The 113,429-nt window shown below is 73.1% G+C and carries 114 protein-coding genes and 3 pseudogenes (1 of these 117 running past the window's edge); 81 read left to right on the plus strand and 36 right to left on the minus strand.

The window, feature by feature from the left end:
* Positions 1-221, minus strand: a pseudogene (locus ACFP3R_RS15840) (endo-1,4-beta-xylanase); the annotation flags it as partial.
* 692 nt (positions 222-913) lie between these two features.
* Between ACFP3R_RS15840 and ACFP3R_RS15845 the strand changes: the two are divergent.
* Positions 914-1,591 carry an L-2-amino-thiazoline-4-carboxylic acid hydrolase gene (locus tag ACFP3R_RS15845; RefSeq protein WP_380636950.1) on the plus strand — a complete coding sequence of 226 codons (678 nt, stop codon included), beginning with the start codon at positions 914-916 and terminating at the stop codon, positions 1,589-1,591.
* 77 nt (positions 1,592-1,668) lie between these two features.
* Here ACFP3R_RS15845 and ACFP3R_RS15850 read toward each other — a convergent pair whose 3' ends face one another.
* On the minus strand, positions 1,669-1,857 hold the full coding sequence (locus tag ACFP3R_RS15850) for a hypothetical protein (protein ID WP_380636952.1): 189 nt from the start codon (positions 1,855-1,857) through the stop codon (positions 1,669-1,671).
* A 341-nt stretch (positions 1,858-2,198) separates the two neighbouring features.
* Between ACFP3R_RS15850 and ACFP3R_RS15855 the strand changes: the two genes are divergently transcribed.
* On the plus strand, positions 2,199-4,289 hold the full coding sequence (locus ACFP3R_RS15855) for a cellulase family glycosylhydrolase (protein ID WP_380636954.1): 2,091 nt from the start codon (positions 2,199-2,201) through the stop codon (positions 4,287-4,289).
* Positions 4,290-4,331: 42 nt separating this feature from the next.
* Here ACFP3R_RS15855 and ACFP3R_RS15860 read toward each other — a convergent pair whose 3' ends face one another.
* From ACFP3R_RS15860 to ACFP3R_RS15875, 4 genes are all read right to left on the minus strand, one after another.
* Positions 4,332-4,697, minus strand: a complete 366-nt coding sequence (locus ACFP3R_RS15860; RefSeq protein ID WP_380636955.1) for an RNA-binding S4 domain-containing protein — start codon at positions 4,695-4,697, stop codon at positions 4,332-4,334.
* Positions 4,698-5,137: 440 nt separating this feature from the next.
* Complete coding sequence (locus ACFP3R_RS15865; protein ID WP_380636957.1) at positions 5,138-6,328, minus strand: MFS transporter; 1,191 nt, start codon at positions 6,326-6,328, stop codon at positions 5,138-5,140.
* Between the two features lie 193 nt (positions 6,329-6,521).
* Positions 6,522-7,823 carry a glycoside hydrolase family 6 protein gene (locus ACFP3R_RS15870; RefSeq protein ID WP_380636958.1) on the minus strand — a complete coding sequence of 434 codons (1,302 nt, stop codon included), beginning with the start codon at positions 7,821-7,823 and terminating at the stop codon, positions 6,522-6,524.
* Positions 7,824-7,921: 98 nt separating this feature from the next.
* Positions 7,922-8,509, minus strand: coding sequence for a TetR family transcriptional regulator (locus ACFP3R_RS15875; RefSeq protein ID WP_380636960.1), 588 nt, complete (start codon positions 8,507-8,509; stop codon positions 7,922-7,924).
* Between the two features lie 95 nt (positions 8,510-8,604).
* Here ACFP3R_RS15875 and ACFP3R_RS15880 point away from each other — a divergent pair, with 95 nt between their 5' ends.
* Complete coding sequence (locus tag ACFP3R_RS15880; protein ID WP_380636961.1) at positions 8,605-9,405, plus strand: SDR family NAD(P)-dependent oxidoreductase; 801 nt, start codon at positions 8,605-8,607, stop codon at positions 9,403-9,405.
* A 35-nt stretch (positions 9,406-9,440) separates the two neighbouring features.
* Here ACFP3R_RS15880 and ACFP3R_RS15885 read toward each other — a convergent pair whose 3' ends face one another.
* The 4 genes from ACFP3R_RS15885 to ACFP3R_RS15900 all read right to left on the minus strand — a co-directional run bounded on the left by ACFP3R_RS15885 (position 9,441) and on the right by ACFP3R_RS15900 (position 13,020).
* A complete protein-coding gene (locus ACFP3R_RS15885; RefSeq protein ID WP_380636963.1) occupies positions 9,441-10,094 on the minus strand; it encodes a hypothetical protein in 654 nt (217 codons plus the stop codon).
* 99 nt (positions 10,095-10,193) lie between these two features.
* Entirely contained in the window at positions 10,194-10,844 is a 651-nt protein-coding gene (locus tag ACFP3R_RS15890; RefSeq protein WP_380636964.1) for a response regulator, read from the minus strand.
* Positions 10,829-11,962, minus strand: coding sequence for a hypothetical protein (locus tag ACFP3R_RS15895; protein ID WP_380636966.1), 1,134 nt, complete (start codon positions 11,960-11,962; stop codon positions 10,829-10,831). The genes ACFP3R_RS15890 and ACFP3R_RS15895 overlap by 16 nt, the downstream gene beginning before the upstream one ends.
* A complete protein-coding gene (locus ACFP3R_RS15900) occupies positions 11,959-13,020 on the minus strand; it encodes a sensor histidine kinase (protein WP_380636968.1) in 1,062 nt (353 codons plus the stop codon). The genes ACFP3R_RS15895 and ACFP3R_RS15900 overlap by 4 nt, the downstream gene beginning before the upstream one ends.
* A gap of 162 nt (positions 13,021-13,182) precedes the next feature.
* Between ACFP3R_RS15900 and ACFP3R_RS15905 the strand changes: the two genes are divergently transcribed.
* From ACFP3R_RS15905 to ACFP3R_RS15920, 4 genes are all read left to right on the plus strand, one after another.
* Entirely contained in the window at positions 13,183-16,191 is a 3,009-nt protein-coding gene (locus ACFP3R_RS15905; RefSeq protein WP_380636970.1) for a GH92 family glycosyl hydrolase, read from the plus strand.
* A gap of 166 nt (positions 16,192-16,357) precedes the next feature.
* A complete protein-coding gene (locus ACFP3R_RS15910) occupies positions 16,358-17,791 on the plus strand; it encodes a serine hydrolase domain-containing protein (RefSeq protein WP_380636971.1) in 1,434 nt (477 codons plus the stop codon).
* 23 nt (positions 17,792-17,814) lie between these two features.
* On the plus strand, positions 17,815-18,897 hold the full coding sequence (locus ACFP3R_RS15915; protein ID WP_380636972.1) for a sensor histidine kinase: 1,083 nt from the start codon (positions 17,815-17,817) through the stop codon (positions 18,895-18,897).
* Positions 18,894-19,544, plus strand: coding sequence for a response regulator (locus ACFP3R_RS15920; RefSeq protein ID WP_380636973.1), 651 nt, complete (start codon positions 18,894-18,896; stop codon positions 19,542-19,544). The genes ACFP3R_RS15915 and ACFP3R_RS15920 overlap by 4 nt, the downstream gene beginning before the upstream one ends.
* A 217-nt stretch (positions 19,545-19,761) precedes the next feature.
* On the opposite strand, the gene ACFP3R_RS15925 is transcribed toward ACFP3R_RS15920, so the two are convergent.
* Positions 19,762-20,457 (minus strand): MerR family transcriptional regulator, encoded by a 696-nt coding sequence (locus ACFP3R_RS15925; protein WP_380636974.1) that lies wholly within the window; start codon positions 20,455-20,457, stop codon positions 19,762-19,764.
* Positions 20,458-20,609: 152 nt separating this feature from the next.
* Here ACFP3R_RS15925 and ACFP3R_RS15930 point away from each other — a divergent pair, with 152 nt between their 5' ends.
* A complete protein-coding gene (locus tag ACFP3R_RS15930) occupies positions 20,610-21,437 on the plus strand; it encodes an ABC transporter ATP-binding protein (protein WP_380637139.1) in 828 nt (275 codons plus the stop codon).
* The gene (locus ACFP3R_RS15935; protein WP_380636975.1) at positions 21,434-22,285 is read left to right on the plus strand and encodes an ABC transporter permease; all 852 of its coding nucleotides are present in this window, start codon (positions 21,434-21,436) and stop codon (positions 22,283-22,285) included. Before ACFP3R_RS15930 ends, ACFP3R_RS15935 begins: the two co-directional genes overlap by 4 nt.
* Before the next feature lie 97 nt (positions 22,286-22,382).
* Here the strand turns inward: ACFP3R_RS15935 and ACFP3R_RS15940 are convergent, their stop codons facing one another.
* Positions 22,383-23,333: a hypothetical protein gene (locus tag ACFP3R_RS15940; RefSeq protein ID WP_380636976.1), complete on the minus strand. Its 951-nt coding sequence runs from the start codon at positions 23,331-23,333 to the stop codon at positions 22,383-22,385.
* A 102-nt stretch (positions 23,334-23,435) separates the two neighbouring features.
* Positions 23,436-24,068: a hypothetical protein gene (locus tag ACFP3R_RS15945; RefSeq protein WP_380636977.1), complete on the minus strand. Its 633-nt coding sequence runs from the start codon at positions 24,066-24,068 to the stop codon at positions 23,436-23,438.
* A gap of 17 nt (positions 24,069-24,085) precedes the next feature.
* Here ACFP3R_RS15945 and ACFP3R_RS15950 point away from each other — a divergent pair, with 17 nt between their 5' ends.
* From ACFP3R_RS15950 to ACFP3R_RS15965, 4 genes are all read left to right on the plus strand, one after another.
* Positions 24,086-24,268: a hypothetical protein gene (locus tag ACFP3R_RS15950; protein ID WP_380636978.1), complete on the plus strand. Its 183-nt coding sequence runs from the start codon at positions 24,086-24,088 to the stop codon at positions 24,266-24,268.
* 32 nt (positions 24,269-24,300) lie between these two features.
* The gene (locus ACFP3R_RS15955; protein WP_380636979.1) at positions 24,301-25,794 is read left to right on the plus strand and encodes an amidase; all 1,494 of its coding nucleotides are present in this window, start codon (positions 24,301-24,303) and stop codon (positions 25,792-25,794) included.
* A 330-nt stretch (positions 25,795-26,124) separates the two neighbouring features.
* Positions 26,125-26,973 (plus strand): NAD(P)-dependent oxidoreductase, encoded by an 849-nt coding sequence (locus ACFP3R_RS15960; RefSeq protein ID WP_380636980.1) that lies wholly within the window; start codon positions 26,125-26,127, stop codon positions 26,971-26,973.
* 71 nt (positions 26,974-27,044) lie between these two features.
* Complete coding sequence (locus ACFP3R_RS15965) at positions 27,045-27,575, plus strand: hypothetical protein (RefSeq protein WP_380636981.1); 531 nt, start codon at positions 27,045-27,047, stop codon at positions 27,573-27,575.
* A 103-nt stretch (positions 27,576-27,678) separates the two neighbouring features.
* Here ACFP3R_RS15965 and ACFP3R_RS15970 read toward each other — a convergent pair whose 3' ends face one another.
* Both ACFP3R_RS15970 and ACFP3R_RS15975 read right to left on the minus strand, forming a co-directional pair.
* Positions 27,679-28,431, minus strand: coding sequence for a class I SAM-dependent methyltransferase (locus ACFP3R_RS15970; protein ID WP_380636982.1), 753 nt, complete (start codon positions 28,429-28,431; stop codon positions 27,679-27,681).
* Positions 28,432-28,441: 10 nt separating this feature from the next.
* On the minus strand, positions 28,442-29,131 hold the full coding sequence (locus tag ACFP3R_RS15975; RefSeq protein ID WP_380636983.1) for an HNH endonuclease family protein: 690 nt from the start codon (positions 29,129-29,131) through the stop codon (positions 28,442-28,444).
* 293 nt (positions 29,132-29,424) lie between these two features.
* Between ACFP3R_RS15975 and ACFP3R_RS15980 the strand changes: the two genes are divergently transcribed.
* Positions 29,425-29,763 carry a DUF6292 family protein gene (locus ACFP3R_RS15980; protein ID WP_344035831.1) on the plus strand — a complete coding sequence of 113 codons (339 nt, stop codon included), beginning with the start codon at positions 29,425-29,427 and terminating at the stop codon, positions 29,761-29,763.
* A gap of 462 nt (positions 29,764-30,225) precedes the next feature.
* Here the strand turns inward: ACFP3R_RS15980 and ACFP3R_RS15985 are convergent, their stop codons facing one another.
* On the minus strand, positions 30,226-30,405 hold the full coding sequence (locus ACFP3R_RS15985; protein WP_380636984.1) for a hypothetical protein: 180 nt from the start codon (positions 30,403-30,405) through the stop codon (positions 30,226-30,228).
* A gap of 213 nt (positions 30,406-30,618) precedes the next feature.
* Between ACFP3R_RS15985 and ACFP3R_RS15990 the strand changes: the two genes are divergently transcribed.
* A complete protein-coding gene (locus ACFP3R_RS15990) occupies positions 30,619-31,038 on the plus strand; it encodes a PPOX class F420-dependent oxidoreductase (protein WP_380636985.1) in 420 nt (139 codons plus the stop codon).
* 4 nt (positions 31,039-31,042) lie between these two features.
* Here the strand turns inward: ACFP3R_RS15990 and ACFP3R_RS15995 are convergent, their stop codons facing one another.
* Positions 31,043-33,241, minus strand: coding sequence for a PQQ-dependent sugar dehydrogenase (locus tag ACFP3R_RS15995; protein WP_380636986.1), 2,199 nt, complete (start codon positions 33,239-33,241; stop codon positions 31,043-31,045).
* A 179-nt stretch (positions 33,242-33,420) separates the two neighbouring features.
* On the opposite strand from ACFP3R_RS15995, the gene ACFP3R_RS16000 reads away from it, so the two are divergent.
* The 5 genes from ACFP3R_RS16000 (at position 33,421) to ACFP3R_RS16020 (ending at position 38,736) form a co-directional block, all read left to right on the plus strand.
* Positions 33,421-34,452: a GDSL-type esterase/lipase family protein gene (locus tag ACFP3R_RS16000; RefSeq protein ID WP_380636987.1), complete on the plus strand. Its 1,032-nt coding sequence runs from the start codon at positions 33,421-33,423 to the stop codon at positions 34,450-34,452.
* A gap of 84 nt (positions 34,453-34,536) precedes the next feature.
* Complete coding sequence (locus ACFP3R_RS16005; protein WP_380636988.1) at positions 34,537-35,505, plus strand: efflux RND transporter periplasmic adaptor subunit; 969 nt, start codon at positions 34,537-34,539, stop codon at positions 35,503-35,505.
* Entirely contained in the window at positions 35,502-36,176 is a 675-nt protein-coding gene (locus ACFP3R_RS16010) for an ABC transporter ATP-binding protein (RefSeq protein WP_380636989.1), read from the plus strand. Before ACFP3R_RS16005 ends, ACFP3R_RS16010 begins: the two co-directional genes overlap by 4 nt.
* A complete protein-coding gene (locus ACFP3R_RS16015) occupies positions 36,173-37,477 on the plus strand; it encodes an ABC transporter permease (protein WP_380636990.1) in 1,305 nt (434 codons plus the stop codon). The genes ACFP3R_RS16010 and ACFP3R_RS16015 overlap by 4 nt, the downstream gene beginning before the upstream one ends.
* A 446-nt stretch (positions 37,478-37,923) precedes the next feature.
* Entirely contained in the window at positions 37,924-38,736 is an 813-nt protein-coding gene (locus ACFP3R_RS16020; protein ID WP_380636991.1) for a nitroreductase/quinone reductase family protein, read from the plus strand.
* A gap of 95 nt (positions 38,737-38,831) precedes the next feature.
* On the opposite strand, the gene ACFP3R_RS16025 is transcribed toward ACFP3R_RS16020, so the two are convergent.
* Together ACFP3R_RS16025 and ACFP3R_RS16030 are read right to left on the minus strand one after the other, a co-directional pair.
* A complete protein-coding gene (locus tag ACFP3R_RS16025; RefSeq protein WP_380636992.1) occupies positions 38,832-39,638 on the minus strand; it encodes a glycoside hydrolase family 16 protein in 807 nt (268 codons plus the stop codon).
* 87 nt (positions 39,639-39,725) lie between these two features.
* Positions 39,726-40,241: a TetR/AcrR family transcriptional regulator gene (locus ACFP3R_RS16030; RefSeq protein ID WP_380636993.1), complete on the minus strand. Its 516-nt coding sequence runs from the start codon at positions 40,239-40,241 to the stop codon at positions 39,726-39,728.
* Positions 40,242-40,450: 209 nt separating this feature from the next.
* Between ACFP3R_RS16030 and ACFP3R_RS16035 the strand changes: the two genes are divergently transcribed.
* The 7 genes from ACFP3R_RS16035 to ACFP3R_RS16065 all read left to right on the plus strand — a co-directional run bounded on the left by ACFP3R_RS16035 (position 40,451) and on the right by ACFP3R_RS16065 (position 47,943).
* Positions 40,451-41,644, plus strand: a complete 1,194-nt coding sequence (locus ACFP3R_RS16035; RefSeq protein WP_380636994.1) for a hypothetical protein — start codon at positions 40,451-40,453, stop codon at positions 41,642-41,644.
* A gap of 216 nt (positions 41,645-41,860) precedes the next feature.
* Positions 41,861-43,156 carry an NAD(P)/FAD-dependent oxidoreductase gene (locus ACFP3R_RS16040; RefSeq protein WP_380636995.1) on the plus strand — a complete coding sequence of 432 codons (1,296 nt, stop codon included), beginning with the start codon at positions 41,861-41,863 and terminating at the stop codon, positions 43,154-43,156.
* Positions 43,157-43,267: 111 nt separating this feature from the next.
* On the plus strand, positions 43,268-43,441 hold the full coding sequence (locus tag ACFP3R_RS16045) for a hypothetical protein (RefSeq protein ID WP_380636996.1): 174 nt from the start codon (positions 43,268-43,270) through the stop codon (positions 43,439-43,441).
* Positions 43,442-43,711: 270 nt separating this feature from the next.
* Positions 43,712-44,473, plus strand: a complete 762-nt coding sequence (locus ACFP3R_RS16050; RefSeq protein ID WP_380636997.1) for a bestrophin-like domain — start codon at positions 43,712-43,714, stop codon at positions 44,471-44,473.
* Positions 44,470-45,594, plus strand: a complete 1,125-nt coding sequence (locus tag ACFP3R_RS16055; protein ID WP_380636998.1) for a DUF6923 family protein — start codon at positions 44,470-44,472, stop codon at positions 45,592-45,594. Before ACFP3R_RS16050 ends, ACFP3R_RS16055 begins: the two co-directional genes overlap by 4 nt.
* A gap of 93 nt (positions 45,595-45,687) precedes the next feature.
* Positions 45,688-46,818 carry a DUF418 domain-containing protein gene (locus ACFP3R_RS16060; RefSeq protein ID WP_380636999.1) on the plus strand — a complete coding sequence of 377 codons (1,131 nt, stop codon included), beginning with the start codon at positions 45,688-45,690 and terminating at the stop codon, positions 46,816-46,818.
* Between the two features lie 96 nt (positions 46,819-46,914).
* Entirely contained in the window at positions 46,915-47,943 is a 1,029-nt protein-coding gene (locus ACFP3R_RS16065; RefSeq protein ID WP_380637140.1) for a serine hydrolase domain-containing protein, read from the plus strand.
* Positions 47,944-48,013: 70 nt separating this feature from the next.
* Here the strand turns inward: ACFP3R_RS16065 and ACFP3R_RS16070 are convergent, their stop codons facing one another.
* Positions 48,014-48,442 carry a nuclear transport factor 2 family protein gene (locus tag ACFP3R_RS16070; protein WP_380637000.1) on the minus strand — a complete coding sequence of 143 codons (429 nt, stop codon included), beginning with the start codon at positions 48,440-48,442 and terminating at the stop codon, positions 48,014-48,016.
* A 91-nt stretch (positions 48,443-48,533) separates the two neighbouring features.
* Between ACFP3R_RS16070 and ACFP3R_RS16075 the strand changes: the two genes are divergently transcribed.
* Complete coding sequence (locus ACFP3R_RS16075; protein ID WP_380637001.1) at positions 48,534-49,436, plus strand: LysR family transcriptional regulator; 903 nt, start codon at positions 48,534-48,536, stop codon at positions 49,434-49,436.
* On the opposite strand, the gene ACFP3R_RS16080 is transcribed toward ACFP3R_RS16075, so the two are convergent.
* From ACFP3R_RS16080 to ACFP3R_RS16100, 5 genes are all read right to left on the minus strand, one after another.
* Positions 49,416-52,823, minus strand: a complete 3,408-nt coding sequence (locus ACFP3R_RS16080) for an NACHT domain-containing protein (RefSeq protein WP_380637002.1) — start codon at positions 52,821-52,823, stop codon at positions 49,416-49,418. The genes ACFP3R_RS16075 and ACFP3R_RS16080 overlap by 21 nt on opposite strands.
* Before the next feature lie 142 nt (positions 52,824-52,965).
* On the minus strand, positions 52,966-55,167 hold the full coding sequence (locus tag ACFP3R_RS16085; RefSeq protein WP_380637003.1) for a discoidin domain-containing protein: 2,202 nt from the start codon (positions 55,165-55,167) through the stop codon (positions 52,966-52,968).
* A gap of 125 nt (positions 55,168-55,292) precedes the next feature.
* Positions 55,293-56,339 (minus strand): LacI family DNA-binding transcriptional regulator, encoded by a 1,047-nt coding sequence (locus ACFP3R_RS16090; RefSeq protein WP_380637004.1) that lies wholly within the window; start codon positions 56,337-56,339, stop codon positions 55,293-55,295.
* A 4-nt stretch (positions 56,340-56,343) separates the two neighbouring features.
* Positions 56,344-58,695, minus strand: a complete 2,352-nt coding sequence (locus ACFP3R_RS16095; RefSeq protein WP_380637005.1) for a glycoside hydrolase family 3 C-terminal domain-containing protein — start codon at positions 58,693-58,695, stop codon at positions 56,344-56,346.
* A 313-nt stretch (positions 58,696-59,008) separates the two neighbouring features.
* Positions 59,009-60,232 (minus strand): ROK family transcriptional regulator, encoded by a 1,224-nt coding sequence (locus ACFP3R_RS16100; protein WP_380637006.1) that lies wholly within the window; start codon positions 60,230-60,232, stop codon positions 59,009-59,011.
* A 185-nt stretch (positions 60,233-60,417) separates the two neighbouring features.
* On the opposite strand from ACFP3R_RS16100, the gene ACFP3R_RS16105 reads away from it, so the two are divergent.
* From ACFP3R_RS16105 to ACFP3R_RS16130, 6 genes are read left to right on the plus strand one after another with little or no spacing between them, the layout of a single operon-like run.
* Complete coding sequence (locus ACFP3R_RS16105) at positions 60,418-62,076, plus strand: ABC transporter substrate-binding protein (RefSeq protein ID WP_380637007.1); 1,659 nt, start codon at positions 60,418-60,420, stop codon at positions 62,074-62,076.
* The gene (locus ACFP3R_RS16110) at positions 62,073-63,185 is read left to right on the plus strand and encodes an ABC transporter ATP-binding protein (protein ID WP_380637008.1); all 1,113 of its coding nucleotides are present in this window, start codon (positions 62,073-62,075) and stop codon (positions 63,183-63,185) included. The genes ACFP3R_RS16105 and ACFP3R_RS16110 overlap by 4 nt, the downstream gene beginning before the upstream one ends.
* Positions 63,182-64,162 carry an ABC transporter permease gene (locus ACFP3R_RS16115; protein ID WP_380637009.1) on the plus strand — a complete coding sequence of 327 codons (981 nt, stop codon included), beginning with the start codon at positions 63,182-63,184 and terminating at the stop codon, positions 64,160-64,162. Before ACFP3R_RS16110 ends, ACFP3R_RS16115 begins: the two co-directional genes overlap by 4 nt.
* A gap of 3 nt (positions 64,163-64,165) precedes the next feature.
* Positions 64,166-65,137, plus strand: coding sequence for an ABC transporter permease (locus ACFP3R_RS16120; protein WP_380637010.1), 972 nt, complete (start codon positions 64,166-64,168; stop codon positions 65,135-65,137).
* A complete protein-coding gene (locus ACFP3R_RS16125; RefSeq protein WP_380637011.1) occupies positions 65,134-66,138 on the plus strand; it encodes an ABC transporter ATP-binding protein in 1,005 nt (334 codons plus the stop codon). Before ACFP3R_RS16120 ends, ACFP3R_RS16125 begins: the two co-directional genes overlap by 4 nt.
* Before the next feature lie 45 nt (positions 66,139-66,183).
* Complete coding sequence (locus ACFP3R_RS16130; protein ID WP_380637012.1) at positions 66,184-67,584, plus strand: GH1 family beta-glucosidase; 1,401 nt, start codon at positions 66,184-66,186, stop codon at positions 67,582-67,584.
* 134 nt (positions 67,585-67,718) lie between these two features.
* Here ACFP3R_RS16130 and ACFP3R_RS16135 read toward each other — a convergent pair whose 3' ends face one another.
* Positions 67,719-69,836, minus strand: coding sequence for a discoidin domain-containing protein (locus ACFP3R_RS16135; RefSeq protein WP_380637013.1), 2,118 nt, complete (start codon positions 69,834-69,836; stop codon positions 67,719-67,721).
* A 187-nt stretch (positions 69,837-70,023) separates the two neighbouring features.
* Here ACFP3R_RS16135 and ACFP3R_RS16140 point away from each other — a divergent pair, with 187 nt between their 5' ends.
* The 5 genes from ACFP3R_RS16140 (at position 70,024) to ACFP3R_RS16160 (ending at position 73,547) form a co-directional block, all read left to right on the plus strand.
* The gene (locus ACFP3R_RS16140; RefSeq protein WP_380637014.1) at positions 70,024-70,935 is read left to right on the plus strand and encodes a DUF1996 domain-containing protein; all 912 of its coding nucleotides are present in this window, start codon (positions 70,024-70,026) and stop codon (positions 70,933-70,935) included.
* A gap of 340 nt (positions 70,936-71,275) precedes the next feature.
* A complete protein-coding gene (locus tag ACFP3R_RS16145) occupies positions 71,276-71,878 on the plus strand; it encodes a uracil-DNA glycosylase (protein ID WP_380637015.1) in 603 nt (200 codons plus the stop codon).
* 231 nt (positions 71,879-72,109) lie between these two features.
* Positions 72,110-72,346 carry a hypothetical protein gene (locus ACFP3R_RS16150; protein ID WP_380637016.1) on the plus strand — a complete coding sequence of 79 codons (237 nt, stop codon included), beginning with the start codon at positions 72,110-72,112 and terminating at the stop codon, positions 72,344-72,346.
* A gap of 103 nt (positions 72,347-72,449) precedes the next feature.
* Positions 72,450-72,923 (plus strand): TspO/MBR family protein, encoded by a 474-nt coding sequence (locus ACFP3R_RS16155; RefSeq protein WP_380637017.1) that lies wholly within the window; start codon positions 72,450-72,452, stop codon positions 72,921-72,923.
* A 96-nt stretch (positions 72,924-73,019) separates the two neighbouring features.
* On the plus strand, positions 73,020-73,547 hold the full coding sequence (locus ACFP3R_RS16160; protein ID WP_380637018.1) for a DinB family protein: 528 nt from the start codon (positions 73,020-73,022) through the stop codon (positions 73,545-73,547).
* An 8-nt stretch (positions 73,548-73,555) separates the two neighbouring features.
* Here ACFP3R_RS16160 and ACFP3R_RS16165 read toward each other — a convergent pair whose 3' ends face one another.
* Together ACFP3R_RS16165 and ACFP3R_RS16170 are read right to left on the minus strand one after the other, a co-directional pair.
* Positions 73,556-74,002 (minus strand): cupin domain-containing protein, encoded by a 447-nt coding sequence (locus ACFP3R_RS16165; protein WP_380637141.1) that lies wholly within the window; start codon positions 74,000-74,002, stop codon positions 73,556-73,558.
* 71 nt (positions 74,003-74,073) lie between these two features.
* Positions 74,074-75,645: a diguanylate cyclase domain-containing protein gene (locus ACFP3R_RS16170; protein ID WP_380637019.1), complete on the minus strand. Its 1,572-nt coding sequence runs from the start codon at positions 75,643-75,645 to the stop codon at positions 74,074-74,076.
* A 182-nt stretch (positions 75,646-75,827) separates the two neighbouring features.
* Between ACFP3R_RS16170 and ruvC the strand changes: the two genes are divergently transcribed.
* From ruvC to ACFP3R_RS16220, 10 genes are all read left to right on the plus strand, one after another.
* Positions 75,828-76,406, plus strand: coding sequence for a crossover junction endodeoxyribonuclease RuvC (gene ruvC, locus ACFP3R_RS16175; protein WP_380637020.1), 579 nt, complete (start codon positions 75,828-75,830; stop codon positions 76,404-76,406).
* Entirely contained in the window at positions 76,403-76,993 is a 591-nt protein-coding gene (gene ruvA / locus ACFP3R_RS16180) for a Holliday junction branch migration protein RuvA (RefSeq protein ID WP_380637021.1), read from the plus strand. The genes ruvC and ruvA overlap by 4 nt, the downstream gene beginning before the upstream one ends.
* Entirely contained in the window at positions 76,990-78,111 is a 1,122-nt protein-coding gene (gene ruvB / locus ACFP3R_RS16185; RefSeq protein ID WP_380637022.1) for a Holliday junction branch migration DNA helicase RuvB, read from the plus strand. Before ruvA ends, ruvB begins: the two co-directional genes overlap by 4 nt.
* 314 nt (positions 78,112-78,425) lie before the next feature.
* The gene (gene yajC, locus ACFP3R_RS16190; RefSeq protein ID WP_380637023.1) at positions 78,426-78,800 is read left to right on the plus strand and encodes a preprotein translocase subunit YajC; all 375 of its coding nucleotides are present in this window, start codon (positions 78,426-78,428) and stop codon (positions 78,798-78,800) included.
* Positions 78,801-78,958: 158 nt separating this feature from the next.
* Entirely contained in the window at positions 78,959-80,803 is a 1,845-nt protein-coding gene (secD, locus tag ACFP3R_RS16195) for a protein translocase subunit SecD (protein WP_380637024.1), read from the plus strand.
* Position 80,804: 1 nt separating this feature from the next.
* Entirely contained in the window at positions 80,805-82,010 is a 1,206-nt protein-coding gene (secF, locus tag ACFP3R_RS16200) for a protein translocase subunit SecF (protein ID WP_380637025.1), read from the plus strand.
* On the plus strand, positions 82,007-82,525 hold the full coding sequence (locus tag ACFP3R_RS16205; protein ID WP_380637026.1) for an adenine phosphoribosyltransferase: 519 nt from the start codon (positions 82,007-82,009) through the stop codon (positions 82,523-82,525). Before secF ends, ACFP3R_RS16205 begins: the two co-directional genes overlap by 4 nt.
* Positions 82,526-82,795: 270 nt before the next feature.
* A complete protein-coding gene (locus ACFP3R_RS16210) occupies positions 82,796-85,099 on the plus strand; it encodes a RelA/SpoT family protein (protein WP_380637027.1) in 2,304 nt (767 codons plus the stop codon).
* Positions 85,100-85,324: 225 nt separating this feature from the next.
* Positions 85,325-86,128 (plus strand): DddA-like double-stranded DNA deaminase toxin, encoded by an 804-nt coding sequence (locus tag ACFP3R_RS16215; RefSeq protein WP_380637028.1) that lies wholly within the window; start codon positions 85,325-85,327, stop codon positions 86,126-86,128.
* On the plus strand, positions 86,116-86,562 hold the full coding sequence (locus ACFP3R_RS16220) for an Imm1 family immunity protein (RefSeq protein ID WP_380637029.1): 447 nt from the start codon (positions 86,116-86,118) through the stop codon (positions 86,560-86,562). The genes ACFP3R_RS16215 and ACFP3R_RS16220 overlap by 13 nt, the downstream gene beginning before the upstream one ends.
* A 296-nt stretch (positions 86,563-86,858) precedes the next feature.
* On the opposite strand, the gene ACFP3R_RS16225 is transcribed toward ACFP3R_RS16220, so the two are convergent.
* Positions 86,859-87,725 carry a peptidylprolyl isomerase gene (locus ACFP3R_RS16225; RefSeq protein ID WP_380637030.1) on the minus strand — a complete coding sequence of 289 codons (867 nt, stop codon included), beginning with the start codon at positions 87,723-87,725 and terminating at the stop codon, positions 86,859-86,861.
* A gap of 144 nt (positions 87,726-87,869) precedes the next feature.
* Between ACFP3R_RS16225 and ACFP3R_RS16230 the strand changes: the two genes are divergently transcribed.
* Together ACFP3R_RS16230 and ACFP3R_RS16235 are read left to right on the plus strand one after the other, a co-directional pair.
* The gene (locus ACFP3R_RS16230; protein WP_380637031.1) at positions 87,870-88,571 is read left to right on the plus strand and encodes an MBL fold metallo-hydrolase; all 702 of its coding nucleotides are present in this window, start codon (positions 87,870-87,872) and stop codon (positions 88,569-88,571) included.
* Between the two features lie 103 nt (positions 88,572-88,674).
* Positions 88,675-89,298, plus strand: coding sequence for a hypothetical protein (locus ACFP3R_RS16235; protein WP_380637032.1), 624 nt, complete (start codon positions 88,675-88,677; stop codon positions 89,296-89,298).
* A gap of 12 nt (positions 89,299-89,310) precedes the next feature.
* Here ACFP3R_RS16235 and ACFP3R_RS16240 read toward each other — a convergent pair whose 3' ends face one another.
* The 7 genes and pseudogenes from ACFP3R_RS16240 to ACFP3R_RS16270 form a co-directional block, all read right to left on the minus strand.
* Complete coding sequence (locus ACFP3R_RS16240; RefSeq protein ID WP_380637033.1) at positions 89,311-90,174, minus strand: spermidine synthase; 864 nt, start codon at positions 90,172-90,174, stop codon at positions 89,311-89,313.
* Between the two features lie 10 nt (positions 90,175-90,184).
* On the minus strand, positions 90,185-91,657 hold the full coding sequence (locus ACFP3R_RS16245; RefSeq protein ID WP_380637034.1) for a YibE/F family protein: 1,473 nt from the start codon (positions 91,655-91,657) through the stop codon (positions 90,185-90,187).
* A 135-nt stretch (positions 91,658-91,792) separates the two neighbouring features.
* Positions 91,793-92,938: an AAA family ATPase gene (locus ACFP3R_RS16250; RefSeq protein WP_380637035.1), complete on the minus strand. Its 1,146-nt coding sequence runs from the start codon at positions 92,936-92,938 to the stop codon at positions 91,793-91,795.
* Positions 92,935-93,435 (minus strand): annotated as a pseudogene (gene pnuC, locus ACFP3R_RS16255) (nicotinamide riboside transporter PnuC); the annotation flags it as partial. The gene ACFP3R_RS16250 and the pseudogene pnuC, both read right to left, overlap by 4 nt.
* Before the next feature lie 83 nt (positions 93,436-93,518).
* Positions 93,519-94,748: a tyrosine-type recombinase/integrase gene (locus ACFP3R_RS16260; protein ID WP_380637036.1), complete on the minus strand. Its 1,230-nt coding sequence runs from the start codon at positions 94,746-94,748 to the stop codon at positions 93,519-93,521.
* An 18-nt stretch (positions 94,749-94,766) separates the two neighbouring features.
* A complete protein-coding gene (locus ACFP3R_RS16265; RefSeq protein WP_380637037.1) occupies positions 94,767-95,006 on the minus strand; it encodes a hypothetical protein in 240 nt (79 codons plus the stop codon).
* Positions 95,007-95,222: 216 nt separating this feature from the next.
* Positions 95,223-95,669, minus strand: a complete 447-nt coding sequence (locus tag ACFP3R_RS16270; protein ID WP_380637038.1) for a helix-turn-helix domain-containing protein — start codon at positions 95,667-95,669, stop codon at positions 95,223-95,225.
* A 197-nt stretch (positions 95,670-95,866) separates the two neighbouring features.
* Here ACFP3R_RS16270 and ACFP3R_RS16275 point away from each other — a divergent pair, with 197 nt between their 5' ends.
* The 30 genes and pseudogenes from ACFP3R_RS16275 to ACFP3R_RS16420 all read left to right on the plus strand — a co-directional run.
* A complete protein-coding gene (locus tag ACFP3R_RS16275) occupies positions 95,867-96,124 on the plus strand; it encodes a helix-turn-helix domain-containing protein (RefSeq protein ID WP_380637039.1) in 258 nt (85 codons plus the stop codon).
* Positions 96,121-96,330 carry a helix-turn-helix domain-containing protein gene (locus tag ACFP3R_RS16280; RefSeq protein WP_380637040.1) on the plus strand — a complete coding sequence of 70 codons (210 nt, stop codon included), beginning with the start codon at positions 96,121-96,123 and terminating at the stop codon, positions 96,328-96,330. The genes ACFP3R_RS16275 and ACFP3R_RS16280 overlap by 4 nt, the downstream gene beginning before the upstream one ends.
* An 80-nt stretch (positions 96,331-96,410) precedes the next feature.
* Positions 96,411-96,644 (plus strand): hypothetical protein, encoded by a 234-nt coding sequence (locus ACFP3R_RS16285; RefSeq protein WP_380637041.1) that lies wholly within the window; start codon positions 96,411-96,413, stop codon positions 96,642-96,644.
* Positions 96,644-96,997 (plus strand): hypothetical protein, encoded by a 354-nt coding sequence (locus tag ACFP3R_RS16290; protein ID WP_380637042.1) that lies wholly within the window; start codon positions 96,644-96,646, stop codon positions 96,995-96,997. The genes ACFP3R_RS16285 and ACFP3R_RS16290 overlap by 1 nt, the downstream gene beginning before the upstream one ends.
* Positions 96,994-97,446, plus strand: coding sequence for a hypothetical protein (locus tag ACFP3R_RS16295; protein WP_380637043.1), 453 nt, complete (start codon positions 96,994-96,996; stop codon positions 97,444-97,446). Before ACFP3R_RS16290 ends, ACFP3R_RS16295 begins: the two co-directional genes overlap by 4 nt.
* Entirely contained in the window at positions 97,443-98,135 is a 693-nt protein-coding gene (locus tag ACFP3R_RS16300; protein WP_380637044.1) for an HNH endonuclease, read from the plus strand. The genes ACFP3R_RS16295 and ACFP3R_RS16300 overlap by 4 nt, the downstream gene beginning before the upstream one ends.
* Positions 98,132-98,377, plus strand: coding sequence for a hypothetical protein (locus ACFP3R_RS16305; protein WP_380637045.1), 246 nt, complete (start codon positions 98,132-98,134; stop codon positions 98,375-98,377). Before ACFP3R_RS16300 ends, ACFP3R_RS16305 begins: the two co-directional genes overlap by 4 nt.
* Positions 98,374-99,198 carry a hypothetical protein gene (locus ACFP3R_RS16310; RefSeq protein ID WP_380637046.1) on the plus strand — a complete coding sequence of 275 codons (825 nt, stop codon included), beginning with the start codon at positions 98,374-98,376 and terminating at the stop codon, positions 99,196-99,198. The genes ACFP3R_RS16305 and ACFP3R_RS16310 overlap by 4 nt, the downstream gene beginning before the upstream one ends.
* The gene (locus tag ACFP3R_RS16315) at positions 99,191-99,415 is read left to right on the plus strand and encodes a hypothetical protein (RefSeq protein WP_380637047.1); all 225 of its coding nucleotides are present in this window, start codon (positions 99,191-99,193) and stop codon (positions 99,413-99,415) included. Before ACFP3R_RS16310 ends, ACFP3R_RS16315 begins: the two co-directional genes overlap by 8 nt.
* Positions 99,412-99,771, plus strand: coding sequence for a hypothetical protein (locus ACFP3R_RS16320; protein ID WP_380637048.1), 360 nt, complete (start codon positions 99,412-99,414; stop codon positions 99,769-99,771). Before ACFP3R_RS16315 ends, ACFP3R_RS16320 begins: the two co-directional genes overlap by 4 nt.
* On the plus strand, positions 99,768-100,592 hold the full coding sequence (locus ACFP3R_RS16325; protein ID WP_380637049.1) for a phosphoadenosine phosphosulfate reductase: 825 nt from the start codon (positions 99,768-99,770) through the stop codon (positions 100,590-100,592). The genes ACFP3R_RS16320 and ACFP3R_RS16325 overlap by 4 nt, the downstream gene beginning before the upstream one ends.
* Positions 100,593-100,597: 5 nt before the next feature.
* Positions 100,598-101,011 (plus strand): annotated as a pseudogene (locus tag ACFP3R_RS16330) (DNA cytosine methyltransferase); the annotation flags it as partial.
* A 295-nt stretch (positions 101,012-101,306) separates the two neighbouring features.
* Positions 101,307-101,441, plus strand: a complete 135-nt coding sequence (locus ACFP3R_RS16335; RefSeq protein WP_380637050.1) for a DNA cytosine methyltransferase — start codon at positions 101,307-101,309, stop codon at positions 101,439-101,441.
* Positions 101,431-101,841, plus strand: coding sequence for an RRQRL motif-containing zinc-binding protein (locus tag ACFP3R_RS16340; RefSeq protein ID WP_380637051.1), 411 nt, complete (start codon positions 101,431-101,433; stop codon positions 101,839-101,841). The genes ACFP3R_RS16335 and ACFP3R_RS16340 overlap by 11 nt, the downstream gene beginning before the upstream one ends.
* Entirely contained in the window at positions 101,838-102,356 is a 519-nt protein-coding gene (locus tag ACFP3R_RS16345; RefSeq protein WP_380637052.1) for a hypothetical protein, read from the plus strand. Before ACFP3R_RS16340 ends, ACFP3R_RS16345 begins: the two co-directional genes overlap by 4 nt.
* Positions 102,353-102,736, plus strand: a complete 384-nt coding sequence (locus ACFP3R_RS16350) for a hypothetical protein (protein ID WP_380637053.1) — start codon at positions 102,353-102,355, stop codon at positions 102,734-102,736. Before ACFP3R_RS16345 ends, ACFP3R_RS16350 begins: the two co-directional genes overlap by 4 nt.
* The gene (locus ACFP3R_RS16355) at positions 102,736-103,917 is read left to right on the plus strand and encodes a hypothetical protein (RefSeq protein ID WP_380637054.1); all 1,182 of its coding nucleotides are present in this window, start codon (positions 102,736-102,738) and stop codon (positions 103,915-103,917) included. The genes ACFP3R_RS16350 and ACFP3R_RS16355 overlap by 1 nt, the downstream gene beginning before the upstream one ends.
* On the plus strand, positions 103,914-105,272 hold the full coding sequence (locus tag ACFP3R_RS16360) for a DnaB-like helicase C-terminal domain-containing protein (RefSeq protein ID WP_380637055.1): 1,359 nt from the start codon (positions 103,914-103,916) through the stop codon (positions 105,270-105,272). The genes ACFP3R_RS16355 and ACFP3R_RS16360 overlap by 4 nt, the downstream gene beginning before the upstream one ends.
* A gap of 1 nt (position 105,273) precedes the next feature.
* Positions 105,274-105,402: a hypothetical protein gene (locus tag ACFP3R_RS16365; protein WP_380637056.1), complete on the plus strand. Its 129-nt coding sequence runs from the start codon at positions 105,274-105,276 to the stop codon at positions 105,400-105,402.
* A complete protein-coding gene (locus tag ACFP3R_RS16370; RefSeq protein WP_380637057.1) occupies positions 105,399-106,592 on the plus strand; it encodes a hypothetical protein in 1,194 nt (397 codons plus the stop codon). The genes ACFP3R_RS16365 and ACFP3R_RS16370 overlap by 4 nt, the downstream gene beginning before the upstream one ends.
* Positions 106,589-107,011, plus strand: coding sequence for a hypothetical protein (locus ACFP3R_RS16375; RefSeq protein ID WP_380637058.1), 423 nt, complete (start codon positions 106,589-106,591; stop codon positions 107,009-107,011). Before ACFP3R_RS16370 ends, ACFP3R_RS16375 begins: the two co-directional genes overlap by 4 nt.
* A complete protein-coding gene (locus ACFP3R_RS16380; RefSeq protein ID WP_380637059.1) occupies positions 107,008-107,733 on the plus strand; it encodes a hypothetical protein in 726 nt (241 codons plus the stop codon). The genes ACFP3R_RS16375 and ACFP3R_RS16380 overlap by 4 nt, the downstream gene beginning before the upstream one ends.
* Positions 107,730-107,984, plus strand: coding sequence for a hypothetical protein (locus tag ACFP3R_RS16385; RefSeq protein ID WP_380637060.1), 255 nt, complete (start codon positions 107,730-107,732; stop codon positions 107,982-107,984). The genes ACFP3R_RS16380 and ACFP3R_RS16385 overlap by 4 nt, the downstream gene beginning before the upstream one ends.
* Positions 107,981-108,250, plus strand: a complete 270-nt coding sequence (locus ACFP3R_RS16390; RefSeq protein WP_380637061.1) for a hypothetical protein — start codon at positions 107,981-107,983, stop codon at positions 108,248-108,250. The genes ACFP3R_RS16385 and ACFP3R_RS16390 overlap by 4 nt, the downstream gene beginning before the upstream one ends.
* A 198-nt stretch (positions 108,251-108,448) precedes the next feature.
* The gene (locus tag ACFP3R_RS16395) at positions 108,449-108,937 is read left to right on the plus strand and encodes a hypothetical protein (RefSeq protein WP_380637062.1); all 489 of its coding nucleotides are present in this window, start codon (positions 108,449-108,451) and stop codon (positions 108,935-108,937) included.
* Positions 108,934-109,260 (plus strand): HNH endonuclease, encoded by a 327-nt coding sequence (locus ACFP3R_RS16400; protein WP_380637063.1) that lies wholly within the window; start codon positions 108,934-108,936, stop codon positions 109,258-109,260. Before ACFP3R_RS16395 ends, ACFP3R_RS16400 begins: the two co-directional genes overlap by 4 nt.
* Positions 109,261-109,262: 2 nt before the next feature.
* Positions 109,263-109,625 (plus strand): SAP domain-containing protein, encoded by a 363-nt coding sequence (locus ACFP3R_RS16405; protein WP_380637064.1) that lies wholly within the window; start codon positions 109,263-109,265, stop codon positions 109,623-109,625.
* Positions 109,626-110,071: 446 nt separating this feature from the next.
* On the plus strand, positions 110,072-110,497 hold the full coding sequence (locus tag ACFP3R_RS16410) for a phage terminase small subunit (RefSeq protein WP_380637065.1): 426 nt from the start codon (positions 110,072-110,074) through the stop codon (positions 110,495-110,497).
* Entirely contained in the window at positions 110,475-112,205 is a 1,731-nt protein-coding gene (locus ACFP3R_RS16415) for a hypothetical protein (RefSeq protein ID WP_380637066.1), read from the plus strand. The genes ACFP3R_RS16410 and ACFP3R_RS16415 overlap by 23 nt, the downstream gene beginning before the upstream one ends.
* A 25-nt stretch (positions 112,206-112,230) precedes the next feature.
* Positions 112,231-113,429 carry the 5' portion of a phage portal protein gene (locus tag ACFP3R_RS16420; protein ID WP_380637142.1) on the plus strand. Its footprint extends 166 nt past the window's final position, so only the first 1,199 of its 1,365 coding nucleotides appear in the window; the start codon lies at positions 112,231-112,233; its stop codon lies off the right edge, out of view.

Raw genomic sequence — 113,429 nt, forward strand, 5'->3', positions numbered from 1 at the left:
GAGTCGAACTCGCGGTTCACGATCCCGACGTAGGTCGAGTCGCTGAGCTTGTTCGCCGCCACCGCCACACCGAAGTAGCGGCCGCTCTGCTGCGCCGCTGCGGCGAGCGTGGTGGCGGCGCCGCTGGCGGGCGTCGCGGCCAGCACCACGGCACCGGCCGAGGCGGCCACGAGCGTCGACACGAGCGCGACTCGTGACACTGACTTCGCTGTCAGCTTCATGTTTGGCACCTTCTGGGGAGCGCTGTTGGTCGGGCAGGCGGAGACCATCGGGGGCGGCACCCGACCGCATCCGGCCTGAAACTTTCAGCAGTATCAACCGAAACAGATCTGCCTGGCAAGCGTGGAAGAGGCCGAAGTTCGCGGCTTGCCCTAGGCGGGGTGGTCCTGCTCCGTGATCAGGAGCCACGCGGTTCTGCGGAACGCGATCGGCTCAGAAATGCTGGAATCCCAGATCAGGACCTGTTCAAGGCCCGCCCCCGTGGATCTTCGAGGTGGTGTCCTGTCCTGGCCCCGAGAAGGTCGACTTCGTCGAAACGTTTCGAAACAAATGACGAAGATTTCGGGGAAACGGGCCCGGTGGTCGGGTTCCCCGGCGCACTCGTCGTACCGGGTTGCTCCGCCCGGTCGAGCCGGTACGTCCTAAGAGGACCGAAAGGGTGCCGTCGTGCTCGGCCTACCGGCCCCGGTCTCGACCGTCCGGCGCAACGGTCCCGCGCCCGTCCGGACGCGGCGCGCGGGCCCGCCGCGCGGGTAGCATGGCGGCGCCAACAACAACACGAAGCTCGTCGGCGCCGGTAGGTCGGTGGAGTGCGCCGGTGTGCTCGCCTGGTCGCGAGCACGGCCGGTCGACCCTCCCGGGTGGCACCGCGTCCGTTCCTCGGGACCGGGTCATCCCGGAAGGACGGCGAGACGTGACCACCGACCACCCCACCCAGGACCACTACGTCCCCGATCCCGACGCCGACACCGCCGCGGTCGTCGACGGCGTGCTGGCCCACCTCGCCGCCGTGACCCGCGAGCGCGGCCTGCCCGACGACCTCCCCGCCGCGGTCCGCGAGCGCCACGGGCGCCTGGTGGTCGCCAACCGGCACCTGGTCGTGGACGAACCCGCCCGCCACAACCTGCGCATGACGCTGGTCCTGGTGGCGGCCTGGGAACTCCTGCGACCCCACCTCGGCGACGACGAGGCCCTGGGGGTCGTGCGCGCGGCCTTCGTCGAACCGCTCGCCCCCGTCGTGCGGGAGGCCGTCCGGGCGGCGCTCGACGCCGAGCCGGACCCGTACCGGGCCATGGTCGCGCTGGCCAGGGACCGCGAGACGACCTCGTTCGGCGCCGGGTTCACCTTCCGCCACCCGGTCGACGACGACCACCGGTTCCACGCCGACGTGCACCGCTGCTTCTACTACGACGTGCTCGTGGCCAACGCGGCGCCGGAGTTGGCGCCGGTGCTGTGCGAGTTCGACCGGAACTGGATCGACGCGATCGACCCGGACCGGCACGGCTTCCGGTTCGACCGGGCGACCACGATCGGCACGGGCGGCGCGCACTGCCCGTTCCACTTCAGCCGGGTGACGCCCGACCGGGCCTGACGGTCCACAGTGGAGGGATGATCACCCCGGGTGCGGGGCCGTGGCGGGGTCGGGTGAGCACCCGACCCCGCCACGGGTCAACTCCCGGGTCGTTCGGGGCGCGAGGGCTGGTCAAGGCCGAGCTCCCGCGCCTCCTCCGCGTCCGGGAACTCGGGGTCGCGCCACTCCTGGGCGCGCGTCGCCCGGCTGCCCCGCAGCTCGTTCTCCAACTCCTGCTTGAGCTGGTCGTCCATCATCGGACCGTGCTGTGCGCTGCCGCGTTCCACGGTGGCTCCTCCGGTGTCGTCGGTGCCTGAACGCACTGTGTACCCGCTGGGGGCCGAATTCCACCTGACCGGACTGGTCTTCACCTGACCGTGGCCCACACGCGTTCGACAGCGCGTTCGTCGAACGGGATCGACACCCCGTCGAACGCCGTCGGCGGCATTCGAAACACCGCGTTGACGCGACGCCCGTACCTCGTCGATTTGAGTCGAAACCCTTGTGCCCGTTGTGCGCCGCGGTCAACATCTTGCGAGGCAGCACCGGAACACGCCGCAGTGCCCGGTGGCAGACGCGCGCTCGGTTCCCTCCTCCCCGCTGCCCCCTGCGATGAACGAGGAGCGCCATGGCCGACTTGCGCGGCAGGACACGAACGATCCGCTGGTGGCTCGGCCTGCTGGTGACCGGCGTCGTCGCGGTCGTCACGGGCACGGGCCTGGTGGCGGCCACGAGCGCCCAGGCGGCGGCGGGCTGCCGGGTGGCGTACACGACGCCCTCGCAGTGGCAGGGCGGGTTCAGCGGGAACGTCGCCGTGACGAACCTGGGCGACCCGGTCGACGGGTGGCGGCTGACCTGGTCGTTCCCGTCGGGCCAGCGGGTCACGCAGGCGTGGGGCGCCACCGTCTCCTCGTCGGGCGCCGACGTCACCGCGACGAACGTCGGCTACAACGCCCGGATCGCCACCGGCGCCACCGTCTCCTTCGGCTTCAACGGGACGTGGACCGGCACGAACACGGCCCCCTCGTCGTTCGCGCTCAACGGCGTGACCTGCACCGGCCAGACCACGACGACCACCACCACCACCACCACGACCACGACGACCACGACCACGAACCCGCCCGCGGGTGACGCGATGGCCGCGGTCGCCGCGATGGAGCCCGGCTGGAACCTCGGCAACTCCTTCGACGCCACGGGCGCCGACGAGACCTCGTGGGGCAACCCGCGCGTCACCGAGGCGCTGCTCGACAACATCAGGGCGCAGGGCTACAAGAGCATCCGCATCCCGGTCACCTGGGGCCAGCACCAGGGCGGCGCGCCGGGCTACACCATCGACGCGGCCTACCTGACCCGGGTCAAGGAGGTCGTCGGCTGGGCGCTGGCGGACGGCTTCTACGTGATGATCAACATCCACCACGACTCGTGGCAGTGGATCTCCGGTATGCCCGCCGACCGCACCGGCGTGCTCGCCCGCTACAACGCGACCTGGACGCAGATCGCCTCCGCGTTCCGCGGCTCCTCGTCGAAGCTGGTGTTCGAGAGCGTCAACGAGCCGCAGTTCAGCAACAGCTCAGGCGACGCGCAGAACGCCGAGCTGCTCCACCAGCTCAACACCTCGTTCCACTCGATCGTGCGCGGCTCGGGCGGCGGCAACGCCACCCGCCTGCTGGTCCTGCCGACCCTGCACACCTCGGCCGACCAGGCCCGGGTGGACGAGCTGAACACCACGCTGGCCGCGTTGAACGACCGCAACATCATCGCGACCGTGCACTACTACGGCTACTGGCCGTTCAGCGTGAACGTGGCCGGTGGGACGCGCTTCGACGCCACCGCCCAGCAGGACCTGGTCGGCGCGTTCGACCGGGTGTACAACAGCTTCGTCGCCCGCGGCGTCCCGGTGATCCTGGGCGAGTTCGGCCTGCTGGGCTTCGACCGGCACACCGGCACCATCCAGCAGGGCGAGAAGCTGAAGTTCTTCGAGTACCTGGGCCACTACGCCAGGGCCAAGAAGATCACCACCATGCTGTGGGACAACGGCCAGCACTTCGGCCGCACCTCGTTCCAGTGGAGCGACCCCGAGCTGTTCGCCCAGATCAAGTCGAGCTGGACGACCCGGTCGGGCACCGCGTCCACGGACCAGGTGTTCAACGCGAAGTCGAGCGCCATCACGGCCAAGACGATCACCCTGAACACCAACGGGACCTCGTTCGCCGGGCTGCGGCACGGCACCACCGAGCTGGTGCGCGGCACCGACTACACGGTGTCGGGCGACCAGCTGACCCTCAGCGCGTCCCTGCTCACCCGGTTGACCGGGTCGCGGGCCTACGGGGTCAACGCGGTGCTGCACGCGCGGTTCTCGCAGGGCGTGCCGTGGCGGATCAACGTCCTCACGCACGACACCCCGGTGCTCCAGAACGCGACCGGCACGACCGCGTCGTTCGCGATCCCGACGGCGTTCCGCGGCGACCTGCTGGCCACCATGGAGGCCAGGTACGCCGACGGCACGAACGCGGGTCCGCACAACTGGACGTCGTTCAAGGAGTTCGACCGGGCGTTCGCGCCGAACTACACCACCGGCGCCACCACGCTGACCGCGGACTTCTTCGCCGAGGTCAACGACAACGCGAGGGTGACGCTGACCTTCCACTACTGGAGCGGCGCGAAGGTGACCTACTACGTCACCAGGTCCGGCTCCTCGGTCACCGGCACCACCGCCTGAGCCGCCGCGGGCCGGACCTCGGCGGAGGTCCGGCCCGCCGCGTCAGGACCCCTGCTCGCGGAACCGGTCGAGCACCCGGCGCTCCCGCTTGGTGGGCCGCCCGGCGCCCCGCTCCCGGCGGGCCACCGGCACCAGCGCCTCGGGCGGCGGCTTGGGCGTCCGGTCGATGAGGCAGGCGGCGGCCTCGGCCGCCCCCACCCGCTTCTGGATGACCCGCACGACCTCCACGACCCGCGTCACGTTCCCCACCCGGGCCCGCACCTCGTCACCGGGCACCACGGTGGTCGCGGCCTTCGCCGGCCGGTCGTTCACCCGCACGTGCCCGCCCCGGCAGGCGTCCGCGGCGTCGCTCCGGGTCTTGGTCAGCCGGACCGCCCACAGCCAGCGGTCCACACGGGTGGATTCCACGCCCCCATCATGGCCCGTGATCGCCCCCGCGTCCCAACGGCGCAGGTCACCGCACGTCGCACAGCGCGTGCTCGACCAGCTCGAAGGCCGGGTCGCCGCCGTGGGCCCGGCGGCCGCCGCAGGAGTTCGGGACGAAGCCGAGCACCGCGATCGTCAGTGCCACGGTGAATCGCCTCGTGCCTCGAAACCAGGGACGCGGGCGGCCGCGGTCGTCGCCCCTGGACGGCATCTTCGGCCACCCCCGAGGGGGTAGCGCGGGATCGGCCCGCGGGGTGGCGACGGCGGACCCGGGCCGCGGCCGTGCCGGGCCTGGACGTGCCGACCGCGCTGACCCACCCCCACCGACACGCCCACCACCGGGTGACCAACCCCCGCGAGTCGTACGTCCAGGACCCCCGTGTCCCACGTTCAGGACGGGTGAGTTCACCATTCGCGCACCCTCAGGCGCGCACCGCCGCCCGCCGCTCGACGGCCACCGACAGCCCCGCCACCGCGAGACCGGCCAGGCTCAGGGCCACGCCGACCCACGCGGTCGAGGTGTAGCCCCAGCCCGCGGCGATGGCGACGCCGCCCAGCCACGCCCCCGCGCCGTTGGCCATGTTCAGCGCCGAGTGGTTCGACGACGAGGCCAGCGACGGCGCGTCGGGGGAGGCGTCCATCAGCCGCAGCTGCAACGCCGAGGCCAGCACCTGCGAGGTGAAGCCGAGCAGGAACACCCAGGTGATCGCGAACGCCGGGGACGCGGCGGTGAGCCCGAACCCGACCAGCACCAGCGTCACCGCGACCAGCCCGCCGAACACCGTCCCCATCACCGACCGGTCCACGAACCGCCCGCCGAACGTCGCGCCGAGCGTCATGCCCAGCCCGAACACCGCGAGCACCCACGGCACCGCGCCGGCGGGCAGCCCGCCCACCTCGGTGGTCAGCGGCGAGATGTAGGAGTAGACCGCGAACATACCGCCGAACCCGACCGTGCCGGTGACCAGCGCGAACCACACCTGCGGCCGGCGGAACGCGCGCAGCTCGGCGGCCACGCCCGCGTCCCGGGCGGCGGGCACCCGCGGCAGCCACCGGGCCAGCGCCACCGCGGTCGCCAGCGCGACCACCGCCACCGCCAGGTAGGCCACGCGCCACCCGATCCGCTGACCGGCCGCGGTCACCACCGGCACGCCGACCAGGTTGGCCACGGTCAGCCCGACCATGATCCGGGCCACCGCCGTGCCCCGGCGCTCCGCCGGCACCAGCGCGGCCGCCACGACCGCGGCGATGCCGAAGTACGCGCCGTGCGGCAGTCCCGCCAGGAACCGGGACACCATCAGCAGCGTCCCGTTCGGCGCCACCGCGGACAGGCCGTTGCCGACGGCCAGGGCGATCGTCAGCGCGATCAGCAGCCCCTTGCGCGGCAGCTTCGCGCCCAGCCCGGCGATCAGCGGCGCGCCGACGACCACGCCCAGCGCGTAGAGGCTGATGGCGTGGCCCGCGGCGGGGATGGAGAGGCCGAACGTCTCCGCCATCTGCGGCAGCAGCCCCATGGTGGCGAACTCGGTGGTGCCGATGGCGAACCCGCCCAGCGCGAGCGCGCCCACCGCCCTGCCCCGGCGGACCGCTGTGGGCTCGACGGTCATGACCATGCGGAGAACTCCTGTCACCTGTCCCGAGTCGACGGTGACCGGACAATTGATTAGCAATCAGAACAATTCTATCGGCCACGCACCGGCCACACCCCGCCGCGGCCGGGTGCCCCTGCTCACACGGCCGCGCCGACCGGCTCCGCGTCCCGGGGCGTGCCCGGGCGCGGCGGACGTGAAATCGCCCGGACGGGTCCTACAGCGGCGGGTGCGCGTTCGCCAGCAGCTCCCGGAAACCGGCCGGGTGCCACTGCCCGGCGGGCGGCGTGTTCGGGGCCGCGCCGGACGGGCTGTTCGAGCCCCTGGGCGGGCCGTCGTAGTTCGGGTCGCACATCCGGTCGTGGTTCTCGCCGGGGTAGGGCAGCGGGCTGCTCGCCCCGTCGGACTCGCCCGGCGGCTTCACCCACGCGTACGCGTCCACCCCGGGCACGGGCGAGGCCGCGGGCCGCTCGCCCAGCCCCGCGCCGACCTGGTTGCACCAGTTGTGGATCCGCAGCCGGCGGTCCAGGCGGCTGGTGTCCACGTAGGTGTTGACGTCGGAGGTCCAGTCGTTCGGCCCGGTCGGGCGGTTCGGCCCGCCCCACCCGTTGCGCGAGGTGTCGACCACCACGCCGACACCGGGGTCGAACCCGGCCGCCACCAGCTCGCGGCGCAGCGCCTCCGCGTAGGACAGCTCGTCGACGAACGGGTTCCAGTCCACCCACCGGCTCTGGAGGATCGGCTGGCCCCCGACGGTGGTCCTGGTCAGGTGGATCTCGTCCAGCGCCGAGTAGTTCGACGTGTTGGCCACGAACCCGTGCACGTCCGCGAGCGTGCTGCCCGCCGTGCCCGCGGCCCGCGCCAGCACCTGGACGAACTCCGCGCGGTAGTCGTCCCAGCCCAGGTGGCCGTGGTGGCCGACGTCCAGGTAGTTGTGGACGTTGGGGATCGCGCCGAGCCGCGCCAGCGCGTACCCGATCGCCTGGTGGTACGCGTCGGACGCCCTGACCTGCTCGCAGCGCAGGGTCGCCTCGGGACGCGGCTGCACGTGCGTGACCAGGAACGGCAGCGAGTTCGGCTCGACCACCGCGACCACCCGCAGGCGGGCGTACGCCGGGTCGCCCAGCACCCGGGCGATCGGGTCGACGAACTCGGCGCGGTAGGCCGGCAGCTGGTCGAAGGTCAGCTCGCCGTTGGTGTTGAGCCGCCCGCAGTCCCGGCCGGGGATGTCGTGGAGCACGACCTGGACCAGGTCCGCGCCCTGGCGCAGCGCCTCGTCCAGGTGGTCGCGCAGGCTCATCCGGCCGTGCGAACCGCTCACGGCGGCGATGCTGTCCAGCCACACGGCCGTGGGCTGCCCCGCCACGGCGGCCCCGCCCGGCTCGGCGGCGGCCCGCGCGGACCACTCGGGGTTCACGTAGGCGCGGGCACCGGCGTACGGGTTGTCCACGCGGCCGGTGGCGCTCGCGGTGCCGGTCAGCCCGAACGCGAGCAGGGCGGCCACCAGTGCCAACGGCAACCGTCCGCGAGTGGGAGAACGCATGGTGCTGACCCCCGATCACTGCGTCGTGCACGGGTGGCGGCACTGTCACGGTACAGCGGCCGTGACCGGCGGGATCAGCTCCGAACGGCGGCCACCGCTTGGTCGTAGAGGTCCTCCAGGCGCTGCTCGCCGTCGCTCGCGGCCCACACCTCGACGGCCGTGTCCAGGCACGCCAGGGCGGAGGTGACGATCGCGGTCGGGCGCGGGTCGGGCGGCCCGCCCGGTGCCACGCCCAGCCGGCGCGCGACCTGCGGCACGAGCAGGTCGACCATCCGCAGGTGCTTCTCCAGGTAGCGGGCGCGCAGGGACGGCGTCTCGCGCAGCATCCGCCAGGTCCGGGTGGTCCGGTCGGCGGAGAAGGCCGGGTTCTCGACCAGCACCTGGAACGCCGCGCGCAGGGCGGTCCACGCGTCCTCCCCGGCCGGGCGCGCCTCCAGGGCGGCGAGGACCGCCTCGGCGCTGTCGGCCAGGTTGCCCAGGACCAGGTCCTCCTTGGTGTCGAAGTACCGGAACAGCGAGCGGCGCGACACCCCCGCCTCGGCGGCCACCTGGTCGATCGTCACCCGGTCGAAGCCGCGGTCGAGGAACAGTCGCATGGCCACCGCGGCGATCTCGGTCCGCACGGCCCGTCGGGTGCGTTCGCGCAGGCCGGGGTCGTTCATGCGGGTCAGTGTACGACTGGGCACCGGAGTGCGCTTATGGCACTGAGTGCCATTCATGGCGTAGGGTGCGGTCAACCGACCCCAGGGAGCACGTCGTGAGCGCTGTCGACTACCGCGGCCAGACCACCCTCGTGACCGGCGCCAGCGCCGGCATCGGCGTCGAGTTCGCCAGGGCCCTCGCCGAACGCGGCTCGGACCTCGTCCTCGTCGCCCGGCGGCGCGACCGGCTGGAGACCCTGGCCGCCGAACTGGCCGGGCACGGCGTCCGCGCCACCGCGATCCCGCTCGACCTCGGCGTGCCCGGCGCGGGCCGCGCGCTGGCCGAGGAGGTCGGGCGGCGGGGCCTGGGGGTGACGGGCCTGGTCAACAACGCCGGGTTCGGCACCTTCGGCCCGTTCCACGAGGCCGACCCCGACCGGCTCGCGGCCCAGGTCACCCTCAACGCGGTGAACCTGGTGGAGATCAGCCGGGCGTTCGTCGGGCGGCTGCGCGAGGAGGGGCGCGGGGTGCTGGTCAACGTCGCCAGCGTCGCCGCCTACCAGCCCGCGCCGAACCTGGCCGTCTACGCGGCCACCAAGGCGTTCGTGCTCAGCTTCACCGAGGCCCTGTGGCACGAGTCGCGCGGCACGGGGCTGCGCGTGCTGGCGCTCTCGCCCGGCGCGACGGAGACCGAGTTCTTCGACGTCCTGGGCAACCAGGGGGCCGACGGCGGCTTCGGGCGCCAGTCGCCGCGCGCGGTCGTGGACACGGCGCTGCGCGTGCTGGACCGCCGCACGCCCCCGCCCAGCGTGGTGTCGGGCCGGCGGAACCGGGTGCTCTCCGGCGGGTCCCGGCTGCTGACCCGGCGGCGCGCGGTGCTGGTCATGGGCTCGGTGAGCGGGCGCGGGTCGAGGTGAGCGGCCCCCCGTCGCCCACCTCCGGCCCCCTGGGGTCAGCCCTGCCACACCACCGGGTCGTCCTTGTAGTCGTCGCTGTCGGTGAAGCTCGCCGCGACGACCTTCGAGCCCTCGCGCGCGGCCTGGAGCACGCACGTCTCGTACTTCGCCCCGGCCGCGGTGAAGTCGCGGGCCGCGGTCTCCGACTCGCACCGGTCGGTGTCGCCGCTGATGATCACGCCGGTGCCGCGGCCGTCCGAGCCGAGGCCGCGCAGGCTGACCGAGCTGTAGGACAGGTCGGTGCCGCCGACGTTCTCCACCGTCACCCGGATGTAGAACGGGGTGATGCCCTGGGCCTTGTCGCCGAACTTGGCCAGGTCGGCGTTGTCGCCCTGCTCGATCGCGGTGACGGTGAGGGCGATCGTGCCGGTCTTGGTCGTGCCGTACTTGAAGGGCACCACCGCGCGGTCGCCGACCTCCAACTCCGTGCCGGGCGCCGTCACGTCGCCACCGGCCTCCGCCGCGGGCGCGGCCGACGACGAGGTGGTCTCCGAGGTCTCGGTGGTGGTCTCGGCCGTGGTGGTCTCGGCCGTGGTGGTGTCGGCGGCGGGCGCGGGCGCCGCGGTGCCGCCGGTCTCGCTGCCGCAGGCGGACAGGAGCAGGGCGGCCGCGCAAGCGGCGACGAGCGGGGCGGTGCGGGCGTGCGTCAAGACGGGTCTCCTGGCTGAGCTGGGGATGGCCGCGACGCTAACCCCGGCCGGCCGGCCGCGCTGTCGGTCGTTCGCACCACAACCACGCGCCACGACCGGTCACAGGTCGTCCACGCCGATCAGGCCGTCCTGGATGGCCCGCGCCACCAGCGCGGCCTTGGTCGGCGCCTCCCGCCCGATCAGCGCGTACTTGATCCGGATGCGCTCCAGGTGCGAGTTGACCGTGCTCAGGGAGATGCCCAGGCGCTGGGCCACGAAGTCCTTGGACTCCGACTGGAACCACTCGACCAGCACCTCGACCTCGCGGGCCGACAGCGCGGGCCGGTGGTCGGACCGGTCGCCCGCCAGCGCGCCGGCCAGCGATGGCGGCGTGTACGCCCGGCCCTCCGCGGCCGCCCGCGCCGCCCGCACCAGGTGCTCGGCGCCCTCCGCCTTGGTCAGGTAGCACAGCGCGCCCAGCTCCAGGCACTGGAGCACGATGTCGTCGTCCGCGCGCATCGAGTAGACGACGACCCGCCGCCCGGCCTCCACCAGCCGGCGCAGGTCGCCCAGCACGGGCGTGGGGCCGCCCAGGTGCAGGTCGAGGATCACCACGTCGGCGTCCGCGCCCTCGCCCAGCCACGCCGCCCGCACGTCGTCGCCGCTCGCCGCGACGCGGATCGGGGGTGTGCCCGTGGACAGCCAGTAGGCGACGCCCGCGCGCACCGCCGGGTGGTCGTCCACCACCACCGCGCTCAGCTCGCCCGCCATCGGACCTCCATCCGGGTGTGTTCACCGTACGTGCCGGTTTCGACCTCCACCGGGCTCGGCGCGGTTCCCCCGGGACCCGGGACCGGCGTGTCGGGGCCCGGGGTGTCGGGTATCGGGGTGTCGGGTATCGGCGTGTCGGAAACCTGCGTGTCGGGCACCGCGGCGTCGGAGACCACGGCGACCCGCACCTCGGTCCCCGTCCGCAGCAGGCTGACCCGGGCCCGCGCCCGCGCGGCGGCCAGCGCCAGCTCGACCGGGGCGGTCAGCGCGCGCCGCACCTCGGCGGGCACCGGCACCGACGCGCCGCTGACCGCCAGCGACACCGCCACCCCGCGCTGCTCCGCGACGTGCGCGCACGCCGCCACCTCGTGCACCAGCGGGTCCGGCACGTCGTCGTGCTCGGCGAACAGCCTGCGCAGCTGCGTGGCCGCGAGCGCGCACCGCAGCCGGGTGCCCTCGTCGCGGGGGTCCAGCACGCCGTCGGCCAGGTCCGCGAGCAGCGGCAACGTCGTGCCCAGCCGCCCGGCGAACCGGGCGCGCAGGTCCTGCTCCCACTGCTCGGCCACGACGGCGCGGGTGGTGGCGCGCTCCTGCTCGGCGGCCATCAGGTCGGCCTGCCGCTCGGCGCGCAGCAGCATCCGCAGGATGACCAGGGTGCCCACCTGGAAGCTGGTCACGCCGAGCAGCACCACCCCGGCGCCGCCGACCTCCACCCGATCGGGCGTCCCGGCCAGCACCCACTGGACCACGCTCAGCGCGACGTGCGCGGACAGCGCGGCGAGCAGCACGCCGAGCCGGTCGCCCAGCAGCACCAGCAGCTGCCACCCCACCAGCCCGATCGACCAGTGCGCCGGCCCGAAGTGGTCGTCCGGCGGCAGCGCCCAGGTGGCGATCGCCGAGGCCGCGAACACCGCGACCACCCCGCCGGCGACCACCGGGGCCGGCAGCGGCCGGCGGCGCGCCACCCACCCCGCGCACCCCAGCGTGACCAGGGCGAACAGCGCGTACGCGAGCCAGGCCGCCGGGTGGTGGTCGTGGTCGAGCATCGGTGCGAGCCCGAGTCCCGGTTGGATCACGGCCGCGACGGCCAGCAGCACCAGCCGCGAGTTGGCGGTCACGGCCGGGGCCACCCCGCCCGCACCGTCGTGCCGCCCGGCCCGGAGGTCACCTCGGCGTACCCGCCGACGGCCGCCAGCCGTTCGACGATCGAGCCGCGCACCCCGCGCCGGTGGTCCGACACCGCCGCCACGTCGAACCCCCGCCCCTCGTCGGCCACCACCACCTCCACGCCGCTCCCGCGCGCCGCCACGTCGACCCTGGCCCGCCGGACACCCGCGTGCCGCTCGACGTTGAGCAGCGCCTCCCTCGTCGCCCGGACCAGCGCCAACGCCACCGGGACGGGCACCAGCACCTCGTCCCAGCGGGCGTCGACCGCCAGCCGGCTGCCCTCCACCACGGCCCGCAGGGACGTGCCGACGTCCACGTCACCACCGCCCGCCGGGCCCGGCGCGGTCAGCAGCTCCAGGTCGCGGCGCGCGTAGCCCGCGACCTCGGCGGGGTCGGCGTCCCGCCCGCCGACCGCGACCACCAGGAACGTGGCCGACGCCGTGTCGTGCAGCAGGGCCAGGTACTCGCGGTCGCGCCGGTGCCGCTCCAGCGCCACCGCCTCGGCCCGCTCCAGCGCGGCCCGGCGGGCCCGCAGCGCGTCCACCCGCCGGGTGGTGCCGAGCAGAAGCCGGAACGCCAACCGCGCGAGCGAGCACTCGACCACCACGCGCAGCACCGCCGAGCCGTCCCACCCGACCACCGCGGTGTACACGGCCAGCAGCGCGACCGTGGCCGGCGCGGTGACCCTCGGCGACCACTCCCACTGGAGGGTGATGGCGGTGGTGGTGAGCACGTTGAGCGCCCACTGCCCGGTGCCGCCGAGCTGCGCCTGGGCCGCGCACACGGCCGCCACCCGGACGCCCGCGAGCACCAGCGCGGGTCCCCGCGGCCCGAAGTCGGCCACCGCGCCGATCAGCACCAGGGCGAACACCCCCAGCGCGGCCGGCAGGGCGTCCCCTGGCAGCGACAGCGCGCCGAAGGCGCTGAGCAGGACGAGGCCGACGCCGCGAACGGGTCCGGCCGACCGCGCGATGGCGGCCAGGAATTCCGCCTCACCCCGCCCCGACACCCCGCGACCCTAACCCGGCCCCTCCGGTGACCGGTGGGTGACGTACCCCCGAACGGCCGGGAGCGCTCCCCTGACAACCGGACAGGATTCCCCCCGACGCCTTCCGCCCGCTCGCCCGATCGGGGTAGACCTCGGGGTGTGCGGGCTCTGATCACAGCGGGCGTGGCGGTCGTCCTCCTGGCGGGCGCGGTGACGCCCGCGACGGCCGAGCGGGTACCGGGCGCGGGAGGTGGTGCGGGGGATGGCGCGGGGCGCGACGTCGTGCGGGACGCCGTCGGGTACGTCGACCCCCTCATCGGGTCGACGGGCGGCGGCAACACCTACCCCGGCGCGGTCCGCCCGTTCGGGATGATCTCGTGGAGCCCGACCACCACGCGCGGGGACCAGACCGACACCGGCGCCGCCAACGGCTACGCGTACGACGCCACCCGCGTGCGCGGGTTCGGCCTCACCCACGTCAACGGCGCGGGGTGCCACCCCGGCGCGGCCGGCGACGTGCCGATCATGCCGTTCGTCGGCGAGGTCACCGGCTCGCCCACCGCGGACGTGCGCGACGAGGTCTACGCCGCCGACTTCCGGCACGAGGACGAGACCGCCACGCCCGGCCGGTACCGCGTCGGCCTGGCCTCGGGCGCCTCGGCCGACCTGAGCGTGACCACCCGGGCCGGCGTCGGCGACTTCGCCTTCCCCCGGGACCGGCCCGCCGCCCTGCTGTTCCGCGTCTCGAACTCGCTCAACGGCAGCGAGGACGCGGAGGTCGTCATCGACCCCGACCGGCGGACCGTGTCCGGCTCCGTGCTCACCGGCGCGTTCTGCGGGCGGCGCGCCAACGGCGGCGCGAACAACAAGAAGACCTACTACCGCCTGCACTTCACGGCCTCCTTCGACCGCGCCTTCTCCGGCACCGGCACCTGGGTGGACGGCGACCTGCGGCCCGGCACGACGACGGCCTCCGGCGGTGAGGGCTACGAGACCGGCGCGGCCCGGCAGGGTCGGGGTTCCGGCGGCTACGTCACGTTCGACACGTCCTCGGACACCGACGTCCGGGTGCGCGTCGGCATCTCCTACACCAGCGCGGACGCCGCCCGGCGCAACCTCGACCACGAGATCGGCGCCCGCGAGACCGTCGACTCGGTCGCCGCCGACGCCCGCCGCGAGTGGGCGCGCCAACTGCGCGCCGTGGAGGTCGGTGGCGGCACGGACGAACTGCGCACCACCTTCTACACCGCGCTCTACCACGCCTTCCTGCAACCCAACGTGACCAGTGACGTCGACGGCGCCTACCTCGGCGGCGACCGGCGGGTGCACCGCCTGGAACGCGGCCAACGCGCGCAGTACGGCAACTTCTCCGGCTGGGACCAGTACCGCGCCCAGACCCAGCTGCTGGCCCTGCTCGAACCGCGCGTCGCCTCGGACTACGCCCAGTCCCTGCTCAACCTGGCCCGCCACAACGGCGGCGTGTGGGACCGGTGGGTGCACGTCAACGGACCCACGCACGTGATGACCGGCGACCCGTCCGCGCCCGCGCTGGCGGGCGTGCACGCCATGGGGGCGCGGGACTTCGACGTCCGGGGCGCGTTCGAGTCGCTGGTCCGCCAGGCCACCGTGCCGCACCCGGACGGCCTGTCCGACAGGGGCTGCCCCGGCCAGTGCGAGGGGCAGCGCCCGAACCTGGCCGAGTACCTGCGCCTGGGCTACGCGCCGCAGGACACCTGCCACTGCTGGGGCGGGGCGGCCGAGACGCTGGAGGACGCGGCGGCGGACTTCGCGCTGGCCGACTGGGCCGCGCGGCTCGGGCGGACCGACGTGCGCGACGCCCTGCTGCCGCGGGCGAGCTGGTGGCGCAACACGTTCAACCCCGCCGCGGGCGACACCGGGTACCAGCAGGCGCGGAACTCGGACGGCACGTGGACGTGGCCGTTCAGCCCGTCGTCGGACCTCGGTTTCGCGCAGGGCACCAGCGCCACCTACACGTGGATGGTGCCGCACGACGTGTCCGGCCTGGCCGCGGCGATGGGCGGGCGGGAGCAGGCGGTCCGGCGGCTGGACGCGTTCTTCCGCGACCCGGACGGCTCGTGGGCCACGGGCGGGGACCCGCTGCGCTACGACCCGACCAACGAGCCGGGCATCCACACCCCGTGGCTCTACAACGGTTTGGGGCAGCCGTGGAAGACGCAGGAGACCGTGCGCGCCATGGCCTCGCTGGTGTACCGCACCGGTCCCGCCGGGCTGCCCGGCAACGACGACCTGGGCACCATGTCGGCGTGGTACGTGTTCGCGGCGCTGGGCCTGTACCCGCAGACGCCGAGCCGGGCGGAACTCCTCATCTCCAGCCCCGTTTTCCCCTTCGCCCGCCTCGGCCGGCCCGGCGGTGCGGGCATAACCATCAAGTCCCCCAACGCATCCCCCACGAACGTGTACATCCGCTCCGTCGAGGTTGACCGACGATCACATCCCGCGTCATGGTTGTCCGAGAGGTTCGTGACACGTGGCGGAGAACTGGTCGTGGATGTGGGCGACACCCCGAACACCTCCTGGGGCAAGGACGATCTGCCCGTCGACCACGTGCGGCCGGCCAGTGGGCCGGTGCCGAACCTGCCGGCAGCGTGCACGGCCTCCGGGTCGTGGTGCGCACAGGACCTGGGAGGTCAGTACGATGTGGACGGTGCGGCGACCGCGGACGCCGAGCAGCAGGGCGATCTCGACGGCAAGGGCTGGAGCTTCCCCGCCGAGCAGCTGCCGGCACCCGGCACGCGGTCGGTGGACGACGTGGCCGCCACCGTGCCGGACACGACCGGCACGGCCCGGAACTTCCTCACCGCCCGGGGTCAGCGACTGCACCTCACCCCGGGCCGCTACCGCAGCCTGGAACTGCTGGCCACCGCCGTCAACGGCGACCAGCGCCTCACCCTCACCACCTCCTACGCGGACGGCGGGGTCACCGAGACCGCCCTGTCGATCACGGACTGGGCCGCACCGGCCGCGCGCCACGGCGAACGCCCCGCCGTGACCGCGACGACCCGCTACCGCACGGACGGCACGGCGGACGGGCGCACCGCGCGGATCTGGCGGCTGACCGTGCCGCTGGACGCGTCGCGCGAGGCCACCTCGCTGGTGCTGTCCGCGAACGCCAACGCGAAGGTGTTCGCGCTCAGCACGGGCATGCCCTGACCTGCCCAGCGGTTCCTGCCGCTTCCCGAGGCTCCCGCAGCCCTCAGGTTTTCGCGGCCCCCAACTCCCGCCGAGCTGTCCGTCCCATCCCACTACGACTTTCGTCAGGGGTGATCCTGGTCGATCGCCCCATGCCCCGAAAGGAGCTGGTTCCTACGTTCTCCCCGTGAGATCAACCCTTCTCGGCCTGGTGGTAGGGCTCGTGGCAGTCCTCGCCCCACCGCCGGCCGCACACGCCGAACCGACCACGTTCGACGCGGACCGGGCCGACGCCTACCTGGCCGAAGCCCTGCGCGACACCGGCCTGCCGGGTCTGTCCGCCGTGGTGACCCGGGGCGACCGGGTCGTGCACGCCGCGGGCTACGGGCACGACTCGGAGGGCAACCCGGTCACCGCGGACACCCCGATGCGGGTGGCCTCGCTCAGCAAGTCGTTCACCGCCCTCGCGGTGATGACCCTGGTCGAGGACGGTCGGATCGCGTTGGACGAGCCGGTGGCGGAGCAGTTGCCCGGGTTCACCATGGCCGATCCGCGGTACGGGCGGGTGACCGTGCGGCACCTGCTCAACCAGACGTCCGGGTTCTCGGACACCACCGTCGACGTCGACGCGCTGGCGGGCTCGTCGTCGCTCGCGGCGTACGTGGCCGGGCTGGCGGGCGAGTCCCTCGCGGCCGACCCCGGCACCCGCTACCGGTACTGCAACGCGAACTACGAGGTCGCGGCGCGGCTGGTGGAGGTGGCGAGCGGTCGGGGGTTCGCCGAGTACCTGCGGTCGGAGGTGTTCGGCCCGCTCGGCATGGACCGCAGCGGGGTGTCCTCGCCCGAGCTGCGCCCGGTCGACGGTCACCTCTCGCTGTTCGGGGTGTGGCTGCCGCGGGCCGAACTGCCGGGCTTCCACGCCTCCGGCGGCGGGGGCGGCGTGGTCACCACCGCCTCGGACCTGGGGAGGTGGCTCGCCTCCCAGACCGGCCACGGGGTGCCGCTGGTGTCGGCGGACGGGTTGCGCGCACTGCACACCCCGTCGTCGGTGGCCGGCTACGCCATGGGCTGGGGGCCGGACGAGGAACTGGGGGTGCTCGCGCACTCCGGGAACCTGTTCACCTACACGGCCGCGCAGGCGATCGACCCGGACACCGGCTACGGGTTCGCGGTGCTGACCAACAGCGCCGCGCTCTACGACGACACCTATGCCGTGGTCGAAGGGCTCGTGGCGATCAGCCGGGGACGGGAGCCGGGCGGGGTCGGCGGCGAGCGGCAGGTGATCGAGCTGGTGCTGGGACTGATCGCCCTGGCCGCGATCGCGCTCGGCGTCCTGGGCGTGCGGCGTGCCGGGGCGTGGGCGCGACGCCGCGCGGGCGCGCCGGCGTGGCGGGCGGCGGTGCGGTGCCTCCCGGCGCTGCTGCCCGCGCTCGTCCTCGCCGCCTTCCCGGACCTGCTGTCCGCGCTGATGGGCGGCCGGGCCGTCACGTGGGCGCAGCTGACCTACTTCCCGCTGCCCCTGACGGTCACCGCGGCGGTCGCGGCGGTGGCGGGCGCGCTGGTCGTGGTGGCCCGCGCCGCGAGGCTGCGCTCGTCGCGCGGTGCGGTCCCGGCGGCCTGACAGACTGCGCGGGAGGAGGCCGGATGAGGAACGGCGTGGCGCTGGTGGTGCTCGCGACCGCGTGCCTGGTCAACGGCCTGGCGACGGACGCGCTGCCGGTGTGGCGGCAGTTGCTGTTCGTGGTCCTGGCGGTCCTCGCCCACCTCCACGGGCGGCACCTGCCGGTGCGGCACGGGGGAGCGGTGCTCGCGGCCGTGGGCGTGGTCGGCGCGGGGATCGCGGTGGTGCGGTTCTGGGAGGGCTTCGGCGCGCTGGCGTGCCTGGGCCTGTTCGTGGTGCTGCCGAGGCTGGCCGGGCTGTTCCGGCGGCAGCAGGTCGAGCTGGTCGAGGCGGGGCGGCAGCGGATCGCCCAGCTGGAGCGCGAACGGGAGTGGGTGGCCGAGCGGGCGAGGTTGCGGGAACGCGGTCGCATCGCCGCGGACGTGCACGACTCGCTCGGCCACGAACTGGCGCTGATCGCCCTGCGCGCGGGCGCCCTGGAGCTGACCGCCGACACCGGGCGGGGCCGGGAGTCGGCCGCCGAACTGCGCCGGGCGGCGGTCACCGCCACCGACCGGCTCCGCCACGCGGTCGGCGTGCTGCGCGAGGGCGCGACCCCGGTGGAACCCCCGGACGAGGACGTGGCGGACCTGGTGTCGCGGGCCCGGCGCGCGGGGCTCCGGATCACCCTGACCGGCTCACCGGGCCCGCTGCCCGCGCTCGTGGACCGGGCGGTGCACCGGGTGGTCCGGGAGGCGCTGACCAACGCGGCCCGGCACGCGCCGGGCGCGCCGGTGGACGTGCGGACCACGCGTGAGGGGGCCGAGGTGGTGGTGACCGTGGTGAACCCGCTGGGCCCGGCGCAACCGGACAACCCCGACCGGGCGGACCGCGCGGACCGAGCCGACGGCAGCGGGTTGGCGGAGCTGGCCGAGCGCGTCCGGTTGCTGGGCGGCACGGTGCGCGCCGGCGCGGCGGGTGACCGGTTCACCGTCACCGCCCGCCTGCCGGTCGACGCCACCGCCGAGTTGGGTGTTGCCGAGTTGGGGGTTGCGCAGCCGGGTGTTGCAGGGCCCGGTGTCGCGGAGCCGGGTGTCACGGAGCCCGGCGTGGGGAGCGCCAGGTGATCCGAGTCCTGCTGGTCGACGACGAGGCGGTGGTCCGAGCCGGGGTGCGGGCCATCCTGGGCACGGACCCCGACATCGAGGTCGTGGCCGAGGCGGGTGACGGTCACGAGGCCGTCGACCTGGCCCGCCGCCACCGGCCGGACGTCGTGCTGCTCGACATCCGGATGCCGCGCCTGGACGGCCTCGCCGCCCTCCCCGAACTGCGCCGCACCGTGCCGGGGGTCGCGGTGGCCGTGCTGACGACGTTCGACGAGGACGAGTTCGTGGTCCGGGCGCTGGGCGACGGGGCGAACGGGTTCCTGCTCAAGGCCGCCGACCCGCGCGAGTTGATCATCGGCGTGCGGGCGGTGGCCGAGGGCGCGGCCTACCTGTCGCCGAGGATCGCCCAGCGGCTGGTGGCCGAGCTGCGCGGAGACCGGCTGTCCCGCCCCGACGCCGCCCGCTCGCGGGTCAGCGCGCTGACCGCCAGGGAGCGGGAGGTGCTGGCGCTGCTCGGGGAGGGCTTGCCCAACCAGGCCATCGCCCGTCGCCTGACCCTGTCGGAGGGGACGGTCAAGGCGCACGTGAGCGCGATCCTCCAGACCCTGGAGGTGGGGAACCGCACGCAGGCGGCGATCCTCGCCCACGAGGCCGGCCTCACCAGGTGAGAAGCCCCCGGCACCCCGCCCGGCACTCGCCCAACACCTCGCCTGGCGCCGGCCGAACACCCGGCCCGGTACCCGCCCAACATCCACCCCGGGCATCCGCCCGGCAAGACCCGCACCCCACCCGGCCGGACACTCGCCCGACACCCACCCCCTGGGGCATCCGCCCGGCGAGGCCCGCACCCCACCCGAGCCGTCCTCATCCGACCCCGGGCCGGCCTCATCCGACGAGGTAGCCGTGCAGCGCCGCCGTCGCTTCGAGCATGACCACCGCGTGGGCGGCCAACTGCGCTTCCCGGTCCGCGATGGCGGCCCGCAGCGCCTCGGTGCTCCCGGCCTCCCGGAACTGGTCCATGATCGGCTTGATGCGCGGCAGCGGGTAGCGGGCCTGGCGCAGCATCGCCACCAGCCGCGCGTCGCGCACGTCCGCCGTCCCGTAGACGCGGTGCCCGTCCGCGGTGCGGCCCGGGGCGAGCAGGCCCGCCGCCTCCCACACGCGCAGCGCCGACGACCGCACGCCCAGCCTCGCGGCCAGCTCACCCACGCGCAGACCGGCCCTGGGCACGGTGTCCGGCGGCCGCCCGGCCACGGCCGCCAGCGCCTCCGCCGTCGCCTTGAGCGCTCCGCGCCGCTCGTGCGCCGCCGCGTGCGCCGCGTCGACCGCCGCCAGGGCCGACACCTCGTCACCCGCGTGCACCGCGCGCATGATGGTCCCGGCCGCGGCCCAGCCGTAACCGCGGCCGAGCAGGCGGTAGGTCAGCAGCGCCTCGCGGTGCCGCCGGTCGAACACCCGGTAGCCCGCGGGGGAGCGCTCGGCCGGGGGCAGCACGCCCGCGGCGAGGTGGTTGCGGACCTGCTGGGTCGAGATGCCCGCCGCGCGGGCGAGGTCCACCGGGCGCAGCGGAGCCTCCTTCAACGACGATTTGAGGGTTCCGAGGAGAAAGCCACCGGTGGGCCCCACCGGCTTCTTCCCAAGTCTCAACAGGGTACTTCAACGATACGGTTGAAGGTGTGACAGTTGCCGATGACCGGGGCGAACGCCCTGTCGTGGAAACGCGCGGCCTGCGCATGCGCTACGGGTCGCGGGACGTGGTGAACGGGGTCGACCTGACGGTCGCCGAGGGGGAGGTGGTGGCGCTGCTCGGCCCGAACGGGGCGGGCAAGACGACGACGATCGAGGTCCTGGAGGGCTTCCGGAAGCGGTCGGCGGGCGAGGTGCGCGTCCTGGGCGTCGACCCGAACCGGGGGGACGAGGCGTGGCGGGCGCGGCTGGGCGTGGTGCTCCAGTCCTGGCGCGACCACGGGCGGTGGCGGGTGCGGGAGCTGTTGTCCTACCTGGGGATGCTCTACGAGCCCTACCGCGCGGACGTGCTGGGCGCGGACGAGCTGCTGGCGCTCGTCGGGCTGACCGACCACGCGCGCAGCCGGGTCGCCACCCTGTCCGGCGGCCAGCGGCGTCGGCTGGACGTGGCGGTCGGCCTGGTCGGTCGCCCGGACCTGCTGTTCCTGGACGAGCCGACGGTCGGGTTCGACCCCGAGGCGCGCTGCGGGTTCCACGAGCTGCTGGGGCGGCTCCAGGGCACCGCGGTCCTGCTCACCACGCACGACCTGGCCGAGGCGGAGAAGCTGGCCGACCGGATCGTGGTCCTGGTGGCGGGCCGGGTGGTCGCCGACGGCACCGCGGCGGAGCTGGCCGCGCGCATCGCGGGCGAGGCCGAGGTGCGCTACCGGCTGCACGGCGAGGAGCACGTGCTCTCCGTGGCCGACTCCACCGACTACGTGCGCGAGCTGTTCGCCGAGCACGGCCGGGCGGTCGACGACCTGGAGGTGCGCCGGGCGAGCCTGGAGGACGTGTACCTGGCGCTGGTGCGCGAGTCCGAGCCGGTGGGCGCGTGAACGCCCGGGTGGTGGCCGTACGCGCGGGCCTGCGGCGGGGGCGGATCGAGTTCACCCAGACCATGACCAACGCCGGCGAGCTGATCGGCTGGCTGTGGCTGCCCGCGGTCGCGCTGGTGGTGATGCTGGTGATCGGGGACAGCCCGGTGCCGGGGGTGGACTTCCCGCTGGGCGCGCAGGCGGTTCCCGGCGTCCTCGGGATGAACGTCGTGTTCACCGGCCTCCTGGGGGTGGCCATGGCGCTGCTGGTGGACCGGGAGGACGGCACGCTGCTGCGCGCCAAGGCCACGCCGAACGGCCTGTTCGCCTACGTCCTGGGCAAGGTGCTGGGCAGGGCCGCGACGACGGTGGCGGTGCTGGCGATCGTGCTGGTGCCGGCGGTGCTGCTGTTCGACGGCCTGGCGCCCGGCCGGGTGTGGACGTGGGTGGCGCTGGCCTGGGTGCTGCTGCTGGGGCTGCTGGCCACGCTGCCGCTCGGCGCGGTGCTGGGCGCGGTGTTCGGCGGCACGCAGTCGCTGAGCTTCGTCACCCTGCTGATCATGGTCCTGGTGGCGGTGTCGGGCGTGTTCTACCCGATCACCGCGCTGCCCGGCTGGGTGCAGTGGGCGGGCCAGGCGTTCCCGGTCTACTGGCTGGGCCTGGGCCTGCGGTCGGCGCTGCTCCCGGACGCGCTGGCGGCCGCCGAGGTCGGCGGTTCGTGGCGGCACCCGGAGACGGTGGTCGCGCTGGGCGCGTGGGCGGTCGTGGGGTTCGCGCTCGCGCTCGTGGTGCTGCGCCGGATGGCGCGGCGGGAGTCCGGCTCGTCGGTGGAGGCCCGCCGGGAGCAGGTCGCCCGACGCCCGGCCTGACCGTCCCGGCCGACGGTCCGGAGCCGACCGCCCGTGCCCGACCGGTCCGGACCCGACCGTCCCGACTGCCGGTCCGGACCTGATGACCGGGCCGACCTCAGGAGAACAGCGCCGGCAGGTCACCGCGCTGCCACGCCAGGAGCACCCGACCGGCCCGCGTCCCCGGCCCGGCGGGCACGAGCACCCGCACCACGCCGCTCTGGTCGGCGGGCTGCTCGACCAGCGCGCCGGGCAGCGCGGTCGACCACGGCTCGCCACCGGTAGCCGCGCCGGTACCCAGGTTGTCCCGGACGCGCCCGGCGAGGGCCTTCGGGTTCTCGTCGGGCACGCACACCACCTCGGTCGCCTCACCGGTGGCGGTGGGCGACGCCCGCACGCCCACCGCCACCGGCAGGCCCGTCTTCGGCTTGGCGACCAGCGCCACCGGCACCTCGCCCAGGCAGCGGGCCAGCTCGCCGATCATCGGGTCCGCGGCCAGCGTCCGGTCGCCGGGCTCGGTGACCCACCCCAACGCCTCCCCGCCGGTGGCGTGGACCACCGAGCCCGGCGCCACGCGCACCCGCTGGAACCCGGTCACCACGCCCACCCGCGCCAACGGGCCGTCCGGGGAGACCGCGCCGTCGGCCGCGGTGGTCCAGGTGCCACTCCCGTCGCGCCGCCCGCCGAGGGCGGTGAGCCGCGCCTCCACCGCGGCGACGTCGACCTCCGCCCGCACCACCGAGGCCCACGCCGACCGGCCCACGCGCAGCGCCGACGTGGCCCGCGCCGGGTCGAAGCCGACCACGTCCGCCAGCCCGCCGCCCACCGCGGCGAGGGGGGAGTACCCGTAGCCCTCCAGGCCGCGGAAGCGCTCCGGGTCCCGGGCCACGAGCGCGCGCACGGCCGCCACGTCCCCGTACTCGACGAACTCGGCCGCGCCGTCGACCGCCCGCACCCCCGCCAGCGCGCCGAGCAGGCCGGTCGGCGCCGGCTCCTCGGGCACGTCGGCCCGCGCCGCGCACCCCGCCAGCAGGACCGCCACCAACGCCACACCCCAACGCCAGCTCACCGCTCGGATGGTAGGGCGGCGGCCGGTCCCGCACCCCCGGTTTCCCCGCATCGCCCCGACCGGTCGCGAATCCGTCCCGGACCGGTCGCGGATCGGAGCCGGTCAGTCCGGGATCTCCACCGCGATCTCCTCGCCCAGCCGCGCGCCGTCCAGCAGCTCCAGCTCGTCACCGCTCCAGAACCGCCCCGGGTCGTACCAGTTCGCCCGCCGCCCGGCCGGCAGCAGGCCCATCGCCTCGTAGGTGACCGCCACCACCTCGGCGCAGTAGGCGGTCTCCAGGGTCGAGTCGACCTTCCGCCGCAGGTTCGGCAGGCGACCGCGCAGCCACCGCGACGCCAGCCGGGCCGTGGAGGGGAACGGCGTGCCGTTGAGCCGCGCGACGGTCCTGAGCACGGCGTCGTCCTGCGCCGCGGTCGTCGGCACGTCCAGCTGGCGCAGCCACGCCCGCTGCCCGTACCTGCGCGCCCACACCAGCACCGCCTCGCGCAGGTCGTGCAGCTGCACGCCGCGGTGGTGGGTGCCGGTCCACACGTCGGGCAGCGAACGCCCCAGCTCGGCGTGCCACATCAGCGGCGGCAGGTCCTCGACCGCCACCGTCATGCCCACGTGGTTCACGGGGCTGTTGGTCGTCACCCGGATCGCGCGGTCGGCGACGGAGCTGCCGCGGAACAGCCACACGTCGCCGGTGCGGGTGAGCTCCACCGCCTCGTCCAGACCGATCTTCGTTCCCGCCATCCCGGTAGCCTAGGCAGATGCGGTGGTGGAAGCTCCTCGGCCTGGCCGGTGTCGCGGGTGTCGCGGCGACCGGCGCGGTGATCGCCCGCGCGGAGCGCAAGCGCCGCGCCTACACGCCCGAGGAGATCCGCGAGCGCCTGCACACCCGGCTCGCCGGCACCGACCCGGAAATCCCCGAGCAGCGACCACCGGGGGGTTGACCGGTCCGGCCCGCGGGTCTGGGCTGGGCCTCATGCGATCCCTGCTCGCGGCGCTGCTGTGCGTGCTCGTCGCCGCACCACCCGCCCTCGCCGACCCGCGCCCGGCCCTCGACCTGGACGCGGCCACGATCCCGCAACTGGTCCGCCGGATGGACGCGGGCACCCTGACCGCCGTCGACCTGACCCGCGCCTACCTGCGGCGCATCGACACCGTGGACCGGAAGGTCCGGTCGGTGGTCGCGGTGAACCCGGCGGCGTTGCGCGAGGCGGCCGAGAGCGACCACCGGCGCGCCCGGGGCCAGGCCCGCGGGCTGATGGACGGCATCCCGGTGCTGCTCAAGGACAACATCGACACCCGCACCGGCGCCACCGCCGGCTCCCGGGCGCTGCGCGTCCCGCCGCGCGACGACGCGGAGCTGGTCAAGCGCCTGCGCGCGGCCGGGGCCGTGCTGCTGGGCAAGACCAACCTGTCGGAGTGGGCGAACTTCCGCTCCACGCGCTCCACGTCCGGCTGGTCGGGCGTGGGCGGGCAGACCCACAACCCGCACGTGCTGGACCGCAACCCGTGCGGCTCGTCGTCGGGTTCGGGCGCGGCCGTGGCGGCGTCGCTGGCGCAGGTCGCGGTGGGCACCGAGACCGACGGTTCGATCGTGTGCCCGGCGGGCCAGAACGGCGTCGTGGGCCTCAAGCCGACCCTGGGCAAGGTCAGCGGTGACGGCGTCGTGCCGATCTCGGCCCGGCAGGACACCGCGGGCCCCATGGCCCGGCACGTCGTGGACGCCGCCGTCCTGATGTCGGCCCTGGAGGGTCGCGGCGCCGACTACGCCCGCGAGCTCACCCCCGGCGCGCTGCGCGGCGCCCGCGTCGGCGTGTGGCGCAAGAGCGGGGTCGACGCCGAGGCGGACCGGGTGGTGCGGTCGGCGGTGGACGTGCTGCGGCGGCAGGGCGCGGTGGTCGTCGAGGTCGACCTGCCCCACCAGGACCGGATCGACGCGGCGGAGTTCCCGGCGCTGATCACCGAGTTCAAGCACGACCTGGAGGAGTACCTGGGGACCCGGCCGGGTGTGCCGAAGACCCTGGGCGCGCTGATCGCGTTCAACGAGGCCGACCCGGTCGAGCTGAGCCGCTTCGGCCAGGAGCTGTTCCACCAGGCGCAGGGAGCGCCCCCGATCACCGACCCGACCTACCGCGAGCAGCGCCGCACCGCCACCGAGCTGGCGCGCCGCTCGATCGACGAGGTGCTGGCCGCGCACCGCCTGGACGCGATCATGGCCCCGACCAACGGCCCCGCCTGGAAGACCGACCACGCCACCGGCGACGCCTTCGAGCTGGGCTCCTCCACGCCCGCGGCGGTCTCGGGCTACCCGAACGCCACGGTCCCGGCCGGGTTCGCCGGCCCCCTGCCGATCGGCGTGTCCTTCATGGCGGGCCACGGCGCGGACGCCGAGGTCCTGAGGCTGGCGGCGGCCTTCGAGCGGGCGGCCCCGGCGCGACGGGCCCCGACCTACCTGCCCGCGCTGCCGTGATCGTGGGCGGTGATCAGGTGCGGTGATCAGGTGCCGTGGTCAGGTGCCGTGGTCAGGGGACGGGCCGGGATGCCGTGACCGCCGGAGTGGTCCTGACCGCCGAGGTGGTCCTGACCGCCGAGGTGGTCGTGACCGCCGAGGTGATCGTGACCGCCGGAAATTGTCGTACCCCGCCGGCAAGATAAAAGCAGGGGTCCCCTGGGCGGGGACCCCTGCCGGGTGTTCGGCCGGTGGCCTCGCGGGAGACCCTCGGAGGCCGTCCCGGAGACCGTCCCCCGCAGGCCCACCCCTCCAGGTGCGCCACCCCGACCCCGGTGGGATCTTGTCCCCGTGGTCGTAGCAGTGCTGGGAACCGGTCTGATGGGCGCCGGCATGGCGCGCAGCCTCCTGCGAGCCGGGCTGGACGTGGTCGTGTGGAACCGCAGCGCGGACAAGTCCCGTCCGCTCGCCGAGGCCGGGGCACGGGTGGCCGAGGACCCGGCCGCGGCGGTGGAGGGCGCCGACGTCGTGGTCACGATGCTCTTCGACGCCGACGCGACCGCCGAGGTGATGGCCGTCGCGCTGCCGTCGGCCCGGCGGGGCGCCACCTGGGTGCAGTGCGCGACCGTCGGCCTCGACGGCGGCGAGCGGCTGGCCCGGCTCGCGGCCGGGCACGGCGTCGGCTTCGTGGACGCGCCGGTCCTCGGCACCCGCCAACCGGCCGAGCAGGGCACGCTGACCGTGCTCGCCGCCGCCCCGCCACCGCTGCGCGCCAGGGCCGAACCGGTGTTCGCCGCCATCGCCGCCCGCACCGTGTGGGCGGGCGAGCGGCCCGGTGACGGCCAGCGGCTCAAGCTCGTGGCCAACGCCTGGGTGCTGTCGATCACCGCCGCCACCGCCCAGTCGGTGGCGCTCGCGCGCGGGTTGGGGCTGGACCCGGCGACGTTCCTGAAGAGCATCGCGGGTGGACCGGTGGACAGCGCCTACGCCCAGGCCAAGGGCCACGCCATGATCGACGGCGACTTCACGCCGTCCTTCGGCGTCGACGGCGCGGCCAAGGACAGCGCGCTGATCGTGGCCGCCATGGGAGCCTCGGGCACCGACGACCGGCTCATGCGCGTCCTGCTCGACCACTACCGCGCCGCCGACGACGGCGAGCCCGCGGACATGGCCGCTGTGGTGCGGGCGTTCGGCGGCTGACCGAGGGCGGTGGTGGGAATCGCAGTCGAACCGGGTACCTGCGGGTGAGGGGAGCTGGAGGAGGCGGCGCGGTGGGAACGGGTGGTGTGGTCACGGCGGCCGTGCTGGCGGGCGCCGTCGCGGCGGGAGCGGGCGGGTTGGCCGCGCCCGCGGACCCGGACGAGATCTGGCGCGACTCCGGGCTGCGCGTCGTGGACCGGGCGGAGCGCGCGGACACCGAGTGCGTGCCCCACTCGTTCGGCCAGGTCCGGCAGCTGCTGACGGCCACGCCCTGCGTCGCGCTCGACCGCGCCCTGTTCACCCTCACCGACGACCGGGGCGGCACCATCGTGGTCTCGGTCGCGTGGGTCGAGTTCGGCGACGCCGACGCGGCCCGCGAGTTCAAGCGCGTCGAGGACGTCCACGGCACGGGCGACATCGCCCCGCTGCCCGGCTCGCTGCTGCTGATGCCGGACGTCCCGTTCACCGCCCACCACTACGACTCGGACACCCTCGACGGCACGACCGTCGTGGTGGCCGAGACGGAGACCGTGGCGGGCGGGTTCACCGCCGAGTACCTGGACGACGTGGCCGCGATCGCCGTGCGGACCCCGCGACCCTGAGGCGACACCGAGCGCTCCCGCGCGACCCTGAGGCGACACCGACGACGAGGAGCCGGCGGCCTGATGCTCCAGCCGTGGTTCGTGATCAGCGGCCGACGGCCCCTCAGACCGGTCCGGGGGCGACGTCGTGCAGGACGAAGGTGGCGAACCCGAGCTCACGCCGCAGGCCGCCGAGCCAGGTGTCACGGTGCTCGCGGGCGGCGGTGAGCGCCTGGTCGCGGTCCTCGGCGGTCGGGGCCGACCGCACGGCCCAGTCGACGAGCGAGCCGGTCCAGCTGAACTCGTAGTCGTCCCATTCCGTCAGCGTGCTGACGTGCCCGAAGGACGGTTCGAGGCCGTGCCGGTGGAAGGCCCGCACCAGGCCGGCGAGGTCGGGGACGGAGTCGGCCGGGAGCCCGAGCGCGGCCGGCGCCGCCTCGGACGGGGTCCCTTCCCAGATCATCTCGCCGATCAGCGCCTGACCGCCGGGGCGCAGGTGCTGCCGGACGGCGACCAGCATGTCCTCCAACCCGCCGAAGGCGTGCCGGGCGCCGACGCAGAGCACCACGTCGAAGAGCCCGTCGTTCCAGGTGGCGGCGTCGGTCTCGATCCACCGCACCCGGTCCGTCAGCCCGCGCTCGCCGGTGCGCCGGGCGGCCGAGGCAGGCAGCGCGTGGTCGATCCCGACGCCTGTCGTCGCCGGATGGTCCAGCAGCACCTGCTGCAACCACTCGCCCTCACCGCAGCCGAGGTCGACCGCGCGGGCGCCGGCAGCGGGGCTCAACCACCCGACCAGCTCGCGCAACCGGTCGGGCGCGACCGGCGCCGCGATGGGGTGGCGCAGGTGCGCGATGTCGAAGATCTCCGATCGGTCCACCGGGGTAACGCTAACCGCAGGAGGTCAGCGCCCGTTCCAGCGCGGCCCGCTCGGCGGAGGTCACGGTCAACCCGTACTCCGCCTTGACCCCCACGTACACGCGGCCGTACTGGCACGCGTACGCCGCGTTCGGCGGCATCCACTCGTCGGGAGTCTGGTCGCCCTTCGACTGGTTGACCCGCCCGGCCACCGCGATCAGGTTGCGCAGGTCGTTGGCCGCCGCCACGCGTCGGTCCTGCGGCCACCCCGCCGCGCCGCTGCGCCACATCTCCGCCAGCGGCACCACGTGGTCGATCTGGATCTTCGACACGCCGGTCGCGGTCTCCCCGGTGTACGGGTCGAGCAGCGTCCCGGACTCGACCCCGCACCGGCCCTCCTTGCGCCGCACGTCGGTCAGGTCGCGGGCCAGCACCTGGCTGCGCTGGTCGCACCCGTCACCGTCGGTGTCGACCCACGGCCGCCCGAACACGCACCCGGCGCCGTTGTCGCAGTCGCGGGCGTAGCCCTCCATCCGGCCGGGCTCGGCCAGCGGCAGCCCCGCCAACAGGTTCCGCGCGGTCGGCGCGTCCGGGGTCCCCTGCGGCACCCGGTCCACGGTGGCGCCGCCGCCGGGCGCGACGTCGGGCAGGCCGCCCACCGCGTCACACCCGGTCACCGTCAACAGCAGGGCGGCCAGCGCGGCCGCGGTCCGCCGGAACATGGGTCCTCCGCAGGGTCGGGTGAGCCCCCCTTACCCTCGGTCGCACCGCGGAAAACGCCGCCGGCCCGCGGGGAGCAAGCGGTACCCGCGCTCGGCGGTCACCGCGGCGTCCGAACGGGGTCACCCGACCCGCGTCCCGGTCAGGTGACCGGAACCCGCCTCCACCACGCCCTCGACCCGGTCACGCGCTGGGCAAGTGATACGAAACACCGATGTTTCGCACCCACTCTTTCGGGCTACCCCGGACCGCGCCGTGAGGACGGCGTGATCCACCGGTTGTTCGGGGGTGCGCGATGGACTGGGAGTTCGACGAGAACGCGATCCGTGCTCTGCGGGCATATGCGCTGCGGGTGACCCGTGCGCTGGGGCTCACCGGCGAGTCCTCCTACGTGCAGGAGGACACCGCTTACCTGGCCCTGGACGGCAGGCTGCCGGGCTTCCCCGACCGCGACGTGGCCCTGCTGTGGGACGCGGAGCGCGGCTGGGCGGTCGCGGTGGAGAGCGACAGCTCCGAGCCGCCGTTCGTGCTGGCCAGGCTGCGCGGCCCGGTGCGGCCGGAGCCCGCCGCCGTGGCCCGCTGGGTCGAGGGCCTCGACCTGGTGGTCGACGACGGGATGCTGGCGGCCAGCTGACCGCGGTCGGCAGCCGCCGACCGCGGGGGGGGGGCGGCGCCCCGCGGGGGGGGGGGCCGCCGACCGAGGAGGCCGGCAGCCGCCGGTCGAGGAGCGACTCGGCCGCCGCCGGTCAAGCACGCATCCTGGCCGCCGCCGACCGGCAACCAGCCACACCGGCAACCAGCCCCACCGGCGACCAGCCCCACCGGCAACGCCCGGCCAACCGCCGAGCCGGGCCGCCAGGGCCTCCACCTCCTGCGCCACCACCAGTTCCACCGCCGTGGTGCTGCGCAGCCCGAACGCCTCGTCGATCTGCGGCACGTGCCCGTTGTCGGCCTTCATGACCGTGCTCGTGTGCTCCGGTTCCGGGTGCTCCACCACGGAAGCCGACCACCCCGGTCGCACGATTTCCGCGCCCCACAACGAAAAAGGGGTCGTAGGCTGCTGCCTACGACCCCGTCGGTGGGTATGCGCCGGGCTTCACCCGCCCGCCGGCCGGAGCTCGCGGCCGGAAGCGGTCAGGTGCTCCCAGGTCCGCCCGCGCTGGCTGGGCGGCGGCGCGCCGTCCGCCGTGCAGGTCGGGTACACCAGGCCGAAAGGAGTGGGTTGGTAGAATTCGTCTCCGCTGCGGACGTCGATCAGGTCTCCCACGTGTGCCATCACGACCTCCTGGACAGGGTGGTTGAGGTGCCCATCGTCGCGCTCCTCGGTCGAACCGGGCGGGGGAGACTCGGATACCCTTTTGACAGGGCAAATATGCTCGTTACGCTGCTGCAACAGAGTGAAAGCGTCAGTAACTCCGAGAAATTCGGCTGCTCCGTCCGGGTGGTGGGCGCTACCCTCGTCCACCCCCCGACCCGACAGGAGTGACCGGTGTCGTTCACCGAGGCCGAACTCGCCTACCTCCGCGCCCGCCCCTTCGCCCGGCTCGCCACCGTCGCCGACGGCGGCCAGCCCGACGTGGTGCCCGTCGCCTGCGAGTTCGACGGCGCCTACTTCTGGGTCGGCGGACCGGGCGGGTCGTTCCCGCGCACCAGGAAGTACCGGAACGTGGCGGCGGGCCACGACAAGGTCGCGCTCGTCTTCGACGACATGGTCTCCGCCCACCCGCTCATCGCCCGCGGCGTCCGCGTCTACGGCCGCGCCGAGCAGCCCTTCGACCGCGTCGGCATGATCGGCCCCGGCACCTACGTCCGGATCACGCCCGTCACGTCCTGGAGCTGGAACATGGCGGGCGAACCCGCGGGCGACGCCTGGTACCCGACCCGCAGGGCCGAGCACGCCGCGCCCTGAAGCCTCACGCCGCCGGCCGCAGCAGCGTGATCCGGCTCGCGCCCAGCTCCGTCACGTACAGGAACCCGGTGGTCGGGCTCTGCGCGAGGTCCAGCGGTTGGTTGAACCCGGTCATCCCGGTGGTGCCGGTGGTCCGGTTCGACAGCGCGCCGTTCGCGGCCACGTCGAAGAACTGGATGTCCTGCCCGGACGAGTAGCGCACCACCAGCAGCCTCCCGTCCAGCCGGCCGCCGAACGCGCCGCCCCGGTACTCCAGCGCCCCGTTCGCCGAGGCGTGCAGCCCCGCGTCGTAGGTGCCCGCCAGGTCGAAGTTGCGGTCCGGCTGAGTCCCCACCGGGTAGGCGTTCACCTGGAACGGGTCCGCCGCCGACGTCGGGTTGCCGCCCGCGAGCACCCACTCGCAGCGCACCGGGGCCGGGTGGCCGTAGTACCTCCCGGGCTTCACGTCGAACACGTAGTCGGTCTCAGCCTGCGCGTTGTTCGGCACCGCCGGCACCGCGGGCCCGGTGTAGGGCCCGTCCGCCCGCGACGCGCACGACGCGGGCAGCGGCGACGGCGTGGCGGGCGCGTTGCCGCCGGCCGCCGAGCCGTTCGTGGGCACGTACAGGTGGCCGTTGCGGTGCCACACCAGGTCGTAGGCGTTGCGGACGCCCGTGGCGTGGATCGTCAACGGCGCGTTGGCCGCGTAGGGGTCGTAGGAACCACCGGCCTCGGTGCGCACGTTCACCGGCAGCGCCGCCGGCAGCCGCGACGGGTGCAGCTTCAGCACCGCCGCGCTCAGCAGGTGCTCGGGCCGGTTGCCCCACGTCGCGTCCGCCGCGCCCATGGCGTTCATCGAGCCCTGCGTCAGGTACAGCGCGCCGTCCGGCCCGAACGCCGGCGAGTTCGTCTCGTGGTCCTTGACCGACCGCGGCAGGTCGGTGACGACCTCGGTGTAGGTGGCCAGGTCCGGTCCGCTCAACCGGGCCACCTTGCCCGACCAGTCGGGCGCGTTGGACGTGCCGCCGAAGTTGTCGGTCACCCACAGCACCGGCGCGGACGGCGTCGACGCGGGGTCGAACGCCAGCCCGATCACGGTCCGGTTCGGCGCGCCCGGCAACCCCGCCGCGACCGCGTGGTCCCGCACGGTGTCGATCACCGTCGCGGTGCCCAGCGTCCCGTCGGCGTTGACCGGGTAGCGCCTGACCTGCCCGGTGAACGTCGCCGCGTACAGCCTGCCGTCCGGCCCGAACGCCACGCTGGTGAACGGCGCGCCGCCGGCCACCCCGAACACCTGCTCGAACGCGACCGGCCCGGCGCTCGCCGGGGTCCCGGTGGTGAACACCGAGGAGAACGGCTGGAACGCGGTGCCCGCCACGTCCCGCACCCCATCGGTCACCTCGAACCGGTAGGCCGTCGAGGCGGCCAGCGGCGCGAGCGGCGACACGTTGACCACGTCGCCGCCCCCGCTGGTGATCACGTTCGCGGGCACCGCGGTCCCGTCCGACACCCGGGTCAGCCGCACCGCGGCGGAGGACAGCGTCGCCGGGTCCACCGCGCCCGCCGGCAACCGCAGGTCCGCCACCACGCTGGAGGTCGGCGGCACCCCGGTGGCCAGGTTCGCCGGCGTCGCCGCGCGCACCGACGGCGAGCCGTCCGGCAGCCCGTCCACGTCGACGTGGTTCACCTTCGTGTTGGCGCCGCCGCCCGGCGACAGCGTCAGCCGCCCGTCGGTCACCACGACCACCCGCGTCGCCGACGCGTGCTTCACCGCCGAGGTCGGCTTGAACGCCGCCACCGCGTTCTGGTCCTCGACGTTGAGCCAGTGCGCGCTGTCCACGGCGGTGCCCGCGTCGCCGACCGACACCGTCACGCGGTAGGAACCGGCGGGCACGGCGATCTCCCAGCTGCCCGGCGTGGCCACCCCCGGCGACGACGGGGGCAGCTGGGCGTGCACCAGGGTCGCCAACCGCACGTCGCCACCGCCACCGCGGTTGCGCCCGTTGCCGACCAGCGACAGCGGCGTGGTCGTGCCCGGCGCCACCCAGCCGTAGGTCTGGCCGTTGCCCCGCGGCCCGTACGCCTCGCCGAAGTCCCGCGCGTACCCCGCGGGCGGGGTGGTCGCCTGGTCCGAGAAGTTGACCCGGGCGGTGAAGACCGCGGCGTGGGCCACCCCCACCGCCTGGGCGCCGAGCACCACCAGTGCCACCAGAAGCGCGCGCATACGGCCTCCCACGACGACGGGGACCCAGCGTCGCAAAGCCCCGGACCCCGGCGACCGCCGAAGGGCGGCCCACCCCTGCGGACTGCCGAACCGCCGGCACGTCCCACCGAACGGCCTGTTGTCACCCCGTGAGCGACCGCTTACGGTCGGTTGACCGAATCGCCCCGTGGAGGTCCGTCGTGTCGAGGAAGCTCTGGGCCGCCGTCACCGGCGCCCTCGTCCTGGCCGGCGGCGCGCTGGTCACCGTCCCCCTCACCGCGGGCGCGGTCGACGACCGGCCGACCGCCGTCGTCTCGCTCGGCGACAGCGCCATGTCCGGCGAGGGCGCCGGCTCCTACGAGGACGGCACCGAGGGCGAGAACGGCAACTGGTGCCACCGCTCGACCGTCGCCATGGTGCACCGCACGCGGCTGGCCGACCGGACGGTCAACCTGGCCTGCTCGGGCGCCGACTCGGCGAACGTCTCGCTGGCCGACACCGTGCACTACACCGAGGGCTCGCAGGCCCGGCGGCTGATCGACATCGCCCGCCAGTACCGGGTGACCGCGGTCGTGGTCCAGGTCGGCGCGAACGACGACCCGCGCTTCGCCGACACCATGGTGGACTGCGTGATCGCGTGGGCCAACCCGTTCGGCCCCGCCTGCCGCACCGCGCTCGAACGCGAGTGGCCCGGCCGGCTCGCCGCGATGGCGCCGAAGGTGGAGACCGCGCTGCGCGACGTGCGCGCCGCGATGAGCGCCGCGGGCTACGCCAACGGCCAGTACGACCTGGTCCTCACCTCCTACGCCTCCCCGGTGACGGAGCGAATGGACCGCATCCTGCACGGCCCGCAGGGCTGCCCGCTGCGGCTGGCCGACGCCGGCTACGGCCGTACCGTGGCCGTGCCGCAGCTCAGCGAGGCGCTGCGCGGCGCGGCCTCCCGCGCCGGCGTGAAGTTCCTGGACTTCTCCCGGGCCACGGAGAACCGCGAGGGGTGCAGCAAGGGCGCCACCACCAGCGGCGAGTGGCAGCGCAGGCTCACCGTCGACCCGTACGCCCTGATCAACGGCGGGCTCGACGCCATCGGCCTGCACCTGGCGCAGCAGTCGTTCCACCCCAACGCCGCCGCGCACGAGCAGCTGGGCAACTGCATCACCGAGTTCGTCACCAGCGGCGCGGGCAGCGCGCGCTGCCTGGAGGGCGCGGACGGCAGGTTGCACGCCGTGCAGTAGGCCGGGCAACCTCCCCACCCCCACGGGCGTCATACCGGTAGGTTGGCGCGACCGGACAGGGGATCGGCTTTGGGGGGACCGGTGTTGGACAACGCCTTCGTCCGCGCGTGCGGGCTGGCCGCGGTGGCGCTCGCCGCGGCCGCGTGCACCTCGACCGGACCCGAGCCGCTCGACCCGGACCTGGCCCCGCGCGGCACCGTGCGGACCACGGCCGAGCCGACCCGGCAGGACCTGACGAACAAGGTGAGCCTGACCGGCACGGTCACCATGAACCCGGTGTTCGGCATCGCCTCGCCGGTCGCGGGCCAGGTGCGCTACCTCGTCGTCCCGGAGACCACCGGCACGCCGACCAGGCCGACCCGCTTCGCCACGGTGTGGGACCAGGGCAAGCCCAACAACGTGGACGTGCCCGCCGGCGCGACGTTCGGCGGGCGCCTGGTCGACGACCGCGCCACCGTCACCGCGGGCATGCCCATCGCGTCGGCCAGGCACGCCGGCTACGGCATCGTCGCCGACATCAACGGCGAGCAGGCGTACCGGATCGCCGACGCCGCGCGGGGCACCGTGCAGGCGCAGATCAAGAACGGCCCCGGCCCGTTCGCCTGCGCGCTCCTGGGCACCATCGCCGCGCTGCCGCCCGGCACCGTCCCCGCCCCGCCGCCGCGCGACGTCCCGGACCCCGCCGACGTCCCGGACCCCGCTGACGTCCAGGTGCCGCCGGACGACGCCCCGCCCGCCTCCTCCTCGGAACCCACGGGCCTGCGCCTGGTCTGCACCGCGCCCGCCGACGTGCGGCTGATCAACGGCGCCACCGCCACCCTCGAACTGGTCACCGCGACCGCGCTGGACGCGCTCGTCGTGCCGATCGAGGCGGTCGCCGGCGGCCAGGGCCGGGGCAAGGTCGACGTGGTGGGCCCCGACGGCGCCAAGCAGACCCGGGACGTCGAACTCGGCCTCACCGACGGCCGGGTGGTCGAGATCAGGTCGGGCCTCACCGGCGACGAGACCCTGGCCGTGCCCGGACCCGACCTCCCCCCGGCGGCCGACCGGTGACCGCGCTGCTCACCCTCGACGGCATCACCAAGACCCTCAAGGGCCAGGAGGAGCCGCGCACCATCCTGGCCGGCGTGGACCTCACCGTGCACGGCGGCGACAGCGTCGCCATCCTCGGCCGCTCGGGATCGGGCAAGAGCACCCTGCTCAGCCTCATCGGCCTGTTCGACCGCCCGGACGGCGGCCGGTACCTGCTGGGGGAGCAGGACATCACCCGCCTGCCCGAACGCCGGGCCGCCGCGCTGCGCAGCGCCGAGTTCGGCTTCGTGTTCCAGCGCTTCTTCCTGCTCAAGCACCTCACCGCCGCGCAGAACGTGGCCATGGCCCTGGTCAACGGCCAGGGCTGGCTGCCCCGCCGCAAGCGCCGGGCGAAGGTGCTGGCCGCGCTCGACCGCGTCGGCATCGCGCACCTGGCCGCGCACAAGCCGCCCCGGCTCTCCGGCGGCGAGCAGCAGCGCGTGGCCATCGCCCGCGCCCTCGTCCGGGAACCGCGCGTCGTCCTGGCCGACGAGCCCACCGGCGCCCTGGACACCGAGACCGGCAACCTCGTGGTGGAGGTGCTGCGCAAGACCACCGAGCGGGGCTGCGCCCTGGTGCTGGTCACCCACGACCGGGACCACGCGGCCAAGATGGACCGGACCCTCCGGCTGACCGGGGGCGTGCTGACGTGATCGGGTTCTCCGGCCGGCTCCGGTCGGCGCTCGTCATCGGCGGCCAGGGCATCAGGGCCCGCAAGCTGCGCACGTTCCTGTCCATGATCAGCCTGTTCATGGGCGTGCTGGCGGTGGTGGCGGTGCAGGCGGGTTCGGTGATCGCCAACCGGGCCGTGCTGGAGGACGTGGAGCTCCAGCAGGGCCGGGACGGCACGCGCCAGGTGTACCTGTCGCCGGAGGGGCGGACCGTCCCGGTGGCCCTCGAAGTCCTGCGCGGCCGCACCGACGCGGTGGCCGTGACCACGACCCGCGCGATCATCGGCGAACCGGGCGTGAAGCCCGTCAACGAGGGCGGCGGCCCCGTGGACGAACCCGCCTACGGCCCCGCGATGACCTGTGACGCCACCGGTTGCCGCCCCCTGGACGACGGGAACGCCGACGTGCCGCCGGGGCAGGCCGTCGAGCTGGAGCTGGTCGGGCTGACGGGTGACATCCGCCCCTTCCGCCCCTTCCGCCCGACCGGGGGCCGGTGGCTGGACTTCACCGGCGACCCGTCCCTGTCGCCGGGGCTGGTCCTCAACGAGCACGCGGCCAGGGCGTTCACCCGCCACCGGGTCCCGGCGGAGATGCGCCTGGACGGCGCCACCCACAACCCCACCCCGCGGTTCGTCGGCGTGGTGGACGACGGCGGCTACCGCCCCACCGCCTACGTCCGCGCCGACGAGCTGCTCAACTGGCTCCCGGTGTCCGGCCTGGGCGACCCCCGGCGGGGTGCGGGCCTCCAGGTCCTCATCTCCCCGGCGGGCGCGGAGGTCGAGCACACACTCAGGGCCAGGCTCCTCGCGTCCGGCACCCGGGAGGAGGCCATCTCCGCCACCACGGTGCAGACCCTGGAGCGCATGTCCACCCAGCTGTCGCTGATGCGCTGGATCTTCCTGGGCCTGGCCGCGCTGGTGCTGCTGATCGGCGTCGCGGGCATCCTCAACGTGGGCCTGGCGACGGTGGGGGAGCGGGTGGAGGAGTTCGCGCTCCGCCGGGCCGTGGGCACACCCCGCCTGCTCCTGGCGGGCATAGTCCTGGCGGAGACCCTCCTGACGGGCCTGCTGACCGCCGCGCTGGCCATCGGCGCCGCCGCCCTGGCGCTCCGGGTGGCGGGCACCCTGTTCGGCTCCCGCTTCCCGGCGCTGGCGGAGGTGGGGTTCCCGTGGCAGGCGGGCGTGGCGGGCGTCATCGCGGGCCTGGTGGCCGGCGTCCTCGGCGGCCTGGTCCCCGCCCTGCGCGCGGCCAGGATTCCGATCGCCACCGTCATGCGGGCCTGAACCACCGCTTTTCCCACCGCGTTCGCGGGAACATTGCCGCTGTGCGCGATTCCCGATAAGCTCGCGCCCGTGACTGCCGGGTCGGCCTTGAGCCAAGCACGAGAGAGTTCCCCGGCCACGGCGTGACCGCCGGGCGGGCCCGAGGTCCGCCGCGCCACCGGGTTTCCGCGCACTTCGCCACGTGACGTCCCCCGCTGCCGCCTCGCCGCGGCGGCCATCGGCGCACGTCCGCGCGACGCACCCACCTCCAGGGCGTTCACCGGCGCACCCGCGCGCACGACCGCCCCGGCGCGACCTGCCGCGCCGACACCCGCGCGAACCGTTCCCGTTCGCCCGGGGCATTTCGCGACTTCGACCACAAAGCGCTGCCCGAACACGGCCGAACAATGCCGTGGTGGCACCGCCATGCCCAAAACGGGCCATTTCCGAGCAGAGGAGCACGACGCATGGATTTCAACCGGCAGGTGATCGAGGAGTTCCGCGCCAACAACGGCCGCGTGGGCGGCCCGTTCGAGGGCGGCAGGCTCGTCCTGCTGACCACCACGGGCGCCCGGTCGGGCGACCGCCACACCACCCCCGTCGGCTACCTGCCGGACGGGGACCGCATCCTGGTCATCGCCTCGGCCGGCGGCTCCCCGCGCCACCCCGCCTGGTTCCACAACCTCAGGGCGAACCCGGTCGTCCAGGTCGAGGACGGGGTCTTCACCTACGACGCCAAGGCGGTCGTCCTCGCCGGGGCCGAGCGGGACGCGGTGTGGGCCCGCGCGGTGGAGGCCGATCCCGGCTGGGCCGAGTACCAGGCCAAGACCACCCGGCGGATTCCCGTGGTGGCCCTGGAACAGGTCGCCGGCGGTCCGCCCAACGCGTCCAGCTGGGGCGCGGCGCTGAAGCTGGTCCACGACGCCTTCCGCCGTGAACTCCGGACGATCCGGAGCGAGGTGGCCGCCTCCGGCACCACCCTCGGCGCCCAGCTCAAGGTCAACTGCCTGACCGCGTGCCAGGGCCTGAGCTTCCACCACACCGCCGAGGACACCGGCACGTTCCCGGGGCTGGAGACCAGGTTCCCGGAGCTCGGCCCCACCCTGGACCGCCTGCGCGGGGAGCACGAGCACATCGCCGGCCTGCTGGCCGAGCTCCGGCGGACCCTGGACCGCAACGACCCGGCCACCCTCCGCGCCGACGTCGACCGGCTGATCACCGACCTCGAAGCGCACCTGACCTACGAGGAGGAGCAGCTGATCCCGTTCCTCGACGCCTGACGACGTCCGCACCCGCTCCGCCCGGTGGCGCGCGAACGGTGAACTCGGGGGTCCTGGGCGTACGACTCGCCCGGTCTGGACGTACGACTCGCGGGTCAGGAGCGGGTGCGGCCCACGTAGAGGTTGCGGGCGCGGTAGAGGGTGTCGGAGGTGGGGCCGGAGCTCCCCGACGACCCCTCCATCTGGAGGTTGATGACGATCCACAGGGGTTTGCCGACGAAGTCGGCGCCCCGGTGCTGCCCCACCCAGGTGCCGTCCAGGTAGTAGTGGATGTCCACGTCGGTGGGGCTCACCTTCGCGATCCACGCCCGGTACTCGTGCCAGGAACCGGGGTTCGAGACCGGGCGGATGGTGTTCGACCAGCCCCCGCTCGCGTTCCGGTAGGTGTTGAACCAGTTCCGCGCGTCACCCTTGTACTCCAGGATGTCGCTCTCCGGCGGCCACGAGTTCACCCCGGTCAGCCAGAACGCGGGCCAGGTGCCGCGCGCCGACGGCGCCTGGAACTCGCCCCGGACCTCCCAGTTCGGGAACTGGTCGGAGACCAGCACGTGCTGCTTGGCGTGGACCGCGCCCGAGTGGTACCGGATCGGCAGGTGCGGGTCGGCCGAGCTGGTGCCCTCGTCCCAGGTGATGCGCGTGGCCTTGAGCACCAGCGTGGACCCCTCCAGGAACACGTGGTTGTGGTCCGACGCGTTGGCGTACATGCGCGCCGACCCGTTGTGGTCCGACCCCCACGGGTAGCGGTAGTTCCAGACCGATTCGAACGTGCCGTAGTTCGCGAACGAGCCGCTGATGACCGTTTCCCAGGCGGCCGCCCCGGTCCGGGCGGAGGCGGCGGGCCCGAGCCCGAGCCCCAGGCCGGCCCCGCTGCCCACCAGGAAACCGCGTCGACTGAGTGCCACGACGATGTGCCTTCCCTCGACGACGTTGACGAGGCGGCGTTCCCCGAACGTAGGACCGACCCGGGCCCGCGTCAACGGCCGGCGGGCTCAGTAGTGGCGGATACCGGCGGACAGCGTCCGCGCCCAGGGCGCGTCCACCTCGTCCGCCGCGGACGCCACCACCAGGTGGCACAACATGCCCCTGGCGAAGAACTCCTGCACCCGCGCCTCGTCCGCCCCGGACACGCCCCGCACGTACTCGGTCGCGCGGGCGTACCCGCGCTGCACCACCTCGCGCACGGCCGGCTCGGACAGCGCCGCGCACTGGGCGTGCATCTGGACCGACAGCAGCGGCCGCTCCTCGGCGATCAGCCGCGCGTAGGCTTCGCCCATCGCGGAGAGGACCGCCTCGGGCGTGCTGCCCCCGGCCCCGGCCACCCCGTCGGCCAGGCTCTCCCTGATCCGCGCGAAGCAGTGCTCGACCACCGCGACGAACAGGGCCTCCTTGTCCGGGAACAGCCGGTAGACGTAAGCCTGCGAGATCCCGGCGGACTTGGCGACCTCGCCGGTGGTCGTGCCGTAGTAGCCGCGTGCCGCGAACGCGCCGAGTGCGGTCCGCAGCACGGTGTCGCGGCGTTCCTCGGCGGTGGAGAGTCGGCGTTCACGCGTGGGTCCCGGCACAGGTGTAATCAACCACTCACACATTCCGCTGTCAACCGGGGTCGGTATCGGGCTTGGTGCCGAGGCGAGAGCGGTGACCGGTGTCGGGCCCGGTGCCGAGGTTGGAGGCGAAATCGGGGTCTGTGCCGGTGCGGAGGGCTAGGGTCCCCGGCATGTCGCGTGGCTGGGTGGTCGCGGTCCTGGTGGTCCTGCTGGCGGGGGGTTCCGGCTGCGGCGCGCCCGAGGCGGGCACCCCGTTGGCCTCGTTGCCCGACCCCACCACCGGACCGCGCACCACCGCTCCTCCTCCCGGCACGACCACCGCCACGACGACCACCGCCACGACCACCGCCACGACCACCCCGGAGTCCCCGCCCGCCCGACCGTCCCCGACCAGGGCGGGCAACCCGGCCGGCGGCGCGCCCGTGCCGGCGGGGGCCGCCGCCGTCGACACCTCCTCGCCGACCACGGTGATCGGTGCCGGCACGCCCGCGGGCTGCACCTCGCGGGCCGTGGTCGCGGCGGTCGCGGCCGGCGGCGTGATCACGTTCGACTGCGGCCCGGACCCGGTGACCATCGCGATGGCCGAGACCGCGAAGGTGCGCAACGACTCCGGCCCCGAGACCGTCCTCGACGGCGGGGGACTGGTGACGCTCAGCGGCGGGGGCCGGCGGCGCATCCTCTACCAGAACACCTGCGACCGGGCCCAGGGCATCACCACCTCGCACTGCCAGGACCAGGACCACCCCCGGCTGACCGTGCAGAACCTCACCCTCGTCGACGGCGACTCGACCGGCGACGACACCGAGGGCGGTGGCGGTGGCGCGGTGTTCGTGCGCGGCGGGCGGGTCAAGGTCGTCAACTCCACGTTCCTGCGCAACAGGTGCGCCGAGCACGGTCCCGACCTCGGCGGCGGAGCGCTGCGGGTGCTCGGTCAGCACCGGGGCGGGCCGGTGTTCGTGGTCGACAGCACCTTCGACGGCGGCACCTGCGCCAACGGCGGGGCGCTGAGCGGCATCGGCGTGTCCTGGGTGGTGCTGAACAGCGTGCTGCGCGGCAACTCCGCGGTGGGGCGCGGCGCGAACCCCGCGCGGGCCGGCACCCCGGGCGGCGGCAGCGGCGGCGCGATCTACGCCGACGGCAACGCGTTCGACCTCCGCATCGCCGGGAGCGTGGTGGAGGACAACCGGGCCAACGAGGGCGGCGGCGCGGTGTTCTTCGTCAGCAACGACCGCACGGGCACGATGAGCGTCGAGGGCTCCACCCTGCGCCGCAACCCCAGCGCGGGCTTCGAGACGCCGGGCTACCGGGGGATCTTCTTCCTCGGCGCGGCGAACCCGGTGGTGCGCGACTCGACCATCCGGTAGCGCCGCGCGCCCGACGCCGGCGCCATCCCCGCCGACACCAACACCAACACCGCCAACGCCGCCAACACCGCCGACGCCGAACGGCCGATCACGCCGAACCGCCGGTGGGACCGAACGGGCGATGACACCGAACGGTCCCGCACCTCCTCCGGCGGGTGGTGTTGGCCGCCGCGGAACCGGCTTCACCACGCGCCCCACCCGTGCCAGGGTCGAGGCATGTCGACTGCTGTGGTGCTGGGTGCGAGCATGGGCGGCCTGCTGGCCGCGCGGGCGTTGGCCGGACTGCACGACGAGGTGGTGGTGCTCGACCGGGACGCGCTCCCGCCGGGTCCGGACCACCGGCGCGGGGTGCCGCAGGGCAGGCACTTCCACACCCTCCTGCCACGGGGCGTCCAGGCCCTCGACGCCATGTTTCCCGGCCTCTCCGAACGGCTCGTCGAGGAGGGCTCGCCGCGCGCGGACTTCGCGGGCGCCCACCTCGTGCTGGGCGGCCACGAGTTCGCCCGCGCGGACGTCGGCGTGCCGGCCGTGCAGGTGCCCAGGCCGGTGCTGGAGCGCGCCGTCCGCGAACGCGTGGCCGACCTGCCCGGCGTGGAGGTCCGGACCGGGTGCGAGGCGGTCGGGCTGGTGTCCGAGCGGGGGCGGGTCACCGGGGCGCGGGTCGTGCGCGACGGGGTGGAGCGGGTGCTGGCCGCCGACCTCGTGGTGGACGCCACGGGCCGCGGCGGTCGGGCGGCGACGTGGCTGGGGGCGCTCGGCCACCCCGCGCCGGTCGAGGAGCGGATCGAGGTGGACGCCGCCTACGTCAGCCGGCTGGTCAGGCTGACCGAGCCGTTCCCGGACCACCTGGTGCTGGTCGGCCCGGCGCCCGCGCGGCCGACCGGGTTCGCGCTGGCCAAGCACGGCGGCGACCGGTGGATGCTCACCGCGGTCGGCGTCGGCGGCGTCCACCCGCCCGTCGACGAGCGGGGCCACCTGGAGTTCGTGCGCCGCGCCGCGCCGCCCTCGGTGTTCCGGGCGATCGAGTCCGCGTCGCCGTTGACCGAGCCGCTGCTGCACCGCTTCCCGACCAGCCTGCGCCGCCGCTACGAGCGGTTGCGCGACTTCCCGTTGGGGCTGCTGGTGTTCGGCGACGCGCTGTGCAGCTTCAACCCGATCTACGGCCAGGGCATGACGGTCGCCGCGCTGGAGGCCGAGGCGCTGCGCCGCTGCCTGCGCGCGGGCGAGGGCGACCTGGCGGGCCGGTTCTTCCGCGCGGCGGCCCGCATCGTCGACCCGGTGTGGCTGCTCAACGCGCTCGGCGACCTGGCGCTGCCGCAGGTGGCCGGCCACCGGTCGCCGTCCACCCGGCTGCTCAACCGGTACGTCGCCCGGGTGCAGCGCGCGGCGGCCCACGACCCCCGGGTGGCGCGGATGTTCATCCGGGTCACCGGCCTGCTCGACCCGCCGACGGCCCTGTTCCGGCCGGACGTGGCGGCGCGGGTCGCGGTGGGCCGTTCCCGCCGGGCCTGACCGCGCGACCGGACCGGCGTGCCGTTCCCGTCGGGCCTGACCGCGCGACCGGACCGGGTGCCCCTCCCGCCGGTTGGGCACCGGTGCCCAACCGGCGGGAGGAGCACCCCGGTGTCCGTGCCGCTCCGGGTCGGCGTGGCGCTGCGGTTCGGCGTGACCGGCTCCGTGCCCGGCGATCACCCGCCCGGGGTGGTCGCCGCGCACGATCGTGCGCGGCGGCTGTCGCCGCCGGTGCCCGTGGTCGGCCGCACGTCAGGGGGACAGGTGTCGCTGTTCGCCGGATGAGGCGAAGGTGAGCACTTTTCGACAACTCTGGGTCATCGCGGAATGCACTCTTTCGGATTAGGGTGGTAATCCCTTCGGGGGTAGATAGCCGCATTCCGGCGGAGCGGAACGGCCTGGTCAGGTGCTATGGTCTACCCGGGTCACCTGTGGGTTTGTTGTTCGACCGCGCAAGGATGAATCGCCTTGTATCGAGTGTGAATTCATGACTACGGTGCGATACGTGGAATTCGCAGATCTGTGGAATGCCTCTCGGGACTCGCGGGGGCCGGGATGAGCATCTACCTCATAGGTCTGCTGTGGGTCGGCGGCGCGGCCCTCACCACCGCGGTGCTGACCTACCTGATCCGCCGGTACGGCGACGCCGAGACCCGGGACGCCAACAGCGAGGCGTCCAACCAGGTCTTCACGATCGTGGCGGGCCTGCACGCCGTGCTGGTGGCGTTCGTCCTCATCGCCCTGTTCGACGCGGTGGCCGACGCCGAGGCGGCCTCCTACCAGGAGGCGGACGGCCTGGTCGCCGCCACCTGGGCGGGCGAGGCGATCTCCCCGGCCGTCGGCGATGAGGTCAGGGCGCTGTCGCGCGCCTACGCCACCACGGTCATCAACGACGAGTGGCCCGCGATGCGCGAGGGCCGGGAGTCCTCCGACACGGGCTGGGACCAGCTCGACCGGCTGCGCCGCGTGGTGGCCGAGGCGCCCGCCGAGGACACGTGGCAGATCGACCGCAAGACCGAGGCCGCCACGAAGCTGTGGGACGTCTACGAGGCCCGCCAGTCGCGGCTCGACGCGGCCGGCGGCGGCGTCACCGCGGTCATCTGGTTCGTGCTGGCCATCGGCACCGTGCTGGCGGTGTTCCTGCCGCTGCTGTTCGGCGGCGGCCCGAAGCTGCGCACGCACATCATCGTCACCGCCACCCTGGCCGCGACCCTGACCCTGTTGCTGTACGCCACCTACCAGCTCCAGAACCCGTTCGCCGGGGGCGCGGACGTCACGCCCGAGGCGTTCCAGGCGGCCGTCGCGCGGTTCGGATGATCGAGCTCCTGGCGCAGGCGACGTGCACCGTCCTCCAGGTGGAGGCGGGGCACGGGCCCTCGGCGGTGTTCCGGCTGGACTTCCCGACCGGGGCCGCCACGCAGCTGGGCACGCTCGACCGGCGGCTCAACGCGATCGGCTACTCGCACGCCCAGGACCTCGTGTACGGGGTGGACGACGACGGCCGGGTGGTCTCCCTCGACCGCTCGGGCCGGCTCGTCGGCGCCCCGTCCAAGCCCGTCCACCTGCTGCGGCACGCGAACGCCGGCGCGGTGGTGGGCGAGCGACTGGTGGTGCGGGTCGGCCCGTGGCTGTACTCGGTCGACATCAACCGCAACGGGCCGGGGTTCGGGCGCATCACGCACGAGGCGTCGCTGTGGCCCGCCCACGGCCTGACCGTGGACGACTTCGACCTCAACGCCGCCGACGGCCTGCTGTACGGCGTGGCCACGCGGGGGCACGGCCGCCCCGAGGTGGTGAAGATCGACCCGAACACCGGCCGGGTGACCACGGTGCGCGGCGTCGGCCGCCTGCCCGCGGGCAGCGCGTACGGCGCGGTGACCCTGAGCCCGGACGGCTCGCTGTACGCCACCAACAACCGCCACGACGGCCGCAGCACGCTCTACCGGATCGCCCTGGACGGCTCGGGCCTGGTCACCGAGATCTCGTCCCGGCCGTCGCGGCACACCACCGACGCGTCCGGCTGCCTGTACGCGCCGCCGCCCTCGGTCGACCCACCGGACCCGCCGGACCCACCCGATCCGCCCGACCCACCCGATCCGCCCGACCCACCGGACCCGCCGTCGCCCACCACGACGACCCGACCGCCGCTCGTGCCGCCGCCCCCGCCACCCCCGCCCGTGCCGCCGACGACGACGAACCCGGCGGTCGTGCCCCCGCCCGCCCCCCGGCCGACCCCACCCGGGCCGACCCCGTCGTCACCGGCCCCGCCCTCGCCCGCCCCGCCGGCGCCCGACATCGAGCTGCCGGACCGGCAGGGCGGCGCGGCGGTCGTGGCCGACGACACCGTGCGCGACCAGCGGCGCTGGGGCCTCGTGGCGCTGCTGCTGATCGTGGGCATGGGCGCGGTCGCGGGGCAGTCGGCGATGCGCCGCCGCTAGCCCCCCGCGCACCCGGCGTCCTCCGAAGGTAGGACGCCGGCGGGTACGGTCGGGGGACGCCGCGCGGGTACCGCGGCTCCTACGTTCCGGGGTATGAGCGGTCGGACAGCGGCACTGGACGTGCTGCGCGGGGTGGCGATCCTCGGGACCTTCGGCACCAACGCGTGGGTGTTCACCCACCCGCACGGGGCCACCGGGTTCCTCGACCTCATGGGCGGGGAGGACGACGGCGGCGCGCTGCTGCGGATGCTGTCGAACGGCAAGTTCCTGGCCCTGCTGTCGATCATCTTCGGCATCGGGCTGGCCATCCGGCACCGGTCGGCGCTGCGGCGGGGCGCCCGCTGGCCCGGCTGGTACCTGTGGCGCTCGGCCCTGCTGCTGGTCGAGGGCCTGCTGCACTACGTGCTGATCTTCGAGTTCGACGTGCTCGCGTTCTACGCCGTCGTGTCCGTCGCGGTCGCCCTCCTGGTCGGCCGGAGCACGCGCGCGGTGACGGCCTGGCTGGTCGGCGTCGGCCTGGTGCACGTGCTCCTGATCGGCCTGGTCACCCTGGCCCTGGTCGTCGGCGGGGTGGAGCTGAACGACGGGGTGGTGCTCCCGGTCGACAGCTGGTGGACGCAGGTCCGGGCCCGGGTCGAGCACTTCGCCTACTTCCGCGGCGAGGTGTTCTTCGTGCTGCCGCTGAGCACGGTGCTGTTCCTGGTGGGCGCGCGGCTGTTCACGGCCGGTGTGCTGGAGGACTCGCCGCGCGGGCTGCGCCTCCAGCGCCGCCTCGTGGTCTGGGGCCTGGGCCTGGGCGTGCCGCTGAACGTGCTCACCACCCTGGCCGGCCCGGACTGGTTCGCCGTGGACCGGTACCTGTGCGCGCCGCTGGTGGCGTTCGGCCTGCTGGGCGGCATCACCCGGCTGGTCAACCGGATGCGGGCGGAGCAGGGCGTGCTGCGCGCGGGCCTCACCGCCGTCGGTCGGACCGCGCTGAGCTGCTACGTCGCGCAGAACCTGCTGGCGTCGGTGCTCTGCTACCCGTGGGGCCTGGGCCTGGCGACCCGCTTCGGCGGCCCCTGGTTCACCGTCGCCGTCTGGTTCACCGTCTGCACCCTGCTGGTGGTGGGCGCGTCCTGGTGGCTGACCAGGTTCTCCCGGGGCCCGCTGGAGGCGCTGTGGGACCGCGCCTACCGGGCGCCGCAGCGGCTCGCCCGGCCCCGGGCGGTCGACCGGGGGTGAGGTTCTCCCCCGGGGCGGACCTCCGGTTTCCCGCCGCGGAACCGGAGGTCGGCCCCATGGTCCGGGCCTCCGGGCCTCCGTAGCGTCGACCCCGTGATGATCAACACTGTGGCGCTGGTCGCGGCCCTCACCGCGACCGGCGCGTCCCCGGTCGACCAGCTCGACTCCTGGGTGGACCAGCGCTGGGCCTCGGCGGCCCTCGTGCGGGTGGAGGACGACACCGGCACGAGGGCGCACGCGGCCGGCGAGGCCCGCGTGGACGGGCACTTCCGCGTCGGCAGCGTCACCAAGACGTTCGTGGCGACCGTCGTGCTGCAACTGGTGGACGAGGGCCGGGTGCGCCTGGACGACCCGATCGCCCGGTACGTCGACGGCGTGCCCCGGGGCGGCGAGATCACCGTGCGGCAGGTCCTCTCCCACTCCAGCGGCCTCTACGACTACGCCCACGGCGAGGGCTGGTCCACCAACCGCTGGCGCGGCGCCGAGCGGTTCCGCCACCACGAACCCCGGCAGCTGCTGGACGAGGCGTTCCGCCACCCGTCGCACTTCGACCCCGGCACGAGCTGGCGCTACTCCAACACCAACTACGTCGTGGCCGGCGCGCTGGTCGAACGGGTCACCGGCAGGCCCTACGGCGCCGAGGTGACCGACCGGATCGTCAAGCCCCTGGGCCTGCGGCACACCAGCGTGCCGGGCGACCGCCCCGGCCTGCCGCGCCCGCACGCCCGCGGCTACACCGAGGTGGACGGCCGGCTGGTGGACGCGACGCTGATGAACCCGTCGCTGGACTGGGCCGCGGGCGAGATGATCTCCACCGCGGGCGACCTCAACCGCTTCCTCGACGCCCTGCTGGGCGGGCGCCTGACCAGCCCGTCGGCCCTCGCCGCGATGCGCACCACCACGCCGACGGGCTCGATCTTCGCCTACGGCCTGGGCCTCCAGCGCTACGACCTGCCGTGCGGCCGGTCGGTCTGGGGCCACGGCGGCGAGCTGATCGGCTACCTCACCTACGCCGTCCGCTCCGACGACGGCAGGCGGGCCACCCTGTCGTACAACCCGCTGCCGGGCGAGGTGCCCGCCGAGGCCGTCATCGGGCTGTTCGGCGACGTGTTCTGCCCGGCGTGACCACCGGGTGCCGTCGCGGCCCCCTCCTCACGGGCCGCGACGGCACCCGACTCCCCGCGCCCCCTTCGGCTCAGGCGTGCTCCAGCCGGGTCCGGACGTCCGCCGGCGGGTAGTTGTCCCAGAAGTAGGTGTCGGCCGCGTTCTGGTCCTGCGCGAAGTTGACCGCCTCGGCGATCCGGCCGTCCTCGATCCGGAACGCCGGCGCCCAGGTGATGTCCAGGCCCTCGGGGTTCGTGCTCCAGCCGCGGTGCAGGTCGACGACCCAGTCCCCGTCCGCGGCCAGGAACAGCGGCTCCGCACGGAAGCCCGCCTTGGCCAGCCGGCCGAAGAACTCCAGCACCTCGTCGACGCCGACCTTCGTGCCCGACAGCGGGTGGCGGCCGGGGATCGTCCACCGGACGTCGTCGGCGAGGAACGCCTTCAACGCGGGGACGTCGCCCGAGGCGTAAGCCTCGTAGTACGCGCGGATCAGCTCCACGTTGGGGTGGTCCTGGGACACCGGTCAGCTCCTCCTCAACCCGGCTGGTGGCCCGTCAACCCCACCACCGGCGGCCTCGTCGGTCCAATACCCGTGCCCATACCCTTTGGGCATGAGTCCCCTCGACGTGGACACGCGGGTGCTGCGCTACTTCGTGGCCGTGGCCGACCGGCTGAGCTTCACCGGGGCGGCCCGGGACCTCTACGTGTCCCAGCCCGCGCTGAGCAGGCAGATCAGGCAGCTGGAGGAGGACCTGGGCGCGGACCTGTTCGTGCGCACCGGGCGGGAGATCCGGCTGACCGTCGCGGGCGCCGAGATGCTCCCCCTCGCCCGCGGCGTGCTGCGCGACTGGCAGGAGACCGCCCGCGTGGTCCGCTCCGCCGCGGCCGCCGAGATGAACGTCCTGCGGGTCGGCTTCGTCGCCTCCGGCGGCGGCGGCGTGGCCCGCCGGGCCAGGGCGGCGTTCGCCGGCCACCGGCCGGAGGTGACCATCGAGCCCAAGCGCTTCGACTGGGGCGGCGAACCCGACGCCCTGCGCCAGGGCCTGGTGGACGTGGCCTTCGTCTGGCTGCCCGCGGACACCGCCGGCCTGCACGCCAGGGTCGTGGCGACCGAACCGAGGTACGTCGCCCTGGCCCGCGACCACCGCCTCACCGCCCGGCCGGAGGTGTCCATCGCCGACCTGGGCGACGAACCGCTGATGTGGACGCGCAAGGCGCCCCGCGAGTGGGTCGACTGGTGGGCGGTGAACCCGAGGCCGGACGGCCGCGAACCGGTGTGGGGCCCGGAGAACGACAACGTCGAGGAGATGCTGGAGCAGGTCGCCACCGGGGCCGCGGTGTGCATCGGCCCGGAGTCGATGGCGCTGTACTACGCCCACCCGGACCTGGCGTGGCGGCCGATCCCCGACATCGAACCGCTGCGGATCGCGGTGGCGTGGGTGCCGGAGACGCGGAGCGAGGTGGTGCGGGCGTTCGTGGAGACGACCGTTCGATCAGCGGACCAGGCTTCGTAAGGAGGCCAGCGCGGCAGGCAGGTCGGGGGGTACCTCTTTCTGCCCTCGTGCGGACAGGTACCTCCCGACGAAACCGAGGACCAGGTGGTCGTCGACCCGGCTGAACCTCTCGACGACCTGCCGGAAGTGTCGCGGCGGAACCGCGCGCAGGAGGGAGGAGCTCATCCCGTCGAGCATGGTCAGGAGGTGCGCGTCGAACCTCCAGGCGTTCGCGTCGCACTCCGCGAAGTACTCGACGGTCTCGGGTGAGAAGTAGCCGCTGACGGGGTTCTCGATCTCGCTTTGCGAGATGTTCGCCTCCAGCGTGGTGACGAGCCCTCGCAGGCCAGGGCTCCGTCCACCGTGCTCGCGGTCCGCGATCCAAGCGACGACGAGGCAGGGGACGGTGAAGAGAGGTCTCGTGAGCGCTCCCAGGACCAGTGCGTCGATCACGTCCCTGTTCTCGTCCAGCATGTAGGGGTGAGCGCAGGCGATGGAGATCAGTTCGAACGGGGCGATGACCGGGCGATCCGCCAGCAGGTGGGTCATGGCGCGCTTCACCCGCTCTCCGGGCAGCCTCCACGCCTCTCTGGACAAGGCGAAGGTGAACGCCTGCGTCGCCGCGGGGTTCAAGCCGACGCCCGCGTCGAGTTGGTCGAGGACCTGGTCCAGGAGCTCGTTGTCGTACGGCAGGCTGCGGTCGGTGCCGGCCACCCCGGAGGTGTTGATCACCCATTCTGTCAACTTCCCCAGCAGGGCGCGCTCCCGTGCGTCCGGGTCGGCGGCGTAGTCGATGAAGTGGGCGCCTGCCCGCACGAGGCCCACGAGCGTGTGGTCGCCGAGGATCTTTGCCTCATCGATGTACCGGACGCCCGAAACCGTCCCGTCGGGGGACAGGTGGAGAACACCGCTGTGGTTCTCCAGGGCAAGCGTCCGCAGGACGCTGCGCCAGCCGTCGGCGTCCAGTCCGGCCCGCCACAGGTGCACCGTCCGACGCCACACGGCGAGTGGCTCCTCGGCACCGGGGAACAGAGCCGCGAGCGGCACGGGACGGTCGGCCAGACCGATCCGCAGGCAGACGAGGTTCGCCGCGTACGTGGCGATTCGGGACACCGGCGTGGCCGGTGAGGGCGCGTAGCCGGGGTATCTGTCGGACAGCGGCCGTTCTCGGTACGAACGGACGAGGTCGTCGAGCACGTCGAGGACGCCGACCTGGTGCCACAGGTCCCAGGTGGCGAACAGTTGGCGCGCGAAGTCGAGGATCGGTTTCCGCTTGGTGAACACCTGATGGGACAGCAGCGCGAACAACAGCGCGTCGTCCGGGTGCCCGCCCTCCGCGAAGGGGTTCGACCGGCTCCGCTCCCACTGGGCGTGGAGGGTCGTCAGCAGCGTCAACGCGAGCTCGGCGACCAGGTACTCACCGAACGTGGCATGCAGGAACTCGTAGGTGCGGCGGCCGCCGGTGTGCTCGTTCAGCTTCGCCGAGTGGATGAAGAAGAACTCCTCGACCGTCCGGTCCGCCAGGCTGAGCGGCTCGTCGAAGGTGTGCCCGGGATGGGCTTCTCCGGAGCGGAGCACCGCTGCCAGGTCCTGGTTCAACTCCGCGTCCATGACGTACTGCCGACCACGGTTGAACATGGCCAACGCCGCGATGCCCAACTGCGTCCTGCTCCGCTTGACCCGCTGCTCCACCTGCTGAGCGGAGGGCTGTTCCCAACTCTTGTCCCGGGCCTGGCGCACCACGAACCAGTCGATCAGCCGCTCGTACAGCGCGGCTTCGGACAGGTCTTCGTCGTCCAGGTCCACGTTCTCCACGTCGGTGGCGTAGACCGCGAGCATCATCAGCAGCAGCGGTTGCCGTGCCAGGTCGCCGCGGTGCAGCACCAGGGTCGGGGTCAACCGGGACGAGTTGGCCTCGTTCCACGCGTCCAACCACTTGCCCACGCGGACGTCGTCGAACGCCTCCAGCTTCACCACCGACGTCCCGAGCGGGATGTGGACCCGGTCCACGACCAGCGGACGAGAGGTGACGACCACGGCCACCCGCCTCCCGAGGTCCGCCTCCCGCTCCTGGAAGTCGCACACCTGTTCCAGGTAGTTCGACCGAGTCACGCCGCTGGCCTGGACCAGTTCGTCGAAGCCGTCCAGCAGCACCACCGGGATACCGTCGCGGCACTCGTCGGCCAGCCTGCCCCAGTCGACCCGCTCCGACAGCACCTCGGCCAGTGCGGTCTCGACCTGGCGCACCACCGCGTCGTTCGCGTTGACCCGGCGCAGCGGCACGGTGACCACCGGATACCCGAGGGCGGGCAGCCGCGCGGCGAGGACGCTCATGAGCAGCGACTTGCCCATGCCGGGGTGGCCGAGCACCAGCAGGGGCCGCCGCGTGCTCGCCGGACCCGCGAGATGGGCGGCGAGGAAGGTGTCGATGTCCTCCTCGACCCCGGTGTTCTCCTCCCACCACATCTCGGCGGACGGCACGGAGGTGTCGTCCTGGACGGCCACCCGGTAGGCGGGCGACACGAAACCGCGCTCCACCGACGGGAACCTGGTGCTCAGCGGCGCGTTGCCGGGGTTGGTCCGGAGCAGCGGCTTGTGCAGGGCGGCCGCGGCCGCGAACGCCAACTTCGCCCGGTGAGAGGGCTCCCGGGGCAATTCACCCGGTGCGAACAGCGACAGGAGGCGTGAGAAGCGCTCCATCGACTCGGACTGCACGTTCAGGGCCTCGACGACCAGACTGTGACGTGCCTCGATCACGGCCCGGGTCGCCGAGTGCTCGCCGATGAGGCTCCACACTTGGAATTCGGGGATCTCCGCCGCCAACCGGAGGTAGTGGTCCACGTACCGATCACGGATCTGGTCGAGGGTCGGCAGGGCCGACGACGGGTCGATCGCCAACCCGCGGAGGAAACCGGACACCATCTCGCGAGCCCTGGAGAAGAAGTCCGAGAGGTCGCGGTCGAGGTTCTCCTGGAAACCCCGGGTGGCGCCCGGCGCCGGCACCCCGAGAGCCGTCAGCGCTGCCAACTGGCGGGCCTCCTTACCGCCGTTCGCCGGCTCGACGCCCAGCGCCCGGAACTTCTCGCGGTCGGTCACCCCTAGTTCGTCGAACCGGCGGCCGAGTCGGTCCCGGTACGCGTCGAAGACCGACACGACCGCGATCACGGTGTGCGCGGCGATCACGAGTTCCTGGCGGTCGACCCCCGACAACCCCGTCAGCCTGGCCGACACGCCGTCGAGCACCCTGCGGAGCGAGGCCACCGCCTCGTTCTTGGGGTCGATCAGCCCCCCGCCCGCGGCGAGGATCGCGCCACCCGCCACCACGCCCGCCCTGTCGAACACGGGCCGTTCGTACCTGCCGAGGATCCGGAGCGCTCCGGTGTACGTGAACAGGTCGGGACGCGACACGGGTACCCCATCAGCCGGTGGTGTCGGCTGATCTTAAGCGCCGGTCCGGAACGCCGAACCGCAATTCGCGGGTCGGCCGGGCCGTGGAAGAAGGGGAAAGCCCCGCCGGGGAGGACCCGGCGGGGCGTTCCGCGCGCTCAACTCACGGGTAGTTGACCACGTACCGCTGCTGCGTGGCGAGGTTCGCGGCCCCGCCGATGCCGTTGATCACGTTGTCGATCGTGCCGACCCCGCCCAGCGACACCGTCACCAGGTCGTGCATCCGCACACCCGACCGGTTGGGCACCTCGAACCCGTTCGCCGTCCGGATGCTCGGATCGGCCTGGTTGAACGAGTACACGCCCATGCCCCAGCCCTCGTGGGTGGTGACGTGGTCGGCCACCTTGTACCCGGCCCAGCCCAGCTGCGAGCCGTTCATCCACGCGGCCTGGTTCGGCGGGTCGTACGGCAGCTCGTTCTGGTAGAAGTACGTGCGGCCGCCGTTGCCGTTCCAGATCGTGTTGTACTGCTGGTAGTGCTCGACGAACAACCCGTACGCGGTGACGTTGTCGCCGTTGACGATCACGCCGTTGCGCCCGGTGTTGGCGGTCCAGCCCGTGGGGCCCGTGCCGTGGTCGGCGCGCCACACCCACGTGTGGTCGATGATCACGTTGTCGCTGTTGACCTCCAGCGAGACCGTCGCCTTGCCCGCCTGGGGACCGCCGACGCGCAGGTACACGTCGTGCATCGAGGTCGGGTTGGCGGCGTGCGAGGCCGACGAGTTCGCCGGGCCCAGCTGGAGCAGCACGGGGGAGTTCTGCACGCCCGCGTCGACGAGGAAGCCCGCGAGCTTCACACCGTCCACGTCGGACACCGCCATGGCCGGCTTGCCGGTGTCGGGGGAGAGGGTCGCGAGACCCAGGCCCAGCACCACGGTGTTCGGCCGGGTGACGTTGATCGTGTCGGTCAGGCGGTGCACGCCGGGCGTCAGCAGCAGGTGCTTGCCCTGCGCCAGCGCCGCGTTCGTCGTCGCGACGGGCGTGCCCGGCTTGACGATGAAGAAGTCGGCCAGCGAGATGGACTGGCCGGCGGGCGTGCCGTTCTCCCAGCTGGTGCCGCGCGAGTTCTGCCGCAGCGCCGGGACGAACACCTTGTACTCGTTGTTCTCGAAGTACAGGAACGGCTTCTCGCGCACGACGGGCGTGGTGTCGACCGTGGTGTGCGACGGGTTCGGGAAGTGCTGCGGGGGAGCGCCCGGCGAGCCGACGAACACCATGTTCCACACCGAACCGGACCAGCCGCCCGCGAGGTTGCTGTTGCGGGTCAGGAACTGCTGCTGCGAACCGGACACGGTCAGGCCGTCGATCTTGCTGTCCACGATGAGACCGCCGGACGCCCAGCCGTCACCACCGTTCCACAGCTGGACCTGGCCGCTGAGGTGCATCCGCCGGTACGACGCCGCCTGCGACACGGCCCACCGCTCGATCTGGCCGGCCGGCAGGTTGACGAACATGTTCTCGGCCTGGCGCCAGAAGTTCTGGGTGGCGTTGCCGAGGTTGTTCGGGTTGTCGCCCTGCTGCAACCAGTCCGCCTCGACGCGCACGTGGCCGTTGAGCCGCACGTCGTCCGGGCGCAGGCCGAGGCCCGCCACCTGGGTGTAGAAGCGCAGGTTCACGTCGGCGTCGTACACACCGGGCTTGTAGAGCACGGCGTACCGCTCGGAACCGAACTGGTTGGTCCTCATCTGGGTGGAGATCTGGTTCAACCGGTTCTGCATCGCGACACGGTCGTAACCGGGACCGTAGATCAGCACGTTCGGACCGAAGTCCGGGTTGCGCGGGTCGGTCGGCGGGATGGTCGGCCCGCCGGTGGTCTCGGTGTTGACCGAGAGCTCCCACAGGGAGTAGCCGTAACCGGTCGCCCGCGCCGTGCCGTACACCCGGACGTAGCGGCCCGAGGCCGCCACGGTCAGGTTCTGGGCGCCGCCGGTGCCGGTGGTGGTGGAGTAGACGGTGTTCCAGGTGGAGGCGTTGTCGGACAGCTGGACCTGGAACGAGCGGCCGTAGGCGGCCTCCCAGGACAGCGACACGCGGCAGACCTGCTGCGTGGAGCCCAGGTCGACCTGGATCCACTGCGGGTCGGAGAAGGCGCTGGCCCACCGGGTGCCGGTGTTGCCGTCGACCGCGGCGGAGGCGGGCGTGCCGCCGTTCTCCACGGACGACGCGGTCGCCGGTCGGTTCAGCGCCGCGTTGGACGTGCCGCACTCGGCGGCCTGCGCGGGGGGAGAGAGGGGGCTGATGACCGCCACGAGGCCAACGGCCAGCGCGGCGGTCAACACGCCGAAACGGGAACGGGGAGAGCTCATGGTCCTACCTGACTAGGTAAGGGGCGGCAGAGGCCCGGAGCTGTTGCCTCCGTGGCACCGGAGGCGCTTGAGAGAGCGCTCTCTCGGAGCGTAACGCCGAGGTTGCGAAAACGTCAACGGACGTCTCAAGCGGACTCGCGCACCACCAGCACGGGCTCGAAGATGACCGACCGGGGCGGCGAAGCCGGATCGTCCACGTGGTCCAGCAGCAGGCGCGCCATTCCCGCGGCCATGTCCTCCACCGGCTGGCGCACCGTGGTCAGGCGCGGCCGGCAGGTCAGCGCGGGGCTGCTGTCGTCGAAGCCGATGACCGCGACGTCCTCCGGCACGCGGCGGCCGTGCTTGTGCAGCACCATCAACGCGCCCTGCGCCATCAGGTCGTTCGCCGCGAACACGCCGTCGATGCCGGGGTGCTCGGCCAGCAGCCGCTCCATCGCCGCCTCGCCGCTGGCCGCGGTGAACCCGCCCTCGGCGATCGGGACGTACGGAAAACCGTGACGCGCCACCGAATCCCGGAACCCGGTCAACCGGTTCTGCGAGGCCGGGACGTCGAGCGGTCCCGAGATCGTGGCGACCTGCCGGCAGCCGCGCTCGACCAGCCGGTCCGCGGCCAGCTTCGCGCCCGCCTGGTGGTCGAGGTCGACGTAGCTGATCGGCACCGGCCGCGCGGGCCGGGCGAACAGCGCGGCGGGCAGCTCCGCGTCGACCAGGCGGGCGGGCAGCGGGTCCTCGGCGTGCGTGGAGACCAGCAGCGCGCCGTCCGCGCTGCCCTGCCGCAGGAACGCCAGCACGTCCTCGCGGGCGCGCTCGGTGTCGGCGACCATGAGCACCGGGTGCACCCCGCGCGTGCGCAGGAAGCCCAGCACGCCGCTGGCCACCCGGCCGAAGAACGGGTCGGAGAACACCTGCGAGGCGAACGAGGACTCCTCGCCCTGCTCGCCCGCGCCGGAGACGACCAGGGCGATCGTCCCGGCCCGCTTGGTCACCAGCGAGCGGGCCGCGCGGTTGGGCGCGTAGCCGACCTGGTCGATGGCCGCGCGCACGACCTCCTGGATCTTGCGGTCCACGTTCCGGGTGCCGTTGACGACCCGCGAGACGGTGGCCCTGGACACGCCGGCGACCCGCGCCACGTCCTCCAACGTCGGCGGCGGCGTCGACGGCGATCTGCTCATGCGCTCATTCTGCCACGTGCGGAGAGCGCTCTCCGATCCTCAGCGGTGTGTCCCCGGCACTGCGCCCGACCAGCAGGTCCGTGTCCCGGTCGACCACCCAGCCGTCCGCGGTCCAGCGCCGGAACACCCGGTCGGGCAGCTCGACGGCCACCTCGACGGCCTCGCCGGGACCCGCCTCGGCGTGGGCCCAGCCGAGCAGCCTGCCGTCCGCCGCGTAGACCTGCACCAGCTCGCGGCCGGCCCGCGGCCCGGTGTTGCGCACCCGGACCAGCACGCCACCCGGCGTCGGCTCGGCGTGCTCGTGGGACCAGGTCGTGTAGCCCAGGCCGTGGCCGAACCAGTAGGCGGGCGCGACCCCCGCGCGACGCCAGGCCCGGTGCCCGATGGCGGGACCCTCGTCGTAGCGCAGCACGCCGTGCCGCGGCCGCACGTCCGACACCGGCACGTCCGCCTGCTCCGCCGCCCACGTGGTCGGCAGCCGGCCGCCGGGCTCGCGGACGCCGAACAGCACGTCGGCCAGCCCGTGCCCGGCCTCCTGGCCGGGGAACCAGGCCAGCAGCACCGCGGCCACCTCGTCGCGCCACGGCAGCTCCACCGGGCCGCCGGAGTTGACCACGACCACGGTCCGCTCGTTGACCGCGCGGACCGCCCGGACCAGCTCGTCCTGGCGGCCGGGCAGGGCGAGGGAGGCGCGGTCGAAGCCCTCGCTCTCGATCTCGTCGGTGGTGCCGACCACGACCACGGCGACATCGCTGCCCCGGGCCAGCCCGACCGCCCGCGCCAGCTCCTCGTCCGCGTCCGGCTCCGGCGGGTCGGCGGCCAGCACGGTCGCGGTGCCGGTGTGCTCCGGCAACTCGCGCCGGGCGACGAGGTCGACCTCCTGGCCTGCTCCGAGGCGTGCGACGACCTGGCGGTGCGGCGGGGTCAGGTGGATGACCGCGGGGTCGTCGGTGTCCAGCGGCACGTGCTCGTCCAGCACGCGCTCCCCGTCCACGTCCAGGGTGAGGCGGCCGAACCCGGCCACGGAGAGGCGCCACTCGCCCGCCGTGCGCGCGGTGAGCACGCCGTGCACCTCGACCGTGCGCGCGCCCTCGACCAGCGGGACCTCCAGCACGCGGCCCAGCAGGCGGTGCTCGGCGGTCAGTTCGGCCCCGTCGGCGTCGAGCACGCGCACCAGCAGGCCGGGCTCGCCGGTGACCGGGTTGCGGGTGTCGTCGGTGGTCAGGGGCGTGGGGCGGTGGTCGAGGCAGACGCCGGGGGTGTGCGTGACCTCGGCGACCTCGCGCAGGCCGTCGAGGAAGGAGACGACCGACTCGGGGTAGACGCCCGCGCTGCCGCCGCCCTGGATGCGGGCGGTGGCGGCGTTCGGGCCCAGGACGGCGACGGTCGTGCCGGGGGAGAGGGGCAGGACGCCGTCGTTGCGCAGCAGCACGGTGCTCTTGGCGACCGCCTCGCGCAGCAGGTCGAGGGGCCGCTCCACGCGCGGCGCGGTCGGCGTGGACCCGTTGAGCGCGCCCACCCGCGACGCCAGCCGCAGCAGCCTCCTGACCTTGGCGTCGACCGCGCTCTCCGGCACCTCGCCGCGCTCGACGGCGTCGACCAGGTCGCGCCACGGGCCGTCCGGACCGGGCATGGCCAGGTCCTGCCCGGCGTTCGCGGAGGCGGCGGTGGAGCGGACCGCGCCCCAGTCGGAGACCACGACGCCGTCGAAGCCCCACTCGCCCTTGAGCGGTTCGTCCAGCAGCGGGTTCTCGGACATGGTGGTGCCGTTGACGCCGTTGTAGGCGGACATGACCACCCACACCCCGGCCTCGACGGCGTGCTCGAAGGGCAGGAGGTAGACCTCGCGGAGGGTGCGCTCGTCGACCCGGGCGTCCAGGGTCAGGCGCTCGGTCTCGGAGTCGTTGGCGACGTAGTGCTTGGCCGTGGCCGCGACGCCGCCGCGCTGCACGCCGGTGACGTGGGCGGCGCCGGTGCGGGCGGTCAGCAGCGGGTCCTCGGAGAAGCACTCGAAGTGCCGCCCGCCGAACGGCGACCGGTGCAGGTTCAGCGTCGGCGCCAGCAGCACGTCGACGCCCTTGCGCCTGGCCTCGGCCGCCAGCAGCAGCCCCAGCCGCTCCACCAGCCCCGCGTCCCAGGTCGCGGCGAGCGCCGTGGGCGAGGGCAGGGCCAACGACGTGCTGCGCTCGTCCCAGCCCTGACCGCGCACCCCGACCGGCCCGTCGGACATCACGACCGCCCGCAACCCGATGTCGGGCTCCTCGGCCGTGCGCCAGGTGGTGGCCCCGGTCAGCAGCCGGACCTTCCGCCCCAGGTCCAACTTGCCCACCAGCAGGTCCAACTCGACGTCGTCCACCGGGTCCCCCTAGTTCGGAGAGCGCTCTCCGAACCACCCTCACCCACCACCCCACCCCTGTCAATGCTCCCCACCCGCCAACCCGAACGCAGAACTCGGGGGTCGCGAACGTTCGACACACCCGTCCCGAGCGTTCGACTCGCGCCCAACGCTGAACTCGGGGGTCCTGAACGTACGACTCGCGGGTCACGAACGTACGACTCGCGCGAGTCGTACGTTCAGGTCGGTCGTGTCGTACGTTCAGGTTGGGTGAGTTCGCAACTGGGGAGTAGGTAAGGGGGTGGGGGAGCGGGGGGTGAGGGGAGTGCGGGGGTTAGGCGATGTCGGCGCGGGGGGTTGACTTGCGCGGGTCGGCGGCGCCCTCCAGGAGGGCGGCCACGGGGAGGGTGGCGGCGCCGACGGCCACGGCGTCCGGGCCGAAGCGGCCCAGTTCGATGGAGATCTGGTCGAACGGGTGGCGCAGCGCGTGGGCGCGGGTGGCGGCGACGATCCGGTCCAGCTGGTGCGCGCCCAGGGCCAGGCCGGCCCAGCCGCCGAGGACGATGCGCTCCGGGTTGAACAGGTTGACCAGGTTGGCGATGCCCGCGCCGAGGTAGCCGGCGGTCTCGTCGAGCACGCGGGCGGCCGTCCGTGAGTGGGCCGCGGCGGCGATCAGGGCGGCCACCGTGGACTGCTCGCCGCCGGCGGCGAGGTTCCGGCCGCGGGCCTTCCGGTAGCGGTCGAGGATGGCCTCGGCGCCGACGTAGGCTTCGAGGCACCCCAGGGCCCCGCACCGGCACGGCCGGCCGCCGTAGACGATCGTGGTGTGCCCCCACTCGCCCGCCGAGCTGGTCGCGCCCCGGTAGACGCCCCCGTCGGTGACCACGGCCGCGCCCACGCCGGAGCCGATGAGGGCTATCACCACGTGCCGCGCCCCGCGTCCCGCGCCGAACCACATCTCGGCCTGGCCCTGGGTCTTGGCCCCGTTCTCCACGTACAGCGGCCACGTGCCGCCCGCCGCCCGGATCAGCTCCTCCAGGCGCACCGCGTCCCAGCCGATCGTGGGCGCGTGCACGACGGCCGCGGCGCCCTGCTCGACCGTCCCGGGCACGCCGACCCCGACGCCCAGCACGGTCGAGACCGGGACGCCCGCCGCCGCGACCACGTCCCGGACCGAGGACGCCACCAGCGAGGCGACGGCGGCGGGGGAGGAGGGCGACAGCGCGTGGTCGCGCGCGGCCAGCTGGGTCAGCCCCAGGTCGAACAGCTCGACCTTGATCCCGGTCTCCCCGACGTCCACGCCCACCACGTGCCCGAACGCCGGGTTCACCCGCAGCAGCACGCGCGGCCGGCCGCCGTCGGAGTCCACCGAACCGGCCTCGACCACGAGCCCGTCCTCCACCAGTTCCGCGGTCACGTTCGACACCGTCGCGGCCGACAGCCCGGACAGCCGCGACAGCTCGTACCTGCTCAACGGCCCGTCGAAGAACAGCGTCGACAGCAGGGTCGCCCGGTTCTGGCGACGCAGGTCGCGGACGGTGGTGCGCTTCGGGGCCATGGGCCGACCTTAGTTTGCGACTTAAAATTAGACTAAGTTTGTAACCTGTTCGTGATTGACGTGACTTGGCTCACCGGGGTTAGGTCTGCAACGACACGAGGACGCGTCGAGCGTCCCAGCCGCGATGGCACCCGCGGTCCGCACCACCGAGAGCGCTCTCCCCCCGCCCCCGACAAGGAGAACCCATGCGACTCAGGCGAACGTCCGCCCTCGCCGTCGCGGCAGCACTGCTGTTCTCGGCAGCCTGTTCGACCTCCAACCCCGGCGCGAGCAGCGACGCCAACGGCGTGCTGAACGTCGGCATGCCCAACGGTCCGCAGACCGAGAACAACAACCCGTTCCTCAACTCGTCGGCCGCCAGCTCCCTGGGCTACCGCCGGCTGATCTTCGAACCGCTGGCGATGGTCAACGAGACCAACCCGACGGAGAAGTTCAAGCCGTGGCTGGCCACCGAGTGGGAGTGGGCCGAGAACTACAGCAAGCTGACCCTGACCATCCGCGACGGCGTGACCTGGTCGGACGGCAAGCCGCTGACCGCCGAGGACGTGGCGTTCACCTTCGAGCTGCTCAAGGCCAACCCCGGCCTGAACATCGATTCGGTCCCCTACGACCGGATCTCCTCCTCCGGCAACAAGGTGGAGGTCGGCTTCCCGCGGTCGCAGTTCGTCAACCAGAAGAAGATCTTCGAGCAGCTGATCGTGCCGAAGCACATCTGGTCCGCGATCGCCAGCCCCACCACCGAGACGGTCAAGAGCCCGGTCGGCAGCGGCCCGTACACGCTGAAGACCTTCACGCCGCAGACCGTCACCCTGGCCGTGCGCGACTCGTACTGGCAGGACCTGCCGGCCGTCAAGGAGGTCCGCTACACCTCCTACAGCGACAACAACGCGCAGACCACCGCCCTGGCCACCGGCGCGGCCGAGTGGAGCTTCGTGTTCATCCCGAACTACGAGGCCGTCTACACCTCCAAGGACCCCGAGCACTACAAGCTCTGGTTCCCGCCGGTGCTGGGCATCCACGGCCTGTGGTTCAACACGAAGGTCAAGCCGTGGGACAACCCGGCGCTGCGCCGCGCGGTCAACATGGTGATCAACCGCGACGACATCTTCACCCAGGGCGAGGCCGGGTACTTCTACCCGAAGGTCGACAACATCACCGGCATCCCGACGCCCGCCGGCACCTCCTACCTCGCGCCGGAGTTCAAGGACCGGATCGTCACGGTCGACGTCGAGGCCGCCAAGAAGGAGCTGACCGACAACGGCTTCACCTTCGACGGCGACACGCTGAAGGACCCGTCGGGCCAGCCCGTCACGCTGAAGATGACCGTGCCCTCCGGCTGGTCGGACTACGTGACGAACCTGGAGATCATCAAGGACAACGTCTCCGAGATCGGCATCCAGGCGACCGTCGACCTGCCGAACGCCGACTCCTGGACCAAGGCGCTGGACACCGGTGACTTCCAGGCCGCGCTGCACTGGACCAACAACGGTCCGACGCCGTACGACATCTACCAGAACATCATGGACGGCGCGCTGTACAAGCCGGTCGGCGAGGGCGGCATCAACGGCAACTACGGCCGTTACGAGAACCCCGAGGCCACGGCGCTGCTCAACGAGTACGCCAACGCCGCCGACGACGCCGCCCGGACCGCGGCGCTGCACAAGATCCAGCAGATCCACGTCCGCGACATGCCGGTCGCCATCACCTCCGCGGCCAACGCGGGCGGCCAGTACAGCACCAAGAACTGGATCGGCTGGCCGGACGAGTCCAACCCGTACGCGCCCGCCCAGCCCACGCTGGAGAACGCGCTCGACGTCGTCCTGCACCTGAAGCCGGCCGCATGACGAAGAGCGCCGCACCGTCGGCCTCCGGGACCACCCCACCCCCGTCTTCCGGGGTGGTCCTGGAGGCCGATGGCCTGACCAAGCACTTCCCGGTCCGCAAGCGCGGGCGCGAGCTGCTGTCCCGGGCCGCGCGCTCCGTGCGCGCGGTCGAGGACGTGACGCTCAGGCTGCACCGCGGCCGGGTCACCGCGCTGGTCGGCGAGTCCGGCTCGGGCAAGTCGACGGTGGCCCGCCTGCTGGCGCAGCTCTACCCCCAGACCTCCGGCGCGGTCCGGCTGCACGGCGAGCCGGTCGACACCAGGGGCGGCAAGCGCTTCCGGGCGTACAGCAAGCGGGTCCAGATGATCTTCCAGGACCCGTTCGCCTCGCTGAACCCCGTGCACACCGTGCGCTACCACCTCACCCGGGCGCTGAAGATCCACGGCAACGCGGGCAGCACGCCCGCCGAGCTGGAGCGCGCCCTCGCCGACCTGCTCACCCGCGTGCAGCTCACGCCGCCGGAGCGGTACGTCGACAAGTTCCCGCACGAGCTGTCCGGCGGCCAGCGCCAGCGCGTGGCCATCGCCCGCGCCCTGGGCGCGGACCCCGAGGTGCTGCTGGCCGACGAGCCGGTGTCGATGCTCGACGTGTCGATCCGCCTCGGCGTGCTCAACCTGCTGCGCGACCTGAAGGAGCGCCTGGACCTGGCGATCCTCTACATCACCCACGACATCGCCTCGGCCCGCTACTTCGCCGACGAGACGTTCGTGATGTACGCGGGCGGCGTGGTCGAGGGCGGGGACAGCGAGACCGTCACGCAGCGGCCCGCCCACCCGTACACGCAGCTGCTCATCGACTCGGCGCCGGACCCCGACCGGCCCGCCGCGGAGGAGAAGGACGGCGGCACCGGCGAGCCGCCCTCGCTGATCACCCCGCCGCCCGGCTGCCGGTTCAACCCGCGCTGCCCGCACGCGATGAGGGTCTGCGCGGAGCAGGTGCCGCCGAGGTTCGCCCTCGGCGACGGGCCGGGCCACTTCGCCGCCTGCTGGCTCTACGGCGAGGACCTGTCCGAGACCGCCCGGACGAAGCTCCGCGTCGTCGAGGCCCGGACCGGCGAGGAGGTGCTGTGAGCTTCATCCTCAAGCGCCTGGCGTTCTACCTGTTCACCGCGTGGGCCGCGATCACCATCAACTTCTTCATCCCGCGGCTCATCCCCGGCGACCCGGTGCAGGCGCTGATCACCCGCTCGCGCGGCCAGATGACCAGCGAGGCCGTGCAGTCGCTCTACGTCCTGTTCGGGTTGGACAAGAACGCCGGCCTGCTCGACCAGTACTTCACCTACCTGGGCCAGCTGCTGCGCGGCGACCTGGGCCTGTCGTTCACCTACTTCCCGTCCCCGGTGTCGCAGGTCATCGGCGACGGCCTGCCGTGGACGCTGGGCCTGGTGGGCGTCACCACCGTGCTCGGCTTCCTCATCGGCACGGCCCTGGGCACGGGCATCGGCTGGCGGCGCGGCTCCTGGGCCGACGCCCTGATCCCGGTGACCACGTTCCTGTCGTCCATCCCGTACTTCTGGCTCGGCCTGATCGCCATCGCGCTGCTCAGCGGGCCCGGCAGCTTCTTCCCGGCGTCCGGCGCCTACGACTCCGGCCTGGTGCCGAACCCGGACCTGGAGTTCATCGGCAGCGTGCTGCGGCACGGCCTGCTGCCCGCGTTCACCATCCTGGTCTCCTCGATGGCGGGCTGGATCCTGAGCATGCGCAACATGATGGTCACGGTGGCCTCCGAGGACTACGTGACCGTCGCGCACGCCAAGGGCCTGTCCGACCGGCGCGTCATGGTGGCCTACGCGGCCCGCAACGCGCTGCTGCCCAACGTCTCCGGCTTCGCGCTCTCGCTCGGCTTCATCGTCGGCGGCACGCTGCTGGTCGAGATCGTGTTCTCCTACCCGGGGCTCGGCCTCCAGCTGTTCCAGGCGGTCGGCGCCAAGGACTACCCCCTCATGCAAGGCATCTTCCTCATCATCACGCTGTCCGTGCTGCTGGCGAACTTCCTCGCCGACGTGGCCTACCTCGCGCTCGACCCGCGCACCCGACGGGAGGGCTGAGCCGTGACCGTCGTCCCCACCACCGCCGCCGCGACCCCGGTCGCGACGCCGCCCAAGCGCCGCCGGCTGAGGTTCGTGGCCAACCCCAAGGCCACCATCGGCCTGGTGCTCCTGGGCTTCTTCGCGCTGATCGCGGTCATCGGGCCGTGGATCGCCCCGTACGACCCGTCGGCGCGCAGCAACGACCTGCTCCAACCGCCGTCGACGGCGCACTGGTTCGGCACCACCCACCTCGGCCAGGACATCTTCAGCCAGGTCGTCGTGGGCACCCAGAGCGTCATCGTCGTCGGCTTCGTGGCCGGCGTCGTCGCCACCATCCTGTCGGTGCTGGTCGGCGTGACCTCCGGCTACCTCGGCGGTGCGGGCAGCGAGGTGCTCTCCGCGCTGTCGAACGTGTTCCTGGTGCTCCCGGCGCTGCCGCTGATGATCATCATCACGTCCACGCTGCCCGAGACCGGCACCCTCACCATCGCGCTGCTCATCGGCCTGACCTCCTGGGCGTGGGGCGCGCGGGTGCTGCGGGCGCAGACGCTCTCGCTGCGCCGCCGCGACTACGTGGAGGCCGCGCGCGCCACCGGCGAGTCGACCTGGCGGATCATCCTGTTCGAGATCCTGCCCAACCTCACCGCGGTCATCGCCTCCGGCTTCGTCGGCACGGTCATCTTCGCGGTCACGCTGGAGATCACGCTGGCGTTCATCGGCGTCGGCGCGGGCAGCGGCTGGAACTGGGGCACGGTCCTGTACTGGGCCCAGAGCCAGCAGGCGCTCGGCCAGGGCGCGTGGTGGTGGTTCGTGCCCGCGGGCCTGGCCATCGCGCTGCTGGGCACCGCCCTGTCGCTGGTCAACTTCGGCATCGACGAGTTCGTCAGCCCCCGGCTGCGCGGCGGCGGGAAGACCAGCGTCAAGACCGCCGACGGCCGCACCGTGCGGATGCGCGTCGGTTTCACGCCCGTGCTCGGCAAGGAGACCAAGTGACCGACGCCGTGTTGGAGATCCGCGGCCTCGACGTGGACTACGGCCTCGGCGACGACGCCGTGCACGCGATCCGCGACGTCAACCTCACCCTGCACCGGGGCGAGGTGCTCGGCCTCGCGGGGGAGAGCGGCAGCGGCAAGTCCACCCTCGCCTACGGCCTGACCAGGCTGCTGCCGCCGCCGGGCGTCGTCCGCGGCGGCGAGGTGCTCTTCCACACCGACGACGGCCCCGTGGACGTGCTCCGCATGACCGAGGCGGAGCTGCGGCGGTTCCGCTGGGCGGAGACCGCGATCGTGTTCCAGGGCGCGATGAACTCGCTCAACCCGGTGCAGCGCGTCTCCACCCAGCTCACCGACGTGATCCGGGCGCACGACCCGCGCGGCACCGGCGCGTCCCGCCTGGCCAGGGCCCGCGAGCTGCTGTCGCTGGTCGGCATCGCCGCCGACCGGCTGGACAGCTACCCGCACCAGCTCTCCGGCGGGATGCGCCAGCGCGTGATGATCGGCATGGCGCTCGCGCTGGAGCCGAAGGTCGTCGTCATGGACGAGCCGACCACCGCGCTGGACGTGGTGGTGCAGCGGCAGATCCTGCGCCAGCTCGTCGAGCTGCGCGAGCGGCTGGGCTTCTCGGTCGTGTTCATCACCCACGACCTGTCCCTGCTGGTCGAGTTCTCCGACCGGATCGCGATCATGTACGGCGGGCGGATCGTCGAGGAGGCGAGCTCCGCCCAGCTCTACCGCGACCCGAAGCACCCCTACAGCCACGGGCTGCTGAACTCCTTCCCCGCCCTGCGCGGCCCCAAGCGCGAGCTGACCGGCATCCCCGGTTCGCCGCCCGACCTGAGGGCCATGCCGTCGGGCTGCTCGTTCCACCCACGCTGTCCGCACGCAATGGAGCGCTGCGGTGTGGAGGTCCCGGTGCTGGGCGTGCCCCACGACCACGTGGGACCCGGCCGCACCGTGGCCTGCTGGCTGCACCCCGTTCACGACGACGGGTTCTGAGACCGGGTCCACGACAACCCGGTCGAAGACCTCCTGAGGAGATCCATGGACACCACGGCGCCGACCGTCGGGCTCGACCCCGCGATCGACACGCTGCCCGCCTCGTTCCGCTGGGGCGTGGCGACCTCCGCTTACCAGATCGAGGGGGCCCACGAGGAGGACGGTCGCACACCGTCCATCTGGGACACCTACTGCCGCACCCCGGGGATGGTCCACGACGGCGACAACGGCGACGTCGCCTGCGACCACTACCACCGGATGCCCGAGGACGTCGCGCTGATCGGCTCGCTCGGCGTGGACACCTACCGGTTCTCCGTGGCCTGGCCGCGGGTGCAGCCGGGCGGCCGGGGCCCGGTGAACCCGGCCGGCCTCGCCTTCTACGACCGGCTGGTGGACGAGCTGCTCGCCAAGGGCATCGACCCGTGGGTCACGCTGTACCACTGGGACCTGCCGCAGGAGCTGGAGGACGCGGGCGGCTGGCCCGCCCGCGACACCGCCTACCGGTTCGCCGACTACTCGATGCTGGTCTTCGACGCCCTGTCCGACCGGGTGCGCGAGTGGACCACGCTCAACGAGCCGTGGTGCTCGGCCATGCTCGGCTACTACGAGGGCCGCCAGGCCCCCGGCAGGCAGGACTTCGGCGCGGCCATCCACGCCGTGCACCACCTGCTGCTCGGCCACGGCCTGGCCACGCAGCGGATGCGCGAGGCGGCCACCGGGCCCACCGGGTTCGGCATCACGCTGAACATGAGCCACTCCTCGCCGGCCACCGACAGCGAGGTCGACCGCGAGGCGGCCCGCCGCGCGGACGGCCTGTCCCGCCGCATCTACCTCGACCCGCTGGTCAAGGGCCACTACCCCGAGGACGTGGTGGCCGACCTGGCGCGGCGGGGCGTGACGATCCCGGTGCGGGACGGCGACCTGGAGGTCATCCGGCAGCCCATCGACGTGCTGGGCGTGAACTACTACTCCAGCCACAGGTTCTCCGGCGTCGACGAGCAGGGCAACACCACCGACGCCGACGGGCTGCCCGTGGACCGCACCGTGCGGTTCGGCCTGCCGGTGACCGCGATGGACTGGGAGATCATCCCCGAGGGCTTCACCGAGCTGCTGGTGCAGCTCGGCCGGGAGTACCCCGGCGTGCCGATGGTGATCACCGAGAACGGCGCGGCGTTCGACGACGAGGCCGACGAGACCGGCTTCGTCCGCGACGCCGACCGCACCGCCTACCTGGAGTCGCACATCGCGGCCGTGGCCAAGGCCCGTGAGCTGGGCGCGGACGTGCGCGGGTACTTCGCGTGGTCGCTGATGGACAACTTCGAGTGGTCCTACGGCTACGAGAAGCGGTTCGGCCTGGTGCACGTGGACTACGCCACCCAGGTGCGCACGCCCAAGAGCAGCGCGCTCTGGTACCGGGACACCATCCGCCGGGTCCGGGGCAGCTGATCCGGGCAGTGAGGGGCGCCCCGCGGTCGTGACGCGGGACGCCCCTCTTCGTGCGCGCAACCCACTCCCAGGACGCGCACAAGGCAGGTGGCCGGGAGGACCCACTCCTCCCGGCCACCGCCCGTCTTGTCGGATCAGCGCCGGTAGACGCCGAACTCGTGGAGCGAGTAACCCCACCCGGTGCCGCGCTGGGTGGCGTGCAGCCGGACGTACCGGCCGCTCGCCGTTACGTCGATCGAGTCGACCCCGCCGTTACCGGTGGTCGTGCCGTGCACGGTCCGCCAGGTGTTCCCGTCGTCGGAGACCTGGATCTCGTAGGCGCGGCCGAACGCGCCCTCCCACACCAGCTGCACGTGCTGGAAGGTGGTCACCGCGCCGAGGTCGACCCGCAGCCACTGGGGGTCGGACCAGTCGGTGGCCCAGCGGGTGACCGCGTTGCCGTCCGTGGCGTTGCCCGGCGGGAACGGCGCCCCGTCGCCCACCTGCTGGTAGGACGAGGCGGTGGTGGGCCTGCCCTGCGCGACGTTGACCCCCGCCGGCCGCGGCGCGACGACCCGGACCGACCTGGTCTCGATGCCGATGTTGCCCCGGCCGTCCTCGGCCATCACGTACACCTTCCACACGCCCAGCCGGTCGGGCGCGGTGACGGTCAGCCGGTTGCCGTTGACCTGCACCGGGGTGGCGGCCAGGCCGCCGCTGTTGTCGATGTACTTCGAGTTGAACGCCGCCGACCAGGTGATCGGGTCGCCGTTCGGGTCGCTCGCCGCCACGTCGATGTCCAGCCGCGCGCCCGCCGGGACCGACGTGGGCAGGGTCATCGCGGAGATCACCGGCGGGGTGTTGGCCGGGGTGGCGCCGCCGAACGCCCGCTGCACCGCGTAGAACGACAGCCGCTTCTTGCCCGCCGGGGTCAGGTTGAACCACACCGCGCCGAAGTCGTACTCGGTGCCGTAGTGGAACAGCGTGCCGCCGAACGACACACCGCGGTGGCCGGTGATGCAGTTCCACGCCTGCGTGTAGCCGTCGCGCTTCTGCACGTCGGTGGGCTCGCTGGGCACGCCGTTGACGTCGTTGGGCACCTCCCACTCGCCGGCCGGGCCCGCCTCGGTGAGCAGGTACGGCTTGGTGTAGCCGCCCGCGATCCAGTCGTCGCGGACCTTGCACACGTTGCCGTAGGAGTTCACCGAGTACAGGTCGAGCGCGGGCGTGTGCGCCTTCAGGTAGGCCCACGCGCCGGTCCACGCGTCGGTGTTGGTCACCGGGTGGTTGGTGTCGATGGCCTTGATGGCGAGCGCGGCCTCGTTGACGTACCGGGCGTAGGCGACGCGCTGGTTCTCCAGCTCGGTGCCCGAGTAGCAGTTCTGGAGGCCGAGGATGGACTCGTTGCCGACGTTCCACATCAGCACGCCGGGGTGGTCCTTGTAGGTGGTCACCCACTGGCGGATGGTGGCGAGCATGTCGGTCTTGTAGGCGGTGTCGGTGAGGTAGTTGACGCAGCCGCCGGAGCCGGGGCCGCCGCCGGGCTGGAGCCAGAAGCCGTTCATGACCCGGAGGCCGTTGGCGGCCGCGGCGTCGAGCAGCGGGCGGGTGGAGGCGTCCGTGCCCCAGGTGCGCAGGGTGTTGACGCCCATGGACCTCAGCTCGGGCATGTAGCGGGCGGCGTCGGCGGCGGGCGGGCCCCAGGTGAGGCCCTTGACCGTCCACGGCTGACCGTCGACGGTGAGCTGCCAGTTGCCCTGCGAGCCGGTGACGCGGACGCCGCCGCCGGGCTGGGGGCCGGTGCCCTGCGTGCCGTAGGCGCGGAACTCCCAAAGGGAGTAGCCGTAGCCGTTGGCGCGCTGGGTGCCGTGCACGCGGACGTAGCGGCCGGAGCCGGTGACGTCGAAGCCCTGCCGGCCGCCGGTGCCGTTCGCGGTGGTGTGGACCGTGGTCCAGGTGTTGCCGTCGGCGGACACCTGGAGCTGGAACGACGTGGCGTAGGCGCCTTCCCAGTCCAGCTCCACGCGGCTCAGGGTCGAGGTGGCGCCGAGGTCGACGCGCAGCCACTGCGGGTCGCTCCAGGCGCTGGCCCAGCGGGTGCCCGCGCCGCCGTCGACGGCCGCCGACGCGGGTGTGCCCGCGCCCTCGGTCGAGGACGCGGTGGCGGGTTTGCCCTGCGAGAGCAGGACCGGCGCGGCGGTCGCGGTGCCCGGGACGAGTGCGAGTCCCAGGAGCAGCGCGACCGCCGTGCCGGCGGATCGGAGGCGGTACATGGCGTCTCCTGCCGGATCGAGTGGGTTGACGTGCGGGAGAGCGCTCTCTCAACCCGGCTCGAAACGTTACGAACCGACTACGCGTCTGTCAACGCCTGGCCTATTGACACCCGGGTGGAGCAGCGGGCAGCCTCATGTGGGAGAGCGCTCTCCAAGCCACGTCACCCACGTCGGCAGGAGGACACAGGTGTCCCGAAAACTCAGCGCGCTGGTTGCCGCCTCGGCACTCGGCCTACTGGCATCCCTGCTTTCGGCAGGCTCGCCCGCCCGGGCGGACGACCTGGTCACGCACCACGAGTTCCAGGCCAACTGCTCGGTCACCCACCACCGCCCGGACGACCCGATCGTGTTCCCGCGACTGCCGGGCGCGTCGCACATGCACACGTTCCTCGGCAACCCCACCACGACCGCGAGCAGCACCAACGACTCGCTCAAGGCCGGGCAGACCAACTGCCGGACGCCCGACGACAAGTCGGCGTACTGGTTCCCCACGGTCTACAACGGCGACCAGGTCGTGCCGCCGACCGGCCCGCAGGTCGTCTACTACAAGTCCGGGATCCTGGACTACCGGCAGGTCCGGTCGTTCCCGCCGGGCCTGAGGTTCGTCGTCGGCAACCCGACGGCGAGCCAGGACGAGTTCCGCACCGCGCCCGGCGCGGTGGAGGGCTGGGAGTGCGGCGACAGCTTCAAGAACTGGGACATCCCGTCCTGGTGCGCGCCGGGCAGCCAGCTCAACGTCCGCTACCAGGCGCCCAGCTGCTGGAACGGGCGCGACCTCGACTCGGCGGACCACAGGTCGCACATGGCCTACCCGGTCCGCTCGACCCTCGTGTGCCCGGCGACGCACCCCGTCCCGGTGCCCATGCTGGAGTTCAAGATGGCGTTCCCGGTGTCCGGTGACATGTCGCGGGTGAGGCTCGCCTCGGGCCGCGGCTACACCTGGCACTACGACTTCATGAACGCCTGGGACGCGCCCACGTTGCAGGCGCTGGTCTCGCACTGCGTCAACGGCGGTCTCCAGTGCGACCCGCGCGGCTACGACCAGTACAAGCCGCACCGCGGCGCGGCGCTGGGCCCGGACTACCGCCTCCCGCGGTAGTCGCACCCGACCTCGCGGGGACGCCCAGGGCGTCCCCGCAAGGCCCCGCTCCCGGCGTCACAACCCTCGAACAGTCGCGAGTCGTACGTTCAGGTCGACCGTGTCGTACGTTCAGGACCCCCGAGTTCTACGTTCGCGTCGGTCGGGGAGCGGGGGCTCCCGCGGGCCGGTGCAGGCCGGATGGGTCCTGAATGTTGAACTCGGGGGTCCGGAACGTACGACACGATGGGTCTGAACGTACGACTCGCGATGGTTTCGTGACGCGCGGTGCGGGTGGCGGGGGCGGTGCCGCCCGGACGGCGGATGGTCGGGGTTCGGCCGTCCGGGGACGCTGCTGACCATGGATGTCTTCCCCACCGCGCCGAGAGCCCACCGCAACCCCGTGACCGTCGCCCGGAAGATGGCGCTGATCAAGGCGCCCCACATGGCGAAGCTGACGGAGTTCGCGCAGCGCATCGCGACCGAGCGGAAGGCCGAAGTCCCGCTGTTCGACCCGGCGGGGGGCGGGGTGAACAGCAAGGTCCTGCTGCTGCTGGAGTCGCCGGGCGCGGGCTCCGCCAAGTCCGGGATCAACTCGCTGGACAACGACGACCCGACCGCCGCCAACGGCTTCGCCGCCATGGGCGAGGCGGGGCTGTCGCGGCGGGTGTGCCTGGCGTGGAACGTGGTGCCCTGGAACCTCAACGGCCGCACGCCCACGCCCGCTGACCTGCGCACGGCCGTGCCGTACCTGGTGGAGCTGCTGCGGATGCTGTCCGACCTCAAGGCGGTGGTGGTGCTGGGCCGGCCGGCGGGCACCGGGTGGAACCTGTCCGGGCGCGGGCACAAGCTCAAGGTGTTCAACGCGCCGCACCCGTCGCCGCTGTCGATCAACCGCGACCGGACCGGGCGGTGGCCGCAGCTGGTGGACGCCTTCCGGCAGGCGTCGGCGGCGGCGGGCTGAACGGCTGGACGTGAGGGGCTGGGTGTGGAGGGGTGGGCTGAACGACTGGACGTGGAGGGGTGGGCCGAACGGTCGTACGCGGGGTGGTAGCCGGCGGAGTGCGGGCCGGTGGGTGGCGGAGTGCACGAAGTCGTCGTCGGTGCGGGGGTTCTCCCGGCACCGGGACGGCGGAGCCGGGCAGTCTCGGTCGCGACGAACGGGTGAGCGCGCCTGACCGCGGAGGAGACCGCCATGGACACCACCACCACCCCGAGGGACCGGGCCGTGCTGAGGGCTGTCGCCGACGGCCGCTGCGTGTACGCGGCCGGCACGCTCCTGGTCGACGGCATCGGCTGCTGCGACCAGTTCGCCGGACCGAGGCTGGTGCGGGCGGGGCTCATCGCGGCCGGGGTCGGGCCGGCCCGGCTGACCGCCGCCGGGCGGGCGCTGCTGGTGGCCGACGGGTCGGCTCGCCACGCCGCCGCTTGAGGTCGGTCGGGTCCGGCTGAGCCACCTGGACCCGGCCGAGCCGCCTGGCCACGCTTTCGCCGCTCGTCGTGCGGGAGCGGTGACGCCTTCCTAGCCTGGGGGTATGGCTCACCTGGCGGTGCGACGACCCCTGACCGGTCTGCTGGTGTTCGGCGCGGCGGTCGCCGCGACGGCGGTGATCGGCTCGCTGGCCGCCACCTCGTCGGCGGCCAAGTACGAGCGGCTCGCCACCCCGTCCTGGGCCCCGCCCACCTGGCTGTTCGGTCCCGTGTGGACGGCCCTGTACGTGTTGATCGCCATCTCCGGCTGGCTGTTCTGGAAGCGGCACGGCGCCACGTGGGAACTGGGGCTGTTCGCCGCCCAGCTGGTCCTCAACGCCGCCTGGACGCCGCTGTTCTTCGCCGCCGGCCGCTACGGCTGGGCCCTGGTCGACATCATCGCCCTGCTGGTCGTGGTCGTCGCCCTGATCGCCGCCTTCGGCCGCCGCCACCGGACCGCCGCGCTGCTGCTCGTGCCCTACCTCGCCTGGGTCGGCTTCGCGACCGCGCTCAACGCGAGCATCGTCGGCCTGAACTGAAACCGGGAAAATTCCCCCGTCGGTCGACATCGCGGACCGGAGTTGTCCGCAATAGGTCCTAGCTTGGTCCTGACACCGGAACGAAGGACGGGACCCATGACCACCGCGACCGCCACCACCACCGCCACCGAGCTCTCCGACCTGCTGGGCACCCTGGCCCTGCACCGCGGCTTCCTCCGCCACACCGCCCGGGACCTGACCGACGAGCAGGCCCGGCAGCGGCCGACCGCGAGCGAGCTGTGCGTCGGCGGGCTGATCAAGCACGTGGCCGAGACGGAGCGGAGCTGGCTGCGCTTCGCGATCGGCGGCGCCGAGCTCATGGAGATGCCGGACTACTCCTCGGACCAGGACCGGGACTGGGGCGCGGACTTCCGGATGGTCGGCGACGAGACGCTGGAGGGCCTGCTCGCCGCCTACGAGGAGACCGCCCGCGAGACCGAGCGCGCCCTCCAGGACCTCGACCTGAACACCGCCCACCGGCTCCCGGAGGCGCCCTGGTTCGAGTCCGGCGCCTCCTGGACCGTCCGCCGCGTCCTGCTGCACCTCATCGCCGAGACCTCGCAGCACGCGGGCCACGCGGACATCATCCGCGAGAGCATCGACGGCCAGAAGACGATGGGCTGACGGCGCGGTCAGAACCGGCACAGCCGGCGGACGTCCGCCGCGTGCCCGGGGTAGGCGCGGGCGAGGGTGTCGGCCGCGCCGAAGGTCACCGCGTCGTCGGTGTAGGGCGGCACCACCACCGTGCCCACCAGCGACCACCCGCCGACCGGCTCGCCCGCCTGCCACACCCCGGCGGGCACGACCACCTGCGGCCGCTGCCCCGCGGCGAGGTCCGGGCCCAGCACCGGTCGGGTCACGCCGCCGTCCGGGTGCAGCAGCAGCATCCGCAGCGGCGCGCCGCGGTGGTGGGCGTAGACCTCCAACCGGTCCAGCCGGTGCACGCCGGAGAACTCGCCCTCGCGCAGCAGGTAGTAGATCGCGGACGCCTCGAGCGAGCGCCACGACGGCCCGAACCACCCGCCCTCCACCGGCAGCTCGACCAACCCGAGCTCCGCGATCACCTCGTCCGCGCCCACCCCTCCGGCGCCCACCCCTCCGGCGCCCACCCCCGCGGTGCCCAACCCCGCGGTGCCCAACCCTTCTGGGCTCACGTCAGCTCCGGGTCCATCTCCGGGCCCATCTCCGGGCCCACCTCCGCACCCACCCCGGCCTCGACCGACCCGTGCACCACGACCGTCCCCTTGCCCAGCCGCTTGGCCGCGTACATCGCCGCGTCCGCTTGGCCCAGCAGGTCGTCCGCGGTCAGCGAGGGGTCGAACGCCCCCCGGTGCGAGATCCCGACCGACGCCCGTACCTCGTGCGCGCCCGCCGCGGTCCGGTGCGGCTCCCGCAGCGCCTCCAGCACCCGCCGCCCGATCTCCTCCGGCGGCTGCGGGTAGCCGTCCACCAGCACGCCGAACTCGTCCCCGCCCAGCCGCGCCACCACGTCCTGCGCCCGCACGCACCGCTGCAACCGCGAGGCCACGATCCGCAGCACCTCGTCACCCTCGGCGTGGCCGTGGTTGTCGTTGACGTCCTTGAACCCGTCCACGTCGATGAACAGCACCACCACCGGCGACGGCCCGGCCAGCGCCGCGTTCAGCCGCTCCCGGAACAGCGCCCGGTTGGCCACCCCGGTCAGCGGGTCGTGGTACGCCTGGTGCCGCAGCCGCTCCCGGCTCTCCCGCAGCTGGTCGAGCAGCCTCACGTTGTCGATCAGGGTCAGCAGCTGCCGCGCGATCACCAGCAGCACCACGCTCAGGCCGGCGTAGATCTCCAGCGGGTCCAGCCGCACCCCGGTCGCCGTGCCGACCACGATGAACAGGCCGGTGACCACCATCGGCAGGTACGGCACCAGCAGGTGCAGCAGCTCGCCCGCGCGCAGCCGCGCCGAGCCGCCGCGCTCCCGGCCGGTCCCGCTCGGCGCGATCGAGCCGAGGAAGAACAGCGCCGGGGACACCATGAAGCCGATGTCGGCGACCGTCGGGATGGCGGTGGCGCCCTTGCTCACCAGGTAGGCGAACACCCACCCCGACGCCGACTGCGCGAGGCCCGCCAGCGCGATGAACAGCACCGGCAGCTGCCGCACCGAGCGGTGCGTCCACGACGACACCAGCAGCACGACCAGCATCACCAGGTACGACGCCGGGTGCGCCACGACGGACGCGAACCCCAGCCCCGTGGTCGCCCACGCCCGGACCATCGACTCCAGCAGCGACACCCACGTCAGCACGAACAGCGAGCCGACGACGATCAGGCCGTCCAGCACGATCACCAGCCTGCTGCGGTTGCCCGGGAACGTGCCCGACCCGCCGTGCGACAGCACCACGACCGCGCACAGCGTCAACGCGGGCACCACCATGAACCCCAGCTGCGCCAGCGTCGAGGAGGGCAGCGCCACCCCCAGGAACACCTGGCCCCAGATCCACGCGCACAGGCCCACCACCAGGCTCGCCATCGCCGCGGCCATCCACAGCCGCCAGCGCCGGGCCGCGCCCTGCCGCGCCAGGCCCGCGCGCCAGTACGACAGCATCGCGGCGATCGCGGCGGTGAGCTGGGTGAACTTGTCCAGCGCCACGGAGGCGTGCCGGTCGAGCACACCGGAGACGACGAGGCACACCAGCACGAGGACCACGACGCAGACGGCAGTGGCGATGACGCCGAACCGCCTCAGGGTCATGGCACCCCGCCTATGCCGCGACTGGAGTCGATCAGGTGGACCGGGCCACTGTAGTGAGTTTGGTGACGCTGTGTCGATCGGGGGTTCCCGTTCGTCACCGTCCGCGTGTCAAGGGCGTGCGTGGCCGCCGCGACCTCTAGAGTTCGAACTGGTGTTCGCCCACGGGTCGAGGGGATTGCAGCGTGCGCGTGTTCGGGGTCGACCCGGGCCTGACCCGGTGCGGGTTCGGGGTCGTCGACGGAGGTCCCGGGCGCACCGTGCGCCCGGTGGCGGTGGACGTCGTGCGCACGCCCGCCGACGAGGACCTGGCGGTGCGGCTGCTCCAGCTCTCCGACGCCGTCGAGCGGTGGCTGGACACCTACCGGCCTGAGGTGGTGGCCGTCGAGCGGGTGTTCAGCCAGCACAACGTGCGCACCGCCATGGGCACCGCGCAGGCGGGCGGCGTGGTGGCGCTGTCGGCCGCGCGCCGCGGCCTGCCCGTCGTGTTCCACACGCCCAGCGAGGTCAAGGCCGCGGTCACCGGCTCGGGCCGCGCGGACAAGGCGCAGGTCACCGCCATGGTGACCAGGCTGCTCGGGCTCAAGACCGCGCCCAAGCCCGCCGACGCCGCGGACGCGCTGGCGCTGGCCATCTGCCACCTGTGGCGGGCGCCCATGAAGACGCGGATGGAGGAGGCGCAGGCGAGGGCGGCTGAACTGGCCAAGGCGCACCGCGCGAGACTGGCGCAAGCCGTCGCCAAGACCGGGAGGAATGCCCAGTGATCTCGTCGCTGCGCGGGCAGGTGCTGTCCATCGGGCTCGACCACGCGGTCGTCGAGGTCGGGGGCGTGGGCTTCGCCGTGCAGGCCACCCCCGCGACCCTGGCCTCGCTGCGCCGCGGCGAGGAGGCCCGACTGGCCACCTCGCTGGTCGTCCGCGAGGACTCGCTGACCCTGTTCGGGTTCGCCGACGCCGAGGCGCGCGAGCTGTTCGGGTTGCTCCAGACGGTGTCCGGGATCGGGCCGCGGATCGCGCTGGCGACGCTGGCCGTGCTGGAGCCGGACAAGCTGCGGGCGGCGCTGGCCGAGGGCAACATCACCGTGCTGACCCAGGTGCCCGGCATCGGCCGCAAGGGCGCCGAGCGGCTGATCATCGAGCTGCGCGACAAGGTCGGCCAACTCGCCTCCGCGCCCGACGCGGTGAGCGACTCCGGCCGGGTCCGCACCCACGTCACGGAGGCCCTGCTCGGCCTCGGCTTCCCGGCGAAGCAGGCCGAGCAGTCCGTGGACGCCGTGCTGGCCGCGGACGGTTCGCTGGGCACCTCCGAGGTGCTGCGCCGGGCCCTCGCCGCCCTGGGCCGCAAGCGATGAGCCACCCGGAGGAGCGCGTCGGGGAGCATGTCGGGGCGCACGCCGGTGACTACGCCGGCGACTACGAGGCGTATCCGGAGGAGGACACCCTCAACCCGCTGCCCGACCCGACCGAGCGCGACGTCGAGACCACCCTGCGGCCGAAGGACCTGGGCGAGTTCGTCGGCCAGCCGAAGGTCCGCGAGCAGCTGGAGCTGGTGCTGCACGGTGCGATGCGGCGGGGCTCGCCACCGGACCACGTGCTGCTGTCCGGCCCGCCCGGACTGGGCAAGACCAGCCTCGCCATGATCATCGCCGCCGAGCTGGGCGCGTCCCTGCGCATCACCTCCGGCCCGGCCCTGGAGCGCGCGGGCGACCTGGCCGCGATGCTGTCCAACCTGGTCGAGGGCGACGTGCTGTTCATCGACGAGATCCACCGGATGGCCCGGCCCGCCGAGGAGATGCTGTACCTGGCGATGGAGGACTTCCGCGTGGACGTGGTCGTCGGCAAGGGGCCCGGCGCGACCAGCATCCCGCTGGACATCGCGCCGTTCACCCTGGTCGGCGCGACCACCCGGTCCGGCGCGCTCACCGGGCCGCTGCGCGACCGGTTCGGCTTCACCGGCCACATGGAGTTCTACAGCCCCGACGAGCTGGACCTGATCCTGCGCCGCTCGGCGGGAATCCTCGGCGTCGACCTCCGCGCGGACGGGGCCCGGGAGATCGCGGGCCGGTCGCGGGGCACGCCCCGCATCGCCAACCGGCTCCTGCGCCGCGTGCGGGACTACGCGGAGGTGCGGGCCGACGGCGCGGTCACGCTGGAGGTGGCCCGGGACGCCCTGGCCGTCTACGACGTGGACGAGCTGGGGTTGGACCGGCTGGACCGGGCGGTGCTCGGCGCGCTGGTCCGCTCGTTCGGCGGCGGGCCGGTGGGGGTGTCCACGCTGGCCGTGGCCGTGGGGGAGGAGCCCACGACGGTCGAGGAGGTGTGCGAGCCGTACCTGGTGCGCGCCGGGATGCTGGCCCGGACGCTGCGCGGCCGGGTGGCCACCGCCACCGCGTGGCTGCACCTGGGGCTCCAGCCGCCCGCGCGGGCGCCGGGCGAGAACACCCGGCCGCTGTTCGACGACGCGGGCTGAAGACCCGGCCGGCCGGGGACGGGTCGACCGGCGGACGCCCCGCTGTGGGCGCGCCTGTCGAGACGGGCCCGCCGGGGTCGTTCGGCCGGGCGAACCGGTCGAACCGGCCGAAGATCCCCGGTCGGGGCCGTGCCGGTCGGGCGCGGGCTGGTCAGGGGCCGGCCGGGGGCTTGAGGCGGGGCCCGCCGCGTGGTTGGGTGACGCCTGCGGGTGACCGGGATTGCTGACCTGGCACAATCAGGACCAGCCCCCAGAAAATCGGATGTTCCGGGCGCACCTACACGTGGCTCGCACGTCCGGCTGATCGGAGAATCATGGAATCCTTGCTCTTCCCGCTGATGCTCGTGCTGCTCGCGGTGCCGCTGTTCCTCAGCGCCCGGAAGCAGAAGCGCGCGGTCGCGGAGCAGCAGGCCCTGCTGTCGTCCTTGGAGCCGGGTGACCGGATCATGACCACCTCCGGGCTGTTCGCGACCGTCGCCGACGCGAGCGACGACACCACGATCGACCTGGAGACCGCCCCCGGCGTGGTGACCACCTGGCTGCGCCAGGCCGTCCGCGAGAAGGTCGCCGTCGAGGACGGGACCACCGACGCGGTGGTCGACGACGTCGACGACGAGACCCCGACGACCGAGCACGACGTGGTGGTGCAGGACGTCAAGGAGCCCGTGCAGCACGACACCAAGAAGTAGTCCCCGCGGGGAGGGGCGGGCGCCCGCCGGGCGCTCCCACCTGGCCCGGAGCCGGCAACTGTGAAAGCGCCGACTCCGGGCAGTGACGCGCAGCTCACACCACGAGCGGTACGCTGCGCCCTCGCTGACCTTGTCAACTATCAGGAGACGGACGGACCGTGGCACCTCCGGCCGGGCAAATCCGCCCCGCGAAGTACCTGGGCGCATTTGTCCTCATCGTGGTCGCGCTGTACTCCCTGGTGTTCTTCACCGGGAACGGCAAGGCGACACCCAAGCTCGGTATCGACCTCCAGGGTGGCACGCGCGTCACGCTGACCGCCCGCGCTCCTGACGGCCAGGCCCCCTCCGACGAGTCGCTCGACCAGGCCCGCGAGCTCATCGAGACGCGCGTCAACGGCCTGGGCGTGCTCGGCGCGGAGGTCGTCCGGGACGGCAGCAACCTGGTGATCACGGTCCCCGGTTCCGACAGCGAGGGCGCCAAGCGGCTCGGCCAGACCGCGAAGCTGAACTTCCGCAAGGTCATCGGCGCCCCGGTGCCGAACGCCCAGCCGGAGCCCGCCCCGTCCACGACCGGCAGCGCGGCGCCCACCTCGGGCTCCGAGGCGCCGGCCACGACCGGCAGCGGCGCGCCGTCCGAGTCGGCGTCCGCGCCGACCACGACCGCCCAGGGCCGCCCGGCCCCGATGCAGGCCCAGCCGGAGACCACGACCGCGCCGCCGGCGGACACCCCCGCCCCGCCGACCGACCCGTCCGCGCCCGCCGGCGAGCCGTCGGCCCCGCCCGAGCCGCAGGTGGACTGCCGCGCGGTGTTCGGCGGCCAGTACTCCGAGGAGACCCCCAGGGCCATCGAGGAGGCCCGCACCTGCCGGCAGGACCCGCAGCTGACCACGCTGGACGCGCAGACCGTCTCGCAGGCGCTGGGCGCGTTCACCTGCCCCACGGTCGACCCGCTGCTCGGCAACGACGACCCGAACCTGCCGCTGCTGACCTGCAACCGGGAGAAGACCGAGAAGTTCGTCCTCGGCCCGGTGTTCCCGCCGAACGACGGCAGCGTCCAGGACGACGACTACAGCCTGTACTCGCGGCTGACCGGCGAGGACATCGACGACGCCATCTCGGGCACCGACCCGCAGGGCGCCGGCTTCATCGTCAACCTCACCTTCAAGGGCGAGGGCGGTGAGAAGTGGGGCAAGTTCACCTCGGCGAACGTGCAGCAGCAGGTCGCCGTGGTGCTGGACAGCGAGGTCGTGTCCGCGCCCAACATCAACGAGCCCATCCTGGGCGGCAGCACGCAGATCAGCGGCCAGTTCTCCCAGGCCGACGCGACCGGCCTGGCCAACGTGCTCAAGTACGGCTCGCTGCCGCTGTCGTTCGAGGCGTCCGAGGCCGAGACCGTGTCCCCGACGCTGGGCCTGGCCTCGCTGAAGGCGGGCCTGCTCGCGGGCGGCATCGGCCTGGCGCTGGTGTTCCTGTACTGCCTGTTCTACTACCGCCTGCTCGGCGTGCTGACGATCCTGTCGCTGGTGCTCTCCGGCGGCATCGTCTACGCGGTGCTCATCCTGCTCGGCCGCTGGATCGGGTTCACCCTCGACCTCGCGGGCGTCGCCGGGTTCATCGTGTCCATCGGTATCACCGCGGACTCGTTCGTGGTGTTCTTCGAGCGGTTGAAGGACGAGGTGCGCGAGGGGCGGTCGTTCCGCTCCGCGGTGCCCCGGGCGTGGGTGCGCTCGCGGCGGACGATCCTGTCGGCGGACACGGTCAGCTTCCTCGCCTCGGCCATCCTGTACGTGATCGCCGTCGGCCAGGTGCGGGGCTTCGCCTTCACCCTCGGCATGTCGACCGTGCTCGACCTCATCGTGGTCTTCCTGGTCACGCACCCGCTGGTCGTCCTGGTCTCCAAGACGAAGAAGCTGTCCAGCCCGAAGCTGACCGGTCTCGGTGGCGCCGTCCAGGCGGCCGTCGAGGACCGGGCCGCCAAGGGCACCGCCGTGAAGGGGGCCTGACGTGTCCGAGCCCAAGAAGCTTGGCATTTTCCAGCGGCTCTACGTCGGCAACGGCGCGTTCGACATCATCGGCAAGCGCAAGCGCTGGTACGCGATCTTCGGCCTGGTCCTGCTGGTCTGCGTGCTGTCGATCGTGCTCCGGGGCTTCAACCTGGGCATCGACTTCACCGGCGGCACCCGGGTCCAGCTGCCCGCGCAGAGCTCGGCCGGCACGATCACGGTCGAGCAGGCCCAGGAGAGCTTCACCAAGGCGCTGGGCGAGGACCCGACGGCCGTGCAGACCGTGGGCACCGGCGAGTCGGCGACCATCCAGATCCGGTCGGAGACGCTGGACGCCGACCAGGTCGCCAAGCTCAAGACCGGCCTGAACGAGGACCTCCAGCCCACCGGCGGGGTCCAGGCCATCAGCGACAGCGCCGTGTCGGCGTCCTGGGGCGGCGCGATCACCACGCAGGCGCTGATCGCCCTCGCGGTGTTCTTCGTCGCCGTGATGATCTTCCTGGCGCTGTACTTCGAGCTGTCCATGGCGATCGCCGCGCTGGTCGCGGTGGTGCACGACGTGGTGATCACGGCGGGCATCTACTCGCTGGTCGGCTTCGAGGTCTCGCCGGCGACGGTGATCGGTCTGCTGACCATCCTCGGCTTCTCGCTGTACGACACGGTGGTGGTGTTCGACAAGGTCAAGGAGAACACCCGGGGCCTGCTGGGCCTGACCCGCCGCACCTACGGCGAGGCGGCCAACCTGGCGGTCAACCAGACCCTGATGCGGTCGATCAACACCTCGCTGATCGCGCTGCTGCCGGTGCTGGGCCTGCTGGCGATCGGCGTCGGCCTGCTCGGCGTGGGCACGCTGAAGGACCTCGCGCTGGTGCAGCTGGCGGGTATGGCGGTCGGCGCGCTGTCGTCCATCTACATCGCCACCCCGGTCGCGGTGGACCTGAAGATGCGCGACGCGCGCTACAAGGCGCAGGCCGCCCGCGTGCGGGCCCGGCGGGAGAACCTGGCCCGCAAGGCCGCCGCCGGCGAGGCGGGCGTGCTCGCGGAGACCACCGCGGACGAGTCGATCCTCGTGGAGTCGAGCGACGACGAGGCGTTGCAGGCCGAACTGCGGCGGGAGAAGGCCCTGACCGCGGCGGCGGGCGCCCCGTCGCGCACGGCCAAGTCGGCCGACTCCCGTCGTCGGCCGACCGGCAAGAAGCACCGTTGAAGCTCGATCGAGCGCTCGACCTGATGCGTGAGGTCCCGGACTTCCCCCGGCCGGGGGTCGTCTTCCGGGACCTCACGCCCGTTTTCGCCGACCCCGACGCGCTGCGCGCCGTGGTCGACGGGCTCCAGGGCGGGATCGACCCGGACACGCAGGTGGTCGCGGCGATCGAGTCGCGGGGGTTCCTGCTCGGGGCGGCGCTGGGGTACGGGTGGGGGTACGGGGTCGTGCCGCTGCGCAAGCCCGGGAAGCTGCCGGCCGTGGCGCACCGGGTGTCCTACGCGCTGGAGTACGGCGAGGCGACCCTGGAGCTGCCGGCCGAGGCCGTCCTGCCCGGTCAGCGGGTCGTGGTCGTGGACGACGTGCTGGCCACGGGCGGCACGGCGGCGGCCGCGTGCGAGCTGGTGGAGGCCGCGGGCGGGGTGGTGACCGGGGTGTCGGTGGTGCTGGAGATCCCCGGGTTGGGCGGTCGGGAGCGGTTGGGCGGGCGACGGGTGGACGCGCTGCTCGCGGTGTAGGCGGGTGGCCGGTCGGCTGCCGTTCTGCCGCCCGCGGGTGGTCGGCCGGTGTCCTCGGCTGGGCGCGCCGGGTGTTCGTACTCCATTCGGGCAAGGCCGGCCGGCGGGTCCGGGAACGCGGTGGGAGCGTGTTCACGCAGGTCGGTGCGCGACCCGTGCGGCCGAAGCCCGGGGTGCTGTTCGTCGTGTGAAGTGCGCCGCTCATCGGTTCGCGCACGGAGCAACCCGCCCGACGGAGTTATCCTCGGTTCCTAGACCCGAGGAGCGTGGTTGAGCCAGGACATCGAATCCGCCCAGTCGTCGCCGCAGCCGGTGCCCGCGCGGCCCCCCTCGGCGACCAGGCGCGTGCGCGCGAGGCTGGCCCGTCGGATCACCGCCCAGCGGGCCGCACCGGTCAAGCAGGTGCTCGAACCGCTGGCCGCGGTGCACCGGGACCTGCACCCGAAGGCCGACCTGGCGCTGCTCCAGCACGCCTACGACGTCGCGGAGGAGAAGCACCGCCCGCAACGGCGGAAGTCCGGCGATCCCTACATCACCCACCCGCTGGCCGTGGCGACGATCCTCGCCGAGCTGGGCATGGACACGACCACGCTGGTCGCCGCCCTGCTCCACGACACGGTCGAGGACACCGACTACTCGCTGGACCAGCTGCGCGTCGACTTCGGCAACGAGGTGGCGCTGCTGGTCGACGGGGTCACCAAGCTCGACAAGGTCAAGCTGGGCGCGGCGGCCGAGGCCGAGACCATCCGCAAGATGGTCATCGCCATGGCCAAGGACCCGCGCGTGCTGGTCATCAAGCTCGCCGACCGGCTGCACAACATGCGCACCATGCGCTTCCTGCCGCCGGAGAAGCAGGCCCGCAAGGCGCGGGAGACGCTGGAGGTGCTGGCCCCGCTGGCGCACCGGCTGGGCATGGCCACGGTGAAGTGGGAGCTGGAGGACCTGGCGTTCGCCATCCTCCAGCCGAAGAAGTACGACGAGATCGTGCGGCTGGTCGCGAACCGGGCCCCGTCCCGCGACACCTACCTCAGCGGCGTGATCAACGAGCTGTCGCAGCAGCTGGAGGGCGCGCGGATCACCGCCAAGGTGGAGGGCCGCCCGAAGCACTACTACTCGATCCACCAGAAGATGATCGTGCGCGGTCGCGACTTCGACGACATCCACGACCTGGTGGGCGTGCGGATCCAGGTGGACGAGGTCCGCGACTGCTACGCGGCGATGGGCGTGGTGCACGCGCTGTGGCAGCCGATGCCCGGCCGGTTCAAGGACTACATCGCCCAGCCCCGGTTCAGCGTGTACCAGTCGCTGCACACGACCGTGATCGGACCGGACGGCAAGCCGCTGGAGGTGCAGATCCGGACCTACGACATGCACCGCACGGCCGAGTACGGCATCGCGGCGCACTGGCGGTACAAGGAGACCCGGGGCACGCACAGCGGCAAGGGCGTCGAGGTCGACGAGATGGCCTGGATGCGCCAGCTGCTGGACTGGCAGCGCGAGGCCGCCGACCCCGGCGAGTTCCTGGAGTCGCTGCGGTTCGACCTGGCGGCGCGCGAGATCTTCGTGTTCACCCCCAAGGGCGACGTGGTGACGCTGCCGACGGGGTCCACGCCCGTCGACTTCGCCTACGCCGTGCACACCGAGGTGGGGCACCGCTGCATCGGGGCGCGGGTGAACGGCCGGCTGGTCGCGCTGGAGCGCAAGCTGGAGAACGGCGAGGTCGTCGAGATCTTCACCTCGAAGGCGGAGGGCGCCGGGCCGTCCCGGGACTGGCTGTCGTTCGCCGCCTCGCCCAGGGCCAAGGCCAAGATCAAGCAGTGGTTCGCGAAGGAGCGCAAGGAAGAGGCCATCGAGGTCGGCAAGGACGCCATCGCGAAGGAGGTCCGCCGGGTCGGGCTGCCGCTCCAGCGGCTGGTGTCGGCCGATTCGATGGGCGCGCTGTCGAAGGAGCTGCACTACCCGGACGTGTCCGCGCTGTACGCGGCCGTGGGGGAGGGGCACACCTCCGCGCGGCACGTGGTGCAGCGGCTCGTGGCCCAGCTGGGCGGGGTCGACCACGCCGAGGACGAGCTGGCGGAGCGGTCCACGCCGTCCACGGTGGCCCGGCGGCGGGTCACCGGCGACGCCGGCGTCATCGTCCGGGACGCCGCCGACGTGTGGGTGAAGCTGGCGCGGTGCTGCACGCCGGTGCCCGGGGACGACATCCTGGGGTTCGTCACGCGCGGGGGTGGGGTTTCCGTCCACCGGACGGACTGCACCAACGCGGACGAGTTGCTGAGGACGCCCGAGCGGTTGCTGGACGTGGAGTGGGCGCCGTCGTCGTCGTCGGTGTTCCTGGTGGCCATCCAGGTGGAGGCGCTGGACCGGCACCGGTTGTTGTCCGACGTGACGAAGGTGCTGGCCGACGAGAAGGTGAACATCCTGTCGGCTTCGGTGACGACGTCGCGGGACCGGGTGGCGGTGTCGCGGTTCTCGTTCGAGATGGGGGACCCGAAGCACCTGGGGCACGTGTTGAAGGCGGTGCGGTCGGTGGAGGGCGTGTACGACGTGTACCGCGTGACCTCGGCCTCGTAGTTCCTTCTCGGGCTTGTCGGGTTCACGGGCTGTCGCTCGCCGCTGGGCTGGCCGCCGGGGGAGGGGCGTGGGCTCGTGGTCTCCAACTGCCCGCCCCCGACCCGTCGCACCACCGGACTCGTCGGCGGCTCCGGGTCTGCTGAAAGTCCTTGCTCGCGGGTGGCCGGTTGCGGCCGGTCGTTGTTGGGCCCCTGTGCCACGCTGAGGCGGCGAGGAGGGGTACAGGTGGCGTCGACCCGGGAGGTGGCCGCACAGGTCCGGGCCGCGTGTGCGAAGGGCGCGCAGGGGTTGGCCGCGCTGGAGCAGGCGGAAGACCTGGCCCAGGAGGCGCGTGACGTGGTGGCCCGCGCGGTGGAAGGCGCGCGTCACCTCGAAGCGGGTGGGGCGCAGGTGCTGTCCGCGTTCGCCGGGGTGGTGGATGCGTGCAAGGGCCACCTGTGGCCGCTGCTCAACGAGGCCGTGAAGGCCGCTGAGAACTGTGCGGATCATCTGGCGGCTGAGGGCACCCCCGACCTGGACCCGGCTGCTCAGCGGCCCGTGCGGCTACGACCGACACAGCCGCAGCAGTTCTCGGCCCGGCAGGCCGAACCCGATGACCCGCCCGTGGTCCCGTCCGAACGGGTTGAACAGCTGCGGCGCGAGTTGTCCTCGCCCGTGGTGCCCAACAGCGGCCAGAAGACACACGGGCGGTGGATCGCGCCCGACGGCACTGTTCGAGCGGTTCGCAGTGGGTTCGACCATGATTCCGCGTTGGTCCAGAACCAATTGGCCCGGATGGGGATGCCGGGCGGTTCCGGGCGTTCCGGGGACGTGGAACAGAAGTTGGCGGCGCACATGGTGGCGAACGGCATCAAACACGCCACACTGGTCATCAATCACCGGCCGTGTCGCGGGCGCGACGATTCATGTGACACCCTCGTGCCGATCCTCCTGCCGGAAGGATCGACTTTGACGGTGCACGGACAAACCGCCGCCGGTGTCCGAACCCGCATCCGTTATACAGGAGGAGCCCGACCGTGGTGGACCTAGAGGCGTGGTACGACGAGGAACAGGACGACGCCGTAACCGTCCGAACCCAGGCTGAACTGGACGCCGTGCTGGACGCCGTGGCCGCGTGGGACGGTCGGGTGATCGTGCACCTGAAACCAGCCCGGCCGGTGGACGTGAACATGCGCCGAAGGACCCTGGATGTCGGCGTGCACGGCAACAGCGATCGGGGTGCGCTCGTCTACGACTCACCGGATGGGCGTTGGTACAGCAAAGCCGCGTTCGACACGAGCGCGAACCGGGATGAACGAATCCTGTACTACTACATGAATTCGGACACCGAATATCCGGCCGACTCCGAAATCGCGTTGGACGTGGTGCGCCAAGCCGCACACGAGTACCTGGCCACGGAGGGGCAGCGGCCGACCTCTCCCACCTGGCAGACACCCCCCGCGTGGTACCCGACGGCCGAGTGACGGCCCCGGAACGGCCATCGCGGGGGGCCGCGAGTCGCACGTTCAGACCGCGCGAGTCGAACGTTCGGGACCACCGTGTCGAACGCTCGGGACGGGTGAGTTCTACGTTCGGGATCGTCGGGTCGAACGTTCGGGATCGGTGGGTTCTGCCTTCGGTGCGCGTGCGGGCGGCGTCAGCGAAACGTCAGTGGCCCTTGCGACCATGCGGTGTGTCGGCCCCGGTGGGCTGACGAATGGGGAAGGCGCAGGGGCCCGGCAACCCGTGGGGGTTGTCGGGCCCCTGCGTACGTCTTCGCTCAGGCGACCGTGACGGTCTCGAACTTCACTTCCTTGTTCGGCTTGCCGCCGCCGGGGGAGGGGTCGAAGGAGCCGTCGTGGCCGGCTCGGGCCACGTCGTCGACCAGCTTCAGGCCCTCTTCGTCCAGGCTGCCGAAGACCGTGTAGTCGGGCGGGAGCTGGGCTTCACCGAAGACGATGAAGAACTGGCTGCCGTTGGTGCCCTTCTTGGTCTGCTCGTCGGTGCCGGCGTTCGCCATCGCCAGGTAGCCGCGGCCGTAGGTGAGTTCCGGCCACGTCTCGTTGTCGAAGGTGTAGCCCGGACCGCCGGAGCCGCTGCCGGTCGGGTCGCCGCACTGGAGCATCTGGAGGCCCTGGGTGCCGATGCGGTGGCACGTGGTGCCGTCGTAGTAGCCCTGCTCGGCGAGGCTGATGAAGCTGTTCACCGTGCACGGCGCGAGGGCGCGGTCCAGGGTCAGCTTCAGCTCGCCGATGTTGGCCTTGACGGTGGCCGCGGCGGTGCCGGTGGAGGCGATGCCCGCGGCCTCGGGGGCCTTGGTGCCCTCCTTGGCGGCCGGCTCCGAGGACGCCGGGTACTCGCAGTTCACCGGGTTCGCGAGCGCCGTCGGCCGGGTCGGCAGGGGCAGGACCTCGGTCGGGATGTCGACCGGCGCTGCGCTCGTGGACGACGCGGCGGCGGCGTCGGTCGGCGTGTCCGGGTCGTTGGCGAAAGCGATGAAGTACACGCCGCCCGCCACCAGGACCACCGCGGTGGCGGTCGCGATGATGGCGACCGTGCGGCGCCGCTTCGCGCGCTCGACCCTGCGGGCGAGCTGACGTTCCAGCTTCCGCTTCGCCTGCTCGCGGCGCTGTACGTTCGTCGGCACCTCAGACCTCCCTGGCTTTCCCGTCGACGGCGACGATCGGTGAGCAGTCTAGGGGGCTCGTATATAGCCGGTGTATGCCGGATAGGCTGCTTGAGGGGTCCGCCGGGATCCGTTGTCGATCCGTTGCCGTTGAGAGGTGCTCCCGTGCTGGTGATCGGGTTCCCGACCGGCCCGCTCCAGGCCAACTGCTACCTGCTGGCCGCGGACGTCGGCGAGCCGTGCCTGATCGTCGACCCGGGGCAGGGCGCGACCGAGCCGATCGCCGCCGCGCTGCGGGAGCACCGGCTGTCCCCGGTGGCGGTGCTGCTCACGCACGGGCACTTCGACCACTGCTTCTCCGTCGCGCCGGTGTGCGACGGCAACGACGTGCCGGCGTGGGTCCACCCGGACGACCGCTGGATGCTGTCGGACCCGGTGCGGGGCATGGGGGCCGGGTCGCGGGCCATGTTCGGCGGGAACCTGGAGCTGCGCGAACCCCGCGAGGTGCGCGAGCTGGCCGACGGCGCGGAGCTGGACCTGGCCGGGTTGCGGCTGACCGTCGACCACTCGCCGGGGCACACCGGCGGGTCGGTGATGTTCCGCACCGGCACCGAGGAGGGCGGGCGGCTCGTGCTGGCGGGCGACACGCTGTTCGCCGGGTCCATCGGGCGCACGGACCTGCCGGGCGGCGACCACGCCGCGATGCTGACGTCGCTGCGCACGAAGGTGCTGACGATGGCCGACGACACGGTGGTGCTGCCCGGCCACGGGCCGACGACGACCATCGGTCGCGAGCGCGCCGGCAACCCGTTCCTGGTGGACCTGGGTGACGGGGACGCGCCGGCCCCGCCTCGCCGAGGGCTGTAGTGGGCACCTCGCCCGCCCCCGGGGCGGCGATCGGTCGGTGTGCGGTTCGAGGAGTCGGTGCCGGGCGTCCGGCACCGCGTGCGGACGTGGAGGCGTTGGGCCGGTGAGCGAGCGGATCCCCCTGGACCTGCTGGACCCGAAGGCGGTGCGCAAGCGCGCCCGGACGGTCGCGATCGGCGCGCTGATCGTCGCCGCCGCGTTCGGCGGGTTGCTGGGCCTGCTCGCCGGGCGGACGGCCGGGCTGGTCGCGGCGGCGGTGTTCGCCGTGCCGCTGCTGCTGCTGGCGGTCTCGGAGGCGCGGCGGCGGGTGTGGCTGGAGGGGCACGTGCTGTCGGTGCGCGCCTTCGGCACGCGGTCGGTGGACCTGCGCGCCGCCGACCAGCTGGACCTGCTGGTGACCGACATGCGCGGGACGCGGACGGTCGGGCTGCTCGTGCGCGGCGGCGGGAAGGCGATCAACCTGGCGCTGGCCCTCTACGCGGGCACGGGCGGGCGCGAGCAGGGCGTCCTGCCGCTGCGGCGGCTGGCCGACGTGCTGGCCGGGCGGGGTGACGCGCCGGGGCTGGTGTTCTCCGAGCTGCTGGTGGCGCAGCTGCGGGCGGAGGCGCGCGGGCTGGCCGCGGCCGACCGGCCGCTGTACCGGCTGGGCTCGATGGCGCCCTCGGGGCGGCTGGCGCAGAAGCTGAACCCGGACGCGATCTCGCGGTTCGTCTCGACGCTGGACTGAAGCGGCCCGCCGCTAGTCGTCCGGCAGGCCCCAGGTCCCCTTCGGGGGCGGCGGCGACGGGGTGGCGTTCTGGTCGGTGGTCGGGGGCATCCCGCCGATGAAGCGGGTCAGCGAGGTGTCGTGCTCGACCCGCCCCGGGAACGGGTCGCCCGCGGTGCGGCGGGTCAGGGCGGCCACCGGCAGTTCCGCGTGCGAGGCCACCAGGACGAAGTTGCCGAAGCGGCGCCCGCGGAAGACGGTGGGCTCGGCCAGCACGCAGACGTGCCGGAAGACGGCCCGCACGGTGGCCGCCTGGGACTTGGCGAACGCCAGGCCGCCGCCGTCGCCGATGTTGGCCGCGTAGACGCCGCCGGGGCGCAGGGTGCGGGCCGCCTGGTTGACGAACTCGATCGAGGTCAGGTGGGCGGGGGTGCGGGCGCCCGCGAACACGTCGGTCACCACCAGGTCGAACGTCGCCTCCGGGGCCTTGACGAGCACGGCGCGCGCGTCGCCGGTGCGGATGCGCAGCCGCCAGTTGCGGTCCAGCGGGAGCACGCCGCGGACCAGGGACACCAGCGCCGCGTCGATCTCGACCACCTGCTGGCTGGAGCGGGGCCGGGTGGTGGCGATGTAGCGCGGCAGGGTGAAGGCCCCGCCACCCAGGTGCAGGGCCCGCACGGGCGCGCCGGGGTCGGCCACCAGGTCGGCCACGTGGCCCAGGCGGCGCACGTACTCGAACTCCAGGTGGGTCGGGTCGTCCAGGTCGACGTGGGACTGGGGCGTGCCGTTGAGGCGCAGCGTCCACGCCCGGGGGACGTCCGGGTCGGGGACGAGTTCCGCGATGCCCGAGTCGACCTCCCTGGTGATCGTCTCGTCGGCCTTCCGGATGCGTCCCACGCCGGACAACCTATCCCGGCGGCGGCGCCCCCGCGTCACCCACCGGACGCGGCGACCGCCGGTCGTCCGGCGCGGTCCGCGCGCGCCGGGGCCGCCGCCAGGGGCCCTTGGCCGGGTCGTAGCCGGTGCGCAGGTCGCCCGACACCCGGTGCCGGCGCAGGTCCGGCTCGCGGTACGGGGTGGGTTCCTCCGGGGCCTCCCGCGCGTCCTCCCGCTCGGTCCCCGGCCCGGTCGGCCCGGTCGGCCCGGGCTCCGGGGCCGCCGCGTCGGGCACGGGCTCGCGGTTGGCCACGAACGCGGCCAGCGCGGTGGTGATCGGCACCGCCGCGACCAGGCCGATGCTGCCCACCAGGGTCCGCACGACCTCCTGCGCCACGTCCTGCGCGGTCAGGACCTCGCCCAGGGTGCGCCCGGAGAGCGAGAACGCCAGCAGCAACGGCAGCGCCGTGCCCGCGTACGCCATGACCAGCGTGTTCACCACCGACGACAGGTGGTCCCGGCCGATCCGCGACCCGGCCGCGTACAGCTCGCCGAACCCCAGCGCCGGGTTGGCCCGCCGCAGCTCCCACACCGCGCTGGTCTGGGTCACGGTCACGTCGTCCAGCACGCCGAGCGCGCCGATGATCGTGCCCGCCAGCAGCAGCCCCCGCGTGTCGATGCCGTGGCCGAGCAGCGCCACCAGGTTCGCGCTGTCCTGGTCGAGCCCGGTGAGCTTCGAGAACGCCGAGAACGCCGCGCCCAGCACGCCGATCAGCGCCAGGCTCGCCAGCGTCCCCAGCACCGCCGTGGACGTGCGCGCGGAGACCCCGTGCGTCAGGTACAGCACCACGAACATGATCAGCCCGGCGCCGACCACGGCCACCGCCAGGGGGCTCTCACCGGCCAGGATCGCGGGCAGCACGAACACCACCAGCACCACCAGGCTCAGCGCCAGCGCGCCCAGCGCGGCCAGGCCCCGCCAGCGGCCCAGCAGCAGCACCGCCGCCGCGAACAGCAGCCCCAGCAGCAGCAGCGGCACGCCGCGCTGGAAGTCGGCCAGCTGGTAGGACGAGTTGTCGTTCGGGTCGCCGCCGCCGTAGGACAGCACCACCGCGTCGCCGACCGCGAAGCTCGGCGTGCCCGGCTGGTCGGGCACCGGGACCCGCACGTCCCGGCCCGCCGCCGCGCCGTCGGTCACCCGCACGGTGACCAGCACGCAGCCGGTCGCGCCGGGCTGCCCGGTGTCGGGCCCGCACCCGCCCCGGGCCACGGCGGTCACGTCGCCGCGCACGGGCACCTGGGTGATGCCGGCCTCCGCGCCCGTGGGCTGGTCCCGCCCGAACGGGTGGAGCAGGACCGCGCCGACCGCGGTGGCCAGCACCAGCGGCAGCAGCAGGACCAGCAGCAGCGTGCGCACCCGTCGGGAGGCCGGTTCGGTGGGCCCGCCGTGCCCGTGGCCGTGGCCGTGTGCGGCGATGAGGTCCTTGGCGTGCACGGCGCACATACTGCCCGAACCGGTTCCGGCGTCCGCGTTCCGGACGGTTCGGTGCGGGTCCCGCGCCGGCCGCTCCGGTCGGCGCGGTCGCGGGCGCCGCCCGGAGCGGCGAGGACGAGCGGGCGTTCGCGGTGTGCCGATCGGCTACCCGGCCGACGACCGCGTGCCGCCGGACCCGCGCCGAGGGTCGCCGGACCGGGTGCCGGCCACCGCCTGGCCCAGCGGGTCGGTGAACCGGAAGTGCCGGGCGACGGCCTCCTCGCAGCTCTCCAGCGCCTGCCGCAGCCGCTGGTCCGGCGGTCCCGTGACCAGCCGCCACGGCACGCCGCGCGCCGCCAGGCCCTCCCGGAACAACCCGGTCATCCACGCGCGCAGGTGCTCGCCGTCCCGCCACCCGTCCTGCTCGAACGGCACGCCCACGTGGTCGGTCAGCAGGTACAGGGCGGGGCGGGGGGCGTCCGGCGCGACGTCCGGGCGCGGCGCGCCCAGGTACCGGTGGGCCCAGGCGGTCGCGGCCCACGGGTCGTTGTCGCACACCAGGACCGGCCCGGACACCGCGGCGTCGGACAGCTCGCCCTGCCGCCGCGCCACGTCCTGGAAGTCGCCGACCGTCCACACCAGACCCCCCACGTCGGCGCCGGGGTCGAACGCGCGGGCGGCGACGAGCTTGGCCTCGGTGTGCGCGCGGCCGTACTCGGGCACCCAGGGCGCGCCGAGGTGCTCCGCGAGCTGCCGCGACAGCGTGGTGGTGCCGGTGCTCTCGGCCCCGAGGACCACGACCCGCGCGCACAGGCCGACGCGGGTCGCCCGTGCCAGGTGGCCCCAGTGCGCCCGGGGGTCGGCCCGCACGGCGGTGCCGGACACCGGGAACGCGGTGCGGTCCAGGTCGACCAGCACGTGCCGCGCGCCCAGCCGCCGGGCCATCTCGTCGCCGTAGCGCTCGCTGGTGAACACCGCGTCCACGGCCGCCGAGGACGGGTCGCCGTCCAGGATGGCGCGCCGGGCGAGCACCGCCCGCGCCACGCCCATGTGCAGCTCCCACACGGCGTCGCTGCCGAAGTCCATCTCGTGGTCGTCGACGTCGCCCAGGACCACCAGTCCGGGCGTGCCCGCGTGCTCGGCGCGCAGCCACGCCACCCGGTCGGCCACCGGGATCGACTCCGCGCGGGAGGCCAGCACGGTCACCGTGGTGCGCCGGCTGCGCGCCGCGGCCGTGCGGATGAGGTTGTGGTGCCCGGCGTGGGGCGGGTAGAACTTGCCGAGCACGAGTGCGTGGTCGAAGTCGGTCACGCGGCGACCACCTCGTCCGCGCGCAGCGCCTTCGTCCAGTTGCGCAGACCGAGCACGCACAGGGCCATGAAGCCGACGTAGAGGATCGCGGTCAGCCACAGGTCCTCGTAGGCGTACAACGGGACGTAGATGACGTCCGCGGCGATCCAGAGCCACCAGCACTCGACCTTCTTGCGGGTCTGGCCCCACGTCGCCAGCAGCGAGAGCGCCGTGGTCGCGGAGTCCGCCCACGACACCGTGGAGGAGGTGAACGAGGTGAGCACCCACACCAGCAGCAGCGTGCCCGCGACGCCCGCCGCCAGCAGCGACCACCACTGCGCCCGCGTGGTGCGGCTCACCGGCAGCGCGGAGTGGTCCGCACCACCGCGCAGCCACGCCCACCAGCCGTACAGCGCGAGTGCGATGTAGACGACCTGGAGGCCGGAGACCGCGTACAGGTCGGAGGTCGCGAACAGCACCAGGAAGGCGAGGTTGTTGAGGATGCCGATCGGCCAGTTGAGCGGGAACTGTCGGGGGGTTCAGGGGCACCGTGGATGACATGCGGCGGGGCACCTGACCATGATCCACATCTACAGATTCTCTACAGATCCGGCGTAGAGGGTGCCAGGGCGGTGCCGAGGGCCGCGTCGATCAGGGAGCGGGACCGCTCCACATCCTCGTCCGGCCAGTAGCCCAGGTACGTATCGAGCGTAACGGACGCCTTGGCGTGACCCAAGGCCAATTGCACGTTCTTCACGTGCGCCCCGGCGTGGATCAGCACGGTGGCGAAGAAGTGGCGCAGCGAATGGAGGCCGTAGGTCTTGGTCGGCAGGCCGGCGGCGACGATCGCGGGCACCCAGAATTTCTCTGACCACCACGAGCGGCGCATCAGCTGTCCGCGCCCGTCCGGGAACAGCATGACCGCGTTTCGCTCGACGACCTTGTCCGGGTCCGTGCGGTCGACGATCGGGATCGCTTCGGGGAGGTATTCCCGGATGTGACGGCCGAGCAGTTCCGCCGCGATGGCCGGCAGTTCGACGGTGCGGCGGCTGAGCTTGGTTTTCGGCGGGCCGAGGTACAGCCCGTGTGTGGACTGCACCACCTGCTGTCGCACGTGGACCTCGCGCCGGTCGAGGTCGATCGCGGAGCGCTCCAAGCCGAAGATCTCGCCCTGCCTCAGGCCGCAGCTGGCCGCCAGCTGCACCGCGGCCTGATATGGGGCGTCCGTCGCCGAGGTCAGCGCGTGCACCTCGGACGGCGTGGGGATGGCGTACTGACGGTCGGACAGCTCGGGCAGCTTGATGCCCACGCACGGGGTGCGGCCGATCACGTGGTCGATGACGGCCTGCGTGAACAGCGGCGCGACGACCCCGCCGTAGATGTTGTGGACCGTGCTGGCCGAGAGTCCCTTGCCCCGCACCTCGGCTACCCACGACCGGATCATGTCGGGGTGCACCGCGCCGATCGACAGGTGCCCGAGCGCGGGCGCGACGTGGTTGCGCCAGTTGCGTTCGAGCTGGTCGATGGTCGACTGCCGCAACATCAGGCCCTTGAGCCACGTCTCGCCGTACTCCGACACCCGGGTCTTCCCGGCGCCCGGGTCGACGTAGCGGCCCCGGTTGAGCGCGTCCGTGATCGAGGCGGCGAGGGCTTCGGCGTCGGGCTTCCGGTCGCGCGTCTCGGTGCGGGTGGCGCCGGTGTAGGGGTCGATCCACCGGACCCGCCAGCGCGAGCCCTTGCCGTGGTCCCGGAGCTTGCGCTTCTTGCCGGTCTCTGGGTCCGGCTTGGACGACCACCACAGGTCGTCGACGGCAGCCTTGGTACCTGCCACGCTTCCCCCTCTGGGTATTCAGGCGTCGCGCACGATGCGCAGACGCGGACTGGATGGACGGTCTTCGGGCGGCCGGTGTGGTCGGCCGTCGCCGACGGCGCGGAGCTCGGCCCACACCGGCTCGCCGGTGGGTCCGGTGACGATCGCGCGGCCCTGGCACAGCAGGCGCAGGCCGAGCAGCATCGCGTCCCCGACGTCGCGCCACCGGGTGAGGTGCTTGCTGATCATGATCACGTGCTCGTCGTGGTCGACGACCACGCGTTCGGGCTCCCACTCCGCTGTACGGAGAGTGACGCCCCCCAAGAGCAGTGCTACGGCGTACGTGTGGGCCAGTAGCGCGAACGGGTCTCCTGTCGTCACCCGGATATCGTGCACATTTACGGCGAATGAACCAAGGGTTACCAACCGGTAGCCACACAGGTGTTCTAATGACGCTCCGTAGTCGAACAGGGGGCATCATCACGCCCCCGGCGGTCACCCGGCTGGAGTACCACCGGAGGCGCCGCGGCGTGCCCGTTCTTCACTGCCCAACGTGAGGCGGCCCTCGGAGTAACGCTCCGGATGGGCCGCAATTTCCTCATCGGTGGGAATCGACACGGTGTTACCGACGTCCTTGAGCCGCCGGCGGAACTCTGCGATCAGCACATCGGTAGGGATGGCACCGAGGTCGGGTGGCAGCTCGACGACGTGGTCAAGATCCTCCGGTTCGAGGATGCCCGCAGCCAGGTAGGCCCGGAGCACCGGGTCGCGGAACGTCTCGGCGACCTTCCTGGCTAGGTCGGGGGTCGGCAGCATCCCCTTGTCTCGCCAATGGTTGATGCGGGACCGGCTGATGCCGGACTCGCGTTCGAAGTCGGCGGGAGTCATGTCCCGCGCGGCGAGACGTTCCTCGACGTACCGCCACCACTCCGTGTTGTGCATGAGGGTCACCTTAGTTGCACGCACGCAACATCGGTCCGCCGATGTGGGGCCACGTAGCGCGCTCGGGTGGATACACGCCGTACGGACCAATCCGGCTAGTGCGTTGCACGTACACAACATGTTGCACGCACTGCGCATCATGGTCTAGCGTTCATGCCGCACAACAAGTTGCACCTGTGAAACGCGAGGGGGTGACCATGAAGAACACCAAGACCCAGCCTGCGACCTACGCTTTGCGGCTCCGCGACAACGCCATCGACCGCCAGATCGTTGAGCACCGACTCCGCTACCGGTCCGAGCTGTGCCGGCGCGCCGGTATCCAGCGGTCGACGTTGCACCGGATCGAGCGCGGCACGCAGGACGCGGGACAGCGGTTCATCGCTGGGGTACTGGCGGCCCTGCCCGACGCGAAGTTCGAGGACCTGTTCGAGGTCGTACCGGCGGTGCAGTCGTGACCGCCGCGCAGCACGAGCTGCCCGCGCTGGCGACCCCCGGCCAGGTGAGCGAGTACCTCGGCGTACCGGTCGGCACGTTGAGGAACTGGCGCTACCGCCGCACGGGCCCGCGCTTCGTGAAGGTGGAGAACCACGTGCGCTACCGGCGCGCCGACGTCGAGCGGTACCTCGCCGCCAACACCACCGAAACCACCGGGGCCGCGTGATGCGCGCGGCCCTCGAGAAGACGACCCGCCCCGGCGGCCACCGGAACGGGTCGAAGACGAACACCGAGGAGAGCATCCCCATGTCCAATGAGCAGGGTACCGCGCCGCCGTCGGCGCGCGACTACGTGCAGCTGTGGAGCGCGATCGAGCGCAACACGCCCGGCGCTGAGCGGTGGGCGGTCGCCGGCGCGGTCGGCACCGCGAACTCGATCGCGCGCAGCACCGGCGCGGCCGAGCCGAACGACGCCTGGTCGCCGATCTGGTGCGAGCTGGCCGTCACCGCGTTCGAGGAGATCGCCGGGGGTGCCCGGTGATGATCCCCGACTTGAAGACGGACGCCGACCTGCTCGCCTACACGCACACCATGATGGAGCAGGCCGCCGGTTTCGAGCGGCGGTTCCGGGTGCTGTTCGACGAGCTGGCCGCGTCGCGGGAGATGCCGTCGGCCACCGACGAGGAGCGGCTCGCCCGGTACAGCCGGCGGGCCGAGGTCAACGCCGCGATGGCGGAGCTGCTCACGGAGCGGGCGCAGGTCGTCGAGCCGGGGCTGATGTTCTCGTGGGCGCTGATGGTGGCGGCGGATGTGCACCGCGAGCGGGCCGAGTCGTCGCAGGAACGCGCGGAGAGCGTTCGGGCCCGCATCGAGTCCGCCGGAGGTGGCCGGTGACGAAGCGGACGATGACGCACGAGCTCGCGAAGGACGCCCGGAACGCGGGCGGCGCCATCTACGCGGCGGCCGACCGGTTGCCCGTGATGCGGCTCATGATGGTGTCCCGCTCCGGTGTGGAGCTGACCGTTCAGGACTCCGAGGACGGCCCGCCGGCGTTCCGCGGGCTGCTCCCGGTGGTTCGGTGCGCTGCGGAGTTCGGCGTGCCGGTGCTTGTGGAGCTGGACGGCGTGGGCCCTTGGGGCACTGGCGGGCTTCGCGCCTGGTGCAACGTGGTGCTGCCCGGTCAGCACGTGGTCAGCGTCGAAACGCTGTCGTTCGCGGTGAACGGCCACGCCGCGCGCTGGTTGGTCGAGGACGTGCTGGGGCGTGACCTCGAAGAGGTCGAGTTCGAGGTTCCGGCCGCCGAGCTGCTGGCCGCGATCGAGTCCGCCGGGGGTGCGCGATGACGACGTTGACCGAACTCCGGGCCCGGCTCGACGCGCCGAGCACCTCGGGCGCGTTCGTGGGCCGCGAGGCCGCAGTCGCGGCGCTGCGCGCGGTGCTCGACCTCGTGCCGAAGGCCGCGCCGCTTCTCACGCAGGAGGAGCAGGTGTTGCTGCTCGACGGGTGGACGACGTGCCACCACACCGCGGTCACGGCTGTGGCCGAGGTGTTGGCCACCGTGCGCACGAGCACGCGCCGGGCCAGCAACACCAACGAGCGCGGCAACGCCGCACAGCGGCGCGTCCGCAAGGCATGGCTCGTCGACACCTACGGCGACGGCAGCACGGTGCGGTGCTACCGGTGCAGCACCGAGCTGACCGTCGACACGGTCACCAGCGACCGCATCGTGCCCGGCGCCGAGGGCGGCACCTACCGGCGCGACAACATCCGGCCCGCGTGCGGGCCGTGCAACACCTCCACCGGCGGCGCGCTGGGCGCGGCCCGCCGCGACGGGCGCCCCATCAGGCCGGACCTGCCGCCGGTGCTGGCCCGGCTGCTGGCCGAGGTGCGCTGCCACCCCACACAGGTCAGGGTCCTCGGCCGCGACCGGGCCGAGCTGGTGGCCGAGCTGGCGAGCCGCGGCCTGGTGGTCGTCGAGGGCGGCACGCTCCGCATGGTCGTCCGCCCGGCCCGGACGGAGGTCGCAGCGTGAAGACGTTCGTCACGATGCTCGCCCTGATGGCGCTGCCGGTCGCCGAGTGGGTTGACGACCTCACCCGGTCCGAGCGCGTGCACCGCGCGCTGCTCGCCCTGGTCGTCACCGCGTGCGCGGTCGCCCTGCTCGTCGGCTGCCGCGCGCCCGGGGACACCCGGCCCGGCTCGCCGGTGGAGATCGACGTCCCGGCCGAGGTGCACGTCACCACGGAGCAGACCTCGGCGGTGATCGTCCGATGACGGAGTTCTTCCCCGCCTTCCGGCCCTCCGAGCTGGAGAACGACGCGGCCGACATGAGCCGGCGCGCGAAGACGGTGCTGACCCGGGCCGGGCTGCTGGTCGAGTTCCGGCCGCACCGCGTCACCGTCGAGCGGTTCGCGTCCATCAAACCCGGCCGCGGCTACGCCGTGTCCACCGTGGACGTGGCCGAGGTGACCGAGCGGGACAGCGGGCCCGCGCACGTGGTGCTGTTCGACACCGGCGACCGGTTCGCCGTGGCCAACTTCGTCGGCGCGGTGGCCCAGCTCCGCGGGCGGCTCGACCACGGCCGGTGGCTGTGGACGACGCGCGCCACGCGGACCCGCTCGAACGGCTCGCGGGTGATCACGCTGGCCGTGCGCGACGAGGACCAGGCCGCCGCGCGCGGCCCGCTCGCGCCCCTGGAACGGGAGTGGGCGGTGCGGCACCCGAAGGCGAGCATCGTCCCGCAGTCCGCGTGGGCCGCGCTCTACACCCTGGTCCACCTGCCGGGCGCCGTGCTCATCACGCGCGGCCCCGGCGAGGTCGAGTGGGTACCGGAGGTGGCGTGCGTGTGCGGCGACCGCGGGCGCGAGCCGAACGGCACCGGGCACTACCAGGGCTGCCCGGAGCAGCGCCGGCCCGACTGCCCCGGCGACGCCGAGGTGATCCTGGAGACGCTGACCCCGAGCGCCGGCTACCTGGCGTCGTGCGACCACTGCCAGTGGCAGGGGACGATCCGGGGTCTGCGTGTCGACGCGGTCTTGGACCGGGACGCGCACAACGCGGCCGCCGACGAGTGCGATGGGGGCAGCGATGGCTGACCACGGCGCCCGTCGGCGACACCACCCGGGCCGGCCGGGGCGGGCGGTGCACCACCACTGCCCGCCGTGCGGCAAGGCTGCGTTCGAGTCCCGCAGCGACGCCAAGGGGTTCGCCAAGCGGGCGCACCCCGGCGACTCCTTGATCGCCTACCGGTGCCCGGCCAATGACCAGTTCTGGCACAACGGCCAACCGAAACGAGGTGACGACGAGTCGTGAACGACGACACCAACAGCCTGTTCGGCGAGCTGCCGGCCACCGTGCCGGCGGCCCCGCCGACCACCTCGGGCGCCCGCCGCCGCGCCCGGAACGCCACCGCCGTCCGGCACGGCGCGCACCCGCTCACCGTGGCGCTCGGCTACACCATCCCGCTGCACCCGGACGCGGCGGACGCCGACGGCCCGCGGTGCGGCAGCTGCCGGCACCGCGTGAGGGTCGGTGGCGGGGACCGCACGTGGCCGAAGTGCTCCGCCGGCGGTGGCCAGGGGTGGCCGCGCGCCACGCACGGCGCTGCCACCGACGTGCTCGCGTCCTGGCCTGCCTGCACCGACTACCAGCCCAAGGGGGACCGGTGACCACGCTTCGCGTGCTGTCCTACGGCGGCGGTGTCCAGTCCACCGCGATGCTCGTGCTCGCCGCGACCGGCCGACTCGACATCGACGCCGCCCTGTTCGCCAACGTCGGTGACGACAGCGAGCACCCCGCCACCCTGGAGTACGTCCGCAACATCGCCGTGCCGTGGGCCGCCGAGCGCGGCATTACCGTCCACGTCCTCGACCGCATGGTCAAGCACCGCGGCACCACCACCGAGGTGCGGGAGACGCTGTGGCAGCGGCTCACCCGGCCCGAGTCGCGGTCCCTGCCCATCCCGGTGCGCATGTCCAACGGCGCGCCGGGGACGCGGAGCTGCACCGCCGACTTCAAGATCCGCGTAGTCGGCCGCTGGCTCAAGGAGCACGGGGCCAGCGAGGCGAACCCGGCCACAGTGAATATCGGCATCAGCGTGGACGAGATCCAGCGCGCCAACACCCGCCGGATCGAACCGCACGAGCGGATCTCCTACCCGCTGCTCGACCTGGGGATGAGGCGTACCGACTGCGCCAGGCTCATCCAGGACGCCGGCCTGCCGGTGCCGCCGAAGTCCTCGTGCTTCTTCTGCCCGTTCCACCGGCCGACCGTGTGGGCGGCCATGCGCGCGGAGGAACCGGAGCTGTTCGAGCGCTCCGCCCAGCTGGAGGACTTGCTCAACGAGCGCCGGGAAGCGCTGGGCAAGGACCGCGTGTACCTGACTCGGTTCAACAAGCCGCTGCGCCACGTCGTGGACGAGGGCGTGCAGCTGCTCCCGCTGGCCGACGACGGAGACGGAAGCTGCGACTCCGGGTGGTGCATGACGTGACCGTCGTGTTGGATCTGTTCGCCGGCCCCGGCGGCTGGGACACCGGCCTGCGCCTGGCGGGCTACACCGGGCACCTGCTCGGCATCGAGCTGAACGAGGCCGCGTGCCGGACCGCGGTCGCGGCCGGGCACCCGCGGGTCATGGCCGACGTCGCCGAGTTCCCGCTCGGCGGCCTCGCCGGGACCGTTGAGGGCGTGGTGGCCTCGCCGCCGTGCCGGGACTGGTCGATCACCGGCACGGGCGCCGGCGAGTCGGGCCGGACCGGGCACCTGATCAACCAGCCGTTGCGCTGGGTGCTCGGGCTGCGGCCGGTGTGGACGGCGTGGGAGTGCACGCCCAACCGGGCGGTGCTGGCCCGGTTCGACCGCGACGCCAGGGTGTTGCACGCCCACGGCTACCGCGTCTGGTCCGGCGTGCTGTCCGCGCTGGACTACGGCGTGCCCTCCAGCCGGCGCCGCGCGTTCCTGATGGCCCGCCGCGGCGCGCCGGTGGCGCCGCCGGTGCCGACCCACGCGGTGCCGCGCTCGATGCGCGACGCGCTCGGGTGGGATGGCGCCGAGCTGGTGTCGAACTACGGCACCGGCGGCGACCCCCAGCGCCGCGGCCGGCGCCCGATGGACCGGCCGGCGTTCACCATGACCGGCCGGTGCTGCCGCAACCGCTGGTCCTGGCCCGACGGCACCACCCGCACCCTCACCCCGACCGAGGGCCGCGGTGTTGCAGAGCTTCCCCGCGGACTACCCGTGGCAGGGCGGCTCGACGGCCGTACAGCAGCAGATCGGCGACGCCGTGCCGCCGCTGCTGGCCCGCGCCGTGGTCGACGCGCTCGGGGTGACCGGTGCCCGCTGACCAGGTCGACACCTGCGAGCTGTCGTGGAACGGGCAGACGGTGTTTTGCGCCGGCTTCCGCGACGGCTTGCCGGTGTTCGGGTGGCGCCGGGCACCGGCCGGGCTCGCCACCCGGCGGCAGCTCCGCGCGCTCGACCTGTCCGAGGCCGGGCTCGACCCGGTGGCGCTGCTCGTCTACCGCCACCGCCGGCCGTTCCGGCACGAGGAGGTCGCCGAGCTGTTCCTCGTCGCCGACGCGCGGCCGGTGCAGCCGATGACCCCGGGCCGGTGGCGGCAGCACGACGCCATGATGCGCGCCCGCCGCACGTGCCGCACGTGCCGCCAGGTCGTGGACCACTGCGTGCGTGGTCCGAAGAAACAGTGTTCTACCTGCTACGACGTTGAAGGGATCGCAGCATGACGACTGCACCTCTCGCCGCGGTTCCCCCGGAGCTGACCCGCGAGCTGATGACCGTGCTGGACCGGCACGGCTACCGCATGGCCGACACGTGCGGCATCAAGGAGACCGAGCGCATCCTCGGGCGCATCCGGCGTGCTGCCGCCGAGTTCGTCAACGCGTTCACGGACGTCCCGCCGTTCGAGGGCGCGGTCGCGGCGCCGGTCGACCAGCCGGGCGGGCCCGGCGTGCAGCTGGTACACGAGTTCACGCTCGACGACCTGCTCGCGTGTGTGGCTCACCGCACGGTCTCGGGCCGCATGGTGTTGGTGCGGTTCCGGATCGGACACCAGCACCTGGGCACCGTCCCGCACGGGGCCGTGCGGTGGGCCGCGTGGCTCGCGCTGGACTCGGATGCGGTCGAGGTGGCCGGCAGTGGGCCGGGCGCGGTCTGGTTCACCGAGGCGCTTCAGCGGGAGATCGACGAGCAGCGGCGGGCGACCGCCGTGCCACCGGAGAGGACGCGCACCAACCCATGACCCAGAACAACGGGGTCACGCCGAGTCCGGAGGGCGGTTCCCCCGCCCTCCGGTCCTCGGAGGACATCAGCGCCGAGGTGGCACTCGCGCACCGGCGTGCCGCCGAGTGGGACGGCGTGCGCGGCGAGCTGATGGCCACATACGCCGAGTGGGGCGACCTGCTCGAGCGGTGGAACCGCGGCGCCTACCCGGGCAGCGACGAGGAGTTCGAGGCCGAGTGCCGCGACTACCTCGAGCAGTCCGTCGTGCTGGGGGAGGCGTGCGACCGGGACGGCCTCGAGCAGCTCGCGGTGCTGATGGCTCGCGCGGCCGCGGGCTACCGGGCCGAGGACCGCGCCGAGGGCCAGGGCGACGAGCAGGACGAGGGGGTCGGGGACTGATGGCGCGCGAGTACGCGCAGATCGTTACCGCGATCTGGCGGGACCGCGACTTCCGGGTGCTGCCGGCGGCCGATCAGCGGCTGTATCTGCTGGTGGTGACGCAGCCGGACATCACGGCCGCGGGCACGCTGCCGCTGACCGTGGCCCGGTGGGCGTCGCTGGCCCCGGACACCGCCCCGGACGACGTCCGCGCGTCGCTGGACCGGCTCGCGCTGGCCCGGTTCGTCGGCATGGACCACACCACCGAGGAACTGCTCGTGCGCTCGTTCGTGCGCTGGGACAAGGGCTGGACCAACTCCAAGCGCAGGCCCGTGATCCTGCGGTCGGCGGCCGAGCTGGTGTCGCCGACGCTCGCGCGGATGCTCGCCGAGGAGTTCCGGGCGCTGGGCCTGCCGACCAATGCCCTATCCGATGCCCTATCGGAAGGGGTATCGGGTGGGGGTTCCGAGGGGTCCGCCGCAGTCCCTTTGGAGGGAGGTTTGCCGACACTTCCGGAAGTGTCGGCCCTGCACCTGGCACCGTCCACTAGAGACTATGCGTTTTCGCAGGTGGATAGCCTATCGGGTAGCCCATCGGATGCGGCATCAGCTACGGCATCGGCTTCTGACGGGGTTGTGGTTGGTAAGTTGAGTGGTAGAGATCCACATCCCTCAACCCACACTCCCGCCGCCTCCGGCCGCGACGCCGCCCGGGGCGGCTCAACCCGGAAGCGGGCGGCCAAGCGAGCGCACCGGCTGCCCACGGACTGGCGACCGAACGAGGAACACGCCAAGAGGGCCACGGCCCGCGGGCTGGACCTGGCGGCGCAGGCCGAGCTGTTCCGGCTGCACGCCGAGACGCACGAGCGCACCGCGAAGAACTGGAACAGCGCGTTCACCATGTGGCTGACCAAGGCCCGGGAGTTCGACCGCGGCAACCACCACCAGGCGCAGCCCGCCGCCGCGCCGGCGCCCCAGCTGGACACCCGGGACACCGCCCGCGAGTGGCTGCTCGGCGAGCACGCCGCCGGCCGCACCTCGGTGATCGAGCGCGCCACCGGACTCCGGTACGAGCGGCCCGACCTGCCCGACGACGTGTCGGGCCGCGACGCCATCGAGCGCTGGTCGCTCGAGCACCGGCAGGCGTGGATCACCACCCACCACCAGACCATTATCGACCGACTCACGACGAGGACCGCATGACCGCCCCCGTGACCGACCCGCTTCGGCCCCTCGAGGCCGAGACCTACCTCGTGACCCTGCTGACGCCGGTCACCCGCCGCGCCCTGCGTGACGAGGCGCTCACCCAGGTTGACCCCGGCTGCTTCGCCGACCCGATGTTCGAGCACATGTGGCGGGCGGCCCGCGCGCTGCGCGACGACGACCGCGCCATCAACGTCCGCAACCTGCTCGGGCGGATGCGCGACGACCTGCCCCAGCGCAGCCCCCGCGACCACGCCTCGGTGCAGCGCGCCGCGAGGTGGTTCGAAGGGCACGCCGGCCACGTGCCCGAGGTGGGCCCGTTCGGCGAGCACATCGCCACCGTCACCCGGTGCGGCCGGCTGCGCCGCCTGGTCGAGGTGCTCGACAGCGTGCGCGCCCAAGCGCTCGAGGCCGACGACCCGGCGCAGGCCCTGACCCTGGCCTACGAGCAGCTCGGCAAGCTCGACCAGGCCGACGACGACGAGCACGTGCACAGCTACGCCGACCTGCTCGACCAGTTCCTCGAGGCCCAGCGGACGCCCGACGACGCGTTCATCGTGCCGACCCCGTGGACCGACCTCAACGGCCTGCTGCTCGGCGGGCTGCGCGCGGGCCGGATGTACGTGGTAGGCGGCCGGCCCGGCGACGGCAAGAGCATCTCGGTGTTGCAGATGGCGCACCGCTGCGCCGAGCTCGGCCACGCCGGGTTGGTCCTCAGCGCCGAGATGGGCGCGCCCGAGGTGACCGACCGCATGGTGTCGTCCGGCGCGGTGGTCGAGCAGTCGCAGATCACCCGCCGCCGCCTCGACGACGACGGGTGGAACCGGATCGGCGAGTACTACAACCGGGCCCGCAGCCTGCCCATCACCGTGGTGGACAAGCCGAACCTCACCCTGCCGTACATCAAGTCCGTGGCCCGCGAAGCCAAGCGCCGCAACAACATCCGCTTCATGGCCGTGGACTACTTGCAGCTCGTCGGCAGCGACAGCCGCGGCCAGCAGCGCGAGCAGGAAGTCGCCGCCATCTCCCGCGGGCTCAAGCAGTTGAGCAGGGAGCTGGACATCGTCGTGCTGGTGGCCGCCCAGCTCAACCGCGAGAACGTGCGCGCCGAGCGCCGCCCCAAGGCGTCCGACCTGCGCGAGTCCGGCGGCATCGAAGCGGACGCCGACGTGATCATCCTGCACCACCGGCCCCTGATCGAAGAGGGCGACCTCAAGGGCCAGCCCGGCTACACCGTGGTGCTCTACGTGGACAAGAACCGCATCGGCCGGACCGGGTTCGTCGAACTGGACTGGCGCGCCCACTACGCCACCCTCGGCAGCACCCGCCAGCACGCCCCGATCGGGGGTGCCTGAGATGGCCTGCATCTGCCGCAACGGCTGGACCAACACCGCGTGCCACGAGCACGGGGTTGACGCCCAGGACCACACCACCGCCGCCGAACAGCGCGACATCGACAACGCGTGGGGAGACCACGACCGATGACCACCCGCGACATCATCGCCGCGATCGACGCCGCGACCGGGTGCCAGCAGTGCACCGGCCCGCTCGGCGACTCGCCCTCAGCGGACTTCTGCTCGGCGACGTGCCAGGCCGACTGGTCGGCCGCACGCACCACGCCGCTCGATGGCTACGTCGAGCCCGACGACCTGCCCGCCCACGTCGCCAACACCGTCGAGCTGCACAGCGCCGAGACGTGCACGCTCTGCGCCGAGGGCGCCCCGGCCGCGCACCGGTGGCTGCCCGACACGATGTGGGGCTCGCTCGTGGCACGTGCCGCGCAGTTCCGGGGGTCACCGTTCCCCGAGGTCGACGACGTCGACACCGTCCGCATCCGCCCCGGCACCAACCCGTTCGCCGACAGGCTGCGCGCCACCCTGGACGCTGCCATGCTCGAGCGCGGTCGGTGGTGGGAGGCGTCCAACGTGGTCCGCGTGTGGCCCGGAATCGCCACGATCCGCGACGACGTGTTCGAGGTGTCGACGCCGTTCGGGTCGGACGCCTCGCCCGCCGAGCAGCTGGCGACCCTGATCAACCGCGGCCAGGTGTTCACCGCCCCGGCCGGCACGCCGCCGCCTGACGGGGAACCGGGTGAGCCGTGGGTGCCGGCCGAGCTGTGGGAGCGGTCGCGCGTTCCGTGGCCCACGTTCCGCCTGACCGGGCAACCGGCGGTGCCGCTGGCACTCGTCGTCGACGAGCTGCCGCGCGCGAACTTCGAGGTGCGCAGCGACGGCAGCATGAGCGTGGTCAGCGTCGCCCCGGGGATCGCGCTCGCCGAGCTGCGCCACCCGGACGGCGAGACCGTGCGCGTGGTCGGCGTCGACCCGTCCGGCCACGTCATCGTGAGCGCCGGCCCGCACCACGTGGTGTGCACCGAGCACGTCGTCGATAGCCGCCAGGCCGTGCCGGACGTCATGCCCTTCGAGGAGCACCTCGGCGCGGGCTTCGCCCGGTTCGCCGACCGCGTCGAGGCCACGGCCCGCGTCATCGGGCCGGTGATGGCCGACGCGTTCCGGATGGCCGTGCGTGCCCTGGACCAACTCGCCCCGCTGCTGCACGACCAGCCCCCGACCGAGCCGCGCGCCCGCGCCCTGTGGCTGCGCCAGCACCGCGGCACCGGCCCCCAGCGCCAGCAGCGCGCACCGCGCACCATCAACGCCCGGAGGTCCCGTTGACCGCCCCCATCGTCGCCGTGCGCCCCGCGCGCGGCCGGATCGTCCACCTGCACCAGGCCGACTACCAGCCCGGCGAGCGCACCCGCCCCGACCCGGAGAAGCACGCGATGTGCGGCGCCGCGATCTGGCCCAACGGCGTCCCGCAGCGCGAGTACGTCAAGACCCCGCTCGCCGCCGCGCTCGAGTGGACCAGCCTCGAGCCGTCCGACACCGACCCCCGGCCCGCGTGGGGCTGGTGCCGGCCGTGCATCGGCCACGCCGTCGTGTCCACGGGCATGGCCCGCGCGTCCCTGCTGGCCGTGGTCCGGGCCGCCGGGCCCGCGGGTGACGGCTGGTGGGACCTGCGGGACGGCCACGGGCGCCCGCTGCCGGACGCCAGCGGCGCGCTGACGGTCACCGACCCCGGCGGTGACCGGTGATCTTCTGCGAACTCCCGGGGTGCACCAACCCCGAGCCCGTGCCGGGCAACAGCCGGGTGTGCGACCTGTGCCGCGAGAAGCTGCACGAGCGGCTGCGGTGGGTCGAGTACTTCGCCGCGCACCTCACCCCGGTGCGCGGCACCCGCCCGCAGCTGGTCGCCACCGCGAGCGGGTTCGAGTCCGCCAGCCCGGCCGATGACCACGTGCTCGCCATGCTCGACCGCCGGTCGTCCGCCGTTGGCGTGGGCCGCACCCACACCGGCCCCGAGGACGCCGAGCACCCGCCGCTGTCCGTGCCCGCCGTGCTCGGCGGCTGGGCCCAGCAGGTCTGGGAGGCGCGCACCCCCGAGAGCCTCAGGCACCTCATCGGCCCGCCCCAGACCGTGCGCGACGCCGTGTCCCTGCTGCTCACCTCCCTGGGGTGGATCGGAGAGCAGGACTGGGCCGACGACTTCGCCGAGGAGGTCGGCGACCTCTACCGGCAGCTGGCCGCCGCCACCGGCGAGGCACCGCCCAAGCCGGTCGCAACCTGCACCCACCGCGACGGCCCGCCGCCCGCCGAGGGTGACGTCGACGAGCGGCCCGAGTGCGGTGCCGGCGTCGTCGTCCGCGAGCGCACCGACGACGAGTCGCGCGGCCCGCGGCCTGTCGGGGCTCGCTGCCTCGCTGGCCACTCCTACACTGGCTTTCAGCTGCTCAAGCTGGTCAAGGAGGCCCGATGATCGCCCGCCGCGTCCGCATCACCGCCGCTGAGCGGCTGCCCACCCACCGCGTCTCCGGCCCCGAGCTGATGCTTTTGCTCACGGCCGAGGCCGACCGCACCGGAGACGACCGGCTGCGCGTGCAGCTCGACACACTCAGGCAGTGGCGCCGCCGGCGCGGCTGGACCGGGCCCGGCTACGACCCGGCCACGGTGGTCGAGTACATCACCAACCGCGGCACCCGCGGCCAGCGGAAGACGGTCCCCGCGTGACCGCGTTCCCGGTACGGCTCTACGGCGGCCCAAGACACGGGACGACCATGGACGTTCCACCCGGCCCCGAAGACCCGACCGCGCCGCCGTCGATGCTGCTGTTCAGGCGCCCGGAGGTGGTCCCGTTCAGCTTCCACGCGTTCGACCCTGACGCACCGATTCAACCGCTGCCCGCGCCGGACCCGGACCGCTACGAGCGGGAGAACGACATCGGCACCGACGGCCGATGGGCCTACTGGTACGCGCCGACCGACCAGCAGAGTTGACGCTGATCAACTGACGTGTCACGATCTGCACGCGGAGCTATGCCCAGAGCCCCCGAGACCACCCGGTCCCGGGGGTTTTGTGCTGTCCAGGGGTCACGGTGGCCGACACGCCGCCCCGCACTACCCGATGACGACCGGCGGGCAGCCGGACGCGACGGGCACCGCGGCCCCTGCCCCAGACGAACGGAGCCCTCACCCATGAGCACCGGGTACATCCCCGTCCGCGTTCGCGTCGGCGACGGCACCGAGACCATCGTCGGCAGCGTGCGTGCCGAGCCCATCACCCCCGGCCCGCTGCCCGCGTCCGGTCCGGTCCGTGTGCGGATCGCCGGGGGCTCGCTCGCCGTCGCCGAGCTGCTCGAGCAGGCCGCCACCGAGCTGCGCCGCCGCCACGCGCAGGACACCGCCGGGTTCACCGGCGAGACCGTGCTCGTCGTCAGCAGCCTCAAGGAACGGCGCCGCTACACCGAGGCCCACCCGGACCGCTGGACCTGGGTGGTTGTCATCGGCGTCTCTTCGCTGTCTGACCTCGAGGGGCTGCGCGTGCACAGCGTGGACGTCACCGACACCGTGAACCAGGCCGCCGCTGCCGAGGCGCTCGAGGTGCTGCACAAGGGCATGGACTTCACGCCCTACAGCAACCGCTACGTGCGCTACCTGCACGACGTCGGCGCGGGCGGCGCGTGACCGGCCAATGGGCCGGCAGCACCAGCCGCGACGACCTCCCGCCCGACTGGCCGGCCCGCCGCAACGCGGTGCGACACCGCGCCGGCGACCGGTGCGAACGGCGCGGCCGTACCGGCACCCGCTGCCACCGCGCCGGTAGCGAGTGCGACCACATCACGCCCCGATGGCTCGGCGGCAGCCACGACCCGGACAACCTCCAGTGGCTGTGCACGCCGTGCCACACCCGCAAGACCACCGCCGAGGCCGCACAGGCACGCGCCGCGATCAGGGCGCGCCGGTTCCGCAAACCCGAGCCCCACCCGGGCCGCATCATCAGGGAGTGACCATGCCGCACCAGGTCAAGTTGCTGCGCCGGATGGGACAGAACCCGGCCGGCAGCATCCGCACCTACCGCGACAGCGAGGCCGAGTGGCTCGTCAACAGCGGCCACGCCGAGTACGTCGGCAGCGTCACCCACCGGGAGCCCGAGCCGCCCGCGCACACCGCGCCCGAGGAACAGGGCGACGACCAGCGCCCGCCCGCGCCGGACCTCGCCACCCTCAAGGCCCAGGCCGGCGCGCTCGGTCTGCCGACCTACGGCACCAAGGCCCAGCTCGCCGACCGCATCGAGCAGCACAAGGCCACGCTCGAGCAGCCCGACGACGAGCTCGAGGACGACCTCGACGGGGACGATGAGGACGACGAGTGATCGGCTGGCCCAAGACGGCCGAGGCGGCGCAGCAGTACGCCGCTGAGCTGGCCAGCCGCGTGCTGTGGCTTGAGCTCGAGCACCTGGTTGACCAGCTCGACCGGCCCGCCGACGAGCGGGCCCGCCGGTTCTGGTTCAACCAGATCCCGTCGGAAAAAAGTCGGCCCAGGGGGTTGACAAATCGCAGGGGTGGGGGGTGGCTCCCCTTCCGGTCCGCAGGGGTACCGGGAGTCATACCGGATGCACGCACTCCCAGGTTTTGAAGCCCCGCTCTGACCTGCCGAAACAGTGCATTTCCGCAGGTCGCAGGCTCGCCGCGAGCTCGCGCACGGGTCGCGGAACCCCCTTTTAGTCCACTGTGGACCCCGTTCAAAATGCGTTGACCAGGCATTTTGTGCCGATTTTGTCACCTGACCCGCCCGGGTCTGGACCTGAGGGGGTGGATCGTGGGCGTTCGTGGACCGCTCGGCAAGCGCTCCGAGGCGCAGGCCGGCCACCGCACCAAGGCCGAAAAGGCAGCCGTCGACAAGGTCGTTGTCGAAACCGACGAGCCGATCGAGCGGCCCGCCCCGATGGGCACGTGGCACCAGATCGCCAAGGACTGGTACCTCTCGCTGCACACCAGCGGGCAGGGCAAGTTCATGGAGCCCAGCGACTGGCAGGCCGCCACGTTCGTCGCCGAGTACATGACGAAGCTGCTCGAGGACGACAAGTTCAACGCCCGCGGCTTCGCCGCCATCTGGTCGGCGATGAACGACCTGCTGACCACCGAGGGCGCCCGCCGCAGGGTCAAGTTGGAGATCTCCCGCCGCACGCCGGGCGAGGCGCACCCGGACGTGCCGAACCTCGATGACTACCGCGACCTCGGCTGAGCCGTCGTCGCTGGTCATCACCCCCCACCACATCGGCCCCACCTGGCAGCGCGGCGACGACGGGCGGTTCGTGCTGCCCGAGTACACCCTCGGGTGGCAGCAACTCGCCTGGTGTCGAGCGCACCTCAAGCACGGTGACGGGCGCCCGTGGACGTTCACCCGGGAGCAGGCCCGATGGTGGTTGTGGTGGTGGGCGGTCGACGAACACGGGAAATTCCTTTACACACAAGGGGTTTTGCAGCGGCTCAAGGGATGGGGTAAGGACCCGGTGGGCTCGGTGCTGGCGGCCGTCGAGCTTGTCGGCCCGTCCCGGCCGGACCTGAACGGGCCCACGTTCCGAGACCCGTCCGGCAGGGAGCACCCCGGCGCGAAGCCGCACCCCGAAGCCTGGGTCCAGGTCGCGGCGGTGACCAAGCGGCAGACCAAGAACACGCTGCGGCTGTTTCCGCAGCTGTTCACCAAGGCCACGATCGCGAAGTACGGCCTCGAGATCCACCAAGGCCAGATCACGGCCAACGGCGGCGCGCAACTGCTCGAGGCGGTGACGTCCAACCCCGACGCGCTTGAGGGTGCACGGTGCACATTCCCGCTGAAGAACGAGACGCACCGCTGGCGGGAGGCGAACCGCGGGCACGACATGGCCGAGGTGATCGACAACAACTCGACCAAGTCGGCCGACGGCAGCTCGAGGCCGCTCGCGATCACCAACGCCTACGACCCGGCCGAGGACAGCGTCGCGCAGCGGGAGCGCGAGGCGTACGAGGAGATCGCGGCCGGCCACTCCCGGGCGACCGGGTTCATGTACGACAGCCTCGAGGCGCCGCCCGACGCGCCGTTGACCGCCGAGGCCGCGCCCGCGGTGCTCGAGGCCGTGCGGGGCGACGCGGTGTGGCTGCCGATCCCGCGCATGGTCAACCGGATCATGATGGGCACGGTGGCTCCGTCCCGGGCCCGGCGGTTCTGGTACAACCAGATCGAGACCGCCGAGGACGCGTGGGCGGACTGGAAAGACTGGGAGCTGTGCCGCGCGCCGGACGGCGTCGAGCTGCTCCCGGGTGACGAGATCACGCTGTTCCTGGACTGCTCCAAGAGCAACGACGCCACCGCGCTGGTGGGCTGCCGGATCTCCGATGGCCTGGTCGTGGTGTTCGGGATGTGGAAGCGCCCGCCCGGCCGCCGCGGCTTCGGATGGCTCGCACCGCGGGGTGCTGTCGAGGCCCGGGTCGATGCCGTGTTCGAGGACTACAGCGTGCTCGGCTTCTTCGCCGACCCGTCGCACACCCTCGACGACGAGACCCAGGACCGCTACTGGGACAACGTCCTTGACCGGCTGCACCGCCGCTACCACGACCGGCTGAAGGTGTGGGCGACCCGGGGCGGCAGCGGCGGTCAGGCGCACTCGGTGATGTGGGACATGACCGCGCCGTCCCGCGTCGAGCAGTTCACCGACGCGGCGATGCTGACCGCCGAGGAGATCGAGCAGCACGAGGTGCTGCACGACGGGGACGCGCGGCTACGACTGCACGTGCGCAACGCGCGCAACTACCCGAACAAGTACGGCACCTCGATGTGGAAGGGCGCCAAGGACGGGCCGAAGAAGATCGACCTCGCGGTTGCGATGGTCGGCGCGCGGATGGTCCGACGGCTCTACCTGAACCGGATCCCGAGCGAGAAGAACACCGAGGGCGGCCAGATCTGGGGCCGCTGACGAGAGGGGGTGCCGCGCCGTGGTGATGGGAAAGGACGACGTCAAGGAGCTGGTCGTCAAGGAGCTGCACCCGATCTGGCGCAAGGAACAGGAACGCGTCGAGCGGATCGACAAGTGGCACAGCGGCGACAACGAGGACATCGTCATCCCGCGCGGCAGCTCCCGGGAGCACCGGGAGCTGCGCGAGATCTCCAAGTCACCGTGGTTGCGTCTGGTCGTCAACAGCGTGGTGCAGGGCCTGTTCGTCGACTCGTACCGGTCGCCGCTGCACCCGCCCGGCAAGGACGGCGAGGTGCCCACCGGCCCGTGGTACACGTGGCGAGCCAACCGGATGCCTGTGCGGCAGATCGCGCTGCACCGCGCCGCGGTCGCCTACTCCCACGCCTACACCTTCCTGCTGCCCGGCGTGGTCGGCGAGCGGCGCACCGCGTCCATCAAGACGCGGTCGCCCAAGTGCATGGTCGCGGTGTACGGCGACCCGGGTAACGACGAGTGGCCGCTCTACGCGCTCGACGTGGACAAGCAGCCCGGCGGCAAGCAGATGCTCCAGTTCGTCGACGAGGAGGCCGTGCACTTCCTGTCGTGCGACACCGACGGCGGCAAGGTCGAGTACATCGAGTACCGGGAGCACGACATCGGGCTGTGCCCGGTGGTGCGCTACGCCGCCCAGCTCGACACCGAAGGAGCCGCTACCGGTGAGGTGACGCCGTACATCGGCAACGCCAAGCGCATCGACAAGTCCACGTACGACCGGATGCTGACGCAGCACTGGAACAGCTGGAAGGTGCGCACGGCTACGGGCATGGCCAAGCCGGACACCGAGGCCGAGGCGAACAAGGCCGCGCTGTTGCTGCGGCAAGGGGACCTGCTGGCCAGCACCGACCCGAACACCCGGTTCGGCACGCTCGACGAGACCTCGCTCGAGCCGCTCATCGCGGCCGAGCGGTCCGACATCGAGACGTTGGCCGCGGTGTCGCAGACCCCGTCACACGAGCTGACCGGACAGCTGGTCAACCTCTCTGCGGAGGCGCTGGCCGCCGCGCGCTCCGGGCTGCGGGCCAAGACCTTCGAGTACAAGGTCGGGTTTGGCGAGTCGCACGTGCAGACCCTGCGGCTGTCCGCCTTGATAGAGGGCAACGACGCCGATGCCGCCGACGTGATGGCCCGGGTGACCTGGCAGGACACCGAGGTGCGGTCGCTGGCCCAGGCCGCCGACGCGCTCGG

Origin of the sequence: Saccharothrix lopnurensis (assembly GCF_042658445.1) — a bacterium.
Taxonomy (GTDB): domain Bacteria; phylum Actinomycetota; class Actinomycetes; order Mycobacteriales; family Pseudonocardiaceae; genus Actinosynnema; species Actinosynnema lopnurensis.

Bases quoted from the DNA above. Each gene is read 5' to 3' on its own strand.
- ACFP3R_RS15855 (WP_380636954.1), top strand. From the start codon at position 2,199: ATGGCCGACTTGCGCGGCAGGACACGAACGATCCGCTGGTGGCTCGGC.
- ACFP3R_RS15865 (WP_380636957.1), bottom strand. From the start codon at position 6,328: ATGGTCATGACCGTCGAGCCCACAGCGGTCCGCCGGGGCAGGGCGGTG.
- ACFP3R_RS15875 (WP_380636960.1), bottom strand. From the start codon at position 8,509: ATGAACGACCCCGGCCTGCGCGAACGCACCCGACGGGCCGTGCGGACC.
- ACFP3R_RS15890 (WP_380636964.1), bottom strand. From the start codon at position 10,844: ATGGCGGGCGAGCTGAGCGCGGTGGTGGTGGACGACCACCCGGCGGTG.
- ACFP3R_RS15915 (WP_380636972.1), top strand. From the start codon at position 17,815: ATGAGGAACGGCGTGGCGCTGGTGGTGCTCGCGACCGCGTGCCTGGTC.
- ACFP3R_RS15930 (WP_380637139.1), top strand. From the start codon at position 20,610: ATGCGCTACGGGTCGCGGGACGTGGTGAACGGGGTCGACCTGACGGTC.
- ACFP3R_RS15945 (WP_380636977.1), bottom strand. From the start codon at position 24,068: ATGGCGGGAACGAAGATCGGTCTGGACGAGGCGGTGGAGCTCACCCGC.
- ACFP3R_RS15950 (WP_380636978.1), top strand. From the start codon at position 24,086: ATGCGGTGGTGGAAGCTCCTCGGCCTGGCCGGTGTCGCGGGTGTCGCG.
- ACFP3R_RS15955 (WP_380636979.1), top strand. From the start codon at position 24,301: ATGCGATCCCTGCTCGCGGCGCTGCTGTGCGTGCTCGTCGCCGCACCA.
- ACFP3R_RS15975 (WP_380636983.1), bottom strand. From the start codon at position 29,131: ATGTTCCGGCGGACCGCGGCCGCGCTGGCCGCCCTGCTGTTGACGGTG.
- ACFP3R_RS15980 (WP_344035831.1), top strand. From the start codon at position 29,425: ATGGACTGGGAGTTCGACGAGAACGCGATCCGTGCTCTGCGGGCATAT.
- ACFP3R_RS15985 (WP_380636984.1), bottom strand. From the start codon at position 30,405: ATGGCACACGTGGGAGACCTGATCGACGTCCGCAGCGGAGACGAATTC.
- ACFP3R_RS15995 (WP_380636986.1), bottom strand. From the start codon at position 33,241: ATGCGCGCGCTTCTGGTGGCACTGGTGGTGCTCGGCGCCCAGGCGGTG.
- ACFP3R_RS16020 (WP_380636991.1), top strand. From the start codon at position 37,924: ATGGATTTCAACCGGCAGGTGATCGAGGAGTTCCGCGCCAACAACGGC.
- ACFP3R_RS16035 (WP_380636994.1), top strand. From the start codon at position 40,451: ATGTCGCGTGGCTGGGTGGTCGCGGTCCTGGTGGTCCTGCTGGCGGGG.
- ACFP3R_RS16040 (WP_380636995.1), top strand. From the start codon at position 41,861: ATGTCGACTGCTGTGGTGCTGGGTGCGAGCATGGGCGGCCTGCTGGCC.
- ACFP3R_RS16050 (WP_380636997.1), top strand. From the start codon at position 43,712: ATGAGCATCTACCTCATAGGTCTGCTGTGGGTCGGCGGCGCGGCCCTC.
- ACFP3R_RS16055 (WP_380636998.1), top strand. From the start codon at position 44,470: ATGATCGAGCTCCTGGCGCAGGCGACGTGCACCGTCCTCCAGGTGGAG.
- ACFP3R_RS16060 (WP_380636999.1), top strand. From the start codon at position 45,688: ATGAGCGGTCGGACAGCGGCACTGGACGTGCTGCGCGGGGTGGCGATC.
- ACFP3R_RS16065 (WP_380637140.1), top strand. From the start codon at position 46,915: ATGATCAACACTGTGGCGCTGGTCGCGGCCCTCACCGCGACCGGCGCG.
- ACFP3R_RS16075 (WP_380637001.1), top strand. From the start codon at position 48,534: ATGAGTCCCCTCGACGTGGACACGCGGGTGCTGCGCTACTTCGTGGCC.
- ACFP3R_RS16085 (WP_380637003.1), bottom strand. From the start codon at position 55,167: ATGAGCTCTCCCCGTTCCCGTTTCGGCGTGTTGACCGCCGCGCTGGCC.
- ACFP3R_RS16090 (WP_380637004.1), bottom strand. From the start codon at position 56,339: ATGAGCAGATCGCCGTCGACGCCGCCGCCGACGTTGGAGGACGTGGCG.
- ACFP3R_RS16100 (WP_380637006.1), bottom strand. From the start codon at position 60,232: ATGGCCCCGAAGCGCACCACCGTCCGCGACCTGCGTCGCCAGAACCGG.
- ACFP3R_RS16105 (WP_380637007.1), top strand. From the start codon at position 60,418: ATGCGACTCAGGCGAACGTCCGCCCTCGCCGTCGCGGCAGCACTGCTG.
- ACFP3R_RS16110 (WP_380637008.1), top strand. From the start codon at position 62,073: ATGACGAAGAGCGCCGCACCGTCGGCCTCCGGGACCACCCCACCCCCG.
- ACFP3R_RS16130 (WP_380637012.1), top strand. From the start codon at position 66,184: ATGGACACCACGGCGCCGACCGTCGGGCTCGACCCCGCGATCGACACG.
- ACFP3R_RS16135 (WP_380637013.1), bottom strand. From the start codon at position 69,836: ATGTACCGCCTCCGATCCGCCGGCACGGCGGTCGCGCTGCTCCTGGGA.
- ACFP3R_RS16145 (WP_380637015.1), top strand. From the start codon at position 71,276: ATGGATGTCTTCCCCACCGCGCCGAGAGCCCACCGCAACCCCGTGACC.
- ACFP3R_RS16150 (WP_380637016.1), top strand. From the start codon at position 72,110: ATGGACACCACCACCACCCCGAGGGACCGGGCCGTGCTGAGGGCTGTC.
- ACFP3R_RS16155 (WP_380637017.1), top strand. From the start codon at position 72,450: ATGGCTCACCTGGCGGTGCGACGACCCCTGACCGGTCTGCTGGTGTTC.
- ACFP3R_RS16160 (WP_380637018.1), top strand. From the start codon at position 73,020: ATGACCACCGCGACCGCCACCACCACCGCCACCGAGCTCTCCGACCTG.
- ACFP3R_RS16170 (WP_380637019.1), bottom strand. From the start codon at position 75,645: ATGACCCTGAGGCGGTTCGGCGTCATCGCCACTGCCGTCTGCGTCGTG.
- ruvB (WP_380637022.1), top strand. From the start codon at position 76,990: ATGAGCCACCCGGAGGAGCGCGTCGGGGAGCATGTCGGGGCGCACGCC.
- yajC (WP_380637023.1), top strand. From the start codon at position 78,426: ATGGAATCCTTGCTCTTCCCGCTGATGCTCGTGCTGCTCGCGGTGCCG.
- ACFP3R_RS16245 (WP_380637034.1), bottom strand. From the start codon at position 91,657: ATGTGCGCCGTGCACGCCAAGGACCTCATCGCCGCACACGGCCACGGC.
- ACFP3R_RS16270 (WP_380637038.1), bottom strand. From the start codon at position 95,669: ATGCACAACACGGAGTGGTGGCGGTACGTCGAGGAACGTCTCGCCGCG.
- ACFP3R_RS16275 (WP_380637039.1), top strand. From the start codon at position 95,867: ATGAAGAACACCAAGACCCAGCCTGCGACCTACGCTTTGCGGCTCCGC.
- ACFP3R_RS16285 (WP_380637041.1), top strand. From the start codon at position 96,411: ATGTCCAATGAGCAGGGTACCGCGCCGCCGTCGGCGCGCGACTACGTG.
- ACFP3R_RS16290 (WP_380637042.1), top strand. From the start codon at position 96,644: ATGATCCCCGACTTGAAGACGGACGCCGACCTGCTCGCCTACACGCAC.
- ACFP3R_RS16300 (WP_380637044.1), top strand. From the start codon at position 97,443: ATGACGACGTTGACCGAACTCCGGGCCCGGCTCGACGCGCCGAGCACC.
- ACFP3R_RS16310 (WP_380637046.1), top strand. From the start codon at position 98,374: ATGACGGAGTTCTTCCCCGCCTTCCGGCCCTCCGAGCTGGAGAACGAC.
- ACFP3R_RS16315 (WP_380637047.1), top strand. From the start codon at position 99,191: ATGGCTGACCACGGCGCCCGTCGGCGACACCACCCGGGCCGGCCGGGG.
- ACFP3R_RS16345 (WP_380637052.1), top strand. From the start codon at position 101,838: ATGACGACTGCACCTCTCGCCGCGGTTCCCCCGGAGCTGACCCGCGAG.
- ACFP3R_RS16350 (WP_380637053.1), top strand. From the start codon at position 102,353: ATGACCCAGAACAACGGGGTCACGCCGAGTCCGGAGGGCGGTTCCCCC.
- ACFP3R_RS16355 (WP_380637054.1), top strand. From the start codon at position 102,736: ATGGCGCGCGAGTACGCGCAGATCGTTACCGCGATCTGGCGGGACCGC.
- ACFP3R_RS16360 (WP_380637055.1), top strand. From the start codon at position 103,914: ATGACCGCCCCCGTGACCGACCCGCTTCGGCCCCTCGAGGCCGAGACC.
- ACFP3R_RS16365 (WP_380637056.1), top strand. From the start codon at position 105,274: ATGGCCTGCATCTGCCGCAACGGCTGGACCAACACCGCGTGCCACGAG.
- ACFP3R_RS16370 (WP_380637057.1), top strand. From the start codon at position 105,399: ATGACCACCCGCGACATCATCGCCGCGATCGACGCCGCGACCGGGTGC.
- ACFP3R_RS16385 (WP_380637060.1), top strand. From the start codon at position 107,730: ATGATCGCCCGCCGCGTCCGCATCACCGCCGCTGAGCGGCTGCCCACC.
- ACFP3R_RS16395 (WP_380637062.1), top strand. From the start codon at position 108,449: ATGAGCACCGGGTACATCCCCGTCCGCGTTCGCGTCGGCGACGGCACC.
- ACFP3R_RS16405 (WP_380637064.1), top strand. From the start codon at position 109,263: ATGCCGCACCAGGTCAAGTTGCTGCGCCGGATGGGACAGAACCCGGCC.
- ACFP3R_RS16415 (WP_380637066.1), top strand. From the start codon at position 110,475: ATGACTACCGCGACCTCGGCTGAGCCGTCGTCGCTGGTCATCACCCCC.